The 115343-nt window shown below is 44.7% G+C and carries 96 protein-coding genes, 2 tRNA genes and 1 pseudogene; 53 read left to right on the top strand and 46 right to left on the bottom strand.

Annotated elements, in window-relative coordinates; all coding sequences use genetic code 11:
• Nucleotides 1–125: 125 nt before the first annotated feature.
• Genes B5F91_RS06530 through B5F91_RS06520 form a run of 3 tightly spaced genes read right to left on the bottom strand, consistent with a single transcriptional unit; the run spans nucleotide 126 to nucleotide 3063 of the window.
• A complete protein-coding gene (locus B5F91_RS06530; protein ID WP_087428281.1) occupies nucleotides 126–1277 on the bottom strand; it encodes a cytochrome d ubiquinol oxidase subunit II in 1152 nt (383 codons plus the stop codon).
• A gap of 42 nt (nucleotides 1278–1319) precedes the next feature.
• Nucleotides 1320–2819 (bottom strand): cytochrome ubiquinol oxidase subunit I, encoded by a 1500-nt coding sequence (locus tag B5F91_RS06525; RefSeq protein ID WP_087428280.1) that lies wholly within the window; start codon nucleotides 2817–2819, stop codon nucleotides 1320–1322.
• A 16-nt stretch (nucleotides 2820–2835) separates the two neighbouring features.
• Complete coding sequence (locus tag B5F91_RS06520; RefSeq protein ID WP_087428279.1) at nucleotides 2836–3063, bottom strand: DUF4492 domain-containing protein; 228 nt, start codon at nucleotides 3061–3063, stop codon at nucleotides 2836–2838.
• A gap of 147 nt (nucleotides 3064–3210) precedes the next feature.
• Here B5F91_RS06520 and B5F91_RS06515 point away from each other — a divergent pair, with 147 nt between their 5' ends.
• The 8 genes from B5F91_RS06515 to B5F91_RS06480 all read left to right on the top strand — a co-directional run bounded on the left by B5F91_RS06515 (nucleotide 3211) and on the right by B5F91_RS06480 (nucleotide 11869).
• A complete protein-coding gene (locus tag B5F91_RS06515; RefSeq protein WP_087428278.1) occupies nucleotides 3211–4563 on the top strand; it encodes a TolC family protein in 1353 nt (450 codons plus the stop codon).
• 14 nt (nucleotides 4564–4577) lie between these two features.
• Nucleotides 4578–5801 carry an efflux RND transporter periplasmic adaptor subunit gene (locus B5F91_RS06510; protein WP_087428277.1) on the top strand — a complete coding sequence of 408 codons (1224 nt, stop codon included), beginning with the start codon at nucleotides 4578–4580 and terminating at the stop codon, nucleotides 5799–5801.
• A 24-nt stretch (nucleotides 5802–5825) separates the two neighbouring features.
• Nucleotides 5826–6578, top strand: coding sequence for an ABC transporter ATP-binding protein (locus B5F91_RS06505; protein ID WP_087428276.1), 753 nt, complete (start codon nucleotides 5826–5828; stop codon nucleotides 6576–6578).
• A gap of 211 nt (nucleotides 6579–6789) precedes the next feature.
• Nucleotides 6790–8010, top strand: a complete 1221-nt coding sequence (locus B5F91_RS06500) for an ABC transporter permease (RefSeq protein ID WP_087428275.1) — start codon at nucleotides 6790–6792, stop codon at nucleotides 8008–8010.
• Nucleotides 8011–8178: 168 nt separating this feature from the next.
• Entirely contained in the window at nucleotides 8179–9252 is a 1074-nt protein-coding gene (locus tag B5F91_RS06495) for a sensor histidine kinase (protein ID WP_087428274.1), read from the top strand.
• The gene (locus B5F91_RS06490) at nucleotides 9249–9980 is read left to right on the top strand and encodes a LytTR family DNA-binding domain-containing protein (RefSeq protein ID WP_087428273.1); all 732 of its coding nucleotides are present in this window, start codon (nucleotides 9249–9251) and stop codon (nucleotides 9978–9980) included. Before B5F91_RS06495 ends, B5F91_RS06490 begins: the two co-directional genes overlap by 4 nt.
• Nucleotides 9981–10341: 361 nt before the next feature.
• Nucleotides 10342–11091, top strand: coding sequence for a LuxR C-terminal-related transcriptional regulator (locus tag B5F91_RS06485; protein ID WP_087428272.1), 750 nt, complete (start codon nucleotides 10342–10344; stop codon nucleotides 11089–11091).
• A gap of 25 nt (nucleotides 11092–11116) precedes the next feature.
• Nucleotides 11117–11869, top strand: coding sequence for a DUF1349 domain-containing protein (locus B5F91_RS06480; protein WP_239416288.1), 753 nt, complete (start codon nucleotides 11117–11119; stop codon nucleotides 11867–11869).
• A 233-nt stretch (nucleotides 11870–12102) separates the two neighbouring features.
• On the opposite strand, the gene glf is transcribed toward B5F91_RS06480, so the two are convergent.
• Both glf and tilS read right to left on the bottom strand, forming a co-directional pair.
• Nucleotides 12103–13236 (bottom strand): UDP-galactopyranose mutase, encoded by a 1134-nt coding sequence (gene glf / locus B5F91_RS06475; protein WP_087428288.1) that lies wholly within the window; start codon nucleotides 13234–13236, stop codon nucleotides 12103–12105.
• A gap of 51 nt (nucleotides 13237–13287) precedes the next feature.
• Nucleotides 13288–14580 (bottom strand): tRNA lysidine(34) synthetase TilS, encoded by a 1293-nt coding sequence (gene tilS, locus B5F91_RS06470; RefSeq protein ID WP_087428287.1) that lies wholly within the window; start codon nucleotides 14578–14580, stop codon nucleotides 13288–13290.
• Nucleotides 14581–14839: 259 nt separating this feature from the next.
• Here tilS and feoB point away from each other — a divergent pair, with 259 nt between their 5' ends.
• The 11 genes from feoB to B5F91_RS06415 all read left to right on the top strand — a co-directional run bounded on the left by feoB (nucleotide 14840) and on the right by B5F91_RS06415 (nucleotide 27159).
• The gene (gene feoB, locus B5F91_RS06465; RefSeq protein ID WP_087428271.1) at nucleotides 14840–17323 is read left to right on the top strand and encodes a ferrous iron transport protein B; all 2484 of its coding nucleotides are present in this window, start codon (nucleotides 14840–14842) and stop codon (nucleotides 17321–17323) included.
• 11 nt (nucleotides 17324–17334) lie between these two features.
• Nucleotides 17335–17493, top strand: a complete 159-nt coding sequence (locus B5F91_RS06460; RefSeq protein WP_087428270.1) for a FeoB-associated Cys-rich membrane protein — start codon at nucleotides 17335–17337, stop codon at nucleotides 17491–17493.
• A 138-nt stretch (nucleotides 17494–17631) separates the two neighbouring features.
• Nucleotides 17632–19380: a hypothetical protein gene (locus tag B5F91_RS06455; protein ID WP_087428269.1), complete on the top strand. Its 1749-nt coding sequence runs from the start codon at nucleotides 17632–17634 to the stop codon at nucleotides 19378–19380.
• A 197-nt stretch (nucleotides 19381–19577) separates the two neighbouring features.
• On the top strand, nucleotides 19578–19928 hold the full coding sequence (locus B5F91_RS06450) for a DUF3244 domain-containing protein (RefSeq protein WP_087428268.1): 351 nt from the start codon (nucleotides 19578–19580) through the stop codon (nucleotides 19926–19928).
• Nucleotides 19929–20123: 195 nt separating this feature from the next.
• Nucleotides 20124–21155: a DUF4848 domain-containing protein gene (locus B5F91_RS06445; protein WP_087428267.1), complete on the top strand. Its 1032-nt coding sequence runs from the start codon at nucleotides 20124–20126 to the stop codon at nucleotides 21153–21155.
• 91 nt (nucleotides 21156–21246) lie between these two features.
• On the top strand, nucleotides 21247–21867 hold the full coding sequence (locus tag B5F91_RS06440; RefSeq protein ID WP_087428266.1) for a hypothetical protein: 621 nt from the start codon (nucleotides 21247–21249) through the stop codon (nucleotides 21865–21867).
• 370 nt (nucleotides 21868–22237) lie between these two features.
• Nucleotides 22238–22309: transfer RNA gene (locus tag B5F91_RS06435), tRNA-Cys, on the top strand.
• A 76-nt stretch (nucleotides 22310–22385) separates the two neighbouring features.
• Complete coding sequence (locus B5F91_RS06430) at nucleotides 22386–23633, top strand: glycoside hydrolase family 88 protein (protein WP_087428265.1); 1248 nt, start codon at nucleotides 22386–22388, stop codon at nucleotides 23631–23633.
• A gap of 129 nt (nucleotides 23634–23762) precedes the next feature.
• The gene (locus B5F91_RS06425; protein ID WP_087428286.1) at nucleotides 23763–25274 is read left to right on the top strand and encodes a 4Fe-4S binding protein; all 1512 of its coding nucleotides are present in this window, start codon (nucleotides 23763–23765) and stop codon (nucleotides 25272–25274) included.
• Between the two features lie 98 nt (nucleotides 25275–25372).
• Nucleotides 25373–26749 (top strand): aldo/keto reductase, encoded by a 1377-nt coding sequence (locus tag B5F91_RS06420; protein ID WP_087428264.1) that lies wholly within the window; start codon nucleotides 25373–25375, stop codon nucleotides 26747–26749.
• Entirely contained in the window at nucleotides 26749–27159 is a 411-nt protein-coding gene (locus B5F91_RS06415) for a DUF1893 domain-containing protein (RefSeq protein WP_087428263.1), read from the top strand. The genes B5F91_RS06420 and B5F91_RS06415 overlap by 1 nt, the downstream gene beginning before the upstream one ends.
• A gap of 72 nt (nucleotides 27160–27231) precedes the next feature.
• On the opposite strand, the gene B5F91_RS06410 is transcribed toward B5F91_RS06415, so the two are convergent.
• The 4 genes from B5F91_RS06410 to B5F91_RS06395 all read right to left on the bottom strand — a co-directional run bounded on the left by B5F91_RS06410 (nucleotide 27232) and on the right by B5F91_RS06395 (nucleotide 30373).
• Nucleotides 27232–27927: a response regulator transcription factor gene (locus B5F91_RS06410; protein WP_087428262.1), complete on the bottom strand. Its 696-nt coding sequence runs from the start codon at nucleotides 27925–27927 to the stop codon at nucleotides 27232–27234.
• 57 nt (nucleotides 27928–27984) lie between these two features.
• A complete protein-coding gene (locus B5F91_RS06405; RefSeq protein ID WP_087428261.1) occupies nucleotides 27985–29358 on the bottom strand; it encodes a HAMP domain-containing sensor histidine kinase in 1374 nt (457 codons plus the stop codon).
• Between the two features lie 390 nt (nucleotides 29359–29748).
• Entirely contained in the window at nucleotides 29749–30153 is a 405-nt protein-coding gene (locus B5F91_RS06400; protein WP_087428260.1) for a putative toxin-antitoxin system toxin component, PIN family, read from the bottom strand.
• A 4-nt stretch (nucleotides 30154–30157) separates the two neighbouring features.
• Entirely contained in the window at nucleotides 30158–30373 is a 216-nt protein-coding gene (locus tag B5F91_RS06395; RefSeq protein ID WP_087428259.1) for a hypothetical protein, read from the bottom strand.
• A gap of 176 nt (nucleotides 30374–30549) precedes the next feature.
• Between B5F91_RS06395 and B5F91_RS06390 the strand changes: the two genes are divergently transcribed.
• Entirely contained in the window at nucleotides 30550–32823 is a 2274-nt protein-coding gene (locus B5F91_RS06390; protein WP_087428258.1) for an outer membrane beta-barrel family protein, read from the top strand.
• Between the two features lie 44 nt (nucleotides 32824–32867).
• On the opposite strand, the gene B5F91_RS06385 is transcribed toward B5F91_RS06390, so the two are convergent.
• Nucleotides 32868–33302, bottom strand: coding sequence for a hypothetical protein (locus B5F91_RS06385; protein ID WP_087428257.1), 435 nt, complete (start codon nucleotides 33300–33302; stop codon nucleotides 32868–32870).
• A gap of 460 nt (nucleotides 33303–33762) precedes the next feature.
• Here B5F91_RS06385 and gltB point away from each other — a divergent pair, with 460 nt between their 5' ends.
• The 8 genes from gltB to B5F91_RS06345 all read left to right on the top strand — a co-directional run bounded on the left by gltB (nucleotide 33763) and on the right by B5F91_RS06345 (nucleotide 47085).
• Nucleotides 33763–38280, top strand: coding sequence for a glutamate synthase large subunit (gene gltB / locus B5F91_RS06380; RefSeq protein ID WP_087428256.1), 4518 nt, complete (start codon nucleotides 33763–33765; stop codon nucleotides 38278–38280).
• A 108-nt stretch (nucleotides 38281–38388) separates the two neighbouring features.
• Complete coding sequence (locus tag B5F91_RS06375) at nucleotides 38389–39729, top strand: glutamate synthase subunit beta (RefSeq protein WP_087428255.1); 1341 nt, start codon at nucleotides 38389–38391, stop codon at nucleotides 39727–39729.
• A 32-nt stretch (nucleotides 39730–39761) separates the two neighbouring features.
• Nucleotides 39762–41429 (top strand): asparagine synthase B, encoded by a 1668-nt coding sequence (gene asnB, locus B5F91_RS06370; RefSeq protein ID WP_087428254.1) that lies wholly within the window; start codon nucleotides 39762–39764, stop codon nucleotides 41427–41429.
• A gap of 83 nt (nucleotides 41430–41512) precedes the next feature.
• The gene (dapF, locus tag B5F91_RS06365) at nucleotides 41513–42316 is read left to right on the top strand and encodes a diaminopimelate epimerase (RefSeq protein WP_087428253.1); all 804 of its coding nucleotides are present in this window, start codon (nucleotides 41513–41515) and stop codon (nucleotides 42314–42316) included.
• 72 nt (nucleotides 42317–42388) lie between these two features.
• Nucleotides 42389–43615, top strand: coding sequence for an LL-diaminopimelate aminotransferase (locus tag B5F91_RS06360; protein WP_087428252.1), 1227 nt, complete (start codon nucleotides 42389–42391; stop codon nucleotides 43613–43615).
• 212 nt (nucleotides 43616–43827) lie between these two features.
• Nucleotides 43828–45621, top strand: a complete 1794-nt coding sequence (locus B5F91_RS06355; RefSeq protein WP_087428251.1) for a LysM peptidoglycan-binding domain-containing protein — start codon at nucleotides 43828–43830, stop codon at nucleotides 45619–45621.
• A 3-nt stretch (nucleotides 45622–45624) separates the two neighbouring features.
• Nucleotides 45625–46317 (top strand): porin family protein, encoded by a 693-nt coding sequence (locus B5F91_RS06350; protein ID WP_087428250.1) that lies wholly within the window; start codon nucleotides 45625–45627, stop codon nucleotides 46315–46317.
• 12 nt (nucleotides 46318–46329) lie between these two features.
• Nucleotides 46330–47085, top strand: coding sequence for an exodeoxyribonuclease III (locus B5F91_RS06345; protein ID WP_087428249.1), 756 nt, complete (start codon nucleotides 46330–46332; stop codon nucleotides 47083–47085).
• Between the two features lie 80 nt (nucleotides 47086–47165).
• Here the strand turns inward: B5F91_RS06345 and B5F91_RS06340 are convergent, their stop codons facing one another.
• Nucleotides 47166–47630, bottom strand: a complete 465-nt coding sequence (locus B5F91_RS06340) for a MaoC family dehydratase (RefSeq protein ID WP_087428248.1) — start codon at nucleotides 47628–47630, stop codon at nucleotides 47166–47168.
• Nucleotides 47631–48012: 382 nt separating this feature from the next.
• Between B5F91_RS06340 and B5F91_RS06335 the strand changes: the two genes are divergently transcribed.
• Nucleotides 48013–50547, top strand: a complete 2535-nt coding sequence (locus B5F91_RS06335; RefSeq protein ID WP_087428247.1) for a heavy metal translocating P-type ATPase — start codon at nucleotides 48013–48015, stop codon at nucleotides 50545–50547.
• A gap of 15 nt (nucleotides 50548–50562) precedes the next feature.
• Here B5F91_RS06335 and B5F91_RS06330 read toward each other — a convergent pair whose 3' ends face one another.
• The 4 genes from B5F91_RS06330 to B5F91_RS06315 are packed head-to-tail and all read right to left on the bottom strand — an operon-like array spanning nucleotide 50563 to nucleotide 55652.
• Nucleotides 50563–51447: a helix-turn-helix domain-containing protein gene (locus B5F91_RS06330; RefSeq protein ID WP_087428246.1), complete on the bottom strand. Its 885-nt coding sequence runs from the start codon at nucleotides 51445–51447 to the stop codon at nucleotides 50563–50565.
• 55 nt (nucleotides 51448–51502) lie between these two features.
• Nucleotides 51503–53179 carry an MFS transporter gene (locus tag B5F91_RS06325; protein ID WP_087428245.1) on the bottom strand — a complete coding sequence of 559 codons (1677 nt, stop codon included), beginning with the start codon at nucleotides 53177–53179 and terminating at the stop codon, nucleotides 51503–51505.
• A 19-nt stretch (nucleotides 53180–53198) separates the two neighbouring features.
• The gene (locus tag B5F91_RS06320) at nucleotides 53199–54296 is read right to left on the bottom strand and encodes an HlyD family secretion protein (protein ID WP_087428244.1); all 1098 of its coding nucleotides are present in this window, start codon (nucleotides 54294–54296) and stop codon (nucleotides 53199–53201) included.
• Between the two features lie 33 nt (nucleotides 54297–54329).
• Nucleotides 54330–55652 carry a TolC family protein gene (locus B5F91_RS06315; protein ID WP_087428243.1) on the bottom strand — a complete coding sequence of 441 codons (1323 nt, stop codon included), beginning with the start codon at nucleotides 55650–55652 and terminating at the stop codon, nucleotides 54330–54332.
• Between the two features lie 208 nt (nucleotides 55653–55860).
• Here B5F91_RS06315 and B5F91_RS06310 point away from each other — a divergent pair, with 208 nt between their 5' ends.
• The 3 genes from B5F91_RS06310 to B5F91_RS06300 are packed head-to-tail and all read left to right on the top strand — an operon-like array spanning nucleotide 55861 to nucleotide 60877.
• Nucleotides 55861–56658 carry a hypothetical protein gene (locus tag B5F91_RS06310; protein ID WP_144025080.1) on the top strand — a complete coding sequence of 266 codons (798 nt, stop codon included), beginning with the start codon at nucleotides 55861–55863 and terminating at the stop codon, nucleotides 56656–56658.
• 2 nt (nucleotides 56659–56660) lie between these two features.
• Entirely contained in the window at nucleotides 56661–60074 is a 3414-nt protein-coding gene (locus tag B5F91_RS06305; protein WP_239416286.1) for an AAA domain-containing protein, read from the top strand.
• Nucleotides 60075–60130: 56 nt separating this feature from the next.
• Nucleotides 60131–60877 (top strand): SDR family NAD(P)-dependent oxidoreductase, encoded by a 747-nt coding sequence (locus tag B5F91_RS06300; RefSeq protein ID WP_087428241.1) that lies wholly within the window; start codon nucleotides 60131–60133, stop codon nucleotides 60875–60877.
• 26 nt (nucleotides 60878–60903) lie between these two features.
• Here B5F91_RS06300 and B5F91_RS15165 read toward each other — a convergent pair whose 3' ends face one another.
• The 3 genes from B5F91_RS15165 to B5F91_RS06290 are packed head-to-tail and all read right to left on the bottom strand — an operon-like array spanning nucleotide 60904 to nucleotide 62075.
• Complete coding sequence (locus B5F91_RS15165) at nucleotides 60904–61044, bottom strand: hypothetical protein (protein WP_158099894.1); 141 nt, start codon at nucleotides 61042–61044, stop codon at nucleotides 60904–60906.
• A gap of 4 nt (nucleotides 61045–61048) precedes the next feature.
• The gene (locus B5F91_RS06295; RefSeq protein WP_087428240.1) at nucleotides 61049–61744 is read right to left on the bottom strand and encodes an LrgB family protein; all 696 of its coding nucleotides are present in this window, start codon (nucleotides 61742–61744) and stop codon (nucleotides 61049–61051) included.
• Nucleotides 61725–62075 (bottom strand): CidA/LrgA family protein, encoded by a 351-nt coding sequence (locus tag B5F91_RS06290; protein ID WP_087428239.1) that lies wholly within the window; start codon nucleotides 62073–62075, stop codon nucleotides 61725–61727. Before B5F91_RS06290 ends, B5F91_RS06295 begins: the two co-directional genes overlap by 20 nt.
• Before the next feature lie 240 nt (nucleotides 62076–62315).
• Between B5F91_RS06290 and pta the strand changes: the two genes are divergently transcribed.
• From pta to B5F91_RS06275, 3 genes are all read left to right on the top strand, one after another.
• A complete protein-coding gene (gene pta / locus B5F91_RS06285; RefSeq protein WP_087428238.1) occupies nucleotides 62316–63329 on the top strand; it encodes a phosphate acetyltransferase in 1014 nt (337 codons plus the stop codon).
• Nucleotides 63330–63451: 122 nt separating this feature from the next.
• Nucleotides 63452–64657, top strand: coding sequence for an acetate kinase (locus B5F91_RS06280; protein ID WP_087428237.1), 1206 nt, complete (start codon nucleotides 63452–63454; stop codon nucleotides 64655–64657).
• A gap of 140 nt (nucleotides 64658–64797) precedes the next feature.
• Nucleotides 64798–65838, top strand: coding sequence for a sugar kinase (locus B5F91_RS06275; protein WP_087428236.1), 1041 nt, complete (start codon nucleotides 64798–64800; stop codon nucleotides 65836–65838).
• An 80-nt stretch (nucleotides 65839–65918) separates the two neighbouring features.
• Here B5F91_RS06275 and B5F91_RS06270 read toward each other — a convergent pair whose 3' ends face one another.
• From B5F91_RS06270 to B5F91_RS06210, 13 genes are all read right to left on the bottom strand, one after another.
• Nucleotides 65919–66686 carry a UDP-2,3-diacylglucosamine diphosphatase gene (locus B5F91_RS06270; RefSeq protein WP_087428285.1) on the bottom strand — a complete coding sequence of 256 codons (768 nt, stop codon included), beginning with the start codon at nucleotides 66684–66686 and terminating at the stop codon, nucleotides 65919–65921.
• A gap of 18 nt (nucleotides 66687–66704) precedes the next feature.
• Complete coding sequence (locus tag B5F91_RS06265; protein WP_087428235.1) at nucleotides 66705–67025, bottom strand: iron-sulfur cluster assembly protein; 321 nt, start codon at nucleotides 67023–67025, stop codon at nucleotides 66705–66707.
• Nucleotides 67026–67142: 117 nt separating this feature from the next.
• Complete coding sequence (radC, locus tag B5F91_RS06260; RefSeq protein WP_087428234.1) at nucleotides 67143–67832, bottom strand: DNA repair protein RadC; 690 nt, start codon at nucleotides 67830–67832, stop codon at nucleotides 67143–67145.
• Nucleotides 67832–68821 (bottom strand): glycosyltransferase, encoded by a 990-nt coding sequence (locus B5F91_RS06255; protein ID WP_087428233.1) that lies wholly within the window; start codon nucleotides 68819–68821, stop codon nucleotides 67832–67834. Before B5F91_RS06255 ends, radC begins: the two co-directional genes overlap by 1 nt.
• Complete coding sequence (locus tag B5F91_RS06250; protein WP_087428232.1) at nucleotides 68821–69456, bottom strand: DedA family protein; 636 nt, start codon at nucleotides 69454–69456, stop codon at nucleotides 68821–68823. Before B5F91_RS06250 ends, B5F91_RS06255 begins: the two co-directional genes overlap by 1 nt.
• Before the next feature lie 136 nt (nucleotides 69457–69592).
• Nucleotides 69593–71074, bottom strand: a complete 1482-nt coding sequence (locus tag B5F91_RS06245; protein WP_087428231.1) for a tetratricopeptide repeat protein — start codon at nucleotides 71072–71074, stop codon at nucleotides 69593–69595.
• Between the two features lie 20 nt (nucleotides 71075–71094).
• Nucleotides 71095–72036 (bottom strand): substrate-binding domain-containing protein, encoded by a 942-nt coding sequence (locus B5F91_RS06240; protein ID WP_087428230.1) that lies wholly within the window; start codon nucleotides 72034–72036, stop codon nucleotides 71095–71097.
• 21 nt (nucleotides 72037–72057) lie between these two features.
• The gene (locus tag B5F91_RS06235) at nucleotides 72058–72873 is read right to left on the bottom strand and encodes an energy transducer TonB (protein WP_087428229.1); all 816 of its coding nucleotides are present in this window, start codon (nucleotides 72871–72873) and stop codon (nucleotides 72058–72060) included.
• A gap of 27 nt (nucleotides 72874–72900) precedes the next feature.
• Nucleotides 72901–73554, bottom strand: coding sequence for a biopolymer transporter ExbD (locus tag B5F91_RS06230; RefSeq protein WP_087428228.1), 654 nt, complete (start codon nucleotides 73552–73554; stop codon nucleotides 72901–72903).
• A gap of 19 nt (nucleotides 73555–73573) precedes the next feature.
• On the bottom strand, nucleotides 73574–74179 hold the full coding sequence (locus tag B5F91_RS06225; protein WP_087428227.1) for a biopolymer transporter ExbD: 606 nt from the start codon (nucleotides 74177–74179) through the stop codon (nucleotides 73574–73576).
• A gap of 66 nt (nucleotides 74180–74245) precedes the next feature.
• On the bottom strand, nucleotides 74246–75058 hold the full coding sequence (locus B5F91_RS06220) for a MotA/TolQ/ExbB proton channel family protein (protein WP_087428226.1): 813 nt from the start codon (nucleotides 75056–75058) through the stop codon (nucleotides 74246–74248).
• 293 nt (nucleotides 75059–75351) lie between these two features.
• Nucleotides 75352–77823, bottom strand: coding sequence for a bifunctional UDP-N-acetylmuramoyl-tripeptide:D-alanyl-D-alanine ligase/alanine racemase (locus tag B5F91_RS06215; RefSeq protein ID WP_087428225.1), 2472 nt, complete (start codon nucleotides 77821–77823; stop codon nucleotides 75352–75354).
• The gene (locus tag B5F91_RS06210; RefSeq protein ID WP_087428224.1) at nucleotides 77799–78785 is read right to left on the bottom strand and encodes a GSCFA domain-containing protein; all 987 of its coding nucleotides are present in this window, start codon (nucleotides 78783–78785) and stop codon (nucleotides 77799–77801) included. The genes B5F91_RS06215 and B5F91_RS06210 overlap by 25 nt, the downstream gene beginning before the upstream one ends.
• Before the next feature lie 92 nt (nucleotides 78786–78877).
• Here B5F91_RS06210 and dxs point away from each other — a divergent pair, with 92 nt between their 5' ends.
• The 13 genes from dxs (at nucleotide 78878) to B5F91_RS06145 (ending at nucleotide 92942) form a co-directional block, all read left to right on the top strand.
• Nucleotides 78878–80785 carry a 1-deoxy-D-xylulose-5-phosphate synthase gene (gene dxs, locus B5F91_RS06205; RefSeq protein ID WP_087428223.1) on the top strand — a complete coding sequence of 636 codons (1908 nt, stop codon included), beginning with the start codon at nucleotides 78878–78880 and terminating at the stop codon, nucleotides 80783–80785.
• Nucleotides 80782–82122: a Trk system potassium transporter TrkA gene (gene trkA / locus B5F91_RS06200; protein WP_087428222.1), complete on the top strand. Its 1341-nt coding sequence runs from the start codon at nucleotides 80782–80784 to the stop codon at nucleotides 82120–82122. The genes dxs and trkA overlap by 4 nt, the downstream gene beginning before the upstream one ends.
• 387 nt (nucleotides 82123–82509) lie before the next feature.
• Entirely contained in the window at nucleotides 82510–82860 is a 351-nt protein-coding gene (locus B5F91_RS06195) for an NADH-quinone oxidoreductase subunit A (protein WP_087428221.1), read from the top strand.
• Nucleotides 82851–83474 (top strand): NADH-quinone oxidoreductase subunit B, encoded by a 624-nt coding sequence (locus B5F91_RS06190; protein ID WP_041583959.1) that lies wholly within the window; start codon nucleotides 82851–82853, stop codon nucleotides 83472–83474. The genes B5F91_RS06195 and B5F91_RS06190 overlap by 10 nt, the downstream gene beginning before the upstream one ends.
• Nucleotides 83471–85087 (top strand): NADH-quinone oxidoreductase subunit C, encoded by a 1617-nt coding sequence (locus B5F91_RS06185; RefSeq protein ID WP_087428220.1) that lies wholly within the window; start codon nucleotides 83471–83473, stop codon nucleotides 85085–85087. The genes B5F91_RS06190 and B5F91_RS06185 overlap by 4 nt, the downstream gene beginning before the upstream one ends.
• A gap of 38 nt (nucleotides 85088–85125) precedes the next feature.
• Nucleotides 85126–86226, top strand: coding sequence for an NADH-quinone oxidoreductase subunit NuoH (gene nuoH / locus B5F91_RS06180; protein ID WP_087428219.1), 1101 nt, complete (start codon nucleotides 85126–85128; stop codon nucleotides 86224–86226).
• Nucleotides 86227–86238: 12 nt separating this feature from the next.
• On the top strand, nucleotides 86239–86706 hold the full coding sequence (locus B5F91_RS06175; RefSeq protein WP_087428218.1) for a 4Fe-4S binding protein: 468 nt from the start codon (nucleotides 86239–86241) through the stop codon (nucleotides 86704–86706).
• A 19-nt stretch (nucleotides 86707–86725) separates the two neighbouring features.
• A complete protein-coding gene (locus B5F91_RS06170) occupies nucleotides 86726–87244 on the top strand; it encodes an NADH-quinone oxidoreductase subunit J (RefSeq protein WP_087428284.1) in 519 nt (172 codons plus the stop codon).
• Nucleotides 87245–87260: 16 nt separating this feature from the next.
• Nucleotides 87261–87572, top strand: coding sequence for an NADH-quinone oxidoreductase subunit NuoK (nuoK, locus tag B5F91_RS06165; protein WP_087428217.1), 312 nt, complete (start codon nucleotides 87261–87263; stop codon nucleotides 87570–87572).
• 19 nt (nucleotides 87573–87591) lie between these two features.
• Nucleotides 87592–89484, top strand: coding sequence for an NADH-quinone oxidoreductase subunit L (nuoL, locus tag B5F91_RS06160; protein ID WP_087428216.1), 1893 nt, complete (start codon nucleotides 87592–87594; stop codon nucleotides 89482–89484).
• 77 nt (nucleotides 89485–89561) lie between these two features.
• Nucleotides 89562–91043, top strand: coding sequence for an NADH-quinone oxidoreductase subunit M (locus tag B5F91_RS06155; RefSeq protein WP_087428215.1), 1482 nt, complete (start codon nucleotides 89562–89564; stop codon nucleotides 91041–91043).
• A 10-nt stretch (nucleotides 91044–91053) separates the two neighbouring features.
• Entirely contained in the window at nucleotides 91054–92475 is a 1422-nt protein-coding gene (locus tag B5F91_RS06150) for an NADH-quinone oxidoreductase subunit N (protein ID WP_204244665.1), read from the top strand.
• A 394-nt stretch (nucleotides 92476–92869) separates the two neighbouring features.
• Nucleotides 92870–92942, top strand: a tRNA-Pro gene (locus B5F91_RS06145).
• A gap of 197 nt (nucleotides 92943–93139) precedes the next feature.
• On the opposite strand, the gene B5F91_RS06140 is transcribed toward B5F91_RS06145, so the two are convergent.
• The 5 genes and pseudogenes from B5F91_RS06140 to B5F91_RS06125 form a co-directional block, all read right to left on the bottom strand.
• Nucleotides 93140–95542, bottom strand: coding sequence for an outer membrane beta-barrel family protein (locus tag B5F91_RS06140; protein ID WP_087428213.1), 2403 nt, complete (start codon nucleotides 95540–95542; stop codon nucleotides 93140–93142).
• Between the two features lie 14 nt (nucleotides 95543–95556).
• Nucleotides 95557–95688, bottom strand: a pseudogene (locus B5F91_RS14890) (SDR family NAD-dependent epimerase/dehydratase); the annotation flags it as partial.
• Between the two features lie 794 nt (nucleotides 95689–96482).
• Nucleotides 96483–96959, bottom strand: coding sequence for an anaerobic ribonucleoside-triphosphate reductase activating protein (nrdG, locus tag B5F91_RS06135; RefSeq protein WP_087428212.1), 477 nt, complete (start codon nucleotides 96957–96959; stop codon nucleotides 96483–96485).
• A 92-nt stretch (nucleotides 96960–97051) separates the two neighbouring features.
• Entirely contained in the window at nucleotides 97052–99439 is a 2388-nt protein-coding gene (locus tag B5F91_RS06130; RefSeq protein ID WP_087428211.1) for an anaerobic ribonucleoside triphosphate reductase, read from the bottom strand.
• Between the two features lie 199 nt (nucleotides 99440–99638).
• A complete protein-coding gene (locus B5F91_RS06125) occupies nucleotides 99639–101060 on the bottom strand; it encodes an HD domain-containing protein (protein ID WP_087428210.1) in 1422 nt (473 codons plus the stop codon).
• 119 nt (nucleotides 101061–101179) lie between these two features.
• Between B5F91_RS06125 and B5F91_RS06120 the strand changes: the two genes are divergently transcribed.
• A complete protein-coding gene (locus B5F91_RS06120) occupies nucleotides 101180–102016 on the top strand; it encodes a hypothetical protein (RefSeq protein WP_087428209.1) in 837 nt (278 codons plus the stop codon).
• Between the two features lie 118 nt (nucleotides 102017–102134).
• Here the strand turns inward: B5F91_RS06120 and tatC are convergent, their stop codons facing one another.
• The 3 genes from tatC to B5F91_RS06105 form a co-directional block, all read right to left on the bottom strand.
• Nucleotides 102135–102902 (bottom strand): twin-arginine translocase subunit TatC, encoded by a 768-nt coding sequence (tatC, locus tag B5F91_RS06115; RefSeq protein WP_087428208.1) that lies wholly within the window; start codon nucleotides 102900–102902, stop codon nucleotides 102135–102137.
• Between the two features lie 41 nt (nucleotides 102903–102943).
• Nucleotides 102944–103159, bottom strand: a complete 216-nt coding sequence (locus B5F91_RS06110) for a twin-arginine translocase TatA/TatE family subunit (protein WP_087428207.1) — start codon at nucleotides 103157–103159, stop codon at nucleotides 102944–102946.
• Between the two features lie 169 nt (nucleotides 103160–103328).
• Nucleotides 103329–104333: a class II fructose-bisphosphate aldolase gene (locus B5F91_RS06105; RefSeq protein WP_087428206.1), complete on the bottom strand. Its 1005-nt coding sequence runs from the start codon at nucleotides 104331–104333 to the stop codon at nucleotides 103329–103331.
• A 373-nt stretch (nucleotides 104334–104706) separates the two neighbouring features.
• Between B5F91_RS06105 and B5F91_RS06100 the strand changes: the two genes are divergently transcribed.
• The gene (locus B5F91_RS06100) at nucleotides 104707–104958 is read left to right on the top strand and encodes a type B 50S ribosomal protein L31 (protein WP_087428283.1); all 252 of its coding nucleotides are present in this window, start codon (nucleotides 104707–104709) and stop codon (nucleotides 104956–104958) included.
• Between the two features lie 78 nt (nucleotides 104959–105036).
• Here the strand turns inward: B5F91_RS06100 and B5F91_RS06095 are convergent, their stop codons facing one another.
• The 6 genes from B5F91_RS06095 to B5F91_RS06070 form a co-directional block, all read right to left on the bottom strand.
• Nucleotides 105037–106692, bottom strand: coding sequence for an AMP-binding protein (locus tag B5F91_RS06095; RefSeq protein ID WP_087428205.1), 1656 nt, complete (start codon nucleotides 106690–106692; stop codon nucleotides 105037–105039).
• An 83-nt stretch (nucleotides 106693–106775) separates the two neighbouring features.
• Complete coding sequence (locus tag B5F91_RS06090) at nucleotides 106776–107333, bottom strand: cupin domain-containing protein (protein ID WP_087428204.1); 558 nt, start codon at nucleotides 107331–107333, stop codon at nucleotides 106776–106778.
• Between the two features lie 172 nt (nucleotides 107334–107505).
• Nucleotides 107506–108774, bottom strand: a complete 1269-nt coding sequence (locus tag B5F91_RS06085) for a PepSY-like domain-containing protein (protein WP_087428203.1) — start codon at nucleotides 108772–108774, stop codon at nucleotides 107506–107508.
• Between the two features lie 217 nt (nucleotides 108775–108991).
• Nucleotides 108992–110074 carry a glutamate 5-kinase gene (gene proB, locus B5F91_RS06080; RefSeq protein ID WP_087428202.1) on the bottom strand — a complete coding sequence of 361 codons (1083 nt, stop codon included), beginning with the start codon at nucleotides 110072–110074 and terminating at the stop codon, nucleotides 108992–108994.
• A gap of 30 nt (nucleotides 110075–110104) precedes the next feature.
• On the bottom strand, nucleotides 110105–110440 hold the full coding sequence (locus B5F91_RS06075) for a nucleotidyltransferase domain-containing protein (RefSeq protein ID WP_087428201.1): 336 nt from the start codon (nucleotides 110438–110440) through the stop codon (nucleotides 110105–110107).
• Between the two features lie 23 nt (nucleotides 110441–110463).
• Nucleotides 110464–110895 carry a nucleotidyltransferase substrate binding protein gene (locus B5F91_RS06070; protein WP_087428200.1) on the bottom strand — a complete coding sequence of 144 codons (432 nt, stop codon included), beginning with the start codon at nucleotides 110893–110895 and terminating at the stop codon, nucleotides 110464–110466.
• Nucleotides 110896–111204: 309 nt separating this feature from the next.
• On the opposite strand from B5F91_RS06070, the gene B5F91_RS06065 reads away from it, so the two are divergent.
• Both B5F91_RS06065 and B5F91_RS06060 read left to right on the top strand, forming a co-directional pair.
• Nucleotides 111205–112512 (top strand): DUF3667 domain-containing protein, encoded by a 1308-nt coding sequence (locus B5F91_RS06065; RefSeq protein ID WP_087428199.1) that lies wholly within the window; start codon nucleotides 111205–111207, stop codon nucleotides 112510–112512.
• Nucleotides 112513–112560: 48 nt separating this feature from the next.
• Nucleotides 112561–113343, top strand: a complete 783-nt coding sequence (locus tag B5F91_RS06060) for a Cof-type HAD-IIB family hydrolase (RefSeq protein ID WP_087428198.1) — start codon at nucleotides 112561–112563, stop codon at nucleotides 113341–113343.
• Nucleotide 113344: 1 nt separating this feature from the next.
• Here the strand turns inward: B5F91_RS06060 and lgt are convergent, their stop codons facing one another.
• Nucleotides 113345–114175, bottom strand: coding sequence for a prolipoprotein diacylglyceryl transferase (gene lgt / locus B5F91_RS06055; protein WP_087428197.1), 831 nt, complete (start codon nucleotides 114173–114175; stop codon nucleotides 113345–113347).
• Nucleotides 114176–114330: 155 nt separating this feature from the next.
• On the opposite strand from lgt, the gene B5F91_RS06050 reads away from it, so the two are divergent.
• A partial coding sequence (locus tag B5F91_RS06050; protein ID WP_158099893.1) for an AAA family ATPase occupies nucleotides 114331–115343 on the top strand: 1013 nt, incomplete at its 3' end.

Genomic DNA, 115343 nt, shown 5'->3' with positions numbered 1-115343 from the left:
GAACCGTACACATTGTTATATTATATACGCGGGAAGAAAGAAGAAAAAAAGAGAATACAAAAACAAACTCCATTGAAATAAACTTCAATAAAGCCTATAACAATGGAGTTTAATTAATATAAAGATTAATAAGCATGTCCGTCTTCTTCCAATTCTTTCAACGATATTGGTTTACGGTCAATAGCTCTCCACGCATAAACGATATAAGCCAATACGAAAGGAACCAAAATCGACACATACGCCATTGTTTTCAATGTAAACTGGCTAGAACAACTATTTGCCAACGTCAAAGAACTCTGTAAATCAGCTGTAGAAGGATAATAAGCTGTATTATTATATCCTACGCATAAAAGCAAAGCCAATACAGTCAATACCGTTCCGACACCAGCAAACCAAATACCTTTTGTATAAACCGGAGACAAAATACTTTTGAGCAATCCGAACAAAACGCCAACCACGCCCACTAAAAACAAGACAAGCAGCAACGGCATTTCCAAAAAATTATGCCAATATTTAAATGGTTCCATAACAATAACTTGTGTTTCCGGATTGACTGCAAAACCGTCCTTAAACAATGTACGAATGACAAATGCTAGAAAAAACAATAAGAAAGGAACCGCATCAGTAACCAATTGACGACGACAACGCGGTATTAATTCTTCATCCCGGATGTTATTGATAAAATACAAATTTCCTAACAATCGAGCCAAGAAAAAGACAGCAAATCCCAAAATGATATTCCAAGGATCAGCAAAAGCATCCAACCCATGCCACCCGTTTGCCCAACGGCTGATGACCGGCATCATATTATCAGTCATACTCTCCTTATTGACAATAAAGTTCGAACCATTGAAAAAAGTAGCTACAGCCGCTCCTAACAATACAGGTCCTACAATACCATTGATAACCAAGAAATACTGATAAACCCGCTTACCTAGCAGATTTCCTAACTTAGACTGGAACTCATAAGACACAGCCTGCACCACAAAACTGAACAAGATAATCATCCATAGCCAATAAGCACCGCCAAAACTTGTACTATAAAACAACGGGAAAGAAGCGAAAAAAGCCCCTCCGAAAGTAACCAATGTGGTAAACGTAAACTCCCACTTACGTCCGGTAGAATTAACTAATAACATGCGCTCTTTATCAGTCCGTCCTAAACGGAACAGCAAAGAATTCCCTCCCTGAACAAAGAGCAAAAACACCAATAAAGCCCCCAATAGGGATACCAAAAACCACCAATAGTTTTGTAAAAACAAATATGTAGTATCCATAATGAATTGTATTTATAATAAATTAATCCGTTAACTATAGATTCAAGCCTTTTCTTCAGGACCTTTCTGAATTGCTTTCAGCATAATGCCAATTTCGGCTATCAGCAATACCGTAAAAAGAATCAGGAAAATAAAGAAGGTAGTCACTACAGAGCCCGTCTCTAATCTCGAAATCGCCGCATTGACCGGAAGCAAATCTTGGATTGTCCAAGGCTGGCGTCCGACTTCTGCCACAATCCACCCCGCCTGACTGGCAAGATAAGCCAAAGGTATGCTTATCAACGCAATATAATGTAACCAATTGAACTCAGACAATTTACGTTTCCGCGCCAAAAACAAAATCAAGGCAAAGAAAACAATGAAATACATTCCCAGTCCCACCATTACACGGAAAGCCCAAAACGATAGCCATACATTAGGCACCAACGAATTAGGATCATCAATATATCCATATCCGAAATAAGGCATATTTTCCTCAATTGTCTCACGGGCAGCATTCATTTCCGCTTGATTACCAGCCTGTTTAGCTTCACGGTAATCAGCCAAAGCAGCTATAGCCTTTTTGCCGTTCTTCATTTTCTCCAATGCAGGAAGAGCCTCCGTACCGTCCGGCAATATATATCCGCCCAATAAAATATTATTGATACCCGGCACATATCCTTCAAAATCATGAGTCGCCAAATAAGAAAGCATCTTCGGAATTTTTATGTCACCGACTACAGTCAAAGCTTCATTCGTACCTCCATCATACAAAGCCTCCATTGCCGCCAGTTTCATTGGTTGGCATTGAGCCACTTGATAAGCCGATTTATCACCGGTAAAAGCAGTCACCAACGAAGCGAACAAACCGACCATTGCTGCAATTTTCATGCTCCCAACCGCAAATTCTTTTTCCCGTTTACGCAATAAGAACCAAGCACTTACACCAATTACAAAAACCGCGCCCAGCATCCAACTGCTCAATACGGTATGAAAGAATTTTGTCACAGCTACTGGCGAAAAAGCCACAGCCCAAAAATCAACCATCTCATTACGCACGGTATCTGGATTAAAAGCCATACCTACCGGATATTGCATCCATGAGTTAGCTACTAAAATCCACCATGCCGAAAATGTAGCGCCCAGCCCTGTCAGCCATGTTGATGCCAAATGGAATTTCTTGCTCACCTTATTCCAACCGAAAAACATCACCGCCACAAATGTAGCTTCCATGAAAAAGGCAACAATCCCTTCGATTGCCAAAGGAGCGCCGAAAATATCTCCTACAAACCAAGAATAGTTACTCCAGTTAGTACCAAACTGAAATTCAAGAATCAAGCCAGTAGCGACCCCTACGGCAAAATTGATTCCAAACAGTTTCATCCAGAACTTAGCAGTCCGTTTCCAATACTCATTCCCAGAAATGACATACAAAGTCTCCATTAGTCCCATAATTACGGCAAGCCCCAACGTGAGCGGTACAAACAGCCAATGGTACATTGCGGTCAAGGCAAATTGGGCTCTTGACCAATCAATCATCGAAGTGTCAATACTTTCTAACATACGTTTCTTTAATTATTTAGTTAATTGATTTAGCAGAACGGTTAATTAATTCATGCCCTACGTACTCCTGTTTCTCTTCCGAAGTCTTCCCACTCAAGAAATCAGGAAAGAAAAACAATTTCAATATGGCAAACATAATGAACAGCTTTATCAGGATAAGAGCCCACAGCGTCCGTCCGATAGTCATCGAACGAAAACCGTCCCAATAAAACTTCCATATACGAAGGATTTGTGTTTTAATCATAATTTAGTTTTATAATGATTACAAAGAAAAACCTTTTATCGGTAAAAAGCAAGTCTTTATCTGTAGAATTTATCCATTAATCTAAATCATTTGATACTTTCCTGAAAGAGTCATACTTTTGTATTGTTAAAACTAAACGAATAATATATGAAATTACGGGTCATCTGCATGTTTACACTTTTAACGGCAAGTATTCCTTTCTATGCACAAGACAATGAAGGAAAGAAAAGCTGGACGTTGGAAGACTGTATCAACTATGCATTAGAAAAAAACATTCAGTTACAACAAGACAAGATTTCACTTCAGGAAAGTGAAATAGACATTAAGGATGCACGTGCCAGCCTTTTCCCTACCTTATCGTTCAGCACAGGGCATAATATGGTCAACCGTCCCTACCAAGAACAAAGCGCAACGGTCAGCGGTACAGAAATCATCAGCAGTAATGACAAGACCACGTATAATGGGAATTACGGCTTAAATGCTCAATGGACTTTGTGGAACGGAGGGAAACGGTTAAACAACCTGAAACAACAAAAGACCAACAGAGACATCGCCCAATTGAGTGTTTCTGAAACCGAGAACATGCTTCAAGAACAGATAGCCCAACTCTTTATCCAAATCCTATATGCCGATGAATCCATCCGCATCAACAAAGGCACGTTGGAAGTGAGTGAAGCTACTTACCAAAGAGGGAAAGAACTGTTTAATGAAGGAAGCATCTCGAAAGCCGATCTTGCCCAACTAGAAGCGCAAGTCAGCAACGATAAATACCAAGTCGTTTCCGCCGAAAGTTCCTTACGGAATTACAAATTACAATTAAAGCAACTTCTTGAATTAGACGGGACAGAAGAAATGGATTTAATCTTGCCTCAGTTGGACAATGAAGACGTTATGAAATTATTGCCCAGCCAAACCGACATTTACCAAACGGCACTTGCCATACGTCCCGAAATCCAAAGCGGAAGATTGAGCATCGAAAACGCTAAGTTAGGCATATCAGCCGCAAAATCAGGATATTATCCTACGATTAGCCTTTCCGCTTCCAGTTCGAGTACGACCAACAGTGCCAGCACAAATAATTGGGCACAACAGATGAAATACGGCTGGAACAACATGATCGGCATCAACTTAAGCATTCCGATATTCGACAACAGGCAGAACAAAAGCAACGTACAAAAAGCAAAACTTCAGTACAATACCAGCCAATTAGAATTGGTAAACAAGCAGAAAGAACTGTATAGCACCATTGAAAGCTTATGGTTGGATGCACTGAACGCCCAGCAGCAATATGCAGCAGCCGAGACCAAAGTCAAAAGCAGCCAAACCAGTTTCGACATGGTAAGCGAACAATTCAACTTAGGCATGAAAAATACGGTTGAACTACTTACCGAGAAAAATAACCTGCTGAGTGCCAAACAAGAATTGGTACAAGCCAAGTACATGGCTATTTTAAACCGCACCTTATTGAATTTTTACGCAGGAAACAATATTGAATTATAATAACAAGCAACAAGATGAAAAACAAGAAGACACTGATTATCATTGCAGTCATCGTTGTACTGATTATCGCAGGATGTTGGATATTCGGCGGAGCCAAAGCAAAAAGCAAAGTAGACTTCGCTACAGAGAAGGCACAAATAGGCAGTGTGAGCAACTCCATTACTGCCACAGGAACCATTGAACCCGTAACCGAAGTCGAAGTCGGTACACAGGTATCGGGTATTATCGACAAAATCTACGTAGATTATAACTCCATCGTCAAACAAGGCGAAATAATCGCCGAAATGGATAGAGTGACTTTGCTGAGCGACCTTCAATCGGCACAAGCCACTTACAACGGAGCAAAAGCAGAATACGAATACCAGAAAAAGCTCTATGAACGGAACCGGAAATTGCACGAAAAGCAACTGATAAGCGATACTGATTACGAACAATCGACTTACGATTACCAACGTGCCCAAAGCACATACGAACAGGCACAAGCAGAACTCTCGAAAGCCGAACGGAATCTGTCGTATGCCACTATTACCTCACCGATTGACGGAATCGTGACCAGCAAAGACGTGGAAGAAGGCCAGACCGTAGCATCCGGATTCGAAACCCCGACCCTCTTCACTATCGCCGCCGACCTGACCCAAATGCAGGTAGTAGCCGATGTAGACGAAGCCGATATAGCCGGAGTAGTTGACGGGGCTAAAGTTACATTTACCGTAGATGCTTATCCCGACGACACTTTCGAAGGAGAAGTGAAACAAGTGCGCTTGGGAAGTGTCAACAGCAGTTCAAGCAGTTCTGCATCAAGCAGCGAAAGCACCGTAGTGACCTATGAAGTGGTAATCAGTGCCAACAATCCCGACCTGAAACTGAAACCGCGCCTGACCGCCAATGTCACTATCTACACACAGATACGCGACAACGTGCTGACCGTTCCGGCAAAAGCCCTGCGCTTTACGCCTAATAAAGAAATCGCAGGCGGACGTGAAATAAAAGACTGTGCCGGAACACCGAAAGTATGGACACTGGAGAACAATGTGTTTACAGCCCATCCGGTAAAGACCGGACTTAGCGACGGAGCCAAGACCGAAATCATAGAAGGCCTCAGCGAAGGGACTGCTGTAGTGACCGAAGCCGTAGTGGCAAGCCCTTTCCCCGAAATGTCTGAAGCCGAACCACAAGGCGAACGAAGCCCTTTCATGCCAGGCCCTCCGGGACGTGACAAAAATAAAGAAAAGAAATAAGAAGGTAAAAGAGATTGTACGGATATGAGTAAAACGGTTATCGAATTACAGAACATCAAGCGGAACTTCATCGTGGGCGATGAGGTGGTCCATGCATTGCGGGGCATCTCATTCACTATCAACGAAGGGGAATTCGTCACTATCATGGGAACTTCCGGTTCCGGGAAATCAACGCTCCTCAATACGTTAGGATGCCTTGATACTCCAACCAGCGGAGAATATTATCTGGACGGTGTATCGGTACGCACCATGAGCAAATCGCAACGCGCCGTCCTGCGCAACCGCAAGATTGGTTTCGTGTTCCAGAATTACAACCTTCTGCCCAAGACAACCGCCGTTGCCAACGTGGAACTTCCGCTTATGTACAACCCTACAGTCAGTGCTGCCGAACGGCGTGCAAGAGCCATTCAGGCACTTATCGCGGTAGGATTAGGCGACCGGTTAGAGCATAAGTCCAACCAAATGTCGGGAGGACAAATGCAACGTGTGGCTATCGCCCGCGCCTTGGTAAACAATCCAGCCGTTATCTTAGCGGATGAAGCGACCGGAAACCTGGATACACGGACTTCTTTTGAGATTTTGGTATTGCTCCAAAAGCTGCATGCCGAAGGGCGGACCATCATTTTCGTCACCCACAATCCCGACCTTGCCCAATACAGCAGCCGGAATATCCGCCTTCGCGACGGGCATGTGATAGAAGACAAAGTGAATCCGAACATCTTGTCAGCCGCTGAGACGCTTGCCGCTTTACCCAAGAACGACGAGGATGATGCATGACCAACCGGCTCCAAACATCTATATACTGCCAAAAAGGCAGTCAGGTGCTGACATAAATGCATACGGCTTCATCCGCCAATGAAGCTAAGTCCATCCGCCAACGAAGCAGGCTTCATCAGCCAAGGAAGCAGGCTTCGTTCAAAAAGACATAAAACCGCGGGAAAAAGCATCCGCTTCTTTCTGCGCCAACGATAAAAAAACAAAAGATAACATGAACGGAACAAACCTATTTAAGATAGCCCTTCGGGCTTTGGCGAACAACAAGCTCCGCGCCTTTCTCACCATGCTGGGAATCATCATCGGCGTAGCTTCGGTTATTGCCATGCTCGCCATCGGGCAAGGCTCCAAACGGAGCATCCAGCAACAGATTTCGGAAATGGGGTCGAACATGATTATGATTCATCCGGGTGCCGAAATGCGGGGCGGTGTGCGCCAAGACCCTTCAGCCATGCAGACATTGAAACTGGAAAACTACGAAAAGCTACGTGATGAATGCGTCTATCTTGCCGCCGTCAGCCCCAATGTATCTTCTTCGGGGCAACTCATCGCAGGCTCGAACAACTACCCTTCTTCCGTGACCGGATGCAGCAACGACTATCTGGAAATCCGCCAACTCACGGTAGAACAAGGAGAAAAATTCAGCGAAAACGATATCCGCACGGCTGCCAAAGTATGCATCATCGGGAAAACCATTGCCGACAACCTTTTCCCTGACGGAAGCGACCCTATCGGTAAAGTCATCCGATGCAACAAAATCCCGCTCCGGGTTATCGGCGTCTTGAAATCGAAAGGATATAACTCCATGGGACAAGACCAAGACGATATTGTTTTAGCTCCTTATACAACTGTTATGAAACGTTTGTTGGCGCAAACCTATTTAAGTGGTATATTTGCATCGGCATTGACCGAAGACATGACCGATGAAGCTGTAGACGAAATCACTTCTGTCTTGCGCCGCGAGCACAAGCTGAAAACGACCGATGAGAATGATTTTACTATCCGTACCCAACAGGAATTAAGCTCGATGCTCAACACGACAACCGACTTGATGACGACCCTATTAGCTTGTATTGCAGGCATTTCACTCGTTGTAGGAGGCATTGGAATCATGAACATCATGTATGTTTCGGTCACCGAACGTACCCGCGAAATCGGTCTACGCATGTCGGTAGGAGCACGAGGCATCGATATTCTCTCGCAATTCCTGATTGAGTCCATTTTAATCAGCATCACGGGAGGACTGATAGGCGTCATATTGGGATGCGGAGCCAGTTTTGTCATCAAAACCGTGGCACACTGGCCTGTCTTCATCCAGCCGTGGAGTGTATTGCTCTCCTTCGCCGTATGTACGTTGACAGGAGTCTTCTTCGGATGGTATCCGGCAAAGAAAGCCGCCGACCTTGACCCGATTGAAGCCCTGCGCTACGAATAACGGCATTACGTTTGATTTTAGTTCCGGAGCTTGTGAAAGTTCCGCTAAAATAACTTTGTTCTTCATAACTTTGGTTTCTTTAATCCGGCTACATACAGGAGCTTGCTCCCTGTAGCCGGATTTTTTAAAAATTACCTGTATCTTTGTACATCATTTACTTTATACGCCATGAAACAAACGACAGACATTCACCGCCATTCTTTGGAAGCCCTGATACATATCATCTGCTGGGGACTGTTCTTTGCGTTCCCCCTTTTTTTCGTGCAACGCACCAACGGCACGATTGACTGGGATGCCTTTTTCCATCATAGCCTTTTCCCGGCATCTACCTTCATCATCTTCTACCTGAACTATTTCGTGCTTATCCCTCATATCCTTTTCCACGAACATACCAAGCGCTTTCTGCTTATCAACTTCCTCATAATCATCTGCATGACCTTCAGCTTACGTTATCTGAATAATCTGTTTAACCCTCCCCCCGCTGATTTCAACCGTCCCCTGCCTCCGCAATTCATTTTCTATTTGCGCGATATGTCGGGACTGATATTCTCTGCAGGGCTTAGCGTAGCTATCCGCATGAGCCTACGCTGGAATCAAGATAAGGCAGCCCAGCGCGAAGCACTGAAAAGCCTGACCGAAGCAGAACTGAAAAACCTCCGCAACCAATTGAATCCGCATTTCCTTCTCAATACATTAAATAACATCTACGCCTTGATTGCATTCGATACCGACAAGGCGCAACAAGCCGTACAAGAACTGAGCAAATTATTGCGGTATGTCCTCTACGATAACCAGCAAATGTTTGTTCCGCTGGCAAAAGAAATCGATTTCATCAAAAACTATATCGAACTGATGCGCATCCGGGTCTCTCCGCAAGTCACGATAGAGACCTCGTTCGACATCAAGCCGGATAGCCAGACCCCTATTGCACCGCTTCTTTTTATCTCACTGATAGAAAACGCATTTAAGCATGGCATATCCCCTACCGAACCCAGTTTCATCCGCATTGCCATAGGCGAAACGGAAGACCAAATACATTGCACCATACGGAACAGCAATTACCCCAAAACCCGTACCGACAAAAGCGGTTCGGGAATCGGGCTGGAACAAGTAAGCAAACGCCTGGAACTAATTTACCCGGGAAATTACCAATGGGAACGAAGCCTTTCGGCAGACGGAAGCGAATACATCTCTTCCCTGAAAATCAAGTTACATCATTCACCTCTAAATAAACAAGCATGAACCTACGTTGCGCTATCATCGATGACGAACCCCTTGCATTAGGGTTATTGGAAAGCTATGTAAAAAAGACTCCAGTACTAACGCTTTGCGGAACCTACTCAAGTGCCGTACAAGCCATGAAGTCATTGCCCGAACATCCAGCCGACCTCTTGTTTCTGGATATCCAGATGCCCGAACTAAACGGGCTGGAATTCTCGCGCATGGTGTCCGAGAACACCCGTATTGTCTTTACCACAGCTTTCAACCAATATGCCATAGACGGATATCGGGTCAATGCCCTCGATTACCTGTTGAAACCGATTAGTTATGCCGATTTTATGGAAGCCGTTAATAAAGCCGTACATTGGTTTGAACTTCAGCAAAAGGCAGAAAGCCATATCTTCCGGCAATCAGAAGGAAACGCAGAAAAATACATCTATGTAAAAAGCGATTACAAACTGATACAAATAGAACTTGACAAGATCTTATACATCGAAGGTTTGAAAGATTATATTAAAATTCATTTGGAAGGAATGGAAAAACCCATCTTGTCTTTAATCAGTATGCGGGCAATGGAAGAAAAGCTTCCAGCCAACCGCTTTATCCGTGTACACCGTTCGTTTATCGTGCAAAAACAGAAAATAAAAATAATCGACAAGGGGCGTATTGTATTCGGGAAAGATTACATACCGGTCTCTGATAGTTACAAGCAAGAGCTCCAAAACTATGTTAACGAACATATTGTTTAAACTTATTCCTTCATTTAACTATTTTTAGCGGACAAAAAAGAGGTTTTTTCTGTAATACGTTTGTCATTTCTAAATATAAGGTTTATATTTGCCTTGTACATAATAACAACAGAAGTTGTGAAACTTCTTATAGAATAGTTTAGTTAAGTCTAGTTTAGTTTTTGTGTTGTGATACTCCAACCATTAGAGAATGGGTGGAGTATCTTTTTTTTTTATTCAACAAGCTCGATAATGTAGCAATACAGGGACAATAGAAGTTTTTCATACTGATTTATAACCATACATTATCAAAAACACAATCATTTAATTGCTGTTCGAAAGGGCATTGCTTATTTTTGCAACCATATAAACAGAGTCATATATGGTAGAAATAGATGATAGATTGAGTAAAAAATTCCATCAACAAATGGATGGAGTATATGCACAAGACGAAGAAGAACGTCTGTGTCTTGTCGCACAGTCATATTCTATTTGTGAGAATTCCATTGCCGTATTAAGCAATCTACGTACCGATAAAAGCCATATTTTCTTCGGAAAGTCTTGTGAGATATTGGGATTAGGCAAATCAAATACGACTCAGACGGTTGATTCTGTATGGGAAGAAGATATTTTCAATCGGATTCATCCAGATGATTGGAAAAAGCGTTGCCTGCAAGAACTGACTTTTTTCCGTATGGTGTCTTCATCTCATGTGAAAGAAATGTTTTCATGGTATCTTGAGAACACAATGAGAATGTGTGGGAAAAACGGGGAATATCACTATTGGAGACATCGTATCTTTTATTTCTCAGGGAGCGGCCAACAAGGAATAAGTTATGCTCTTTGCCTCTACAATCTGACGCCCGAAGATAGCGGAGGAGCTTATCTGATAAATACAATGACGGGAGAGAGAAAACTTCTTGTGATTGATGAGAACCATATTCTCTCTGAACGTGAGAAATTCATTTTGCAGATGATACAAAACGGGAAATCCAGTAAAATGATTGCAGACAGATTGGAAATAAGCAAGCATACCGTAGATCGCCACAGGCAGAATATCATTGCCAAACTACGAGTGAATAACACCACCGAAGCATGTCATCAAGCAAAAAGATTGGGATTGATTGATTAATCAAATAACCATAACATTTATAATTATGCAAAAAGAAGTATTAGTTTTATCCGCGTTGATGCTGGCGGGGACATTCGTATCATGCGGTGGCAATCAACAACAAGACAAAAAGGAAATGAAACAAGAAATGACAACGGAATCAAATGACACGATTATGAAAAAGTTTACAAAAGAAAACCTTTATTGGGTGCGTGAGCCTAAACGCTATTCAATCACCGATTCGGTTATTACTATTGAAACAGAACCGAATACAGACCTTTGGCAACGTACCTATTACGGATTCAGCAATGATAATGCACCCGTGTTGCAAATGAAAACCGCACGAAAATATTTTTCGTTCACAGTCAAAACTTCATTCAACAGTTCCGCACTATTCGACCAATGTGGAATTGCCATATATTTGGACAGCGATAATTGGATGAAAGCATCCATTGAGTATGAAAATGAGGAATATCAACGGCTTGGCAGTGTGGTCACGAACAATGGCTATTCAGACTGGGCTACCCACGACATCCCCTCATCCATACGTGAAATGTGGTATCGGTTAAGCCGTCGCGAAAGTGATTATTATATAGAAACAAGTCTCGATGGCATTCACTTCAAACAAATGCGTTCTTTCCATTTATTTCATGGTGATGGTGAAATATCGTTTGGCATCTATGCTGCCAGCCCCGTAAATCATTCATTTACAGCCAAATTTACAGAAATGAAAATGGAAGACTGCAAATGGGAAGCATGGTCTTCTGAGAAAACAGGATTCAGTCAAACAAAAAAGTAATATAAACACCACAATGAAAAAATACATTTTTACAGCCATATCTGCTATTATGATAGCGACCTGCGCCAACAAAAGAGCAGATGAGATTACAAAAGTTGCAGAAAGCTCCAAATTAAAAGAATAGGTATTAGTTTCCATATTCAGTACAGATGCCGTAACCGCTTAACCGGTTGAGAAAAGTGTAAAGGCATCTGTACCAATATGATTCTTCAAAAACATCTTTAACCTTCATGTCACTTAAAACAATTCAAGGCTTTTTCCACAATGTGATGCATGTCGTAGTATTTGTATTCAGCCAGTCTTCCTCCAAAGATGACATTTGTTTCCTTATCGGCTAACGCCTTATACTTTAAATAAAGCGTATTATTCTTTTCATCGTTTACCGGATAATAAGGCTCGCTTCCCTCTGACCATTCCGAACTATATTCTTTCGAAATGACCGTCTTCGGGCATTGCTCTACTTCGGCTCCGAACATTTCGAAATGCTTGTGCTCGATGATTCGCGTATAAGGCACTTCACGCTCGGTATAGTTCACTACGGCATTCCCTTGGTAATTGGGCATATCCAACGTTTCGGTTTCAAAGCGCACGGTGCGGTATTCCAATTTGCCGTATTGATAACCATAGAACTCATCAATTGCCCCAGTAAAGACGATTTTATCCGCCAAGGCTTCCAATTCTTCCCGATGTGCAAAGAAGTCGCATGCCAATCGGGTATCCACCCCTTCCAGCAAACGCTCTATCAGCACATTATATCCGCCGATAGGGATACCTTGGTATTTATCGTTGAAATAATTATTATCGAACACCATCCGTACCGGAAGACGCTTAATGATAAACGCCGGAAGCTCTGTACATTTCCTGCCCCATTGCTTCTCGGTATATCCTTTTATCAAAGCCTCATAAATGTCTTTCCCAATCAGCACCTGAGCCTGTTCTTCCAAATTACGCGGTTCGGAAGCCCCTTGCTCCTTCATGCGTGATACCGCCTCGGCTCTTTGCTCATCGAGCTTGGCTTTTGCCTCGGCTGGAGTTGTCACGCCCCACATCTGATAGAACGTATTCATATTGAAAGGCAAATTGTACAGCTTTCCTTTATAATTCGCTACGGGCGAATTGGTATAACGGTTAAACTCGACTATCGAGTTCACAAAATCCCATACTTCTTTATTAGACGTATGGAAAATATGTGCACCGTATTTATGCACATGAATGCCTTCCCGGTCTTCACAATAAAGATTCCCTCCCAACTGAGGGCGTCTGTCTATGACAAGGCATTTCTTGCCCTGCCGTTTCGCCTTATAAGCAAACACTGAGCCGAACAGCCCTGCGCCTACAATCAGATAATCATACGATTTCGGATGCATATTTGTCTTTTTATAAATTAAATCCAATCATTCAAAGATACGGAATATTTTTCAATCCTGCAAATCCTCTTTTTCTACCCAAAGCAAAATCGCCTTACGGGTATCCCCCGTTACACGGAACCGATTGTCTATGCGTTCGTTTACCAGCCAAATAATATCTTCTCCCGAACAAACTACATACTGGTTTTCCTTATCGAAACGGGAGAATTTCCGGTCGCGCAAATAATCACGCACCTTCTTAAATCCGCGCATCCCGAACGGGATAAACTTATCTCCCGCTTGCCATTTTCGTAGCGTCAAAGGTCCGGTCACTTTCGAAGCGTCCAGACAAGCGATATGCACATCATACGGTACTTGAAAACCGTCCTTTATTTCTTTTATCTCCCGATGCAACACCCAAGCCGGAATTTCTTCTTCACGCTTCTTGACAATCAAACAATTGCGGTCGCGAAGAACCACGTAATCAGAAGAATAGAACATCCTGCCCGATTCCGCGCCAAGGCTACGGAAAATATCGCGCAATTGTGAGGCATTGAACCCCAACGGGTGAAGCAATTCGAACAACACCGCTTGCGGAGCCGTTTCCTCACGCAGACGGGTGATAAGAATACGCCCTTCTTTATCTTTTACTCGGGAACAGGCTTCCTGCATTGCCTTACGGTAAACCGCATCCACTTCGGAAAGCCTTCGCGCCGTTTCGGCTATTGTTCCGCAAACCGAAGGATTGATTTCCTTCATCATCGGTATCAGATTCAGACGCAGCTTGTTACGGGTAAATTCATCCTTCAGATTCGTGCTATCCGTCACATAATCTTGCCTCAACGACGCCAGATAAGCCAAAATATCGGTTCTGCTTTCATCTAACAACGGACGGACTATCCTTCCGTTTTTCGGAGCAATCCCCTTTAGCCCCTGAATGCCTGTACCGCGAATCAAGTTCAATAAAAAAGTCTCTACGCTATCATCCCGGTGATGGGCTACCCCGATAACTTGTGCCCGCTCTTGCCTACGGATTTCTTCAAACCATGCATAACGCAAATCCCGGGCAGCCATTTCTATCGATATGCGATGCGTTTCCGCATAACTTTCCGTATCAAAATCCTTCACCCGTAAAGGCACATGCAGTTTCGAGCACAACGCCCTCACGAAAGCCTCATCCCTATCAGACTCGTTTCCACGCAAATGGAAATTGCAATGGACCGCCACACACGCATATCCCCCGGCAAGCAATACACGCAACAAAGCCACCGAATCGGCTCCGCCGCTCAGTGCCACCACGATTTTATCATTTTTGGCAAACAAGTCCTTTTCGTGGATATACCGGATTACGTTTTGTTGAAACATATCACAAAGATACACATTATAACCGAAGAAACAAACGGCTATCCGGATAATAAGCGACATACATCTAAGTGAGTTTCCCATCTCACCCGTATGAAAAGCCTATCCTACCCGTATGAAAAGCCCAACACATCTATATGCAGAAAAGAATGTAACCAATTGCAGAGAAAAATGCAACCAACTTGTGTTTTATTTAAAAACAATCTAAATAACTTGCATAGCAGAAATCTATCTTATATCTTTGCGCAAAAATAATACAACCATGAGATTATCAGAACTGAAAACAGGTGAAAAAGGAGTCATCATCAAGGTGATGGGACACGGAGGATTCCGCCGGCGCATCATCGAAATGGGCTTCATCAAAGGGAAAACGGTAGAGGTTCTTCTGAATGCTCCGCTAAAAGACCCTATCAAGTATAAGATAATGGGATACGAAATCTCCCTGCGCCGCCAAGAGGCGGAAATGATTGAAGTGGTGGGCGAAGAAGAAGCACGTGCTTCAATAAAGGAAACCGAAGTGCTTAACCCCATAGCCGAAGACATTCCCGTATCGGACGAAAAATTGCGAGAAATAGCGCAAGGCAAGCGGCGCACCATTAATGTAGCACTGGTAGGAAACCCGAATTGCGGGAAGACTTCGCTCTTCAACATCGCTTCGGGAGCGCATGAACATGTGGGAAATTATAGCGGCGTGACGGTAGATGCCAAAGCAGGGCATTTCGAGTTCCAAGGCTATCACTTCCGGTTAGTGGATTTGCCGGGCACCTATTCGCTCTCGGCATATAGCCCCGAAGAACTTTACGTAAGGAAACACATCATCGACCAGACTCCCGATGTCATTATCAACGTGGTAGATGCGGGAAACTTAGAGCGCAACCTGTACCTCACCACCCAACTTATTGATATGAACGTGCGCATGGTGGTGGCGCTCAATATGTACGATGCATTGGAACATAGCGGAAACACACTCAACTACAAAGCCTTAGGACAATTATTGGGCGTGCCCATGGTGCCTACCGTGAGCCGAACGGGACGAGGCATAGATACCTTGTTCCATGTCATTATCGGACTTTACGAAGGAGCCGACTTTATGGGGCAGAAAGAAGAGATACAAGACGAAGCCTTGCGCGAGTTCCGCAAATGGCACGACCAATATGTGCCCGACCATAAATTCGGAAGCAAAGACGAAGAAGTACACGAGTCTGATGATGCCAAAAGCTATATCCGCCACATCCATATCAACCACGGTCCGGAACTGGAACGGAGCATCAATGCGGTAAAGAAAGAAATCTGCAAAAACGAAAACATCCGCTACAAATACTCCACCCGTTTCCTTGCTATCAAGCTCTTAGAGAACGATAAAGACATCGAGCAACACGTGATTTCCACCTTGCCCAATGGTGCGGAAGTCATCAAGATACGCGACAAGGAAGCCGAACGCATCCGCCAGGTGATGAACGAGGATAGCGAACAAGCCATAACCGATGCCAAATACGGCTTCATTTCGGGCGCATTGAAAGAAACATATACGGAAAAGAGCCAGGATACCGAAGCCTTTACCCGCGTGGTAGACAGCATTGTGACCCATAAGATTTGGGGATTCCCTATCTTCTTCCTCTTCCTGTATATCATGTTCGAATGTACCTTCACCTTCGGGGCTTACCCGCAGGAATGGATTGAGTGGCTGGTAGGAGCTATCGGTTCATTAACAGAAACTTACATGCCTGCTGGCCCGCTCAAGGATTTGGTTATCGACGGTATCATCGGCGGTGTGGGAGGCGTCATCGTATTCCTGCCCAACATCCTGTTGCTCTACATCTTCATCTCGTTTATGGAAGATACGGGCTACATGGCACGTGCGGCGTTCATCATGGATAAAATCATGCACAAAATGGGCTTGCACGGCAAATCGTTCATCCCGCTTATCATGGGCTTCGGATGCAACGTGCCCGCCATTATGGCTTCGCGTATCATCGAGAGCCGCAAGGCGCGTCTGGTCACCATGCTCATCAATCCGTTGATGTCGTGCAGTGCCCGTCTGCCTATCTACTTAGTATTGATTGGCGCCTTCTTCCCCAACCGTGCCAGCTTAGTATTGCTTTCGCTTTATGCCATTGGCATCTTGCTAGCGGTGCTCATGGCACGCATTTTCAGCAAGTTCTTGGTAAAAGGCGAAGACGCTCCATTCGTTATGGAACTCCCCCCCTACCGCATGCCTACGGCAAAATCGGTTGCCCGCCATACGTGGGAGAAAGGGGCGCAATACCTCAAGAAAATGGGAGGCATCATCATGATAGCATCTATCATCATCTGGTTCTTAGGATATTATCCGAATCATAACGCCTATGAAACCACCGCCGAACAACAAGAAAACTCTTATATCGGGCAAATAGGCAAAGCCATTGAGCCGGTCATCGAACCCTTAGGATTCGACTGGAAAATGGGCATCGGGCTTTTATCGGGTGTAGGAGCGAAAGAATTAGTAGTTAGCACCTTAGGCGTTCTTTACACCAATGAGGAAGACATCGAGAATGTCAATCTCTCCGAACGCATCCCCATTACGCCTTTAGTAGCTTTCGGCTATATGCTTTTCGTGCTCATCTATTTCCCGTGCATCGCCACGATAGCGGCTATCAAGAACGAGTCGGGAAGCTGGAAATGGGCAGCCTTTGCCGCCTGCTACACCACGGCATTAGCATGGGTCGTATCGTTCCTAACATATCAAATTGGGAAATTATTTATCTAAGAGATTAAACTATGAACCTACAAGATATCCTTGTTTATATCATCGTGCTGCTCTGCGTTGTTTACGCAGGGCGGCACTTCCTGAAGTTTTTTAAGAAGAAAAAAACGGGAGAAAATGGATGCGGATGCGGGTGTGCAGGATGCCCGAAAGGGAAATACAAGAAAAGATAAAGGCATCTCTACGCCATAAACGAGGCGAAAATCCGCTGCATGTAGCAACAATTGTTTTTATCAAAATGCAATACACACTTTGCCGGATTTTACTTACCTTTGTACCGAAACCCAAAAGAAGAACAAACATTCCATCGTATGTATCGCTTTCTTATATATGCCATCACATTCATCTTTGTTCTGACTGGATGCCTATCCTGTCAGCAAGGAGATAATGCTTCCACCCAAATACTGAAACAAGCCAATGCCCTGTTACAAACCCATCCTAAACAAGCCCATTTATTATTGGACAGCATCAAATATCCCGAAAACTTAGATGCCTGGCAAAATGCCCAATGGTGTATGATGATGGGACAAACAGCAGATACACTCCATACCGACCTCCCCTATAGCCATCAACTGGAACGGGCTGCACGCTACTACCACCGTAAAGGAAATACAAGCGAACAGGCACGTATCTTGCTTTACTTAGGCAGAGCATATGTAGAAGAAATGGAAACGGGAAAAGCATTACATATTTATTTAAAAGCATTAGACAAAAGTTTATCGGTAAATAATAATAATTTATCCGGATACATTAATAGTTATATTGGCGACCTATATAATAATCAAGCATCTTACAATATAGCCTTAAAAAAATACCTATCGGCAGCTACTTATTTTGAAAAAGCAAAAAATATAAGAAGTCAAGCTTTTGCTTATAGAGATGCTAGTAGAATGTGTTATCTTACAGACTCTTTAGAGGCAGCTTTAAACTTCATGAAAAAAGCAGAAACCCTACTTATCTCATTAAAAGATTCTACTGATATGGCTGATATCCTCAATGGATTTGGTAATATTTATATGGCTAAAGAGAACTATAATCTTGCTGAAACCTATTTCAAAAAAGGAATCGAATATGATAAAGAAGAATCCGCTCCTGATTATTTAGCCTTAGCACAACTCTGTCTTTATAGAAAAGACTTTGATCAAGCACAAAAAAAACTAGAAAAGGCTCAATCGTCTGCACGTACCAATTACACTTATACCGATTGCTTTTACTTATACTACAAACTAGAAAAATTGACAGGACACACCAATAAGGCACTTGTCTATTTAGAACACTATATACATACGAAAGATTCTCTTCAAAGCGACAAAAATCAAAAAGAGTTAGCTGATATAGAAGAAAGATACAGCCATGCCAAGATTGCTATGACTAATTACAAGCTTAAAAAGGAAAGACAGCAGACTATATACTTGTTAATCTTTATAACATTCTGTTTCAGTTTCATTATGATTATCTATCAACTGATATTAAAACGGAAAGCACTCGTTTTATCTCAAAAGAAAAATGACATTCTTTTGTTGAAAAACGAAATATTAGTTTTAAAAAACAACTTATTGAACAAAGAAGAAGAATTGAATAAGCTTGCACATTTATTAGAACAACAAAAAGAACAAGCCAATATCGAAACCGTATTACAACAAACACAAATCATCTATCAGCAAAAACAAAAAGAAATAGAATCCTTAAATTGTCAATTGAATGAAAAGCATAAAAAAATCCTTCAAGAGGCTCCCATTATCAAACGAGTACAAAAACTAGCCACGCAAGTTATTCCTAATGCGGCTAAATCACCTTTGTCCAAAAAAGATTGGCAAATGATTTATGAACTGATTAATACAGTCTATCCACATATTGCCTCTTGTTGTCAAAAAGCACTCTTGGACGAACAAGAAGAAAAGTTATGCTATTTGTCTATATTTGAATTAGGAACTTCCGGAGAAGCCGTATTATTAAATTATACCGTAAGTACTATCAACAAATACCGCCAAAACGCACGACGGAAATTAAACATTAATAACCGGAATTTAAGTCTACACGATTTTTTGACCAATCAATAGGATTATCTCTTATACGTCTCATTTATTGACGTTAATAGAAAAGTATATCTTATCAAAATCCTATTTCCTATCCTATTTACATTTTTTATTACGTTGATAATCAAGTCTATCGTATCTTATCTAAAATTGTCAATTCATCCCAACCAATAAATGCATTCCCATTATCTTTGCATTCGAAATCAAAAATAATAAAACAAATGAAACGTATTTGCATTATCTTTTTCTGTTTACTTCCTCTTCTTGCATTTGGAAAGGAAAAACCTCTAAAGTTTCAGGGCTGTTGGGATACGATAAAAAAAGAAATATTTATTCCCGTTACAGGTTTTATTAACGATGATATTCCTACTTTAAATTTAAATTTTAAAGATATAGGTTCAGTATGCATCATCATTACAAACCAAAATGGAAAAATCGTATACAGTGAAACTATCCAAACAGAAGTAAATCCTCTATGCACGATTCCTTTAAAAGATTTAGATATAGAAAAAGGAATGGTCTTCATTACAGATGGTATAAATACCATTTACAGTTTTATTGAATTACAATAATGTAAATGAGTAAAGGCAAGCCACTTCCATTTCCCCGCTAAAAGAAACCGGAAGCGCTTGCCCTGACCACCTAAAAGAGAAAGGAGGTGAACGCAAAAATAAAAGAAAAAAATTATATTTCAACAACAATGCAATTAAATTACATCAAAAAAGAGTATCAACACATGTATAATAACTATTCAAAACAAGATTCTAATGAAAAATTTATTTATAACATTGAGCATCTGCTCATTATGCATGACTGCATGCAACAATGAAATGGATTCCATTCTTCCGGAAAACAACAATAACATTCAAAGCAGAACAATCTCAAATTATAGCGCAGACTATCAAGTCATAACACACAACGGTACATTGTGTCTGCAATTCAAAAATGATTCTACTTATAATGAAACAATAAGCAAAATCAGTATTTTACCAGAACAAGAAGCTAATGCAATGTTCGCTTATTTAGGATTTGCTAACCAACAACAAATCATGGCGGAAGCTGATAAAGAACAAGAAGCTATAGTTGACAATTATGAACAAGATGTAACCCAAGCATTCCCCGAACAACAAATAAAAGATTTCAAACAGAAATATCAAGATGTGTTTTTGTTTAATCCATACGACAAAACCGATTTCATAGCCAACTACAAAATAAAGAATTCTACTCAACGCTTCTTTACCAATAGAGAAGGATTCTTTATGATTGGCGACAGCATAGTATATGCACCACAATATACATCTGAAGAATTATTTGGCAATGGCATTACAACCTATGGGAAAAATGAAGCCACTGACGCAAACAGTATGAACAAAGCAGAAACCAAATACCAAATCCCTGGCGGTGATTATGTAAAAGTCAGAGCTATTTGGAGTTATTCTTTTGTACAAGATGCAACAACCAGGATAAACTATCAATACATTAATATTGAATACCTTAGCCAAAAGAAAAAAGTATTATGGAAAAAGCATCATGCAACAATCACTCTTAAATTCCAAGCTAAAGCATCTGGAAAAGGACTTGAAATATATGATATGCAACATAATATTTTCAGGAACGAGAATGACAAACCTGTAACTATAAAATATGACACGTATGGCAAAGTCAACGTATTTTCAGGACGCTTTAGTTCTACATCATATCCAAACACCCATTACAGCATTGACGGACAAATGGAAATTTGGTCAAGTGAAATACCTGAAAGCAATAAAGGTTTAGGAAAAATATATTTCTATGAATAATACTAACCAGGAGTTGGAAACACATCTAAAGGTAGTAAAGTTGTTCATTTCAACTCCTAACTTACATAAATAATAAATTATCAGTTATTCTATGAAAAAGCTAATTTTCTTACTATTCATAATAATCTCCACTTCCGCCTTTGCGCAGAAAATGGAACACGGAATATTAATTGGCGGAGGTTTGGGCATTCCCATGCAGGACAGCAAACAACTGATTCCACCGACCAATGAATTACGGTATGACCATAATCTGAAAGGGAACGGCATGATTGGTTACCGTTTCCGGTTTCTGCCTGAACGGAAATCATTCTTTGACCTTGACATTCGTGTGGGATTCCAAGGTATGAGCACCTATAAGTACGTTCCTTTTTATTCACAAGAATCGAACAATCATTATACAAATACCGGAGAAGGAAAAGAATTCAGTGAATTTATTATGCCCATATCCGTAGCAGCCAGCTGGAACTACCACATCACCGAAAAGTTCTATTTCGGACTGGGTATAGCCCCTACCCTCTATGTACGCCCGCAAGCCGTATTTGATTTGCCCGTCTTAGCTAAAGTGGGCTACCGTGTAGGAAAACATTGCGAACTTGCCTTATCCTACCAATACGGATGCCTTGATGTGTTGAAGCATTTCAACAAAGGAGCAGCCAATGGACGCAAAGGACACTTTTCCGACATAATGGTATCTGTATATATCCCATTTTGATGCAATCAGACCCAAGCACGACCTGGCTTTTGAAACATTCAAAAACAGGTTGTGTTCCCTTTCTTTTAATGAATAGCCGCAAAGTGTCAATCCTTCACTTTTCTATTGACAAAAATGCATACGGCTGCATCGCCCGACACATGCGGGTGCGTGGGCCAACTCATGCGGATGCGTAGACCGACGCACCCTAATGCGTTTAAAAACGCACCTTGCATCCACTACAAAGCATTGGTGAAATGCGAATATTCACACTCTTTTATGCAAAGAACGGAAGAAAAATGAAAAATTCCGGCAAAAAGTATTGCAGATTCAAAAAATTGTCATACCTTTGCAACGCATTTGAGAAAGCAAGTGCCTAGATAATTAAAATGGTTCCTTGGATGAGTGGCTTAGTCAGCGGTCTGCAAAACCGTGCACGGCGGTTCGAATCCGCCAGGAACCTCTACCGAAAGACTGGTTGATGAAAATTCAATCAGTCTTTTTTGTTTTTATCACCAAACTCCTAAAAACATCGAGCCATGAAAACATTCGTATGGACTGTATGTCTCCTGTTAGCATCTCTTACCGTAAACGCACAGACACGCTATTCGCAAAAAATGGCGGAATCGCAAGGCAAGCAATGGACGCACGGGAAATCGTGGGACTACGTGAACGGACTGGTAGCCAAATCGCTCCTGAATCTTTGTGAACAATACCAATACGCCGATTGGACCGCCGAGTATTACCAATGGGCAAAGGATTATGCCGACAATGCCATTAATCCCGACGGCACATTCAAGAACTTCAAGAAAGGAAACATCGACAACATCAATTCGGGCAAAGTGCTTTTCGCCCTCTACCGGCACGAAAAAGCACTCGACGAAAAGAACGGCACGCACAATGCAGACCGCTACAAGACGGCTGCCGACTGGCTCCGCAACTACTTGGTGAACGACTATTCGCGCATCCAAAGCGGTGATGCCAAGGGTTGTTTCTTCCATAAAGACATCTATCCGGAGCAGATGTGGCTGGACGGGCTCTACATGGGAGCCGCTTTCTACGCCGAATGGCAAGCCAATTTCGACCCCGACAACACACAGGCATGGACCGACATCGCTCATCAGTTCAAGACCGTTGCCCGCCATACGTACGATAGCGACAAGCAACTTTATTATCACGCCTGGTCTGCCAATCCCGAAGACGCCAATTCGTTTTGGGCAAATAAGGCTGAACCGCACAAGGGCTGTTCGAAAGAATTTTGGGGACGAGGCATGGGCTGGTATTTTGCGGCATTGGTCGATGTATTGGAAGTGATGCCCCAATCGCATCCCGATTATCAAGAACTGAAGACGATTGTCAATACCGTAGCCAAAGGATTGGCACGCTGGCAGGACAAAGAGAGCGGCGCATGGTACCAGTTGTTGCAATACGATGATTCCTTCGTAAGCAAATGCGGCATCGCCAATTATTTGGAATCTTCGGCTTCGAGCATGTTCACCTACGCTTATCTGAAAGGAATCCGCCTCGGCATCTTGCCCGAAAGCTACAAAGAAACGGCTGAAAAAGCCTACCAAGGCTTGCTGAAAACCTTCGTCACAACCAACGAAGACGGAACGATAAACCTGAACCAAAGTTGCCGTTCGGCTGGCTTAGGTCCTGCAAAAGACCCGTCGCGCGACGGCACGCCCGACTATTACTTATGCGGGAAAGACGTGACTATCGTGAACAACGAAGGCAAAGCCATCGGTCCTTTCATCATGGCTTGCTTGGAATACGAACAAAGATGATGTTTTCACCACGCCCTACTTAGACCCGATATAAATTGCAGCTGTTAAGAAAGTTTTGGTATTCGCCGAGTATCATAACGAGCATTTTCTTCTAATTTTGTGACTTGAAATAACCTAAAACGTATGATCATGTTGCAAAAAATCAGACAAATAATAGCTTTCCTTTTCTTTTGCATAATCACGCTCTTGTTCCTCGACTTTACCGGAACACTGCATGCATGGTTCGAATGGATGGCTAAGATTCAATTCTTGCCGGCTGTATTGACACTTAATGCCGGCATTATCCTCTTTCTTGTAGTACTTACTTTTGTGTGCGGACGCATTTATTGTTCCGTCATTTGCCCATTAGGTGTCTTTCAGGACATCGCGGCGCGGATAGGACGGGTGAAGAAGAAACTTCCTTATACCTATTCGAAAGCGAAAAACGTATTGCGGTATAGCGTGTTGGTGGTGTTCGTAGCACTGACACTCGGCGGGCTGACCTCAATAGCCGCGCTGATTGCCCCTTATAGTGCCTATGGAAGAATCGCCAACAACCTGTTCGCTCCCATTTACCAATGGGGGAACAATCTGTTAGCTTATTTTGCGGAACGTGCCGACAGCTATGCTTTCTATGAAACCGAAGTGTGGCTGAAAAGCCTTCCTACGTTCCTCATCGCTGTGCTTACCTTTATAATAATAGGTGTATTGGCATGGCGGAACGGGCGGACATATTGCAATACCATTTGTCCCGTAGGTACCGTATTGGGATTCATTTCTAAGTTCTCATTGTTCCGCATCGAAATCGATAAAGAGAAATGCAAGAAATGCAACCTGTGCGCACGCCATTGCAAAGCGGCATGCATTGACATTCCGAATACCGCCGTCGACCACAGCCGGTGCGTGACCTGCTTTGATTGCCTCAAACATTGCAAGCACGATGCCATCCATTACCGTTTCGCCTACGGGAAAAAGGAAGAAGCCGCTCCGGCACACTCCGATGCTTCGCAACCCAAGGACAAAGGACGGCGCGAAGTGTTAGCAGGTTCCTTATTGCTTCTTGCCTCTGCCGCCAAGGCACAAGCGGTGAAGAAAGCCGAAATCATCAAACTGGACGGAGGACTGGCCGACATCATCGACAAGCAAGCGCCAAAGCGTCAGACTCCGATTACTCCTCCGGGCTCGCAAAGCGCACGCAATATGCAACAACACTGCACTGCCTGCCAGCTTTGCGTATCAGTTTGCCCCAATGAAGTGCTCCGTCCTTCCGCTTCGCTCGATACATTCATGCAGCCCATGATGTCGTACGAACGTGGCTATTGTCGTCCCGAATGTACGAAATGTGCGGAAGTATGTCCCACTGATGCCATTCACTTGATAGACAAGGCAGAAAAGTCTGCCATTCAGATTGGTCATGCCGTATGGGTGAAAGAACGCTGCGTGCCACTCACCGACGGACAAGCGTGCGGCAACTGTGCACGTCATTGTCCTACAGGAGCCATTACGATGATACCTTCCGACCCGTCCAATCCTGAATCGCTGAAGATTCCGGCGGTAGATACGGAGAAATGCATCGGGTGTGGAGCGTGCGAAAACTTATGTCCGTCTCGTCCGCTCAGTGCCATCTACGTGGAAGGACACGAAGTACACCGAATTATTTAATTAATAATGAATAATTAATAGTTAAAGTGACAGGTAGAAACACTCGCCGTTGTTCATTGTTCACTATTAATTATTAACTACAAATCACATTTGCAATTATGGATAAACAAGATAACCGCATGAACCGCAGGGACTTCCTGAAGATAGTCGGCATCAGCACCGCCGGTACTGCCGTAGCCTTGTCGGGATGCTCCCCCAAAGAATCAACCGAGACTGCTGCCGAAGGTCCTGTGCCAACCGGCAAAATGACTTACCGCAACTTTCCGCCTTCGAAAGACCAAGTGTCTATCTTGGGCTATGGATGTATGCGCTGGCCTACGCTTCCCGCACCCGAAAAGGGAGGGAATGTCATCGACCAGGAACAGGTGAACCGCCTGATTGACTATGCCATCGAACACGGAGTGAATTACTTCGATACGGCTCCCGTGTATGTGCAAGGATGGTCGGAAACCTCTACGGGCATCGCCCTGAAACGCCATCCGAGAGAAAAATTCCTCGTTGCCACCAAAATGTCGAACTTCGACCGTTCGGATTTCGAATCGAGCGTGCAGATGTATCACGACTCGATGAAGAAGCTGCAAGTGGATTACATCGACTACTACCTGCTCCATTCGTTAGGAAACACAGGCAAGCGGAGTTTCCAGACCCGTTTTATCGACAACGGACTGCTCGACTATCTGGTAAAGGAACGTGAGGCTGGACGCATCCGCCACCTCGGCTGGTCGTTCCACGGAAGCAAGGAAGAATTCGACAAGATATTGGCATACCACGAACAAGTGCACTGGGACTTCATCCAAATCCAGTTGAACTACTCCGACTGGCTGCACGCCACCCGCGGCAATGTCAATGCCGACTACCTGTACGAAGAGATTGCCAAGCGGAACATCCCGATGGTCATCATGGAACCGTTGCAAGGAGGACGTTTGTCGAAAGTGCCCGAACACATCGTAGCCCGTCTGAAGACACGCAATCCCGAAGGCAGTGTCGCCTCGTGGGCGTTCCGTTTTGCCGGTACGAAGCCTATGATACTTACCGTACTGAGCGGCATGACCTACATGGAGCATCTGCAAGACAATATCCGCACGTATTCACCATTGAAACCGCTCACCGACGAAGAATGGCAATTCTTGCTCGATACCGCCGACCTGATGCTCAAGTACCCCACCATTCCGTGCAACAACTGCCAGTACTGTATGCCTTGCCCCTACGGCATCGACATTCCGGGCGTATTGCTCCATTACAACAAATGCGTGAACGAAGGCAACATGCCGCAAAGCAAGCTCGACCCTAATTACGCCAAAGCCCGCCGCGCCTTCCTGATAGGATACGACCGCAGTGTGCCGAAGCTGCGTCAAGCATCCCATTGCATCGGATGCGAGCAATGCAATCCACACTGCCCGCAATACATCGACATCCCGCGCGAAATGCAGCGCATCGACCAATACGTAGAGAAACTGAAACAAGAAACATTGTAATGAACCATCTCATCTCCCTCCTTCACGAAGGAGGCTTCTCGTGCGTCATTGCCAATCAGGGCGAGACACGTACTTTTACGCAACGCGGAGTAGCCGACCTGTATACCTTATATAATAATGACCCCGCTTTCATGCAGGGCGCCGTGATAGCCGATAAGGTAGTAGGCAAAGGAGCCGCTGCCCTGATGATATTGGGCGGAATGGCGGAAGTCTATACCGATGTGGTCAGTACTCCCGCCCGTAGGTTATTTGAGCAATACAGTGTGAAGCTTTCGTTCGATAAAGAAGTGCCCCACATCATCAACCGCCAGCAGACCGGATATTGCCCGCTGGAAACGGCGTGCGGAGAAGAAACCGACTTGCAACGGCTCTACCGGATTATCGCTGACTTCGTAGCCAGCATGAAATAAAGGTTCACCACGGATTACACAGATTAGAAAATTAATTATCAAAATCTGTGTAATCTGTGGTGAAAAACCAACTCAGTCCACCAACTGAAGCCCTACGCCTTTCACCGTCTTTAGCTGCACACTCTCGTCTGCCGAAAGCAGTTTGCGCAAGCGCGACACAAAGACATCCAGGCTGCGCGAAGCGAAATAATCGTCTTCTGTGTTCCACAGGCGCGAAAGAATGACCTCACGGCGCACCACCTTTCCCTTGCTCTCGCAGAGCAGGCGGAGCAAATCCGCCTCACGGACGGTAAGCGTTTCCATGTCCCCGCTTTCTTTCGATAAGGTAGAGCGGTCGGCATTAAACGTGTACAGCTTGCCTATCGCGAAGACCGCTTCGTGCGGTTCTGCCTGTCTGCCTTGCGTCATCTTGAGCAAGGCGGTGATATGCGCGTGCAATTCTTCGGACAAGAAAGGTTTCTTGATGTAATTGTTCACCCCCAATTCGTACCCCTTCACCACGTCTTTGGGCGATACCCTGCCCGAAGTGAAGAGGATAGGCGTCCGGTCGTCCGTCTCGCGGATGCGGTGCACCATTTCATACCCGTCCATTACGGGCATCTCGATGTCGGACACAATCACATCGGGCTTCCACGTTTTCCAAATCCGCAAGCCTTCCTCGCCGTCGGCAGCTGTCTGTATCTCGTAGCCGCCTATCATGTCTTCCAGCCCGCCACGGATGATGTAGCAAAGGTTGGCATCGTCTTCTACTAATAACAGTCTCGTCATTTGTTCCTCCTTTCTGTTTTTCACCACAGATTACACAGATTTAACTAATTAATTTTTCTAATCTGTGCAATCTGTGGTGAGACACGGCAACACCAGTGTAAACTCGCTATACTCGCCTTCGATACTCTCTAACTTCACTGTGCCGCCGTGCGCCTCTACGATGCGGAGCACGTAGTTCAGCCCTAAGCCGAAGCCCGACGGACCTCCCTTGCGGCTCCGGCTTGCCGCCGAGGCACGTTCATATTTCTCAAATATCTTTGCCTGGTCTTTCAGCGGGATGCCCCAACCGTCGTCGCGCACCGAAACAGATACGCTCCCATCGGGATGCTTTTGAGATGCAAAAGCAATAGTCACCTCTTCGCCCGAATACTTCACGGCATTATCTATCAGGTTGCTCAACGCCTCGCGCAGGAACTCCTCATCGGCATATACCGTCTCCGCGTCCAAATGCCATACAAAGCTGATTGGCTTCTCTGACTTTGCCCGATATTTCTCGGCAAGGTCTTCCAGCATCGGATGCAGGGCACATTCCGTCCGCGTGAGCTTCAGTTGGTTGTTCTCTAACTTGGCGAGGGTCAGCACCTTATTGGTCAGGCTGATGAGGTGCTCTCCCTCTTCGCGCAAGATGCGGAAATACTTCGCCCGCTTCTCCGGCTGGTCGTCGAGGCGTCCTGTTTCGAGGATGCGCGTCCCCATTACGATAGAGCTGAGGGGCGTCTTCATGTCGTGTATCATGGCATACGAGAAATCCTCGCGTATCTTTGCTGTCTTGTCCTGCCGCAGGATGATGCGCATCTGCCAAGCGATGCATCCCACCAACACTACGATAATCAGCACCGTAGCTACTAATACTAATATCATCTGCCGCGCGATGACCCAATAGGGATTGGTAATGACGCCCTGCACAAACCTCGCTTCCTCGAAGTCGAGCATCAGCGGGTCGGTCTTCAGGATGCCTCCGGGACGCAGCCCTTTCCCCTCTGAAGCACGTAGCACCCGACCCGTAGAATCAACGATGCATGAAGCTACCTCGGCGCGGATGCCGACCGAATCGAGCAGATGGGCATAAATCGAGTCGAGCGCATGGAGCGATACGTCCAAGTGTATTTCCGTGTAAATGTAATCCTGCATGGCGGTATGGATGTTTGCCATCAGCCACCGGTTTGCGCCTCCGCCCACCTCGGCATACGTCGTATCCACCTCAAACTTCAGCGAGAATGTCGTGTCTGCTTTGCCAAACCGTTCTTTTTTATACGATTCCATCCGGTGGAACATCTCTTCCAGCGAAGCGTCGCGGAACACCTCGTCCGCCTTCATCCGCAAGCTCTCTTCAGCCAGCCGGTAGCTGTTCGCCAGCCACACGTATTGCAGCTCCGCTATCGCCAGCAGGGCGATGAGGGCTATCCAGCGCAAGTGTCTTATCTCTTTCATAAGCAGATTGGTTTTCACCACAGAGCACGCGGGTCGAGAAGTTGATATTCGGCGTTGTTAAGTTTTGTGATGCCGAATTCTTTGATTTTTACGATTGTTTTCATTGTCGGAAATAGGTTGAATTTGACATTCGGGTTTATTGAATCACCCCCAAAGATAGTTTTATTTTCCGAAAAACCACCTTCCGGGAGGTAAAAAATGTGCGGCGACCCCTCGCCGGAGGCCTTCGGAGTGTCGGAAAACGCGCGGCGCCCCCTCGCCGGAGACTTTCGGAGTGTCGGAAAATGCGCGGCGACCCCTCGCCGGGGATTTTCGGGGTGTCGGAAGGTATGCGGCGAGGGGTCGGCGGACGTTTTGCACGTTTTTCGAGGTCTGTTCCGTAACGCCGGATCAGATTCTGCACATCATCTCATCCAGCTTGATGATTTCCACTTTGGGGAAATCAATCTTTTGCAAGATGTCGTAGTGATGGTCTTCGGTCACAATGAATTTGGCATTTCCTGCCACCGCACAATCTACAAACTTGTTATCGTCAAAATCGACGGTTATCAGATTGAAATGATAATAAGGAGTAATAAAAACCGTGTACGGATTGTTTATGATTACATTGATAGCAAGCATAGCAAAGGTGTGGCTTGCTTTCCGTTCCAGAATTTCTTCATACTCTTCCAGTATTTCGTTCGACACGCAGAGGCTGTTGCGCCCGTCAAGCAGGGAAAGCCATATTGCGTGGTAATGGCTTCGACGTGCGATGCACTGGATAAGGCTGTTGGTGTCGAGTACTAACCGTGCCATACGTTCACTGTTTTATGTGCAGGTCTTCTTTCCGCAGTTCGTCAAGACGTTGCTGATTGAGTATGCCTTCATCCCAAAGCCGATCGGACTCTTGGTCGAGCTTTGCTTGGAAATGGCGGGTCAGCACTTCTTGTATCTCGCGTGCGTAGGCTTCGCTGTTATCGAACGAGAAAAGTTTCAGCAAATGTTGCTGCGTAGGGGTTAAGGTTGTTGCTTCCATAAGTTTTTTCTTTTAAAGATTCGTACAAAGATACTATTTTTCACCGTAACTTGCACTGATTTAATGATAAACAATCCAGCATTCCCCTTATTAACGTTCCGTTAACGTTGCGTTAACCACCGGTGCGGGGTCGGACGATTACATTTGCGGCATCAATTAAAACAATAAAGACGGATATGAAAGCATTTATCTTCTTACTGATGTGTGGGCTGGGCGCAGGGACGCTCGCCGCACAGACTTTGACAGGAAAAGTAACTGATATGAAGCAGCAGGCAGTAGAAGCCGCTACCGTGGTGCTGCAAGCCGCCGACTCGACTTATATCGATGCGACGCTGACGGACAGCTTGGGCGTGTTCCGCTTCGGGCAGTGCCCCGAAAGGTACCGCCTCGTCGTGCAACACCTTATCTATCAAACGCTCGTCCGCGAGGGAAGCGGTGCGAACGCGGGGACACTCGTGCTTACGCCAAAAGACTATGCGTTGGGCGAAGTGACGGTGAGGGGCGAACGGCCCTTGGTGAAAATGGAGGGCAGCCGGCTGACGTATGACGTGGCACAACTCGCAGCCAGCCGCCTTGTGACCAATGCCTACGAAGCGGTGCTCCGGCTGCCCGGCGTCATGGAACAAAATGGCACGCTCACCTTGGCGGGCACGGGAGCCGTGAGCCTCATCCTGAACGGCAAGCCTTCGTCGCTGACATACGAACAAATGGTATCTCTCTTAAAAGCGATGCCTGCCTCGCGCGTGGAGCGGGCGGAAGTGATGTATAGTGCGCCTCCGCAGTACCACGTGCGTGGGGCGGCTATCAATCTCGTAGTGAAGGGCTACAAAGTGGGCGAAAGCGGGCTGCAAGGCGAAGTAAACGGCAATTACGTGCAGAAGGACGAGGCAGGCGGAAGCGGAGGAGTCACGTTGGCTTGGCTCTCGGAACGCTGGGATGTGGACGCGATGTACAACCTCAAGGACCGCTATTACCGTCAGGGCATGGATTTCCGCGCCCTGCATACCGTGGATGGCGAGACGCACGACATCCGCCTGCCCGACAATGGCTGGGGACGAAGCCTTACCCATACCTTCCGCCTCGGCACCACGTATAAGCCTACGGCAGACGACCGCCTCAGCCTCAGCTACATGGGCAGCCTGAAGCCTGACGGAAAATCGGTAATGGACGCATGGGGCAACGTCACAAACTCGCACAATGACAAGCGGAGCGACATACAGCTGCACAATGCCTCGCTGAACTATACCGCCGGATTCGGGCTGAGCGCGGGAGTCGACTATACCTATTATAAGGACGAAAACACGCAGGACTTCACTGACACCGAATCCGAGCCTTCCGCCTTCCGGAGCGACTCGCACCAGCGAATCGACCGCTGGAAAGTGTATGCCGACCAAAGCCATTCGCTCGCGAAAGACTGGACGCTGAACTACGGAACTTCGTTCGCCTACGTCGATGACCGCAATTCGCAGCGATACGACCAGCCCGAAATGAGCGGTGAGAATACCGAAAGTCGCATCGACGAATATACCTATAACGTCTATGCGGGCTTCGACAAGGCATTCAGTCCGCAATGGAACCTCAGCGCATCGGCGGCGGTGGAGTATTACCGAATGGCAGACTACCGGAAATGGGCGGTCTATCCCACCCTCTCGCTGAACTACATCCCTTCGCCCTCGCACATCTTCCAGTTGTCGTTCAGCTCGGACAAGACTTATCCCGACTATTGGACGCTGAGCGGAAGCGTAAGCTACCTGAACGGGTATCAGACCTCGGTGGGCAACACCAACCTGCGCCCGTACAGCGACTATACCGCCACGCTGACGTACATCTGGAAGAACAAATACATCCTGCAAGCGGACTACAGCTACGTGCCCGACTATTTTATGCAGATGACTTACCTCGATTCGCACGAATTGCATGCCGTGTACAATTACCAGAACTGGGATTTCATCAAGCTGCTGACCTTCACTGCCGTCATCCCTTTCAAAGCAGGAACGTGGTGGGACAGCCAGCTGATGCTGAATGCCCAGCTGAAACACGACAAGGCGAGCGATTACTTCGACGCACCTTTCGACCACAAGCGTTGGGCAGGCATCGGGCAATGGACGAACACCTTCACCCTGAGCCGCAAGCCCGACATCCGCCTGGAAGTGTCCGCCTTCGGTCAGACAGGCAGCGTGCAAGGCAGTTACAGCATCGGTGCCGTGGGTTATGTGGATGCCGCCCTGCGCTATACCTTCGCCAATGGCAAGGCGATGATTCAAGCAAAGGGAACCGACCTCTTCAACGGGATGAACCGCCTCAACATCGAGTCGCGCAACGGCACCCAGCACTTCGATATGCGGGTAAAGAACTACGAGCGCAGCCTCACCGTCTCGTTCAGCTATCGGTTCGGCGGGTATAAGAAGCAGGAAGCGAAAGAAGTGGATACATCGCGGTTTGGGATGTGATGCGGTCTTACCATTTTCAACGCGAAGACACAGAAGCGCATAGCCTATTCAATGTATTCTATATCCAAATCAATCTTGCCTACATATTCTTTCGGAATGACGTAGGCGACATACCAGGTCTCTACAACGCTTGTCATATTCTGATATATTCGGACAGAAAGGCGGTAGCGGTCGCCCGACTGGAGCAGCTCTTTCTGCACATCGGTTATTCCGCTACCGGAAATCCCTTTCACTATCGCCAATACACCATCTGAGAAGGGTATGTTTGCCTCGGGTTTCGTATCTTCCTCAGCAAAAAGCAGGTCGAATTCGGTTTGGCTCTCAATATAAACCACGGTGTCCAAAGGAATATCAAGGTCGTAACCACGTCTGTAACTGATTTCATCGTATGCATACGGCAATTCCACAAACGCATCGCTGCATGAAGCGGACGGCAAGCATACGGCTAACGCAATCAGGTAGTATAAGAAATGTTTCATAAGGCTTTTCTTTTAAATTTAATCTCATTGACGAATATAAATAATAACTATTGATTTCTTACACACGCATATTCTAAATATGAGACATGTTTTACATCTTTAACTTATCTACTTTAATGAAAAAGTAACAATCTCCTTCCAAATCAATAATGATAAAACTTACTGCAAAGAAAAACACTCTGAAAAGAACAACTCAAATAACAAACAACCAACTACCAAGAATCTTCTCTTTTTCAACCAAGACAACTTTTATTTTATAATAAAAGTGTCAATTTTACTTACAATTACAAATATATTACACATGAATTTAAGAAAGATTGCAAGTTACACAGATTATGCTTTATCTTTTTTGAAACAAAATAGGTATTCCTTTGCACATAATGTTTGCATACATCTTATCTTTGCAATCAAATAGATAGATACAAACAACTAAACAACGATAAAAAGAAAGCAAACACCAATGAAAGAGGAAACTTTTATCAGAATGAGAAGCAGCGCAGCTACAAATGTACAACAAACGGGACTTTACGATGCTGCCTACGAGCACGATGCTTGCGGTGTGGGAATGATTGTCGATATTCACGGCAACAAGTCGCATGATTTGGTGGACTCGGCACTTAAGGTATTGGAAAACATGAAACACCGAGGGGCAGAAGGTGCGGACAACAAGACGGGAGACGGTGCCGGTATTATGGTACAGATTCCTCACGAATTTATCTTACTGCAAGGCATCCCCGTACCGGAGAAAGGAAAGTACGGAACCGGGCTGGTATTCCTTCCCAAAAACGAGAAAGAACAGGCGCAAATATTAAGCGTGATGTTGGAAGAAATCGAACGCGAAGGGCTGACCTTGATGCACTTGCGTAGCGTGCCGGTGAACAGCGATATTTTAGGCAAAAGCGCACAAGAAACCGAGCCAGCCATCAAACAAGTGTTCATTACCGGTACCACTGATACAGACAATCTGGAACGCACCTTATATATTATACGTAAGAAGATAGAAAAACGCATACAACACAAAGACTTCTACATTGTGTCCTTGTCGAGCAAGAACATCGTCTACAAAGGGATGCTCTCATCAGTACAAGTGCGCGAATATTTTCAGGACCTGACCCAGCCTTATTTCACCAGTGGTCTCGCTATTGTGCATTCACGGTTCAGCACCAATACCTTCCCTACGTGGAGCTTAGCGCAACCGTTCCGCCTCTTAGCACATAACGGTGAAATCAATACCATTCGAGGCAACCGAGGCTGGATGGAAGCGCGTGAAAGTGTATTATCCACTCCCACGTTAGGCAATGTAAAAGACATCCGTCCCATCATCCAACCGGGTATGAGTGACAGTGCTTCATTAGACAATGTATTAGAGTTCTTCGTAATGTCGGGACTGAGCCTACCACACGCCATGGCAATGTTAGTACCTGAATCGTTCAACGACAAAAATCCTATCAGTGAAGACCTAAAAGCTTTTTACGAATACCACTCTATCCTGATGGAACCGTGGGACGGACCGGCGGCATTACTTTTCAGTGACGGACGGTATGCTGGAGGTATGCTCGACCGCAACGGATTACGTCCGGCACGCTACCTTATCACAAAGAACGACATGATGGTGGTAGCAAGCGAAGCGGGGGTTATCAGCTTCGAACCGGAAACCATCAAGGAGAAAGGACGGCTCCAGCCTGGAAAAATATTGCTCATCGACACACAGGAAGGCAAAATCTACTACGACGGCGAACTAAAAGAGCAACTTGCCTCGGCAAAACCCTATCGCCAATGGCTTTCGACCAACCGCATCGAACTAAACACCTTGAAGAGCGGAAGAAAGGTGGAAAACACTGTAGACGATTTTGAACGTAAACTTCGTGCATTCGGCTTCACTCGCGAAGACATTGAACGCACATTGACACCCATGTGCACCAATGGTGCCGAACCAACCGCATCAATGGGAAACGATACGCCACTTGCCGTATTGAGTGATATGCCGCAACTATTGTTCAATTATTTTCGCCAGCAGTTTGCGCAAGTGACCAACCCCGCCATCGACCCTATCCGTGAAGAGTTGGTAATGTCGCTCACAGAATACATCGGAGCTGTAGGCACCAATATCCTGCTTCCCAACGAAAGCCATTGTAAAATGGTTCGCCTTCCACATCCGATACTAACCAACACCGAACTGGACATTCTCTGCAACATCCGTTACAAAGGATTTAAGACCGTAAAATTAGCTACACTTTTCGAGGTAAGCAAAGGCAAAGCTGGATTGCAGGAAGCACTTTCTTCCCTGTGCAAACAAGCAGAGCAATCAGTAGATGACGGAGTGAACTACATCATCCTTTCAGACAGGGATATCGACAAGAAACACGCCGCTATTCCATCCCTGCTTGCCGTGAGTGCCGTACACCATCACCTTATCGGAGTGCAGAAGCGGGTACAGACCGCACTTATCGTAGAAAGTGGAGAAATACGCGAAGTGATGCACGCTGCCCTATTATTGGGATACGGTGCCAGTGCCTTCAACCCCTATATGGCATTCGCCGTATTAGACAGTTTAGTAAAGCGGAATGATATCCAAATGAATTACGAAACCGCCGAAAAGAACTACATCAAAGCTATTTGTAAAGGATTGTATAAAGTGATGAGCAAGATGGGTATCAGTACCATCCGTTCGTATCGCGGTGCTAAAATATTCGAATCGATAGGTCTGAGCGAGGAATTACTGAAAGCTTATTTCGGTACAACGACTTCCTCCATCGGAGGCATCCGTTTGGAAGAAATTGCGAAAGACTACATCGCCTTTCACGATAATGGATTCGTACCCGATGAAATAGAACCGCTCTTACCATACATCGGTCAATTTTCTTACCGCAAAGACGGGGAAAAGCACGCTTGGAATCCTGAAACCATCAGCACGTTGCAACTAGCCACCCGTTTGGGAAGCTATTCTAAGTTCAAGGAATATACCCACACGGTAGACAAAAAGCCACATCCCATTTTCCTGCGTGACTTCTTCACCTTCAAACGGAACCCGATTCCTATCGAAGAGGTTGAGCCGATAGAAGCCATCGTAAAGCACTTTGTGACCGGGGCTATGTCGTTCGGTGCTATCAGCAAGGAAGCACACGAAGCGTTGACCCTCGCAATGAACAAATTAGACACACGAAGCAATACGGGAGAAGGTGGTGAAGATTCCACACGTTTCCATGAAACTTACGAAGGTATCTCGCTTTGCAGCAAAACCAAGCAAGTTGCATCAGGACGTTTTGGAGTGACTGCCGAATACTTGGTAAACGCCGAAGAGATACAAATCAAGGTGGCACAAGGAGCCAAGCCGGGAGAAGGAGGTCAGCTTCCAGGCTTCAAGGTAAACGACATTATCGCTCGCACACGCCACTCTATACCGGGTATCTCACTGATTTCACCTCCACCTCATCACGATATCTATTCGATAGAAGACTTGGCACAGCTTATTTTTGACTTAAAGAATGTTAACCCAAAAGCCAAAATCAGCGTGAAGCTAGTGGCAGAAAGTGGTATCGGCACTATCGCCGCTGGTGTGGCGAAAGCCAAAGCCGACCTGATTGTCATCTCGGGTGCCGAAGGTGGTACGGGCGCTTCGCCTGCTTCCTCGATGCGCTATGCAGGTATTCCACCCGAAATCGGACTGAGCGAAACGCAACAGACCTTGGTATTAAACGGTCTGCGTGGACAAGTGCGCCTACAAACCGACGGTCAATTAAAAACAGGACGTGACATCATCAGTATGGCACTTTTGGGCGCGGAAGAGTTCGGATTCGGAACGGCAGTATTGATTGTATTGGGATGTGTGATGATGCGCAAGTGCCACACCAACACGTGTCCAGTCGGTGTAGCCACACAAGACCCCGAATTACGAAAACATTTCCGCGGACGTTACGAATACGTGGTCAACTTCTTCCGCTTTATGGCACAAGAAGTGCGTGAATACCTCGCTGAAATGGGCTTCAAGCATTTGGATGACATCGTAGGACGTACCGACCTGATAACCATCAAACCCTGTGCAGCTGGAAGCAAAGAATCCCTGCTTGACTTCAGCCGGATGTTGCATCAAGTAGACAATGGTGCAGCCCTACATAATGTAACAGAGCAAAAACACGAGATTGACAAAGTATTGGACCGGACGATACTTGCAGCTGCCCATGAGGCATTGGAAAGCAAGAAAGAGATTTCGTTAGAATACGCCATTGCCAACACCGACCGTTCGGTAGGTGCAATGCTTTCGGGTGCCGTGGCTCTGAAATACGGTCAAAAAGGCTTGCCAGCCCAAACCATTCATATCAAGTTCAAAGGTTCTGCCGGACAAAGCTTCGGTGCTTTCCTCACACGAGGCATCAATTTCAAGTTGGAAGGAGAAGCCAACGACTATTTAGGCAAGGGCTTGAGCGGTGGACATATCTCGGTACAACCTCCTGTACGAAGCGATTTCGATGCCGAACGAAACACTATCGTAGGCAATACCTTATTATATGGTGCCACAAGCGGAGAAGTCTATATCAACGGACGGGCGGGAGAACGGTTTGCCGTGCGTAACTCTGGAGCAATAGCCGTAGTGGAAGGAGTAGGTGACCATTGTTGTGAGTATATGACTGGTGGACGGGTAGTCGTATTAGGAGAAACCGGACGTAACTTTGCTGCTGGTATGAGCGGAGGCGTAGCTTACGTATGGGATAAGAACCATAACTTCGATTACTTCTGCAATATGGAAATGGTGGAACTCTCGTTGCTCGAAGATGCCACTGCCCGGAAAGAAGTACATGAACTCATCCGCCAGCACTACCTATATACCGGCTCACAATTGGCTCGCACAATGCTTGATAATTGGAATAAGTACATCGATGAATTCATTCAAGTAACTCCGATTGAATACAAGAAAGTGCTTGCCGAAGAGCAGATGCGCAAACTTCAGCAAAAGATTGCCGAAGTACAGAGAGACTACTAACATTCAAATCAAGAATGAAGAACTAAGAATGAAGAATGAGCAAACGCAACACTCGCTTCATTCCCCACTCTTGATTCTTCATTCCTCATTCTTAATTCGTCATTTATTATGGGAAATCCTAAAGCATTCTTAACAATACCACGTCAGGAAGCCGGATATCGTCCGGTACACGAACGCATCTGCGACTTCAGCGAAGTGGAACAGACTCTAAATACAAGTGACCGCAAATTACAAGCCTCACGCTGTATGGATTGCGGCGTACCTTTCTGCCATTGGGCATGCCCGTTGGGCAATCGTCCACCCGAATTTCAAGATGCGATGTATAAAGGCAAATGGGAAGAAGCCTATCGTATTTTAAGCCGAACCAACGATTTTCCGGAATTTACCGGACGCATCTGCCCGGCACTATGCGAAAAGAGTTGCGTACTGAAACTGAGCATGGATGCTCCGGTAACTATCCGCGAAGATGAAGCAGCCGTTATCGAAGCCGCTTTCCGCGAAGGTTACATCAAACCAAAACAATACAAACGCAACGGGAAACGAGTAGCAGTCATCGGATCGGGTCCTGCCGGACTTGCCGCAGCCAACCAACTGAACAAAAAAGGATACGAAGTGACCGTATTCGAAAAATCAGAATACATCGGCGGTTTGTTGCGTTTCGGCATTCCGAACTTCAAATTAGGCAAGAACATCATTGACCGACGCATCAAACTGATGGAAGAAGAAGGTATCCTCTTCAAGCCCAATACCGAAATCGATGTGAAGAAGTTGCCCGAAAATTTCGATGCATATTGCATCTGTACCGGAACGCCGCAAGCACGCGATTTGAATATTCCCGGACGAAATCTGAAAGGCATTTACTTCGCAATGCAGATGTTAGCACAACAGAATCGAATACTTGCCGGACAAACTTTTAGCAAGGAAGAACGCATCAATGCCAAAGGCAAGCATGTTTTGGTCATTGGAGGCGGAGACACCGGAAGCGACTGCATCGGTACAAGTAACCGGCAAGGCGCGGCAAGCGTGACACAAATAGAGATCATGCCCAAACCTCCAGTTGGATACAACCCTGCAACGCCATGGCCCCAATGGCCTATTGTATTAAAAACCAGTAGCAGCCACGAGGAAGGATGCGTGCGCCGCTGGAGTTTGGCATCCAACAAGTTCATCGGGAAGAACGGGCAAGTTTGTGGTGTGGAAGTGGAAGAAGTAGAATGGATCCCTTCGCCCGAAGGTGGGCGGCCCACAATGAAGCCAACCGGAAAGAAAGAAGTCATCCAAGCGGATATGGTTTTATTAGCAATGGGCTTCCTGAAACCTGAAATACCCGAACTACCTGCCAATGCATTTCTTGCCGGTGATACTGCAACAGGTGCCAGCCTCGTAGTGAAATGCATCGCCGGAGGAAGAAAAGCCGCCGCTGATATTGACAGATATCTGAAAATGTAATCTATGGTGAACCCCTAAATACAAATACAACTATGTGTGGAATAGTCAGCATATTCAATATAAAAAAACAAACGAAGGAACTTCGAGATAAAGCACTTGCTATGGCGAAAAAAATCAGACACCGCGGACCAGACTGGAGTGGCATTTATTGCGGAGATACAGCTATCCTGGCACACGAACGCTTGTCCATCGTCGATCCGCAAAGCGGAAAACAACCTCTTTTCTCGCTCGACCATAAACAAATACTTGCGGTCAACGGGGAGATATACAACCATCAAGACATACGCAAACGATATGCCGGAATATATCCGTTCCAGACTGGAAGCGATTGCGAAGTCATTCTCGCCCTTTATCGAGACAAAGGCATTCATTTTTTGGAAGACCTGAACGGCATCTTCGCTTTTGCCCTTTACGATGAAGAGAAAGACGAGTTCCTCATCGCTCGAGATCCGATAGGTGTTATACCTTTATATATAGGATATGATGCAGATGGAAAAGTGTATTGTGCCAGCGAACTGAAAGCACTCGAAGGATATTGTGACCGTTACGAACCGTTCTTGCCCGGACACTATTATTACAGCAAAGAAGGCAAAATGACCCGCTGGTATACACGCGACTGGATGTCGTTTGATGCAGTGAAAAACAATCCAGCATCTGTGGAAGAACTCCGGGATGCATTGGAAGCAGCAGTACGCCGCCAGTTGATGAGCGATGTGCCTTACGGAGTATTACTTTCGGGCGGTTTGGATAGCTCAGTCATCTCTGCCATTGCCAAGAAATACGCTTCCCGCCGCATCGAGACAAACGGAAAACAAGAAGCGTGGTGGCCTCAGCTACACTCGTTTGCCATCGGTTTAAAAGGTGCGCCTGATTTGGCAAAAGCACGCGAAGTGGCTGATTTCATCGGGACGATACACCACGAAATCAACTATACGATTCAGGAAGGACTGGATGCGGTGCGCGATGTGATTTATTTCATCGAAACCTACGATGTGACCACCGTACGTGCCTCCACCCCGATGTACCTGCTGGCACGGGTTATCAAAAGCATGGGTATCAAAATGGTATTGAGCGGCGAAGGTGCCGATGAAGTGTTCGGGGGATATCTCTATTTCCACAAGGCACCCGATGCACGCGCATTCCATGAAGAAACGGTGCGCAAATTATCGAAATTGTATCTTTATGATTGCCTGCGTGCCAACAAATCGCTTTCCGCTTGGGGTGTGGAAGGACGTGTACCTTTTCTAGACAAAGAATTCTTAGACGTAGCTATGCGTATCAATCCTGTAGCCAAGATGTGTACAGGAAAAACCATTGAAAAGAAAATCATACGCGAAGCTTTTCAGGATATGCTTCCCGAAAGTGTAGCATGGAGACAAAAAGAACAGTTCAGCGATGGTGTAGGATACAATTGGATAGACACTTTAAAAGCTATTACTGACCAAGCCGTAAGCGATGAGCAGATGAGCCAAGCAGCACAACGCTTTCCAATCAATACACCCCGGAACAAGGAAGAATATTACTACCGAAGTATTTTCGAAGAGTATTTCCCCAGCGAAAGTGCCGCATACAGTGTACCCAGTGTGCCCAGTGTAGCATGTTCTACTGCCGAAGCCCTGGCTTGGGACGAAGCTTTCAAAGGGATGAACGAGCCAAGCGGACGTGCCGTAACAGACATACACGAGGAAGCGTATAAATAGTTAATAATTAATAGTGAACAGTTAATAGCGATATCGAGACATATCGTTATTAATTATTCATTATTCACTATTCATTATCCATCATGAAGATAGAATTTACCAAAATGCAAGGGGCTGGGAACGACTACATCTATGTCAATGCCCTGAAATATCCTCTTCCAAATCCAGAAGAACTTGCCGTGATATGGAGCCGTCCGCATACAGGCATCGGGAGCGACGGGCTGGTACTTATCGGAGCATCCGACAAAGCCGATTTCAGTATGCGCATTTTCAATGCCGATGGTTCGGAAGCCCGTATGTGTGGAAATGCGAGCCGATGTATCGGAAAATATGTATATGAATACGGACTGACCGATAAGACCGAAATCACACTCGATACCTTATCAGGAATCAAGCCTCTGCACCTGCATGTCGAAAACGGTGAAGTAAATGCCGTGACGGTCGATATGGGCATCCCTGCCGATATTCATCCCGTAGACTTAGGCGAAAATTATCCGTATCGGGAAGGCATAGCTGTCTCAATGGGTAATCCTCACTTAGTCATTTTTGTCGATGATATGGCTCAGGTAGACCTACCTCGTGTCGGTCCGATACTGGAACATCATCCGCTTTTCCCCGACCGGGTGAATGTGGAGTTCGCCCAAGTGATAAAGCCCGGCCATATCCGGATGCGGGTATGGGAACGAGGCTCTGGCATTACAATGGCTTGCGGCACAGGGGCTTGCGCCACCGCCGTAGCTTCCGTCTATACCCATCGTTGCCCGAAAGAATCGGACATTATGATGGATGGTGGCACCCTACACATCCAATGGGCAAACGAAAGAAGCCATCTCTTTATGACAGGTCCCGCCGTAAAAGTATTCGACGGGGTTATCCTTATTAATTAAGAATTAAAAGTTCGCACTGAGGCTTAACTATTTAACTCTTAACTATTAATTATTAACTGATAACTATCTAATATGGCATTAGTAAACGAACATTTCTTGAAATTACAAGGGAGCTACCTTTTCTCCGACATTGCGAAGAAAGTAAAGGCTTACCAAATAACTCATCCGAACAAAAGACTTATCCGTTTGGGCATAGGCGATGTGACCCGCCCTTTGCCTATGGCTTCCATAGAAGCGATGCATCACGCTGTAGACGAACTGGCACACGCCAAAACCTTCCACGGATACGGTCCAGAACAGGGATATGACTTTCTGATAGAAACCATCATCAAGCACGACTTCACCTCGCGGGGCATTCAGCTCAGCCCGTCGGAAGTATTCATCAGCGACGGGGCGAAGAGCGATACGGGAAACATCGGCGAACTCTTGCGCTGGGACAATAGTATGTGCATTACCGACCCTGTTTACCCAGCTTATATCGATAGCAATGTAATGTGCGGACGTGCTGGGACATTGAATGCGGACGGACGTTGGAGCAACATCACCTATTTGCCCTGTACGGCAGAGAACAAATTCATTCCTGCTATTCCCGACCACGAAGTAGATTTGATATATCTATGCTATCCTAACAATCCGACAGGCACCACGCTCACCCGCGACCAATTGAAACAATGGGTGGATTATGCCCTTATGAACGACACCCTCATCGTCTTCGATGCTGCCTACGAGGCTTATATCCACGATGACGATGTGCCCCACTCTATTTACGAGATACGCGGGGCAAAGAAGGTGGCTATAGAAATTCGCAGCTTCTCGAAAACCGCAGGTTTCACGGGTGTGCGTTGTGGTTATACTGTAGTACCCAAAGAAGTAACTGCCGCCACCTTAGAAGGCGGGCGGGTAGCACTGAATCCCTTATGGAACCGCCGCCAGTGTACCAAGTTCAACGGCACTAGCTACATCACTCAGCGAGGAGCAGAAGCAGTCTATTCTCCCGAAGGACGCAAACAAGTGAAGGAAACCATCGCATATTATATGGAGAATGCACGTATCATGCGTGAAGGGCTGACACACGCCGGCTACGAAGTATACGGAGGCATCAATGCCCCCTACTTATGGGTAAAAGCTCCGCAAGGTATGACCTCGTGGAAGTTCTTCGATGAATTACTCTACAATGCCAACATCGTCAGCACTCCGGGCGTAGGGTTCGGTCCAAGCGGTGAAGGCTATCTGCGTCTCACCGCCTTTGGAAAACGTGAAGATTGTGAAGAAGCTATCAAACGGATTGGCAAGTTATAATGCACTTATATGCATGAATCTATTCATATATAATTGCACCCGTATGCAAGCAGGTGCAATTGTATATGAATATAGGTAGCCTCTATTCCCAACTCTTCATTCTTCAAATTCTTCAATTTTTCTTACCTTAACAACAATTTCTTTCCAATATTCATTTGTCTACCAATAAAAATACGTATTTTTGTCTGCTGAATCAAATCAAACGACAAAACATGAAATTTATCCATATCCTTTGCCTGCTAACAGCACTTTTTGTAGGCTCTATCGCCTTGACGGCACAGACAACCGGAAGCAACGGTTTCTTCTTGCATACCGTTACCAAAGGTCAAAGCCTTTATTCAATATCCCGCATGTATAATGTATCTGTGGATGATATCGTACGCCTCAATCCCGGAAGTAACGAAAAGATACGGACTGGCGAAACCTTGAAGATTCCACAAGCAACGGACACAAATAATCATGCCCCACAATATCACACCATTCAAGCCGGCGAAACACTTTATCAGCTTACCGTAAAATATGGAATTACAGCACAAGCCATCTGTGCTGCTAATCCGGGCTTGAGTGCCAGCAATTTCCGAATCGGACAAGTCATTGTGATTCCGGCGCAAACCAGCGAAGCGGCTCAAGATACAAAGACTACCGTCACAGCCCCCAGCACCGAGAAGAAAAAGGAGGACTGGAAAACGATGCACAAAGTGCAACGCCGTGAAACCATCTTCAGCATCAGCCGGGAATATGGCATTACGGAAGAAGAACTGATTGCTGCCAATCCCGAACTGAAGAAAAGGAAATTAAAGCGAGGAACGTTCCTCTTTATCCCTTATCCGAAATCGGAACAAGCCCCAATCCAACCGGAACGCCCTGTAAGCGAACCTACCAACGAAGAATTGTTCAATCAGAACACCGTCGAAAAGAAATCCATCAATACGATAAAAGTAGCCCTCGTGTTGCCTTTCTCGCATACAAACGGCTCGCAACGCGAACCTCAATCGCGCATCGTGGAGTTTTATGAAGGCTTCCTGATTGCTGCCGACAGCCTGAAACGCCAAGGGGTATCAATGGACATTTATGCGTATGACACCAAAGGTACGAAAGCGGGCACGAATGCTATCTTATCGAATGGAACGCTAAAAGACATGGACTTGATTATCGGACCGGTAAACCAAAGTTCCATCGCCCCAATAGCCGAGTTTGCGCAAAAGCATAACATCCGCTTGGTAGTGCCTTTCGCTCCGAAAGTAGACCAAGTATTCAATAGTCCCCTGCTCTACCAAGTCAATACGCCTCAATCGTATCTTTATTCGGAAGTGTACGAGCACTTTATCCGCAAATTCGGGAAAAGCAACGTGGTATTCTTAGACGATGGCACCCCCGACCCGGAAAAAGCCGATTTCATTAAAGGCATGAAGAGCGAATTGAAAGACAACGGCATCCGGTTCAATCAAATCCGATTGGGGGCGGAAATCGACCCGAACAAGATTATCAGTGCCATGGATACGCTTCAACAAAACGTATTCATCCCCATTTCGGCACGCAGCACAGCGTTGACCAAGCTGGTGCCTCACCTGACATTGGTGCGCAAAGAGCATCCGCATTTCAACATGCATCTCTTCGGATATCCGGAATGGCAGACTTATACGCAAGATTTCCTTGCCAATTTCTATGAATTGGACACGTATTTCTATTCATCGTTCTATACCAACAATCTGTTTCCGGCAGCGGTCCAGTTTACCCACACTTACCGGCATTGGTACAGCAAAGACATGGCAAACATTTACCCCAAATACGGTATGTTAGGCTTCGATATCGGATATTTCTTCTTGAAAGGGCTTTCTCAACAAGGCAACAAGTTAGAAGACAATCTGGACCGTGTAAAAGTGGTACCGATACAGACCGGATTCAAATTCGAGAGGGTCAACAACTGGGGCGGATTCATCAACCGCAAGATATTCTTTGTCCATTTCTCACAAGACTATGAACTGATAAAACTTGACTTCGAATAATTTATGAAAAATCTATATCTACTTATCTTCATAGGAATATGCCTGCTCGTGACTTCCCCCGTTAAGGCACAACTGCAAGACCAACGGAACAACCTCTCCATCGGTGTCAACGGAGGGGTTAACATCAGTTCGGTCAGCTTTACTCCAAGCATCAAGGAAGGCAAACTTATCGGTCCAGAATTTGGTGTGACAATACGTTACATCGGCGAAAAATATTTTAAAATGATTTGTGGCATCCAAGGTGAAGTGAATTTCTCTCAAAGAGGATGGAAAGAAGTCATCGAAGACGGTACTGGAGACACCTATCACCGCACGATGAATTATATTGAGATTCCGCTATTGGCACATTTAGCATTCGGGAAAGACAAAGGGAACGGAATGCGCTTCGTGCTCAACCTCGGTCCGCAAGTCGGATACCTGATAGGGGAAAATGAAACAATGAGTGAGACATGGGACCCTTCCGGACGTACCCCTAATGCCCAATATGGGAAAATGGCAGACAAGAAATTTGATTATGGCATCGTGGGTGGCGGAGGCATGGAAGTGCGTACTGGAATCGGGCATTTCGTCCTCGAAGCACGCTATTACTTCGGACTAAGCGACTTTTACAATAGCACCAAGAAAGACCCTTTTTCTCGCTCAGCACATTCTTATATAGCCGGAAAGCTGACATATCTGTTTGATTTAAAGAAATAATTATACAACCTTATGAAATTCATCTCCTGGAACGTAAACGGATTGCGGGCTTGTTGTGATAAAGGTTTCCGCGACGCATTCAATCAATTAAACGCTGATTTCTTCTGCCTGCAAGAAACCAAGATGCAGGAAGGGCAACTCGATTTGGCTTTCGACGGATATACTTCTTATTGGAACTATGCCGAGAAGAAAGGCTATTCGGGTACGGCTATTTTCACACGCCACACTCCCATTTCGGTCAGCTATGGCTTGGGGATAGACGAACACGATCGTGAAGGCAGGGTTATCACGCTGGAAATGGAAGACTTCTATCTGATAACGGTCTACACACCCAATTCGCAAGACGGATTGAAACGATTGGATTACCGCATGACATGGGAAGACGCCTTTCGCCAATATCTTTTAAAACTCGATGCAAAGAAACCCGTGCTGGTATGCGGAGACCTGAATGTAGCCCATAAAGAAATAGACTTGAAAAATCCGAAAACCAACCGCATGAATGCAGGCTTTACCGACCAAGAGCGGGAAAAGTTCCAGACCTTGCTGGATGCAGGCTTCATTGATACCTTCCGCCATTTCTATCCCGACCAAGAAGGCATTTATTCATGGTGGTCATACCGTTTCAAGGCACGCGAGAAAAACGCAGGGTGGCGCATTGATTACTTCTTGGCTTCTGCCCGGCTTGCCGATAAACTGGAAAGCGCGAAAATCCATACCGAAATATTCGGTTCCGACCATTGTCCGGTAGAAGTATGCGTAACGTTATAAAATAGAAAAAGTATCGCCACGAAAGACTTTCTAACACATTCATCAGTCTTTCGCGGCGAAAAGAATATTCTCAATCTCTTTTACATAAAATAATACAAGAACGTGGCAATACCTTCCAACGCTTTTTTCTTCTGCCCTTCTATCTCGATAGCAAACTTGATTTCAGCCTTTGCCGTACCACGCAAGTTTACCAGCGAATGAAGTTCCGCCGTCATGCGAATACGCTGTCCAGACAACACTGCCTGACCGAAACGCATCTTGTCCATACCGTAATTCACCATCATCTTCAGGTTGTTTACTTCAATAATCTGGTTCCAGAAATACGGAAGCAACGAAAGGGTCAGATAGCCATGCACGATGGTGCTCTTAAAAGGGCTTTCTACCTTTGCTCGTTCTACGTCTACATGAATCCATTGATGGTCTAATGTCGCATCTGCAAATTGATTGATGCGTTCTTGTGTCACTTCCAACCAATCAGATACACCAATTTGCTGGCCTAATAATCTCTCAAATTCTTCGTACGAATTAATTACTACTTTGCTCATACACCTTATTTTTACTATTATAGAGAACAAAGATATACAAAAAAACAGAAAAACGCGAGCAAACTTTTCTACTATTTTATTTATATATATCGGAATTAGTGTGCCTTTTGTCAGATTAGTTGCTCTTTCCAGATAAATACATTCTATGTTTTTGGTACCAAAAACGTACGGTTTCCGAACCAAGAACATACGGTTTCCGAACCAAAACCGTACGTTCTTGGGACGGAAAACATAAAACGAATTGGTCTGCAAAGCAAAAAGGGATTTGCCAAAAAGGCATTTGTTCCCAACGTCCGATATAAATTATATCCGCAATTATATAAAGGAATCTCGGATAAGCTTGCTAACTTTGCATCCGAAAACAAGAAAAGGAATTGAATCGATGAGCCAATCAAACGTAAATAAACAGACCTTTCCCGTATTAGGGATGAGTTGCGCGGCTTGCGCCGCACGGGTAGACAAGACCCTGAACCACCAGCCGGGCGTATGTTCGGCAAGCGTAAATTATGCCGCGGCGACCGCTACCGTAGAATATGACGCTACGCAATGTTCGCCCGAAGCGTTAAAGAAAGCCGTTCAAGATGCCGGATACGACCTTGTGACCGATGCCAGAAAGAATAGTGCAGAAATTGCCGAAGACGCTCATACCCAACGCTATCGGGAATTGCGTTTCCGCACCATTTGTGCCATTGCCCTGTCCTTGCCCGTTGCCGTTATCGGGATGTTCTTCATGGATATGCCCTACGCCAACTGGACGATGTGGATTCTTTCTACTCCCGTGGTCTTTTGGTTAGGAAGAGGATTCTACATCCATGCGTGGAAACAGCTCAAACACCGTTCGGCGAATATGGATACCCTCGTGGCAAACAGCACCGGAATCGCTTACCTGTTCAGCTTATTCAACTTGTTTTTCCCCGAATTTTGGTTAGAGCGGGGCGTAACTCCTCATGTCTATTTCGAAGCGGCAAGCGTCATCATCGCCTTTATCCTATTAGGACGCACGTTGGAAGAACGTGCTAAAGGACGCACATCCGACTCTATCAAGAAACTGATGGGGCTTCAACCCCGCACCGTTACCCGCCTGAACGCGAACGGAGAATGGGAAGAAACCGCAATCGAACAAGTCATGCCGGGCGATATTTTATCCGTAAAACCGGGAGAACGCATCGCGGTAGACGGACGGGTAAGCGAAGGTTATTCGTATGTAGACGAAAGCATGTTAAGCGGAGAACCGGTGCCGGTCTTGAAGCAAGTGTCTGATGAAGTTTATGCAGGTACCATCAACCAAAAAGGAAGCTTCCGTTTCCGTGCAGAGAAAGTGGGAGCCGACACGATGTTAGCACACATCATCCACACCGTCCAGGAGGCGCAAGGAAGCAAAGCGCCGGTACAGAAGTTAGTGGATAAGATTGCGGGCATCTTCGTACCTGCCATTATGAGCATCGCCTTGCTTACTTTTATCTGCTGGTTTGCCCTTGCACCCGAAAACGGATTCACCCACGGACTTCTTTCCGCCGTTACAGTTCTGATCATCGCCTGCCCTTGTGCATTGGGGCTTGCCACTCCTACCGCCATTATGGTCGGCATAGGCAAAGGTGCCGAACAAGGCATCCTGATTAAAGATGCCGAAAGCTTGGAAATAGCGAAAAAGATAGATACCATTGTACTGGACAAAACCGGTACCATTACCGAAGGAAAGCCCGTAGTGACCGATGCTATATGGAACACGCAAGACACGTATTTGCAAGCCGTTTTCTATGCGTTAGAAAGATGCTCCGAACACCCGTTGGCAAGCGCGGTCGTACACTATGCCGAAAGCCTTCCCAATACAAAGGCGCACATCGCAATCGAAAACGCGGAAAGTCTGACGGGACAAGGCATTAAAGGCATATCGAATGGCAAAACCTACTATGCCGGAAACCTCCGCCTGCTCACCGAAAACCGCATTGCAATCCCTGCTGAATTGCAAGAAAAAGCCAAAGCGTTCGCATCCGAAGCCAAAACCGTCATTTGGTTTTCCGATGCCGAAACCGCATTAGGAGTATTCGCCATTGCCGACCGCATCAAACCAACTTCGAAAGCCGCTATCGAGGATTTGCAAAAGAAAGGCATCACCGTCCTGATGCTGACCGGAGACAATCCCATTACGGCTAAAGCCATAGCCGCACAAGCGGGCATCAAAGAATACCGTGCTGAAATGCTCCCCCAACATAAAGCGGGAATCATCAAGCAATTGCAAGCAGAAGGGAAATGCGTGGCAATGGTAGGAGACGGCATCAACGACAGCTCTGCACTGGCACAAGCCGACCTGAGCATCGCCATGGGGCAAGGAAGCGACCTCGCCATGGATGTAGCGAAAATGACGTTAATCTCTTCCGACCTCAGCAAGATAACCGATGCCATCCAACTTTCGGTATTTACCACACGCACCATCCGCCAAAACTTGTTTTGGGCATTCATCTACAACCTGATAGGTGTGCCTATCGCCGCTGGCATCCTTTACCCGATAAACGGTTTCCTGCTTAATCCCATGATAGCCGGAGCCGCTATGGCAATGAGCAGCGTGAGTGTCGTGACCAATAGCCTCCGCTTGCGGAACAAACGCATCGGGAAACCAGCAGAAGCCACATCCGCTCCGCTTCCCGAACCGGAACCGATAGCAATCAAGGCTTCTGCCCCAAGCAAGCCTCAACCTCAAACCGTAAGCCGGACATACAAGGTCGAAGGCATGATGTGTAACCATTGCCGCACGTATGTGGAAAAAGCGTTAAATTCGATTGAAGGCGTAGAGGCACAAGTGACCTTAGAGCCGCCTATCGCGACACTTACTTACACCGAAGGCAAGGAGCTTCCGATAGAAACCCTCCAACAAGCCATTACGGAAAAAGCGGGAGACTACACGATAAGTGAAGCGTAACAAATCAACAAAGCACTACACACGGTCACGGTATTTCTGTGGAGTAGTGCCCGTCTGCTTCTTGAAAAAGGTACCAAAACTGGAAGGGTTCGGAAAGTTGAACTCATCAGAAATTTCGGCTACGGTCTTATTCGTACTATCAAGCAAGGACATTGCCCTGCGTGTAATCGCTTTGAAAACAAGCTCTTGAACTGTATATCCGCATACCGACTTCGACAACTCAGACAGATATTTGGGTGACAAAAAGAGCTTGTCGGCATAAAAAGCGACTCCACGTTCAGTCATATAATGACGGTCTATAAGCTTGATAAGTTTAAGAAAAGTCTCAGTGCGCCGTGTATCATGCGAACCGCTTTCAAAGAATCTTTTACTGAACAACGTGCACAATCTGTATGTGAGCGATAACAAGAGCAGCTTGCGCTCGTTTACGGCAAAGAAATCATCCTCCTGCGGTTGCTTCTCCCCTATCAACGAAATGTATTGTGCCAACCCCTCTTCGTCACCGGTAGCCCACACACAATGCTCCTCGGATAACATAAGGGAATAAAGGCGTACCGATTGAACCATTGTCCCCAATACATAACGTATGGGGTCTGTTTTGTAAACGAGGATGCTCACCGACAAATCGGGTGATTGCCTGACCACGCTGAAGTTAGCCCCATCGGGAATGAATACGGTCTGCCCCTCGCTTGCGGTATAATTCCTGCCCGACAGAGTAAAATCGAACTTACCGATGTGGCAAACAATCAGTCCGATACCGAAATTAGCAAACCCTTCCGACATACAGGCTGGAAATCCTGACACAATGCCTCCCGACGAGCAAACTTCAGCCATGCGGGACAGATTGTCCTGCAATACAGCCAACCGTTCATCTGTTTTACAATCAAATAACTCTTCCATAGCGGTAACTCTTTTCAACCGCTAAAGTAATAAAATTATCCGACTTGGCGGACATTCAGTCACGCCAAGCCGATAATTTCCTCTTCTTATATGGATAAATGAGCACAAAGAGCATGGAAAGCATACAGCCGTAGAATGTCCAGCCCGACATTTCCTTAACTGCCGACAAAGTTGCCTGCACCTGTATCTTGCCCTTAGCCGACATAGCAGCCATATTTTCAGCTTCGGTTTCGCTACGTCCTTGCAGACGCATTCCGTAAGCAGTCTGGTCGTAAGTTGCAGCAGCCTGTGTATCTACACGGTCTATATCTTTTGCAAACACGGTTACATAATGTTGCTGGCGATGCTGGAGAACATTCGAATAAAGAGCCGAGCCAATGCCCGGACCGATTACCATACGTACACTCAGCATGATGCATATCCATGTAGACAAATACTTGAAAGGCATCCGCTGGTTAGCATAAACAGCCGTAAGTGAATAAATCAGCATCATGCCTGTGGAGCGGATAATTACCGGATATTTCATCCTTTCGTAAAGTCCGGCTGTCTGCACTTCGAAATACATAAACAGGGCGGACATCCCGATAAGAAAGAAACCTATGCCGAAGAGGTATTTCAGCTTTACACCCTTCGAGCCAAGCACGATAGCAATCACCACCCCTATGAAATATCCGAGTATGCTCCAATTGCCCAAAGCTGCGTTCTGCCAATTGTCTATCTCCATTCCGATACCCGTAAAAACATTGACGAACATGGAACTTGTATTGAAAACCATAAGCAACAAGAACAATACAATGCCCATATTAATCGAACGCAAACGGAAGACTCCCATACGGAAATAAGGCGAACGATTAGACCATTCCATGTAAATGAATACAGCGGCAAAGAAAACCGTAAGCGCCACAGAACGCACAATGGAAGAATCGGCAAACCAATCAAGTGTCTTGCCATAGACAAGTACGTAAATTCCACACGTCATCATGGCACTAAACACAGCCACATTGCCGAACTTGCGGAACGTAATCGGGAAACGGCGGTTGCTGTAGCTGTGGTAAGGCATTGTGAGAAACACGATAAGCATAGCGACAAGCATCATGCCCATCATGTAATAATAAACATCCTGCCACTGGTATTCGTAAGCCAACCATGCCGTGAGTGACGTGCCGACCTGTCCTAAAATCATGAAGAACAAATAGATAATAGGCATACTTTTGCTCTTTTCCGCATCCAAACGGTCCCATCCTTCCTCTGTATCAGGCTCAGTTCCGGGTGTGATATTACGTGTAGCCTCCATTCCGAAAGCGTATCTTATGAGCGTAAACAGGTTGACCATCATCAGTTCCATGCGCAGGAAACCCATCACAAGACTGCATAAAGCCAAGACAAAGATGCTATCAGTAACGGCACACACATAGCTGAGCAAGTACATTATGGAGAATCCGACAATGCACATAATCTTCTCGCGGCGTATGCAAACCAACTGGTAAAAGAACGGGGAGAAAGCCGCCATCCCAATTGATGTAACAAAACCCACGAATTGGATATGTTCCGACTGTATGCCTAACCCGCTGGTCATCTCGCCGCTATTGGCGGTGTAAACGCCGCTTACGGTAAGGATAGGTATAAAAAGAAGTATCAGCAAAATGATGCCGAGCGGTTTAGGCACCCAGCCGTAAAACGGATAATTCTTGTATTTAGCCCCACCGGTGAGGCTTATCGTATCTTGTTCCATAATCCTATAGCCTTATTCCTTAATCCAACTTTGCTTTCACAACAACCATCATTCCAGCCGCAAGACGTTCATTATCAGCAGCAGAGAGGTCTGTAAAATCAATTCTTACCGGAACCCGTTGGCGTATCTTTACAAAATTGCCAGCCGAATTGTCCGTAGGCACGAGCGAATATTTCGAACCTGTAGCACCGGAGATAGCGGTTATCTGCCCTTTGAACTTGCGTCCGTCAAGCGCATCGACCGTAAGGGCTACCTCCTGACCTATATGCAAGTTCTCGATTTGAGTCTCTTTATAATTGGCTATCACCCACTTTTGCGTGTCAGGCATGATGTATGTCAGTGTCTGTCCCGCTGAAACATATTGCCCATCCTCAACCGCACGCCGTCCAAGTTTGCCATCGCAAGGTGCAACCACTACTGTATAAGAAAGATTCAGACGTGCCATTTCAAGAGCAGCGCGTGCCCGTTCGATAGCGGCTTCCGTGCTTTGGCGGCGGGTCGATACTTCACTCACACCCGACATGGCTGCCTTTTGTTGGCTCACAAGCCCATCCAGTTTCTTCTTTGTAGCCTCGTATTCGGTTTCAATCTGTTCCAATTGGATGGGTGTAGCCGCATTGCGTTCAAGCAGGTTACGGTAACGTTCGCGGTCTTTCTCAAGTTTTGCCAAACGTATCTTGACTTCGGCGATTGACGATTCATAAACCGAAGCCGAAGCCTGCGTGGTTTGCAAGGTTTGTCCGAGTACCGAAGCTCCAGCCATTGCATCCTTCAAAGCCGCTTCAGCTTCCATTACCCGTATACGGTACTCACGGTCATCGAGCACAAGAAGCGTATCGCCTTTCTTTACGCTTTGATGTTCTGTGAAACACACCTTTTTTATATAGCCCGATGCCCGCAAGTTCACCGGTGAGATATATTGTTCTATTTGCGCGTCATTGCTTGTTTCGGTTTGGTTGTAATCAATGAATATCATCGTGGTTTTCACGATTCCGAACACAAGAATAGCTATCCCGAAAAGGCTTGTAACGAAACGTTGTGTGCGTTGTTTTCTTAATTTTGCAGCTTGTTGCTTGTGGGTGTTATTGGGCTGTATGTTATTTTTCTGAGTTTCCATTGTGCTGTATTTTAATTGTTGATAGAATATACATTATTTCAGTAGCGAATCCAGTTTGCCTGTAAGTTTCAATAGCGAAAGGTTGGTGACGCGATAATCATAGTGAGCGGTCACATAATTGTTTTGCGCTTCGCTCATACTCATCTCGTCTTGCAATACCTCGGTCATAGATGCTATGCCTTCCCGATAGCGGTCGGTAGTCACCCTATACACATCTTCGGCTAACCGATAATTATCACGCTGCTTGGTAAAATTACGGCGGCTATTCATCAAGTCATTCGTAGCATTGAGGTATTGGGTGCGCAAGCCCTTCAGGGCATCGTCATAAGCCAAACGCGCATTCTCGACATCGAACTTTGCCTTACGTATCTTCGAACGCCGTTCCAATCCGTCGAATACAGGAATACGCAACGTGACACCTAATCCCGATGAGTTGTACCAATGATTCGATGGTCCCGAATGAAACCAATTGCTAAACTTATCAGTAAAAGCGGAGTAAGTCAGATTGCCTGTAAGCGATAGTGAAGGCAAGTATCCTTGCTTGATCATCTTCTGTTGTTTATCTGCCAATTCACCCTGACCGTGAAGCAACTGCAATTCAGGAAGTTGCTCACATAGCCCGCCAAGCTCAACCGTCTCTATCACATCGGGATTCACCGGAATCACAGCTATTTCACGGTCGGCTGGATAGTCGATGACATACTTCAGCATATTCATCTGCTGAGTGAGCATAGCCATTGCATTGTCGTATTGTACACGAAGGTTTTCGAGATTGATATTCACCCGCTTTACATCGACATCCAATGCCATACCGTTATCAAAGAAAGCCGTAGTAATGTTCTTCAGTTCCTCAAGCCGGCTGATGTTGGCTTTCACGATAGCTATCTGTTCCGAAGTGCTTTGCGCTAGGTAATACATCCGGGCTATCTGTTCCATAAGGTCATTGCGTGCCTTGTCATAAGACAGGCGGTTGATGCGGTCCGTCATCTTCGTCACATCAAGTGCCGTAAGCAACGTTTGGTTATAAAGCGGCATTTGTAATTGTAACCCAAACGATGCATTGTACTGCAATGTCTTCGTCACATTGTATTTATTACCGTAAGCCGAACCGTCGGTCACCGATACCGGAGGATTAAAATTATCATTCATCGATGCTACGGCATTGATTTGAGGCAATAGCTTAGCGCGGTTCTCGGTAATACTATGTTTCCCTTTCCACACTTCGTTGCGCTTGGTCTGCAACTGAAGGTTGTTCTCAATGCCCATGCTGATACATTGTTTCAGCGTAAGCGTGTCCTGCGCTTTCAGAGGGAAAAGCGTGCTGGCGACAACAAATGTAAATAATAGTCTTTTCATATCGTTTATCTCATTTATCCGGCTGCAAAGATAGTGAGGCACAACGAATTAGGCATTACGACATTTTCTTACAACATATTCACATTTTCCGTTTCTTTTAAAAAGGGAAATGCGGATATTCATAATTAAAAAAACTTTCAACCGTTGCACACATACAGGGAAAATCGTATCTTTGGCTCATTGAATGGTTTTTTAATAAATGATGATTATGAGAAAAAACATACTTAAAGGCTTGCTTTGCCTTACGTTAGCAATAACCGCTCTTTCTTTTTCCTCGTGCAAGGACGATGATTATCCGCCTATCACACTGACTTCCGTAGCAAGCGAAGCCCTCTTGGAAAACAATACCTTAGAGATTCCGCTCTTCAGCCCAGGCGTAAGCTTTTACATCATGGGCGGGAACGGAAGCTACATCATCGAGGCTCCCAGCACGGACAAGATAGATTACCGGTATGACGGCAACCAGTTGACTATCCTCCCGCAAGCACTTGGAAACGCCTCTTTAACTATCTCCGACCGGGCAGGCAACTATATGACTTTGCAGGTGAACGTATCTTACCCCGAAACCACGTATCATGTAAGCGAAGTGGCGGGCATCGCGCAGGGCGGAGGGCTTACGCAAGACCAAACCCTCGAAATCCAAAACGACATCGAAGCCAACTCGCCCGTACAGGCGGGAGGGAAATATGTCTTCACCTATACCAACGAAAGCCGGTCGGAAGGCATGGTGACGCTTTATGCGGACAAAGCCGGAACGAATGAACGCCATGGCATCTTCACGCAAACCGCATCGGATAACGGAGACCAGAAGATACACATTGAACTGACCGACGGAAAGAGCTATGACCTCATTCTTTCGTCTTCGTTCAATCCCGATACGATGACAAAAACCGAAATGATACCGGGACGCATCTTGTGGCAAGACGTGACCGATGTGTACCGTTCGCTCTATCCGGCACTGGAGAAAGCCTATTGCCTGCAATCCATCCCCGGTGAAACCTTGTGAGCATGACGGAACACATCGAATTGCAAGCGTTTGACTTGTACAAGCAAGTCGAACAGATTCACCGGAAACCTACGGCAAGCCTCGACACGCTGAAGGATAAGTACATACGGCTCTATAAATTGCTGGAACAGATTTGCTATGAACAGACCGCGGAAGTCACGCTTTCCTTCTCCAACCTTTTCTCACGGCTGGACTTCGTATGCAAAGAAAAACGCATGACGCCAGCCGACCGGTATGCCATCCAAACCATGCGCCGGAACGGGAGAAAAGCCATGAGCACGGATTTCACGCCCGATATGGAAACCTATCGGTACGACTTGCGTGCTTTAGCCCGTTTCATTTCATTGGCATACGACATGCCTATCCCCGTGAGCCTACAGGAAGAGATTCCGGACACGAACCGTCCTTATCACGAGAACGGCTTGTCATACGTGCCCTACCTGCGTGTTGTAGTATCTAATTGGACCGAGAACAAAATATACGCCTCATCGGATAACGAAACAGACCCGTTCATCATCATCGATTATGCCCAAGGAGGATACAACAACGATTTGCGCTACATCCGTGAATTGCTCAAGGAAAACATGCAACTGAACCTCTTGGATGTCCGCATCAACGAACATCATGAATACGTTCCGAAACTCATCGTGGCGCATCCCGATTACCTGATTGATATCAGTTCGTTGGCTATATGCTTCCGCGAGTACGGGCATCATCCGCTCAACTTTTTCCTGAATAAAATCAAGCCGCGCGCCAATACATACCAGATTCTATTGGGAAACCTCGCCAGCCAGTTCTTGGATGATTACATCAACGAGCAAACCGATGCTCCGGTGGCGTATGCTCAGACCCTGAAGAAATTCTTCGCTTCATCGGCATTGGAATTCTGCACCTGCGACATTCCCGCCAATTTCCATGAATCGGCTCAACGGCAAATGTTGAACATCCGCTCGTTCGTGAGCGACATCCTGCCCCATAACCTGCCGGATTTCGACAAGCGGCACACCCTGCTCGAAGCCTCGTTCATTTGCGAGAAATTAGGCTTGCAAGGGCGTACCGACATGCTTCAGAAAGACCTGAAAATCTTAATCGAGCAAAAAGCCGGCAAGCGGGATGAATATAACCACCGGCATAAGGAAGACCATTATGTGCAGATGATGCTCTACCAAGGCATCCTGATGTACAACTTCGGGCGGAAAGCCGATGACACGCAAACCCTTTTGCTCTACTCGAAATACACCGACGGACTGATGTTAGAACACTTTTCGGAAACCCTGTTCCGCGAGTGCATCCGCTTGCGCAATTACATCGTGAACGAAGAGATGACATTAGGAGAAGGCGGTATAACTTCGCTTATGGAAGAAATCAATACGGATATGCTGAACGAGGGAGGCGAATCGGGCAAGCTATGGACGCTTTACCAAAAGCCGGAATTAGACAGATTGATTGCCCCGCTCAAGCAAGGAAGCCCGTTAGAACGTGCCTATTTCCAACGCTTCTTCACCTTTGTCTCGAAAGAACAAATCCTGAGCAAAACGGGTGGGAATACTGATTCGTCAAGAGGATTTGCCGGACTTTGGCACACACCGCTTGCGGAAAAAATAGAATCGGGAAACATCTTATTGGGGCTGAAAATTACCGAGAAACGGCAAAGTGGACCGGGGAAAGGCTATGACCTCATTACGCTAAGCATCCCCCGACAAGGCGATGATTTCCTTCCGAACTTCCGCACCGGAGACATCGTTATCCTCTATCCTTACCAAGACCAGCCCGATGTCCTTCGGGAGATACTCATGAAAGGAAACTTAGTAGAAATCAATCCCGACCAGATTATCGTACAATTACGCAACGGGCAACAAAACAAAGACATCATCGGAACCGAAACAGACACATTCGCCTTAGAACATGACGCTTCGGATATATCCGCGGTCAACGCCATGCGGGGGCTATATGCTTTCCTCTCGGCACAAGAGGACCGGAAACAACTCTTATTAAGCCAACGGATGCCCACCCGTGATGCCTCACGCAAGCTGAACGGCTCGTACGGAAGGTTCGACGGGTTGATTCTAAAAGAGAAACAAAGCAATGACTATTTCCTGTTAGTCGGCCCTCCAGGTACAGGCAAGACTTCGTGCGCCTTGCGCTATATGGTAGAAGAAGCCCTGAGCGACCCGCAAGCTTCGCTTCTGCTCTTGTCTTACACCAACAGGGCGGTAGATGAAATCTGCAACATGTTGGTAGAGTCGCACATAGCCAGCCAACATCCTTTTATCCGTATCGGGCATGAACTGACATGCGACCCGCGTTTCACTCCTTATTTATTAAAGAACAGCTTGACGGATTGCCCCAAACTAACCGATATCCGTGCCAAAATCGCACGCACCCGAATCTTTGTGGGAACCACGAGTGCCATTAACGGACGTTCCTATCTGTTCAACCTGAAACATTTCAACTTAGCGATTATCGACGAAGCCTCTCAAATATTGGAACCGGAACTTATCGGCATCCTTTCGGCACAAGACACAACGGGAAATGCCATAGATAAGTTCGTATTGGTAGGCGACTATAAGCAATTGCCCGCCATAGCCCAGCAAAGCGAAACAGAGGCAAAGGTCACCGACCCGCTTCTGCTCGGAATCGGCTTGACAGATTGCCGCAACTCCCTGTTCGAACGTTTGTATAAGCAATGTCCCCCGGAATTCCGGAGCGTGCTTCATAAACAAGGGCGCATGCATCCGGCTATCGCCGAGTTTCCCAACCATGCTTTTTATTTCCAAGAGCAGTTGGAACCCGTCCCTCTCCCGCATCAGGAAGAAACACTTCCTTATCGTTTCCTCGAACCCAAAGATGATTTAGACAAGCTGATTTTGCAAAGACGCATGGTCTTTATCGCTTCCGAAATGCCTAACGATACCACCCACTCGGACAAAACGAATCCGAACGAAGCCCGTATCGTAGCCACCCTATTGGAACGCATTTATCAATTTACCGGTCCCGAATTCAATGCCAATAAAACCGTAGGCGTCATTGTGCCTTACCGGAACCAGATTGCCATGATACGGAAAGAGATTGCCCGACTCGGCATACCGGCTTTAGACGCAATTTCGATTGACACGGTGGAGCGTTATCAGGGAAGCCAACGCGATGTGATTATCTACTCGTTTACGGTGCGGAATTTCATCCAATTGAACTTCCTTACCGAAAACACGTTCCGTGAAGAAGGGCATACAATCGACCGCAAGCTGAATGTAGCCATCACCCGGGCACGCAAGCAATTATTCCTTACCGGAAACCCGGAAATCCTTGGCGCAAACCCTACGTTCCGCAAGCTCATGGAACACATCCGTATGCGCAATGGATATGTACACACCTCCCTTGAACGCTTTTGCCAAGGAGACTTCGATAGGAATGATTAACATGCCGATATTCGAGACATTTATTTTACGAAACACGAACCAATCCTTTATAGCTTATGAACCGACAAATACCCCAACGAGCCATTATCATCGGAGCCACATCGGGCATCGGATATGAAACTGCCCGCCTTCTGCTAAAAGAAGGATGGACATTAGGCATAGCCGGAAGAAGGGAAGAAAAGCTGAAAGCCTTTCAAGCCGAAGCCCCCGACCGCATCCATTTCCGGGTGATTGACATCCGGGAAGAAGAGGCAGGCTTTCATCTCCTTAACCTGATTGAAGAAGTAGGCGGAATGGAACTGTATCTCCATTGTTCCGGAATCGGGCATCAAAATTTCAACCTGACTCCTTATATCGAAACCGATACGGCAGAGACCAATGTCACCGGATTTATCCGTATGGTCAATACCGCTTTCCATTACTTTGCCCGGCAAGGGAAAGGACATATTGCCGTTATCAGTTCCATAGCCGGAACCAAAGGACTGGGCATCGCTCCGGCATATTCAGCCACCAAACGTTTCCAAAACACCTATATCGACGCTTTAGAGCAATTGGCATACATGCAAAAGAAAAAAGCGATTCACTTCACCGATATCCGCCCCGGCTTTGTGAAGACCGATTTGCTCAATGACGGGAAAAATTATCCCATGCTTATGAAACCTGATAAAGTAGCACGCCGCATCGTCCGTGCCATTCATCGGAAAGAACGTGTTGTAATTATTGACAAACGATACAGCCTGTTAGTATGGGGATGGCGTCTGATACCACGTTGGCTATGGAAACGGTTACCGATTAAAAATTAAAAGCAATCACAAGTATATGTTGCCTTTTAAAACGAAGCAGGCTTCATCGGCTGATGAAGCCTGCTTCGTTTGCCGATGAACTTAGCTTCATCAGCCGATGCAGCCGTATGCATTTTTTCGTGAACAAAACACAACAAAACTCCGCTAGCTGCCTTTAACTTCTTCACATAATTAATAAAGTCCCAATAGATGAAGAATGGTAGGGGCAAGCAATGCGGTCAATATACCGTTTAGAGTCAAGCCAAGACTAGCATAAGCACCATATTTGCCACTGACTTCCATCGCACGTGATGTACCTACCGCATGCGATGCAGTTCCCATTGACAAGCCTTGCGCAATCGGGCTTCCGACATGCCCCACCTGCAAAACCTTAAAACCGCAAATGGCTCCAAACAATCCCACGACAATCACTACAGCAGCCGTCAATGACGGAATTCCTCCTACCGAATCTGACACTTCCATCGCAATCGGAGTCGTAACCGATTTGGGTGCCAAAGACATAATCACCTCTGGCGATGCTCCCATTAATTTGGCTATAAGCGTCACAGCAACCAAACCAACCACACAACCAGCCAATTGTGAGATAATAATCGGCATCAATTGCTTCTTAATCATTTTCAACTGCAAATACAATGGAACTCCCAATGCTACAACTGCTGGTTTCAGCCAAAACTCAACCAACGAACCCGCCTCAGAATAAGTTTCATACGAAACATCCGCACACTGCAAAAAACAAATCAATAAAGCAATAGCCAACAAAATGGGATTCAGAATAAGCCATCCCGTTTTATTCTGAAGCACTTTCGACAAAAAATAAAAACCAAAAGTGATGGCTAATAAAAAGAATTTATTTGTGAAAAAATCCATGTTTCCGAACGATTTGATGTACCCAACCAGTAACGACTAATACCAATACCGTGCTAACCAATGTAGCAACTACAATGGGCCAAAATTGCGCTTTGATAATATCAAAATAAAGCATTAAGGCAACTCCTGAAGGAACAAAGAAAAATCCCAAATTGGCGACCAAAAAATTAGTCAGCCCTTGTACCCATTCTAATTTAATCCAGCCCAATTGCAAGAATAACGTGAGCAACAACATTCCGATAATACTCGACGGAAGATGAATCCCCGTCAGGTAAACCACCAGTTCACCCAACGCAAGGCATCCAAATAAGATTGAACACTGACGAACCATATCCTAAAAACATTTACTTATTGAAAACAGTTGCAAAGGTACACATTTTGACGTTATCTCATCACAAAACAGGCTTTTTTCTTATTTCTGTTATCGAACATATTAAAATTCCTTGCTACACACGAAAAAAAACGCCTCTTTGCAAACTTGATATTACAAAAAAGCGTATTTTTGCAGTGCGGTAACAATAATTATTATCGCACACAATGAAGATAAATCATAATTTTAATAAAATAAGCCATGGATTTAATTAGTCAAATCGTTGAACGCGCTAAAGCAAACAAACAGCGCATCGTGCTTCCGGAAGGAACTGAAGAACGTACTTTGAAAGCTGCCAATCAAATATTGACAGATGGTGTTGCTGACCTGATTCTGTTAGGAAATCCTGATGAAATCATGGAACTTGCAAAAGAATGGGGACTGGGAAACATCCACAAAGCAACCATCATCAACCCTGAAACAAGTCCGAAAAAAGAAGAATATGCACAATTATTGTGCGAACTGCGCAAGAAAAAAGGCATGACTATCGAAGAAGCCCGCAAATTGGTGGTAGACCCGTTATATTATGGATGCTTGATGATTAAATCAGGCGATGCAGACGGACAATTGGCAGGTGCACGCAATACAACAGGTAATGTATTACGTCCGGCATTGCAAATTATCAAGACCGCTCCGGGCATCACTTGCGTATCAGGTGCCATGCTGCTTTTGACTCATGCTCCCGAATGTGGAGAAAACGGCGTTATCGTAATGGGTGACGTAGCCGTTACTCCGGTTCCGGATGCCGACCAATTGGCTCAGATTGCCGTATGTACTGCCCGCACAGCAAAAGCCGTTGCAGGAATTGACCCGCGTGTAGCTATGTTAAGTTTCTCTACCAAAGGCTCTGCCAAGCATGAAGTGGTAGACAAAGTGGTAGAAGCGTTGGGCAAAGCAAAAGCAATGGATCCGACGTTGAAGATTGACGGAGAAATGCAAGCCGATGCCGCATTGGTTCCGAGAATCGGACAGAGCAAGGCTCCGGGTTCGGAAATCGCAGGTTATGCCAATGTATTGGTTGTTCCATGCTTGGAAGTAGGTAATATTTCCTATAAATTAGTAGAACGTTTGGGACACGCTACCGCTGTAGGTCCTATTCTTCAAGGTATCGCACGCCCAGTAAACGATTTGTCTCGCGGATGCTGTATCGAAGACGTTTACAAAATGATTGCTATCACCGCTAATCAGGCTATTGCTGCTAAAGCGGAAAAATAATTCTATTAAAAACGCAGATTAACACAGATTTTCGCAGATTAAAAGGAAATTAAAAATCCGCGTTAATCTGCGAAAATCTGCGTTTTATTTCATAACCATAAAAATCAATAAAACAAATATATATGAAAGTATTAGTACTTAATTGCGGAAGTTCATCCATCAAATACAAATTGTTTGAGATGACCACCAAAGAAGTCCTCGCACAAGGAGGCATTGAAAAAATCGGCTTGCCCGGCTCATTCTTGAAACTGACCTTGCCAAGCGGAGAAAAGAAAATCATTGAAAAAGACGTGCCCGAACATACAACTGGCGTACAATTTATCTTCGATACGCTGACCAATCCGGAATATGGAGCAGTTAAAGACCTACACGAAATCAAAGCCGTAGGTCATCGTGTATTACACGGAGGTACTAAATTCAGCGGTTCTGTACTAATTGACAACGCTGTAATTGCAGCCGTAGAAGAATGTTGTGACTTAGGCCCGCTTCACAATCCAGCCAACTTGAAAGGTATCTATGCCGTTCAGAAATTATTGCCAGAAGTACCGCAAGTCGCTGTATTTGACACTGCATTCCACCAAACAATGCCCGACTATGCCTATTTGTACGCTATTCCATACCGCTATTTTGAAAAATACGGCATCCGCCGGTATGGCTTCCATGGAACTTCTCACCGTTATGTATCTAAGCGTGTTTGTGATTTCTTGGGCATTCCACAAGAAGGTACACGAATCATTACTTGCCACATTGGAAACGGAGGCTCTATCGCAGCCGTAAAAGACGGAAAATGTATCGACACCAGTATGGGACTGACTCCGTTGGAAGGTTTGATGATGGGTACTCGTAGCGGCGATATTGACGGAGGTGCAATCACTTATATAATGAAAAAGGAAGGACTGACACCTGATGAAATGTCAAACCTACTGAATAAAAAGAGCGGTGTATTAGGCATGTTTGAAAAATCAAGCGATATGCGTGAACTGGAAGCCGCCGTACACAACGGAGAAGAACGTGCTATTTTGACTGAGAGAATGTATTTCTACCGCATCACCAAATATATTGGAGCTTATACAGCAGCCATGAACGGTGTAGATATCATCTTATTTACAGGAGGCGTAGGCGAAAACCAATCAAGTGCACGTGCAGCTGTTTGCAAAAACTTAGAATATCTGGGTGTCAAAATTGATGAAGAAAGAAATAAAGTCCGTGGACAAGAAGCAATCATTTCTACCGATGACTCAAAAGTAAAGGTTGTAGTAATCCCGACAGACGAAGAAATGATGATTGCAACCGACACGATGAACATCTTGAACGAACGCAATAAGTAAAGAATCATTAAACAGATTAAAGGAAGGACATCCTCGTAAGTCTTTTTTCACTATCTTTGTAAGCATAAAGATAATGAGGGAAACTTACGAGGATGTCCCTTTTTATCTTCTGACCTGAAAATCAAAAATTTACATAGCGTATGAAAAAGAAAATTGTAACATTCGGTGAGATTATGCTACGACTCACCACGCCCGACAACTTACGCATACAGCAAAGCCGGGACTTTTTGGTCAACTATGGCGGAAGCGAAGCCAATGTAGCTATTTCAATTGCTAATTTCGGTGGAGAAGTGGAATTCATCACCCGTTTACCGGACAATGCTTTAGGAGACACTTGTTTAGTAGAATTGCGTTCACATAACATCAAAACCGAACATGTACTAACCGGGGGAAAACGATTAGGCACTTATTACATGGAAAAAGCAGCTGCCATGCGCAACTCGAAAGTAATTTATGACCGTGAAAATTCTGCTTTCTCTGAACTTAAACCGGGTATGATTAATTGGCGGGATGCCTTTAAAGACGCTGATATTTTCCATTGGTCTGGCATTGATGCCGCATTAACCCCAGGACTTGCCGATGTTTGTAAAGAAGCAATTGACATTGCAAAAGAAATGGGGTTAACCGTTTCTTATGATATCAACTACCGCAAAAACCTATGGAACTATGGGAAAAGCGCTCAAGAAGTATTACGCCCACTCATGACATCAAGCGATATTATGTTCGGAAGCGAGGGTGAATATGCATTGCTTATGGGATTGAAGGCACCCGGATTTAAAGCGACCCACAATGGAGAGGCATACGATATTACCGCATACGAAACTTTTTGTAAAGAAATCAGCAAACAAGTGCCTAATTGCAAATATATCTATATCGCATTAAGAAATGTCATCAGTTCTGTACACCACACATTTGCTGGAGTGCTCTACTCACACGGAGTCATGAAACATACCCGTGTCTTTGATATCGATGAAGTTATTGATTGTGTTGGGGTAGGAGACGCTTTTTGCGGTGCCATGCTATACGCCCAACATGCATTTGAAGACGAACAAAAACGTGTAGACTTCTCTACTGCCGCATCCGTATTGAAGAACACCATAGCCGGAGATTACAATATGGTAAAAGTGTCTGAAGTCGAAGGTTTGCTTGCCAAACAAGAAAGCGGAGAAGTGGCACGATAACCTTAGTTAATAGTTAATAATGAACAGTTTATAGTGTCAGTTTAAACTATTAACTATTCATTATTAACTATTTACCAAAATCATCTCACTTCCGTTTCTCCTTCAATAAATTGCTCCATAAAAAGATTGTCACCATCGAATACAGCATACGAAAAATCTGAAATCCAATCGCCTAAGATGAGGATGCGTGAAGTGCGGCTTAACATCAAGTCAAGCATGATATGCCGATGCCCGAAAATAAAATAGTTGATATTGGGATGTGTTTTCAGATAATCTTTAGTAAACAACACCAACGGTTCTTTATCCTCACCCATGTAAGGCGGCTCTTTACCACCTTCCCGCTTCAGACGACTATGCTTTGCCCATTCCAATCCTAAATCCACACTCCAGCGCGGATGTAAGGCAGAAAACATACGTTGCAAAGTATGGCTATGAAAAACAGTCCGTAAAAAACGGAAACTACGGTCATCATCCCCCAAGCCGTCTCCATGAGCGAGAAAGAATTCTTTTCCATAAATCTCACACGTCAGAGGTTCCCGATGTAAAATCAATCCACACTCTTTTTCCAAATAGTCACCGCACCAAATATCATGGTTCCCGATAAAGAAATGCACCTCCACGCCCCTATCGGTCAACTCGGAAAGTTTCCCTAAGAAACGGGTATAACCTTTGGGCACTACTAATTTGAACTCATACCAAAAATCGAACATATCACCCAGCAGATATACCGCAGCCGCACGTTCTTTGATACTATCCAAAAAGTTCACCAAACGCCGTTCTTGAGTACGGCTATGTGGAATAGCCCGCGAACCTAAATGCGCGTCCGACAGGAAATATACATTCTTCATCGCATCCATCGTTTTTACTTATAAGAATCCCAACTCTAATTTCGCTTCCTCACTCATCATGTCCTTATCCCATTCGGGTTCGAACACCAAATTGATTTGTGCCGATTTCACTCCCTCCACCGATTCTATCTTTTGGCGGATATCTTCCATTATAAAGTCGGCGGCAGGACAATTGGGAGCAGTCAAAGTCATATCTATCGACACATCTCCGTTCTCTTGCAAGTCTATCTTGTAAATCAATCCCAAATCATATACATTGACAGGAATCTCAGGGTCATAAACGGTTTTCAGCATATCAACAATACGCTCTTCTATCTTCAGCTTTTCGTCATTATCCATGTCACTCTCATTTTTTAAACTATGGTGACAAAGATAATAGAAAAAAGTGATATATATACAAGAATGATAAATGAAGTATCCAGATAACAAAAAAACGAATGCAACACTTGCGAAAAATCAAAGTTTCCCTTCATCCGAATAACTGTAATAAGCACCATCGGTTACTATCAGATGGTCAAGTAAACGGATATTCATCGTAGAAGCTCCCTGACGGAGGACTTGTGTCAGGCGATCGTCATCTCCGCTAGGAGTTGTGTTTCCCGAAGGATGATTGTGGCATAAGACCAACGATACGGCACGCTTCAGCAAAGCTTCGCGCAAGATGCAACGCACATCGACCTGAGTTGCAGCCAATCCTCCTTGGCTGATACGGATACGGTCAATCACTTTTGAAGCTTGATTAAGAAGCAAAATCCAACACTCTTCTACCGGCAAATCACACATCAACGGAAGAAACAATTCGTAAATATCTTTCGAACAACGTATCTGCTTACGCTCTTTCGGAGCTTCCTCCATACGCCGTTTTCCCAACTCTGAAGCAGCTAAGATAGTTACTGCCTTTGCTGGACCAATCCCCTTAAAACGACATAAATCTTCAATATTCGCTTTTCCCAGTTCGTTTAGACTATGGTGATAACGGTCAAGCACCTTACGCATTAATTCCACTGCCGATTCTTCGGTATTTCCCGAACCAATTAAAATAGCAAGAAGCTCTGCATTGCTCAACGCCAAAGCTCCTTGCTGTATCAATTTCTCTCGCGGACGGTCTTCTTCCGCCCATTGATTAATATTCAATTTTACATCCATTACTGATAAAAGTTCTTTTCAAATGCTGCAAACTCCCCTTCTTTACATACACAGCGTTTCCACCACGCTGAAAGAAATCCGGTTCCGTATCCTATCAATTGGATAAACGCAGCAATTACGGAAAGTACACCAATGAAAAGACTTTTATTTTGAAGGGAAGCATCTATTAATATCACTAACACAAATACGAACAAAAGCAACAAACTCCAAGGACACACCAAAGATAAAAGCAATATAGCACACACGCCCAATGTAAACACTGCTGGCAATATGTGTACCAATTTCAATGACTCCGGATATTTTTTATAAAGGTTAATCCGAGCTATCCCTGAATTATAAACTTGTTTAAAGAACTTTCGCCAATCAGTACGGCGCTTATGCCAAACCCATGCATCCGGGAACAAACGGCATCGGTAACCCGCTTTAAAAATGCGGATACTGAAATCAATATCCTCGCCAAAACGCATTTTCGAAAATCCGCCCAAATCCTGATAGACTTCCCGACGTATACCCATATTGAAACTCCGCGGATAAAATTTGTCCATCTTCTTCTTTCCACCTCGAATTCCCCCTGTAGTAAAAAACGAAGTCATGGCATAATTAATTGCTTTCTGAACACGTGTAAAGGATTCATGGGCACGGTCCGGTCCGCCAAAAGCATCTGCAGGTTCCTTTTGTAACTCCGCTTCAATCGCATCTAAATAATTGGGAGGAAGTACACAATCAGAATCTAAAATCAAAAGATATTCTCCCCTGCTCCGCTCTGCACCGAAATTACGAGTCTGTCCGGGACCGGAATTAGCTTTCTTTAAATAATGAATATCCAACGAAGTTGCATATCTATCTACGACAGATTCACACGGAACAGAAGAACCGTCTTCTACAACCAATACTTCAAAATCCTGAAAATGTTGCCGAGTCAAACTTTCCAACAACTCATCCACTTCATCCGGACGATTGTACACAGGTATAATCAACGAATATCGCATCACTTTTTCAATTTTGCACGCAATACCTCAATAATGGCGGGCATCAACGAAATGACAATAATAGCAACTAATAATAATTTCAAATTTTTCTGCACAAAAGGAAGGTCACCAAAGAAATATCCGGCATAACAAAATAAAGCCACCCACAATGCACCACCTATCAAATTATAACACATAAAGTAATAATAATGCATTTTACCCATGCCAGCTACAAAAGGAGCAAATGTGCGAACTATTGGAACAAAACGGGCTATAATTATAGTCTTACCTCCATATTTTCGGAAAAATTCATGAGTCTTATCCAAATAACTCTGTTTAAATATCTTAGAATTCGGATTACTGAATAATTTCTTACCCAAGAAATGCCCAATCATATAATTGCAGGAGTCACCAGCAACAGCAGCTATAAATACAACTAATACCAATGTATGCACCTCTAAAGGCATATCCGGCAAAGCCGTTATCGCTCCAGCTACAAACAACAAGGAATCACCAGGAAGAAAAGGCGTTACAACCAATCCCGTTTCACAAAATATCACCAAAAACAAAATTGCATAAGTCCATGTATGATAATTTTGCACAATCTCAATCATATACTGGTCGATATGCAAGATAAAATCAATAATAAAATCCATTCTCAGAAATATTAATAAAGAAATGATTAAGATTCATCAAAAAAATAAGAGGACACTGAACAATGTAAGTCACAATAAATGACCGTTCTTCAGTGTCCTCTCAATTCGTTTAATACAAATTATTCTTCATACAATACTAAGGCTGAAGTCCTTCCATAGCCTGTTTGGCTGTAGCATTTTCCGGATCGATTGCAAGAATCTTTTCCCAATATACCTTAGATTGTTCATATTCCTCTTTCAAGAAATAATAATATCCTAAATAACTTTCACATTCAATCAGCACATTCTTAGAAGCCTTTGGATTTTGTTCCAAAATAGCCAATGCCTTTTCATAATATGGTTTCGCCAAACCTTGACTAGTTTCAGGGTCAAGCATTGCATTAGTACGCGCACGCCAGAAATTACCTAAATAATTATCAGGCACCCGTTCTGCTACCTGAGCAAATATAGTATCAGCTTCAACCAAATAAGCTTTCATTTGAATAGTATCGACAGCTGCAACTATTGGCGCTTCTGTTTGAGTAGAATCTGCCACTGGAGTAGACAATGCACCTGCTGCCATATAATACAGACGACCGAACATAAACAAATCGGTAACCTCAGCCTTATCATTCATCTCATCCAAATATTGCTTATACAAACGAATAGCTTCCGGATAATTCTGAGCCTTTTGTTGAGCTTCTGAAGCTTCTTTCGCAATTTCAGGATGAACGGTTGTTTCATCTGCTTTCATCGCTTTATCAAACTCAACCATCGCTTTATCGATTTCATTGTTTGCTGCATACAAACGTGCACGATACAAATAATCCATATAAACAAAGTCCGGGTTGTTTGGGTCTGCAAAGAAAACATCACCTGCCTGAATACCTTCTACATAAGCTTTGGTTTCATACAAGTCATACATTTTCAAGCGTTTCAATAAATGATTGTCAGCCTCCAATGCAAGACCTTTGTTTACCATATCCAATGACTGAGCATAATCTTTATTCAAATAAAGCAACATTGAATAACGAGAATAGTCTTGTACATCAGGTTGACCTTTTTGCATATATTCATCAAACACCTGCTTTGCTTTACCATAACTACCCATCTGATAGTAAGCATTAGCCAATTCGCGATCTACACGAATCTCACCAGGATGCTTTTCCTTCAATTTCAGCAACATGTTCACTGATAATTGCGGATTTACACCAATATATGCATTTGCATATTTATAATATGCTTCAAAGCAATCTTCATCAAACAAGATAGCTTGTTCATAAAAACCACAAGCAGTACCCACATCCTTCACTGACAAAGCTATATCACCTTGCAGCACATAGCTTTCACCATTTTTCGAGTCAGCTTTTCTTGCATCCTCTGCAAATTCTTTTGCCGCATCAATTTTACCATTGTCCAAATAAGCTCGACCAATAGCAACCAACAAAGATACATTCTTTTTATTTTTTCCTTTCAAAAGTTCATCGAAAGCATCTTCAGCAGCATCTGGATTATCTTTAATCATTGCAGCAATCTTATCGACCTGCTTCGCCATATCTTGAGACAGAGGCTCCTGAGCATACAGAGAAGCAGACAACAAGAAGCTAAAACATAATGCACTTAAAACTTTTGTTTTCATAATCATATATTAATTCCTTATTAAAACTCATCTTTTACATTCACCAATCGAACAGGTTGCGTTGCCGGTACGATACCCGATTTCAGAATGATACGCTGCCCTCTTTCTCCGGTCAAAAACCTCATTAGACCAGTAGGCAAAGCTGTACGCGGATCGTTTATTAAAATAAAGACATCGTGAACCAATGGATATTCTCTCAAAGCAAGGTAAGCCTGATAAGGCTTATGACTGTTTCCTACCGTCGCATGTCCCGAATTGCTGACAGCCATTACCCGCACCGTCTCATTAAAAGAAAGACGGGTAGTATCTGACTTATTACCAATCCAGTTAGCACCAATAACCCCCAGCGCATTGGGAGTTTTAGACACATATTCGATAACCTCTTCATTCGATTTCAACGCTGTAAGAGAAGACGCTAATTGCTCACCCCTACAAATGGAATCGATAGCATAATGAATAGTCCCTGAATTAGGATTGTCGAATACAACACTCAGATCTCCTAAACGGGATTTAGGATTCAAATCTTTCCAACTTTTTATTTCCCCTGTCAAGATTCTACGGAATTGCCCTACTGTAATCAACGAATCCACATTCTCAGGATGCGTGATTAAAGCGATTCCGCTAATTGCCATCACAACAGATTCTGGAAAGAATTTGCGTGTATGAAAAGAAGCAAGTTCATCTTCACTCAACTGACGGTTCGCAACCACCAAACGTACACTGTCTTGCAAAAACAATTTAATGGCATCTACCTCACTACAATAAATAGGAGTGACTTCTGCTTCAGGAAACATTGCCCGGTACACTTGCAACTCTTCTTCCATAATCGGCTTCAGAGATTCATCTACCGCAATTGTTATCGACCCTGAATACCACGTCTGCCCATCACCCTTTGTTGCTTTATTGTTGCAAGAAACCAACAGCAAGAGAAGACAAATACATGCGACTAAACTTCTTTTCATACACGCATTCCTTATAATAAATTACTGCAATCTAAATACAACCGGTAAAGTGTAATATACAGGCACGTTACGTCCGTTTTGCTTACCCGGAATCCATTGAGGCATAGATTCTACTACGCGAACAGCTTCCTTATCGCAATACGGGTCCAAAGAACGCAATACCTGAACATCTTCTACTTTACCCGAAGCAGATACAACAAATCGCAAGATTACACGTCCTTGAATACCGTTTTCCTGAGCAATAGCCGGATAACGCAAGTTCTTGGAAATGTACTTCATCAATTCTTGTACACCACCTGGATATTGAGGCATCTGTTCTACCATCGTATACGGCTCTTCTTTTTCTTCGGGAGCCTGAGTAATCACTTCTTGGAGGTCAGCGATATCAGCACCTTCCAACTCGTTATTACCTTTTACATCGGCGATAGAAATCTGCACTTTAGATTCAGTCAATTCATCCTGACTCTTCAATTCATCTTCGTCTGCCACTTCTTCGTCTTTCTTAATGACCGGAGCGGTAAACTTGATAGTACTCTTCAATTGAGGAGGAGGAGCAATTTGTTCAACCGGTTTCACCAGTTCTTCTTGTTTTACTTCCGGTTCTTCCAATTGAGAGAGTTGGGTTACTTCTGTCATAACCTCTTCTTTCTCCGGAATAGCCATCTTAATCAAACGCGGAAGAGAGAAACCGACAGCAGCGACCACAATTACAATAATGATAGCAGCCAACTGACGTCTACCAAAATCACGACGCATCTTATATGCGCCATACGCTTTATTCTTATCTTTGAAAATGAGTTCACACCATTCCAAAGAAATCAAATCTATTTTTGCCATATTTTTCTTTTTTAGGTGTTACACATTTCAACTTACTGCATTACTACTCAATTGACCCTTTGATTTGTAGTTATCAATCAAGAATTGGTCGCCTTCTGTAATATCGACAATTACATACTTACCGATACTGCAAATCTGCATTTCATCCAATGCGTCAATCAGATTTTTGTAAGTAGATTTGTCTGTCGCCTTAATAATCACCGTCGGTGTATTCTTTGCGCCCTTAATCTCAGAAACTTGTTCCTTATATTCGTCTTCTGTGATTTCCAGATTAGCTTTCTTGACTTTCAGTTCTTCCACCTTTTTTACAGCATCATAGTTCTTGCGGAGCAATACTTTACGGATACCGTCGGCAGTATAGCTGGTTTCTTTCAAAGAAGTATAATCTTCATAATTGGGCTCTCCTTCGTAATAATAAATCTTATTATCCGCATCAAGCAACAGCGTAATAGCTTGTGAAGCCTTTACTTTGTTTTGCTGATCTTCGGTAATATTTTCATCATTGGTAGGCATACTGATTTCCATCGTTTGAGGCTTGCTCAAAGAGGTACACAGCATAAAGAAGGTGATCAGAAGCATGTTCATATCCACCATCGGCGTAAAGTCGACGCGGACAGCCATTTTCTTCTGCTTCGAGCCTTTTCCTTTTTTGCCTCCACCATTATCTTGTATTTCAGCCATATTTTAACTTCTCCTTTTTTTATTCGTCAGACATTTTTTTCAATGAAGTAATCAGATTGTATCTGTTTTCCTTCAAGTCCTGAAGTGAACTCATCACGTTCTTGATGACAGAATAAGGAGTGCTTTGATCGGCCTTGATAGCAATACGCAAGTCACGGTTTGTCATGCGTGCGTTACGTATCCAAGACTTGAACTGATTGTCCACACTGTCACAAGGGATTCCGTAATCCTTCAATATCTTGTCCTGCTCTTCGCCAGGAAGTGCAAGGAACTGCTTCATGTTCTTCATCGGCACGCCGAATGTCTGGAATACAGAGAACTTCTTAATTTCCTCAGGAGTGAAGGTCAGACCATATTCCTCTCCTACGGCTTGCAATGTAGCTGCCATATCCTGTTGCTTGTCAAGACTCATGAAAATCTTGCCACTCGGCTCGACAAGAATCTGCAGAATGTTCGTTTCCGGAATCTTGATTTCCGAAACCGAACCCGGAGTAACGACCTGTACCGGCTCTTTCTTAATGAAGTTACCTGTCAACATAAAGAAAGTAAGCAGCAACACGGTCACGTCACTCATGGCAGTCATGTCGATAAACATGGACTTCTTTTTAATTTGAACTTTACCCATAATTAACTATTTAAAAATTAGTTATACGATTTCGTTTACACGAGAGACTACCGTCAGTCCCTTCGATTATTTATGGGTAGCGTTGAATGTCTGTACGATAGAGAAGCCTACTTCGTCAAGGCTGTAAGTCAATTTATCAATCTTGTTAGTAAAGTAGTTATAAGAAATAACTGCCAACGCACCAGTCAAGATACCGAATGCTGTGTTGATCAAGGCTTCAGAAATACCGGTTGACAATGCAACTGAGTCAGTACCACCACCAGCAGACAAAGCGGCAAATGAACGGATCATACCGATAACGGTACCGAGCAATCCCATCAATGTACCCAGTGTAGTAATAGTACCGATAATCGGCAAGTTCTGTTGCAACATCGGCATTTCCAATGCAGTAGCTTCTTCCAATGATTTTTGGATAGCCAATACTTTCTGGTCTTTGTCCAATTCAGTGTTAGCTTCCATTTCACGATAAGTCTGCAAAGTTGCACCTACAACGTTTGCTACAGAACCACGTTGCTTATCGCACAATGCTTGAGCAGCCTGCATATCGTTCTTTGCCAAAGCGTCTTTGATTTGAGCTACGAATTTAACCAATTTACCACGACCGAAAGCAGCACGGATAGTGAAATAACGTTCAACGCTCAATGCGATTACAGTCAACAGCAAAGTCTGGATAACCGGAACGACTACACCACCTTTGTAGATAGTACCCAACATGTTACCCGGCAGCGGGTGGTTGTTCGGGTCATTGTTCATAAAGTTCGAAGGATCTCCCAACACGAACTTATAAATACACAACGCAACGATAAAGCATGCGATAATAACTAAACCAGCAGCTTCAATTCCCTTAAATCCTTGTTTTTGTTTTTTAGTAGTTTCCATAAAATTACTTGTTTAATATTAATTTAGAAATTTAATTGAATGTCAGTTCTATTCATCTATCCGTGACAAACGTCGTATCCTCCCCTCTAGTTAGCGTTAACAAAGTATTGGATAGCCACGCAGCCCCAAACGTCATTTACAGCTACAAAGAAAAAAGAAATTCATGACATATCAAAATCAAAAGCCGTTATTTTGACCTATTTTTTAAATTTTATTTGAATATCCGCTTCTTTTATTACATTCTTGCTTTAAAAAGTCTCCTTATTCTGCTGAAAAACATATTCACAAAAGCCTTAATCTTGAAAATACACACGCTTAACACGGTTTGAAACGCTTGTCAAAATCTCATAGGGTATCGTATCAAGTATATCTGCCAGTACTGTCACAGGCAAATCATCACCGAAAACAATGACCTTATCCCCTTCTTTGCAATCGATATCCGTCACATCAATCATACATACATCCATACAAATATTGCCTACATAAGGAGCCTTTTGCCCATTGACTAGACAATAAGCATTTCCATTTCCCAAATGCCGATTCAACCCATCAGCATATCCGATTGGGATTGTAGCTATACGCGAGTCACGGTACACCACTCCTCTTCGACTATATCCGACGGTTTCATCAGCCGAGATTTCATGAATTTGCAAAATCGTAGTCTTAAGCGTACTTACATTATGTAATATATGATTTGTAAACGGATCAATCCCATATAAACCGATACCTAACCGTACCATATCGAATTGTGCCTCTGGATAACGTTCAATACCTGCTGTGTTGCATATATGACGCAATATCTTATACTCAAACCCAGCCTGCAGTTCAGCAGCTGCAGCTTCAAATGTTTCAATTTGCTTTTGGGTAAACGCATCGAAACGAGCAGAGTCACTCCCCACTAAATGCGAGAAAACGGAACGCGGAATAACGGCGGATTGACAATGCAGCCGTTCAACAAGGCGTTTTATGTCTTTATGCGGATCAAAACCTAACCGGTGCATCCCCGTATCCACCTTAATATGAATAGGGAAATTGGATACACCTTCACGCTCTGCCGCTTTAATCATATCTTCCAATATCTGAAATCCATAAATATTCGGTTCCAGCCGATAGGCAAACATCGTCTTAAAAGCCGTTATTTCAGGATTCATAATAACAATCGGACACGTAATACCCGCTTTGCGCAAATCTGCCCCTTCATCTGCCACCGCCACCGCCAAATAATCAACTCGGTGTTCCTCTAATGTCTTTGCCACTTCAAAAGGACCTGCGCCATACGCCGATGCCTTAACCATACACATCAGTTTGGTCTCCGGATTCAATTTGTTTCGATAATAATTCAGGTTATCTACCAATGCATTTAAATTGATTTCCAAAATCGTTTCATGGACCTTCAATTCTAAAAAATCCGAAATCACATCAAAATGGAAAGCACGTGCACCTTTAACCAATACAATATCGTTACGTAGAGTAGCAAGTACACCAGACTTCATTAATTCTTCCGTAGTTAAGAAGAATTCTTTCTCTTTCACTTCAAATCGAGAAGAAGACGCCGAAATTTCTTCGCCTACTCCGATTAAACGGTCCACCCCTCGGCTATGCACAAGCTCTGCTACTTGTTGATAAAGCAATTTGCCCGGCTGTCCTGTTTCCAGAATATCAGACAATATCAAAGTGCGCCGACGTGCCTTATCCTCAGAACGTCTTGCCATAAAATCAAGCGCAATATCCAACGACGCAAAATCAGAATTATAGCTATCATTAATCAGCACACACCCGTTTTTCCCCTCTTTCACTTCCAGCCGCATAGCTACCGGTTCCAAATGAGCCATCCGCTCGGCTATTTTCTCGGGAGAAACCATCAGATACAGAGCTACAGCCAAACAATGCAACGAATTTTCAATCGAAGCATCATCAATATAAGGGATACGGTATTCTTTAAAGAAACCTAAATAACGGTACTTGATGGTAGTGCCCGTATCATCTTTTTCAATTTTCTCAATAAAAAGCGGTCGTTCGGGATCTTTCATAGACCAAGCGATTTCGCGGGCAGTAAACAACGATTTAGCCACACAACTACTTATCAATTCATTATCGCCATTATAAACAATCACGTCACAATCCTTAAACAAAAGGAGTTTTTCCATGCATTTATCCTGCAATGACGCAAAGTTTTCTTGGTGTGCCCCTCCGATATTCGTCAATACTCCAATCGTAGGATAAATAATCGGCACCAACGTTTCCATTTCTCCCATCTCTGAAATGCCAGCTTCAAAAATACCCAACTCTGTATGTTCGTCCATCATCCAAACAGATAGAGGAACACCGATTTGCGAATTATAACTACGTGGAGAACGGGTGATTTTCCTATCCGGGCTCAACAACTGATAAAGCCATTCCTTTACCACCGTTTTGCCATTACTTCCGGTTATGCCGACTACAGGCACTTGATACCGCTCCCGATGCTTGCTTGCCAAGCGTTGCAACGCTTTCAGTACATTCCCAACTACCAGAAAATTCACATCCGTATAGTTTTTCATCTGCTCAGGCACCTCCGTAACTACAAAATTATACACACCTCTGGCATATAATTCTGGAATATATTTATGACCGTCATTGCGTTTAGTCTTCAAAGCAAAAAACAGTGTTTCTTCGGGGAAACACAATGAACGGCTATCAGTCAAAATCCAAGCAATAGACGCTTGCCGTTCTCCCATACGGGTCGCTCCAATAATAGAAACTATTTCTTCAATCGAGTTTGACATAATCTTATTTCGTTTTGGACGTCTAAGTACGTGAATTTTTCTTTTAGCTCTTCTATGTTTAACAGTATTTGACTTAAAAAACGCTGATATTGCTCCGATTGAGCATCAAACGGACGATGTTCCAAACCTTTTTTTATCTTTTCCCACTCTTTCAGGATACTTTTTGTCGAAGGAGAAAAGAAAGTCTTGCCCAAACATTCCCATATATAATCTATAGCAATCGAAGAAGGATGCAACATATCATCGGCATAAAAACGATAGTCACGCAATTCATCCAACATAATTTCGTATGAAGGGAAATAAACACAAGAAGGAAATTGCTCAACCAAGCACTGGGCAGCAAGCAACAAAACCGCTTTGCTTACTTGATTTCCATGCATTCCATCCTTTATATGACGAATCGGACTCACGGTAAACAAACAATGTAACCGAGGATTCAAGGAAAGTAAAGTTTCAATCAACGAACGATACTCCCCTACAATTTCCTCTACCTTTAATATACGACGGGTAAAAAGCCGTTCCGGCAATTTATGGCAATTCCCTACAATTTCTCCGGTTTCTTTCCATTCATACACCCAAGAAGTTCCCCAAGTGAAAATAATCCATTGCGCTTGCGCAAGCGTTTCTTCTGCCTTTTGCAAACGTCTGTTTATCTTCTCCAAACAATATTCCACATTGTCTGATGAAAAACTACTATGATGCATCAAACTATACCAAACTCCTTGCTCATGCCTCAAATCAGATTCAACATACCGTTTATGACACACCACTTGCCCCAATGCTTTCGCTATCGACAAAGGATTGTATAATACCCCAAAAGGATTTATATCGCACCGGAATTTATTGTCGGCGAACTGTTTCCCTACATTTTCCGCAAAACAAGAGCCCCACAACATCAATACATCCGAATGATTTATGAAAGGCACTCCTACAGGCAAATCAACTTTCGTTCTGAACTCCATAAACAGACTACATTCGTTATTTTTAGTGCAAATGTAACATAATATATATATTTGTTGTACTTTTGTACCGTTAATTGTTGAAATAAACCCAGATGAAACAGACTACGTCTTACGCATTGTTGAATAAAATAGATAGCCCAAAGGATTTGCGCCAGCTTCCTCCCGAATCTTTACCAGAAGTCTGCAAAGAACTTCGGGAAATGATTATTGATGAACTCTCACGCAATCCCGGACATTTCGGGTCAAGCTTGGGAGTCATTGAATTAACGGTTGCTCTACATTATATATATAATACACCTTACGACCGTATTGTATGGGATGTAGGGCATCAAGCGTACGGACATAAAATATTGACCGGACGCAGAGACCGTTTCTGCACAAATCGCAAGCTGAACGGACTACGTCCTTTTCCTTCTCCAGAAGAAAGCGAATATGATACATTTACCTGCGGACATGCGTCCAATTCCATTTCAGCAGCATTAGGAATGGCAGTTGCCGCCGCCCAAAAAGGAGAAAACGACCGCCACGTTGTAGCTGTTATCGGTGACGGTTCCATGAGCGGAGGTCTAGCTTTTGAAGGTTTAAACAATGTATCTTCCACTTCTAACAATTTATTAATCATCCTGAATGACAACAACATGGCTATCGACCGAAGTGTAGGAGGCATGAAACAATATTTGCTCAACCTGCATACATCGGAAGGATACAATCATTTGCGATACATCATTTCCCAAAAATTGTATAAAATGGGAATCCTGACCGAAGAACGCCGCAAAAGCCTGTTGCGTTTTAACAATAGCTTAAAATCGGTCCTGACCCAACAACAAAATATCTTTGAAGGAATGAATATCCGATACTTCGGACCCGTAAACGGACACGATGTATCCGCACTAGCCAAAGTATTAAAAGAAATAAAGGATATGAAAGGTCCTAAACTGCTACATATCCATACTATAAAAGGGAAAGGATATAAACCTGCAGAAAAAGAAGCGACCATTTGGCATGCTCCAGGCATGTTCAATAAAGAAACCGGAGAACGTATCATAAAAGACACGACCGGTATACCGCCTTTATTTCAAGAAGTATTCGGATATACTCTATTGGAATTGGCTGAGCAAAACAATAAAATTATTGGAGTAACGCCTGCCATGCCTACCGGATGCTCCATGAATATTTTAATGAAAGCTATGCCAAACCGAACTTTCGATGTGGGCATAGCTGAAGGACATGCCATAACTTTTTCGGGGGGAATGGCTAAAGAAGGTCTATTGCCGTTCTGCAATATTTACTCTTCTTTCATGCAGCGGGCTTATGACAACCTCATACATGATGTAGCTATTCAGAAACTGAACTTCGTATTATGTCTAGACCGTGCTGGATTAGTAGGCGAAGACGGTCCGACTCATCATGGCGTATTTGACATGGCTTACCTCCGCCCTATCCCCAATCTGATCATTGCATCCCCTTACGACGAGCACGAGCTACGTCGTCTAATGTACACAGCTCAACTTCCTAACCAAGGTCCGTTTGTTATCCGGTACCCCAAAGGCAGAGGCACACAAGTAAACTGGAAATGCCCTTTAGAACCGATTGAAATAGGAAAAGGAAGAAAACTAAAAGCTGGCACTGACCTGGCGGTAATCACAATCGGACCTATTGGAAACGATGCGGCGAAAGCCATTGAAGAAGCCGAGAAACAAACCGGAAAAAACATTGCCCACTACGACCTACGATTCCTAAAACCTCTTGATGAAAGCATGTTACACGAAATAGGAAAAAATTTCCAGCACATCGTCACAATAGAAGATGGAGTGCTAAAAGGAGGCATGGGAAGTGCTATTTTAGAGTTTATGTCAGACAATAACTATATGCCTACGGTAAAACGGCTCGGCATACCCGACCAATTCATTCAACATGGACCTGTAGAAGACTTACGGGCTATTTGCAACATAGATAGAACAAGTATTTATAACACACTCATTCATATTCTGAACTCATGAAAATTATCATTGCAGGAGCAGGAGCTGTTGGTACACATTTAGCCAAATTGTTAGCCAACGAAAAACAAGATATCATCTTAATGGATGAAGATGAAGAAAGATTAGGAAAGTTAGGGAATAATTTCGACTTAATGACGGTCAACATTTCCCCAACCTCTATTTCGGGGCTTAAAGAAGCTGGAACTGCCAATGCCGACTTATTCATTGCAGTCACCCCTAACGAAAGTCAAAATATGACAGCTTGTATGCTTGCCTCTGGACTAGGTGCAAAGAAAACAGTGGCTAGAATAGACAATTATGAATACCTACTCCCCAAATATCAGGAATTTTTTGCCAAACGGGGCGTTCACTCCCTCATTTATCCTGAAATGTTGGCAGCCAAAGACATTGTTGATGCTGTAAAAATGAGTTGGATACGCCAATGGTGGGAATTTGCTGGAGGGGCTTTGGTCTTATTAGGGACCAAAATGCGTGAAACGGCAGAAATATTAAACATTCCTTTATATGAATTAGGCGGGCGGAACATTCCATTCCATATTGTAGCCATTAAGCGTGGAAATGAAACCATTATCCCTCGAGGTGATGATTCCATCCTGCTGAATGATATTGTTTATTTCACTACAACAAAAAAATACATCCCCTATATCCGTAAAATTTCAGGCAAAGAAAACTATGCCGATGTACGGAACGTTATGATTATGGGAGGAAGCCGTATTGCGGTACGTACGGTACAATATATGCCTGAATACATGCGTACAAAAATCATCGAAAGCGATTTCAACCGTTGCAACCGCCTAACGGAATTGGTAGATGACAAAGTTATGATCATCAACGGAGACGGACGTGATTTAGACTTATTAACTGAAGAAGGAATCCAAAACACAGAAGCTTTCGTTGCATTAACCGGAAGCTCTGAGACCAATATTCTGGCATGTCTTGCTGCAAAACGATTAGGAGTCAGCAAAACCGTAGCTGAAGTCGAAAATATAGATTACATCAGTATGGCAGAAAGCATGGATATCGGCTGTGTCATCAATAAAAAATTCATCGCAGCAAGCCATATCTACCAAATGATGCTAGACGCAGATGTATCCAATGTAAAATGCCTGACCTTTGCCAATGCAGATGTAGCCGAATTTACCGTCAAGGCTGGCGCACGTATCACCCGCACCCAAGTTAAAGACGCCGGACTACCTAAAGGTGCGACAATCGGAGGGTTAATACGTAATGGCGAAGGTATCCTCGTTACAGGTAATACAACCATTCAAGAAAATGACCATGTTGTAGTATTCTGCTTGAATATGATGATCAAAAAATTAGAAAAATTCTTTAACTGATCCGCTCAAATACATAATAATAAATATATGTAAAAATTCAACATCTCACCACAATGCCTCTAAAACTAAATATCAGCTAGTAATGAGCATTATCAAGAAGTTTACCCAACTGTATTCTCACTGATAATGCTCATTTACTAATTTTCATACTATTATTCTTAAAATCTTTTATTTTTTATCGCATCGTGCACCCTGCTTATTAAAAATAAATATGTATCTTTGTCCCGTTTTCAGAACTGGCAGCAATGAAAAAACGGACAAGCCTCATGCTAATACCTATTTTTCCTCTTATCCTATCTATGATAAGAGCCAGGTTGTTATATACCTTCTCGCCAATGTTTTCTGATAACGCAAGAATAGATATATCACTAAATATCAATTATATATATGTTTTTCACGTTTTTAGTTGTTGCTATCTTAACAGCTGTTGTGCTGGTGGTAGCGGCACTGACCATTTCAAAACTAATCGCGCCACGCTCGTTTAACCCTCAGAAGGGCGAGCCGTATGAGTGCGGTATCCCGACGCGCGGACAGTCGTGGGTGCAGTTTAAGGCAGGCTATTACCTGTTTGCCATTCTGTTCCTGATGTTCGACATCGAGACCGTATTCTTATTCCCGTGGGCGAATGTTGTGAATGAAGTCGGTGCGTATGCATTAGTGTGTGTGTCATTCTTCTTGTTAGTATTAATCTTAGGCCTGGCTTACGCTTGGCGGAAAGGAGCGTTGGAATGGAAATGAAAAAGCCGAAAATCCGCTCAATGAAGTACGACGAGTTCAAGAACAACGATTACTTGGAACGCCTCGTACAGCAAGTGAATCAAGACGGAGCAGGTGTCATTCTGACCACTTTCGACGAGCTGATTAACTGGGGACGAAGCAATTCCGTATGGGGGCTTCTGTTGGGAACCAGCTGCTGTGCCATCGAATTTATGGCATTAGGCGCAGCCCGTTACGACATGGCGCGCTTCGGATTCGAAGTAACGCGTAACTCTCCCCGTCAGGCTGACGTATTGGTGGTTATGGGAACCATTACCTACCGTACCGCACCGGTTATGAAACGTCTGTACGATCAGATGGCTGAACCGAAGTACGTTGTGGCAGTAGGCGGATGTACCATTTCTGGAGGTCCGTTCATCAAATCCTACAATGTGGTCAACGGTATCGACAAGGTAATCCCCGTTGATGTCTACATCCCCGGTTGTCCTCCGCGTCCCGAAGCTTTCTATTACGGATTGATGCAATTGCAGCGTAAAATGAAAGTAGAACGTTATTTGGGCGGCGTTAACCGTAGCCACGCTCATGACGAAGGGACAGAAAACGAGACCGAAAAGGCGAAAGGAGGTGAACAATGAAACGTGAAGACGTACTGAAAATACAAGGAGCTGAAGTGTGTCCGGGAAATGCCGGAGTAATCAAATTGCCACTCAGCGAGTTCCGTAAAGTAATGGAAGGTTTGCGCAACGATCCGCAAAGCCCGATGGACTTCCTGCGTGAAATCGTAGGTATGGACTGGGGTGAAGAAGGATTGGGAGCTGTTTACTTCTTAGAATCAACCAAGACTGGCGACACCATCGCTGTACGGACAGCAACTACAGACCGCGAACGGCCTGTATTGCCCACAGTGAGCGACTTGTGGAAAACCGCTCTTATCAAAGAACGCGAAGCATACGACTTCTTCGGTATCCTCTTCGAAGGACATCCCGACATGCGCCGCCTCTTCTTGCGTGAAGACTGGATTGGCTGGCCACTCCGTAAAGATTACGACATGAAGTCGAATCCGCTGCGTATGGACAACGAAATCAATGCGGACATTACCAAAGAATACCGCTTGCTGCCCGACGGCACCCTGCAAGGCTTCGACAACAAGGTATTCGATGACAACGACTTCGTAGTAAGCATGGGTCCTCAACACCCGTCTACCCACGGTGCGTTACGTATGCGCATCGCCCTCGACGGTGAATTTGTTAAGAAGGTTGACCCGATTTTGGGCTATATCCACCGCGGTATCGAGAAAATGAACGAAAGCCTGACTTATCCGCAGACTCTGGGCATGACCGACCGTCTGGATTACCTGAGCGCACACCAGAGCCGCCATGCGCTGTGTACGTGTATCGAACAGGCTGCAGGTATCGAAATATCCGACCGCGCGAAATACATCCGTACCATCATGGACGAGTTGCAACGTATTGACTCGCACTTGCTGTTCTATTCTTGCTTGGTATTGGATATGGGTGCCATGACACCGTTCTTCTACGGGTTCCGCGAAAGAGAAATGGTACTCAACATCTTCGAAGAGACTACCGGCGGACGCCTTATCCAACATTACAATGTCATTGGCGGTGTGCAAGACGATATCCATCCTACTTTCTGCCAGAAAGTGAAAGAATTCATCAAGCACCTGCGCAGCGTCATCAAGGATTACCACGACATCTTCACCGGCAACGTCATTGCCGAAACCCGTATGAAAGGCGTAGGAATCTTGTCGAAAGAAGACGCCATTTCACTGGGATGTACCGGAGGCACAGGACGTGCTACCGGTTGGGCAAACGATGTGCGCAAGCGTCATCCATACGGATTGTATGACAAGGTGGATTTCCGTCAAATCACTTACAACGAATGCGATACGTTCGCCCGCTACATGGTTCGTATGGACGAAATCATGGAATCATGCCGCATCATCGAACAGCTTATCGACAACATTCCGGAAGGCGAATTCCGCGTAAAGACCAAGCCTATCATCAAATTGCCTGAAGGCATCTGGACCTCAGCGGTTGAATCAAGCCGTGGCGAGTTCGGCGTTATGATTGAAAGCCACGGAGACAAGACTCCTTACCGTATGCACTTCCGCTCTACCGGCTTGCCATTAGTACAAGCCATGGACACGATGTGCCGCGGTTGGAAATTTGCCGACTTGATTGCTATCGGTGCTTCGGCTGACTTTGTGATTCCGGATATCGACCGGTAAAAAAGAAGAAACAACGTTCAAAATTAAGTATTACAAATATGAACCAAGCATTTTTAGATTATTATAACCTGCAACCGCTTTGGGAACTGATTCACTCCGCCTTGTGCAGCGTGATGCCCGAAGGACTTGCCATTTTCTTGGAATGTGTCGTTGTAGGCGTTATCATTATGGTATTGTATGCCGTGCTTGCCATCATCCTTATTTATATGGAACGTAAGGTCTGTGCGGCTTTCCAGTGCCGTATCGGTCCGAACCGTGTAGGAGGCAAGGGCGGATTACTGCAAGTGCCTGCCGACGTTATCAAGATTTTGATTAAGGAAGTCTTCAAGCTGAAGAATGCCGACCAGTTCTTGTACGCTCTGGCACCGTTCTTAGTCATCTTAGCTTCTATCCTGACTTTCTCCTGCCTGCCTTGGCACAACGGCGGGGAAATCCTGCACATGAACATCGGTATTCTTTTTGTGTTAGCTGCCTCTTCCATCGGCATTTTGGGTATTCTGCTTGCCGGATGGAGTAGTAACAGCAAATATACCTTAATCGGTGCCGTACGAAGCGGTGCGATGCTCATCAGCTACGAAATCTCTATCGGTATTACCGTACTGACTATGGTAATGTTGAGCGGAACGATGGACATCCACGAAATCGTGATGGGACAAGCCAACGGCTGGAACATCTTCAAGGGACACATCGTTGCCATTGTGGCATTCATCATCTACCTGATTGCCGGAAATGCCGAAGCCAACCGCGGTCCGTTCGACTTGGCTGAAGCCGAACAAGAATTGACAGCCGGTTACCATACCGAATATTCGGGTATGCACTTCGGATTCTTCTATTTGGCAGAATACCTGAACTTGTTCATCACAGCCGGAATCGCCACTACCCTCTTCTTGGGAGGCTGGATGCCGCTGCACATTGCGGGGCTTGACGGTTTCAATGCTGTAATGGACTACATTCCGGGCATCGTCTGGTTCTTGGGCAAGACCTTCTTCGTGGTATTCCTGCTGATGTGGATTCGCTGGACATATCCCCGTCTGCGTATCGACCAGGTACTGACCTTGGAATGGAAATACATCATGCCGCTGTCACTGGTAGTATTGCTGGTAATGGCAGTTTGCAAAGTTTATGGACTCGTTTTTTAATCTAATATAACAATGGAAAGTTTCAGCGACTATATAAAAGGGTATGCTTCAGGACTGAAAAGCCTGCTGGTAGGTCTGCGTACTTCAATGAAAGTATTCTTGGAACCGAAAGTGACCGAACAGTATCCTGAAAACCGCCATACCACGCTACACGTCCCCGAACGCCATCGCGCACGGTTGACCATGATTCACGATGAAGAGAATCATCACCACTGCATCGCGTGCGGGCTGTGTCAGATGAATTGTCCGAACGGCACCATTAAGCTCACCACCGAAATGCGTGAAGATGCCGACGGGAAAAAGAAAAAAGTATTGGTCAAGTATGAGTACAATTTGGGCTCGTGCATGTTCTGCAACCTGTGCGTAAACGCTTGCCCGCACAACGCCATCGAATTCTGCAACGACTTCGAGAACGCGGTGTTCAAGAAAGACAAACTCGTCCTGACCCTTAACCACGAAGGTTCAACCCTCGCTAAATAATCAATAGGACATGGAAATAATGGAACTATTATCATTTCAGAATATCGTATTCTACGTAGTAGCTGCAGCCATTGCGCTCTGCTCTGTACTTGCCGTAACAACGGGCAAGCTTCTGCGTGCGGCTACCTACTTGCTGTTTGTCCTTTTCGGAACTGCGGCTGTCTTCTTCATGCTTGGCTATACCTTTTTGGGTGCAGTCCAGCTGATGGTTTACGCCGGAGGTATCATCGTCTTGTATGTGTTCTCCATCGCCTTGACCCGTTCGGACAAAGACATGAGATACAAAGTCAGCAAAGCCAAACTCTTCAGCGTGCTTGCCACTACTGTAGTGGGAGCTGCGTTGGTTCTGCTTCTGCTGTTCACTAACGGATTTGCCCTCAACGCCATCCCGCTGGGCGAAGAACTTCCTTCACGCGAGGTAGGCTTGGCACTCATCGGAACTGAGAAATATCAATTTGTATTGCCTTTCGAGGTTGTCAGCGTATTGCTGTTAGCATGTATGATCGGTGGTATCCTGATTGCACGGAAGGAAAAATAACTGGAGGATTAGATTTATGGAAATACATGTAATACATTACCTGGTTATCAGTACCATCATGATGTTTTGTGGAATTTACGGATTCTTTACCCGCAAAAACCTGCTGGCACTGCTCATTTCCGTTGAGCTCATGCTGAACGCAACGAACATTAACTTTGCCGTATTCAACCGTTATCTTTTCCCGGGACAACTGGAAGGACACTTCTTCACTTTGTTCGGCATTGCCATCGCCGCAGCCGAAACTGCTGTAGCGATTGCCATTATTATTAATGTGTACCGCAATGTGAAACAAATCCTTACCGATGACATCACCGACCTGAAAGGATAACTAAAACATTTTATCGATTATGGAATATACAATTCTGATACTCGCGCTACCCGTTCTGAGCTTCCTGATATTGGGGCTGGCGGGCATGTACATGAAACATCGCGTGGCAGGGCTCATCGGTACACTGTCGTTAACGGGAGTGACCTTCCTGAGCTACCTCACTGCTTACGAATACTTCACAGCCCCGCGCACGGCTGAAGGAGTTTTCGAAACGTTGATGCCTTGGAACTTCCAATGGCTGCCGTTCAACACCTCGCTGCACATCGACATGGGAATCTTGCTCGACCCGATTTCCGTTATGATGTTGGTAGTTATCTCTACCGTCAGCCTGATGGTGCACATTTATTCATTCGGCTACATGAAAGGTGAAGTCGGCTTCCAACGCTACTATGCGTTCCTGTCGCTCTTCTCGTTCTCTATGTTAGGGCTGGTGCTCGCCACCAACATCTTCCAGATGTATGTATTCTGGGAATTGGTGGGTGTGTCTTCTTACTTACTCATCGGCTTCTACTACACAAAACCCGAAGCCATTGCAGCCAGCAAGAAAGCATTCATCGTTACCCGCTTCGCCGATTTGGGCTTCCTCATCGGTATCTTGATTTACGGTTTCTATATGGGAACCTTTACGTTCACTCCCGAACAAGAACAACTGATGAAATGCGGCATGTTGTTGCCGTTGGCACTTGGCCTGATGTTCATCGGTGGTGCCGGTAAGAGTGCCATGTTCCCGCTGCACATCTGGTTGCCCGATGCAATGGAAGGCCCGACTCCTGTCAGTGCCCTCATCCATGCCGCAACCATGGTCGTTGCTGGTGTGTATTTGGTAGCCCGCATGTTCCCGTTGTTCATCGGCTATGCGCCTGAAACCCTGCATTTGGTAGCTTACGTAGGCGCGTTCACCGCTTTCTATGCGGCATCTGTAGCGTGTGCGCAGAGCGACATCAAGCGTGTGCTTGCCTTCTCTACCATTTCTCAGATTGGTTTCATGATGGTAGCTTTGGGCGTTTGCACCACTGCCGACCCGCACGAAGGCGGACTGGGCTATATGGCTGGTATGTTCCACTTGTTCACCCACGCTATGTTCAAGGCATTGTTGTTCCTCGGTGCCGGATGTATTATCCACGCCGTTCATAGCAACGAAATGTCTACCATGGGCGGTCTGCGCAAGTACATGCCTATCACCCACATCACCTTCCTCATTGCCTGTCTGGCGATTGCAGGTATTCCTCCGTTCTCCGGTTTCTTCTCGAAAGACGAAATCCTGACAGCCTGCTTCCAGTTCAGTCCGGTTATGGGATGGATTATGACCATCATTGCCGGTATGACCGCATTCTACATGTTCCGTCTGTACTACGGCATCTTCTGGGGAACTGAAAACAAAGAATTGCACAAGCATCACACACCGCACGAAAGTCCGTTGTCAATGACTTTCCCGCTGATGGTATTGGCAGCCATTACCATTGTCTGCGGTTGGATTCTCCCGTTCGGACACTTCATTTCGGCTAACGGACATGCTTACGACATCCACCTGAACACCCAAGTGGCTGTTACCAGCATCGTAGTAGCCCTGATTGCCATTGCTTTGGCAACCTGGATGTATGCACGCGACAAACAACCCGTTGCTGACATGTTGGCAAAACGCTTCGCAACCCTGCACCGTGCGGCTTACAAGCGTTTCTACATGGACGAAATCTGGTTGTTCGTAACCCATAAGATTATCTTCCGTTGCATCTCTACCCCGTTGGCTTGGTTCGACCGTCATGTCATCGACCAGTTCATGAACTTCATGGCATGGAGCACCAACGCTTCCGGAGAAGCTGCACAACCCATCCAGAATGGTAAAATCCAGAGCTACACCATGTGGTTCTTGGGCGGTATCATTGTGCTGTCAATTATACTTTTGCTCAATTAATAGGGATAACGAACGCTATGTCAAATGTCATAAAATCGCTATTAACTATTAATTGTTAACTATTAATTGAATACAAAATGAATATATTAAGTCTTTTCGTATTAGTTCCTCTGCTGATGTTGCTCGGCTTGTGGATTGCCCGCAACCTGAATCAGGTAAGAGGAGTGATGGTAGCAGGCTCCAGCGTCTTGCTGGTTCTTGCCGCATACCTCACCGTTTCTTATATCGGACTCCGCAACGGAGGCGCTACCGAAGAAATGCTTTTCACTGACAGCATCGTTTGGTATGCCCCGCTGCACATTGCTTACTCGGTAGGAGTCGACGGCATCTCTGTCGTCATGCTGCTGCTGAGTGCTATTATCGTGTTCACCGGAACGTTCGCTTCCTGGAAGCTGAAACCGCTCACCAAGGAATACTTTATGTGGTTCACCCTGCTAAGTACCGGTGTATTCGGATTCTTTATTTCTACCGACTTGTTCACCATGTTTATGTTCTACGAGGTGGCTTTGATTCCGATGTACCTCCTTATCGGTGTATGGGGAAGCGGCAGAAAAGAATATTCTGCCATGAAGCTGACCCTGATGTTGATGGGTGGCTCGGCATTCCTGCTCATCGGTATCTTGGGTATCTTCTACGGTGCCGGAGCCGAAACCATGAACGTGCTTGAAATCGCGAAACTGAAAATCCCGACCGAATACCAGCAAATCTTCTTCCCGATGGCTTTCTTGGGATTCGGCGTATTGGGTGCTTTGTTCCCCTTCCACACATGGAGCCCCGACGGTCACGCTTCGGCGCCTACTGCCGTATCTATGCTTCATGCCGGCGTATTGATGAAATTAGGAGGTTACGGATGCTTCCGTGTTGCAATGTATCTGATGCCTACCGGTGCCGCTATCTGGGGCGACTTCTTCTTGGTGTTGACTACTATCTCAGTCGTTTACGGAGCATTCAGCGCCGTAGTTCAGACCGACTTGAAATACATCAACGCCTACTCGTCAGTAAGCCACTGCGGACTGGTGCTCTTCGCTTTGCTGATGATGACACGTGTCAGCTCTACCGGTGCTATCCTGCAAATGTTGAGCCACGGTTTGATGACCGCCCTCTTCTTTGCCCTCATCGGTATGATTTACGGACGTACCCACACCCGTGACATCCGCCAATTGAGCGGCTTGATGAAAATCATGCCTTTCTTGGCAGTAGGTTATGTGATTGCCGGTCTTGCCAACCTCGGATTACCGGGCTTGAGTGGATTCATCGCCGAAATGACCGTATTCGTCGGCTCATTCGAACATACCGATGTATTCCACCGTGCTTGCACCATCATCGCTACCACCAGTATCGTAATTACCGCGGTCTACATCCTGCGTGTTGTCGGAAAGATATTGTATGGCACTTGCCAGAACCCCGAACACCTGAAACTGACCGACGCTACTTGGGACGAACGCCTCGCCGTTATCTGCCTCATCGCAGCCGTAGCCGGACTGGGTCTTGCTCCTTGGTGGGTCAGCGATGTTATCAATGCCAGTGTAGAACCTATTATTTCACAACTCATACATTAATCAAGACATTATGGATATAAGTGCAATATTCTCTACCATGCAAGCAGAAATCAGTTTGGCTGTCATCCTGATTATCATGTTGCTTGCCGACTTGATCCTGAAACAGCCCAACCACAAGGCGTTGCAGGGTCTGGCATGCGGGTTGTTAGTTGTGCAAATCGCGTTGAACATCGTTCCGGTGACGGGCGAAGCTTTTGGCGGTATGTTTGTCAACACCTCCATGTCGTCTATTGTCAAGACGGTGCTCACAGCCGGAACCCTGTTAGTTTTCATGCAGGCAGATTCGTGGATTAACCGTGAAGACAGCCGCCACAAGGCAGGCGAGTTCTACGTGCTCACCCTCTCTACCCTGTTGGGTATGTATTATATGGTAAGCGCGGGCAGCTTCCTCCTCTTCTATGTAGGCTTGGAACTTGCCAGCATCCCCTTGGCTTGTTTGGTTGCCTTCGACAAATACCGCCGTCAAAGCGCGGAAGCCGGAACGAAGTTCATTCTGAACGCCATGTTCTCTTCTGCCCTGATGCTCTACGGCTTGTCGCTCATCTACGGCACATGCGGAACCATGTACTTTGCCGATATGACTGCGATGCTTACCGGAACTCCCTTGCAAATCTTAGCAATGGTGCTCTTCTTTGCCGGCTTGGGCTTCAAGCTGAGCTTGGTTCCCTTCCACATGTGGACTCCCGATACCTACCAAGGCGCGCCCACTTCCATCACAGCTTATCTGTCTGTTATCTCAAAAGGTGCGGCAGCTTTCGCTTTGATGAGCATTTTGGTTAAAGCTTTTGGTCCGATGATAGAAAACTGGAGCCTGCTGATAGCTATCGTTACCGTAGTGACCATCACGCTTGCCAACATCATGGCAATCCTGCAACACGACCTGAAACGATTCATGGCTTACAGTAGTATCTCGCAAGCCGGCTACATCATGTTGGCTGTATTGGGAGCCGACGGACAAGGCATGGCATCGTTGGTATATTACGTCATTGTCTACATCGTTGCCAACCTCGCTGTATTCGGTGTCATCACCACTGTAGAGCAGCATAACAACGGACGTGTGGACCGCGAAGCTTACAACGGTTTCTACAAAACCAACCCGCACCTGAGCTTCATCATGACGCTGGCACTCTTCTCGTTGGGAGGTATTCCGCCGTTTGCCGGTTTCTTCTCGAAGTTCTTCGTGTTCGCTTCAGCGTTCCATGCAGGCCATTGGTTAGTAGTATTCTTGGCGTTGGTGAATACCATCATCTCACTCTACTACTACTTGCTGATTGTAAAAGCCATGTACATCACGCCGAACGACAACCCGCTACCTACGTTCCGCAGTTCAGGCATGACCCGTGCTTGCCTGGTCATCTGCCTGTTAGGCATCGTTCTGCTTGGTATTTGCAGTAACGTATTCAATACGCTAAGCAATGTAGCGTTATTGTAACCCTATAAGTTCAATACAAAGACACAACGATATAGAATGCTATTTTTCTGTACGTTGTGTCTTTTGTTTTATTTATTTATTTCAAAAGAAGCCAAAGAACGCAGTGTTTATTTACAACACGACAAAAGTAAATCTAAAAGCACTTTAATCAAAATGCGTTCGGAACCATTCAAAATCTGTTCGGAATTTGTTTCATTTCATCCTTATATGAATATCTGCATTCACTAATGCAAAAATGTGGTACGTTCCACTGTAGCTTATAGATATTGGGTAGTTTGAGAATATTTTTGAAGAATATTTTGAGAAGATTCTAAAAAAATCAAGAGAATATTTTGCACATATCAAAAAAAGCACTACCTTTGCACCCGTTATCGAAAGACAACCGAAACAGAATCGGAATGTAGCGCAGTTGGTAGCGCACTACGTTCGGGACGTAGGGGTCGGGCGTTCGAGTCGCCTCATTCCGACAGAAAACCTAACCACTTAGTGGTTAGGTTTTCTTTATTTATGCATATAAACCCACACAAGCAACGGAGCAGTCGAAAAAGACTGTTTTGCCATTGAGTGCCTTAACTTCCAAAGACTCAATAAAAGCTTGAATTTCTTTTTCTTTCATCTGTTTTTGATTTTAAAGTTAATAATTATTACAATCGGCATTAAACCATCATTTCACTGGTCTTGAGGTCCTTGATTTTACTTCTGCATTCGAACGGTCGATTACCGTCTTGGTCCGGCTGTTACCGAAAGTCACAGAAAACGAAGCATACGCCAGCCAATATTGTTTCATAAATGTATGATAACTATAGCCGGGCTGTTCATAATAGACATCCTTATCGTTCTTACGGAAAAACTTTCGAAGTCCGACGCTCAAATTGGAATGCCTAAACCGCTTCATCAGCATAAAGTCAACCATGTGACGGTCGGGCTGGAAGTTCGAATCACTCATGGCATGCGAACTATAACCGTAACCCGCTATAAAAGTCCATTGATGCTTCATCAACGCCATAGCCCGAAAATCTGTTCCCCACGAAAAAGAATCCTGTATCCTGTCCATATAAGAAAGGGCATTCTTGAATCTCACGAAATTACCCTCAACACTGTATGACAAGTTCAAACGGTTATGAAACAGTGTCTTGTCAATATCAAGCCCCCAGTTCACCAAACAACTACTGCCGCGGTTGACGGGCATCGTGCGGATGAATCCCTCTCCATCCGGAAGCGTCAGGAAAGCCTGGTTATCCCTCCAGCAGTCGACAGAAGCGTTCAATGAATAGTCCTTGAAAAAAGTGTAATTGATACCTGTACTATACACACGGGCAGATTTCAATTCTGGATTACCCTGACGATATGATGTGGCAGACAGATAGGTACGGAAAGGGTTCAAGTCAAAATAATTCGGACGGAAAACCATCGACATGAGATTCAACGAAAGGGCATGGTTTTCATTCGGGTCATACGCAAGGCGGAAAGCGGGCAACACGTTCACTTCATTCCGAGAAAAACTTTCACCTGTCATTTCCTGCTCCCCTTCCGCCCCGTAAAAATGCACCGCGAGTTCCACCGACATATCTAAATGGTTACTCCATGAATGATGCAAAGAGGCGTTAGCGGATAACGTACGGTCATCTAAATAAAAACGGTTGCTCTGCCCGAAGACATTCACATAACCACCGTCCTCCAAGGATTCATACACATAATCATACCGGGTTCCGGAAGCGTAATAAGATAATCCTGAGACCAGCCGCGTACCAGGATTGAACACCTTAATATAACGCAGCCATACGCCATACGTGTCTATACAAGTCTTGACCTTTTGCAGATTATCCGTACGGTCCGCATTACCTCCGACATCCGTCCTATCATACACATGATGCGTATAGGCATTCGGACGAGTCATCCGATAATCGGCATCAGCATAAAACATGCTCCCTTTATCGTCTATTCTAAATGTATAGTTTAAATTGCCGCTCAGATAACTGAACTTGTCCGGGGTGTACACATTGCTTGCCGAACGGTAAGAAGAATCGACCTGAACAGAACCGTAACCGGAATATGTAGAAAGGATGAGACTCTCGTCATCCTGCCGATAGCCTCCGGCAGATGCCTGTACCCCCACAGTATGCCGCTTGCTCGCCTCATAATCAAAATTAAAATAGCCGGAGAAATTCTGACTTCTATTATTCATATCAGATTCTTCCAACATCCGCCTTCCGGTATCTTCATACCGGTAATCAACCTTCTTTTCAAATTTAAAATGAGAATTACCCACATTAATTCCCGAAGTAATGAATGCCTTATTCCGGGTATAACTAACACTGAACGTCCCCCCCTGACTGTTCCCACCATATTGGGTGTCATTCAATGACAAATTGCATTGGATACCTTCGTCTTCCCTTTTTTTCAAAATCAAATTAATGACTCCATCAGTCCCATTCACCTTATACTCTCCCATCGGATTTGCAACCACCTCGATACGTTCCACATTTTCCACATGTATATTCTTCAGGTAAACATCCATCGGGATATGAACAGGTTTGCCATTAACCAAAAGCACAGCATTTTTACCAGTCTCCCTTAACGTGACCTCTCCACTAAACATGGGTACATTCAGTACAGGGATAAACTTCATGAATGTATACATGTCACTGCCTTGTGCATGAGGCGAATTGCCCAGCTTGTCTATTAATACCTTATTCCCGCTGCGCACCATCCGGGGTTTCCCATCGGCGGTAACAGTCACTTCGTCCAACGAGATATATTCCAAGGTGATGTGTAGCGGGTTTCCCATACACGAATCTACGTCCAGCGCACAGGTATAAGGCTTATAACCGAACGAAGCTACATCTAAAAGGAAATGCCGCGGCACATCCGCCAGAACGAACACGCCTGTAGTATCAGTCTGCGTGGAATAAATCACCTCACGGGTATCGGGGCACATCACGGTCACGACCGCTTCCGAAATGCCGCAACACTCCATATCACGCACGTATCCCTCCAGCAGGGTCTGAGCCGGAAGGGAAAAAGCTACCGTGAAAAAACAGCATAAAAAAGTAAGGAATGTCTTCATTGTCAAGATCAGGTTTAGTAATTCTTAAAATAAGCAATCGTCTTTTTCAAACCCTCTTCAAGGGAAATACGAGGACTCCATCCGTCCAATCGGCTACAAGCCAACGTAATGTCCGGCTTGCGGCGATGCGGATCATCTACAGGCATTAGCACAGATACTGCCGGTATACGAATCATGTTATTCATTCTATTAGATTTAAAATTAATTTTTCTCTTATTTTACGAATATACACATTTTCATTGACAAAAGCAAGAGAAAACGCTTTTTTAACACAACAAATCTCTTTCTCATCTAAAATAGATAACAAATTTTGGGTCAGTAGATTTTAGAATATGAAACTGAACACCCTAAAAAACAAAAAAGCGATAGTTCTCTTTTCTAACCACCGCTCACTTCTAAAAGAACCCCCATTAATAGGGTTCTTGCATCTCATTTTCATCTACTTTTGTTATCCTTCTTTCTTTTTTACCTCAAAGCAATCACTAATTCCTATTAAACATTTAATTCCTGAAAACTCATCTTTTTATTTACTAATACCTAAAAACAAAAACATCTTTTAAACCTTAAACCTAATACCTCTTTACTTGCTTTGAATCTTTATTACCTTTTTCAAATTTAAGTCTAATACCTTTAGTTTCTGTATAGTGTCTAATACCTATTGTGCTTATCTTTGTACTATTGGTTTCACAACCACGATGCAAAGATATGGCTTTTTTCATTACCCGCAATAGGCAATCGGGAATTATTATAAAAAATGCTATTTTTCTTGATGTAAATCATTTCATAACCTTCAACATATACCTAAAAAAGGTACTTCACATGTATAAATAGCCACTCCGTGCACGGTAACGGTATTCTTTTTCATGCAAATAGTCATTTATAGCCTCTTCAACGTACTTGTTTAAAACGCAACTCTAATGAAGCGTTTTTAAGCGAAATGTTAAAGAACTAATCCTTCTTTTAGTTTTAAAATACGCTGATTACTGCTTCCACGGAATTCCAAACGTGGAGAGTAAAGTGATTGTTCAAACCGTCCGTCGACCAAAACATCCATGTAGGCAAGAATGGGACGGCGTAACGGGTCGGTAAGTAATTCTTCGTAAGTATATCCGGTATAACACCAAATATTCAGTCCGGTTTGTTCACGAAACTTTCGGATAACAGGTAAGAAGTCTTTGGGGGAAAAGAACGGATCACCTCCAGAGAAAGTGATTCCGTCTAATAGAGGATTGGCATTGATTTGGGATATGATTCTGTCAATAACCTCATCGGTCAAAGGAGAGCCGGCTAAGGGATTCCACGATTCAGGATTGTGGCATCCTTTGCATCGATGGTTGCACCCGGCAAGGTAAATAGAAAACCGGATGCCTTCGCCATCTACAATGGTTTCGGGATATGTATATAGATAATGGAGCACAGACTTTGAGAGTTAATAGTTAATAATTAATAGTTAATAGTGGCGTGCTTCCACTTTTAGCTATTAATTATTAACTATTCATTATTAACTAATTAATGGTGTTTTACTCGGTCGCGTTCTTCAGCACGTTTGGCTGAATTCCAGCTGCTTAGGTCTCCGGTAAGATATCCGGTGATGCGTCGCATGCGGAGAATGTTCTCACTATTGCATATCGGGCACTTGTCGTAAATAACACCACGATACCCGCAATTGTGGCAGGTGTCTACCGGATGATTGATAGAGCCGTAACCGATGCCCTCGTCATGCATTACTTTGACTATCTTGGCAATGGCACGCACATTCTTTTGCGCTTCGCCGTCCAGTTCTACATACGTGATGTGTCCGCCACGAGTCAAAGCGTGGAAAGGAGCTTCACACTTGATTTTGTCTACAATGCTGATAGGTTCTTTCACGTCTACATGGAATGAATTGACGTAATAATCTCGGTCGGTCACTCCCGGAATGATGCCGTATTTCTTGCGGTCGATACGGGTAAAGCGTCCCGAAAGCCCTTCTGCAGGAGTTGCCAGTACCGAATAATTCAAGCCATATTTCTGTTTCAAGTCCTCCACAACGCGATTCATTTCTTCTACTGCTTCATAAAGTGTGTCCCAGGCTTTGCGGTTATGTCCATGTCCTGCGCCATACAGAGCCATCATGGCATTGTGTCCGCCAATAAACCCAATCCCCAAAGTACCTTGTTTCAATACATCGCCTACTTCATCGTTTGGATTCAGCTTGCCTCCTCCTTTCCAGACATCGTTGCTCATCATGAATGGGAATTGGCGGGCAAGGGCGGTACGCTGATACTGATAACGGATGTATAATTGCTCTCCGATGAATTCCGACATGCGGTGTACCGATTCAAGAAACAGTGCTTTGGCACGTTGTTCAATGGTTTCTTGATTCTCGTTTCCCGTCATGCGTTCCGCTTCTCGACGTGCTTCGATTGCCAACCGAGGCAGGTTCATCGTAGTAAATGAAAGGTTTCCGCGCCCCAAACTGGTCTTTTCGCCGTTCAGGTTTTCAAATACACGGGTACGGCATCCCATGGTTGCCAGTTCATACCGGTATCGTTTTGGATCATCCTTATTCCATTTTTCGTTTTGATTAAATGGAGTGTCAAGAAACATAAAGTTGGGAAAGAGGGCTTTTGCCGTAGTGCGGCATGCTTTCAGAAACAGGTCAAAATTGGGTGTTTCAAAAGTCATTCCGCCGTTCAGAGCCGTTTCAAAGTCAGCCATAGCTTTCTGATAATCCGCTTCCGAATAAGACACTCCGTCTTTTATCTTGAATATCTGAATGGGGAACACCGGCACTTCGCCTTGTGTGCCCAATCCTTCTACCGTAGCTTTTAATAATTCTTCGATGACCATACGTCCTTCGGGAGAAGTGTCTGTTCCGTAATTGATGGAACTGAATACCACTTGGTTCCCTCCACGCGAATGCATGGTATTCAGGTTATGGATAAATCCTTCCATTGCCTGATGCGTGTCTTTGCGCACTTGTTTGCGGGCGGAATACAAGATATGTCCTAATTCATCTTCAGTCAAGAAGATGCCTTCGCATTCCAAAGCAGTCAGGAATGCGGTTTGAGCTTCTTTCTTTGGTTCAATGGAGGTGAGATGCGTATGGACGTGTGCCGACAATGCTTTTTCGTCCGTTGCATTCCCTCTCATCTCCATGTAGAATGCAATGCCCGTCACAATGGCTTTCTGATAACTTTTCAATACGCCTTTTGCCATGAAAAAGTCGAATGCGGGGATAGCCTGCCCTCCGTGTTGCTCGTTTTGGTTGGTTTGGAAAATAATAGTAGCCAATGTAGCATAGCTTTGGATAGCCTGAGGCGTGCGGATGCTTCCGTTTTTGGTATGGAAACCCCGTTCGAATAAATCGTCCAAGTCATATTGGATGCATGTCGTTGTCTTGGTCGGATAGTAGTCCAAGTCATGGATATGGATATCCCCCATGCGGTGCGCTTCGGCATATTGCTTCGGCAAGAGGTATTTATAAGTATAGTCCTTGGTCACTTCCGAGGCAAAGGTCATCATTTGTCCCGCAGGCGTATGGCTCGACATATTGGCATTGCTCAGATTTACATCGTTCTTGTCTATCGCCACAATGCCGTCCATAATATGTTTCATTTGCGTCTTGCGTTCGCGTTCGGTATTCCGCCATTGGCGGTAGATGATATACTTTTTCGCCACTTCGGGCTGCACTTTCATCAGTTCATTTTCTACAAGGTCTTGAATCTCTTCCACTCCTAAGGTCGGATGTTCGAAATGGGCAATGACCCGTTGGGTAATTTCGTCGATAAGCCGTTCTTGATTCTCCAGTCCGGTAGCTTGGAAGGCTTTCCCGATAGCGTTTGAGATTTTGGATGCCGAAAAGTTTTCCCGCTTTCCGTCCCGTTTGATAATGCAAATGTCTGCTACGTTCATAGATGTTGCTTTTAGAGTTGAACAAACAGTTGCAAAGGTAGTAATTCGGATGATATTTCAAAACTTCACATTCTTATTCTTGTCTAAATTGGATAACTTTCAAAAATAAAAATGGCGTTATAGACATGTATAACGCCATTTTATGGATAACTTAATTTATAATCGGTTTCTTGTATTTGAAATCTCAAGAATGTTTATACTAAGGAAGGCTTACCGGCTCAAGCCCCATTTCTTTTGCTCTTTCCAGCATAAATTGGAAGGCGGCATCGTGTTCGTTGGGGATAGCGCCGTCTAAAATAGCGTCTTTAATGGCACTTTTCAAATCGCCTATTTCACGGCATGGATGCAAATTGAAGACACGCATGATTTCTTCTCCGTCTACCGGAGGCTGGAAATTACGGATGCGGTCTTTCTCTTCCAAGTCTTTCAGCTTTTGGCGAACTAACTTGAAATTATCCAGGAAGCGTTGCTTGCGGGCTTCGTTCTTCGATGTGATATCCGCTTCGCAAAGTGCCATTAAGTCGTCAATATCGTCTCCGGCTTCGAAAAGCAAGCGGCGTACAGCTGAATCGGTCACCTCGTCATCGGCAATGACGATAGGACGCATGTGCAGCCCTACTAACTTTTGGACGTATTTCATTTTTTCGTTCATCGGCAACTTCATGCGGCGGAAGATTTCGGGCACCATCTTTTCACCTATATAATTGTGGTTATGGAATGTCCATCCAAGGCGTGGGTCCCAGCGTTTGGTGCGGGGTTTGCCTATGTCGTGGAGGAGGGTCGCCCAGCGTAGCCAAAGGTTGTCCGATACTTTCGCAATGTTGTCCACCACTTCTAATGTGTGATAGAAATTGTCTTTATGTCCGCGTCCGTTGCGCACCTCTACGCCTTGCAGGGCGGTCAGTTCGGGGAATATCAGTTCCAATAATCCGCATCGGTCAAGGTCGACAAAGCCTTTTGAAGGTATGGGAGAGAGCAGGATTTTGTTTAATTCATCCTTGATACGCTCGTACGAAATGATTTTAATCCGTTCCCGATTCCGTTCCAACGCATTGAACGTTTCTTCTTCGATGTAAAAATTCAGTTGCGTGGCAAAACGGATGCACCGCATCATGCGCAACGGGTCATCGCTGAACGTGATGTCAGGGTCGAGCGGCGTGCGGATAATGCCTTGCTTCAAGTCTTCCAGTCCGCCAAACGGGTCTACCAATTCGCCGAACCGGGCTTTGTTCATGCAGACCGCCAAAGCGTTGATAGTAAAATCGCGCCGGTTTTGGTCGTCTTCCAAAGTTCCGTCTTCTACAATAGGCTTGCGGCTATCGTGGCTATACGATTCTTTCCGTGCTCCGACAAATTCCACTTCGGTATCAAAGAATTTCACTTGTGCGGTACCGAAGTTATGGAATACCGAGACGTGTGCTTTCGGTCCTAAGCGTTTTCCCAAGGCTTCTGCCGTCCGGATGCCGCTTCCTACTACGACCACATCAATGTCTTTCGAAGGGCGGTTCAAGAATATATCGCGCACGTATCCTCCTACAACATAGCACTCCAGCCCTAATGTGTCGGCGGTTTCGGATATTAAACTGAATATTTTATCGGTAAAATGTTCCTTTAAATTCATTCGTTATGGGTTTTCATTTGAAAATAGCGTGCAAAATTACAAAAAAAGAGAAAGCTTTGCAGGAATAAACCGATTAAATTGTATTTTTGTTTCGTGAAAGTCGAAAAAACATACGCATTATGAAAAAGATGATATTGGCAGCCTTGTGCCTCACGACACTTTTTTCGGGCTGCAACGGAGATTCAAAAAAAGCCGGCGCATTGTTCCAGCAGGCAGAACAAGCATACGCTTCGGGCAATTACAGCTTGGCTAAGTTGCAGATAGACAGCATCCGCACCCTCTACCCTAAAGCGGTAGAAGTCCGCAAGGCAGCTATCCGCCTGATGCAGAACATTGATATACAGGAACAACAAAAAACACTTGCTTATCTGGACAGCATGATGCAGGTAAAACAAGCGGCTCTTGATTCGATAAAAGGGAATTATGTATTGGAGAAAGACACTGCCTATCAGGAGATAGGAAATTATTTCTATCCCACACAAACGGTAGAGAAGAACATCGGGCGTTCGTTCCTTCGGGCACAGGTGAACGAGCTGGGCGAAATGTCGCTTACATCCATTTATTGTGCGGGAGGGAATATCCATCATACGGCGGTGAAAGTCAGTGTGGACGGAAATACATTTGCTCAGACCCAGCCTTCTTCGGACAGTTATGAGACAACTGATTTAGGACGTCCCATTGAAAAAGCTGATTACCGGGTAGGGAAAGACGACGGGGGAGTGGCGGCGTTTATCGTTGCCAACCGAGACAAACGCACATTCCGTCTAGAATTTATTGGAGACCGGAACTACCGGACAACTATGCGAAGGGACGATGTAAAAGCCATTGCCGCAATCAGCGACTTGGCGCGAATCCTCTCAGCTATGGAAGAAATCCGTAAAGAACAAAATGAAGCAAACCTGAAACTGAAATTCGTTACACGAAAAATAGAAGAAGCCGAACAAGCCGAAAGATAAATACCTTCTTTGACGCACCTAAGTCCGTTTGTTGTTTCACTAGGCTGGGATTGGCATCGAAGCCTAATGAAACAGCGAACGAAGCAGGGTTCGTTAAAAGACATACCTAAAATGGTTTTTACCTGTTTGTCCGCTTCACAATAAAGATACTGGCTTCATAAAGCAAAAACATCGGGGCAGAAACCAGCAACAGAGTTATGGCATCGGAAGTCGGCGTAATAATAGCCGCAATGATAAGTGTAACGATTAATGCATGTTTACGATAAGTACGCATAAAACTGGAAGTCAGGAAGCCTAATTTAGCAAAAAGCCAAGCAAGAACAGGTATTTCGAACATAATCCCCAACATAATGCTCAACATTACCAAAGTCTCAATATAAGAGCTTAACAAAATGGCATTCTCCACCTCTGCACTCACTTGATAAAGAGCCAGAAAGCGGAAAGTGAAAGGGAATATCAGAAAATAACTGAACAACACGCCGATGAGGAACAAGACATATCCCCACACTACCACCCGCAAGGAATAGTGCTTTTCGTTCGCATAAAGGGCAGGCGAAACGAAACGAAACAATTGATATATTATATAAGGAGAAGCCAGAATAATCCCCGCATAAAACGATACGCTCATGTGGGTAAGGAACTGACCTGACAATTTGGTATTAATCAGTTGCACATGAAAATCGGACACGCTTGCTCCCGAAAGGTGCAACGCCTCCCCTATCCAATCGAAAAGACGGTAAACCGGGAAGTCATTTTCTTTCGGTGCTAGGACAATGCCGAACAATTCCTCCTTGAAACAAAAAGCAAGAAGCATAAATGCCACTACCACGCCGATGATGCGGAAAAGCACTTTACGCAATTCATCCACGTGGTCCCAAAAAGTCATATTCGACGGATCATTAGACTCCACGGCATCCGTCCTCCTCGCTATTTCTCTTTAGACTGGCTGGAATCATCTTTCTTTGCATCGGCTTTCAAGTCATCTTCTACTCCGTTTACACCGTCCTTGAAGCTCTTCACGCCCTTGCCCAGCCCTTTCATCAGTTCGGGTATCTTCTTTCCTCCGAACAACAGCAAGAAAATCAAGGCTATAACCAGAATCTCCTGCATACCAAATCCCATAAATAAAAGTATTGCGCTCATGTAGTTTACCTTAAAGATATTTACGGAGCAAAAATAGAAAATAAAATCGGCTTGTGCAACCCGCACCTGATTAACAAAAACAAAAAAAGCTGCCTCTCCACCTCGGAGAAGCAGCTTCACATTTATAGTTATAGGTGTATAAAGTCTTTATTATTTCTAACAAATCGACTTATTGAGCCAACTTGCCGTCTGAACCCAATACGTTGAGGATTTTGTGCTTGTACATCTTTTCCATTTCGTCACGAGCCGGACCCAAATATTTACGCGGGTCGAATTCAGCAGGTTTTTCAGCCAATACCTTACGGATAGCAGCTGTCATAGCCAAACGAGAGTCAGAGTCGATGTTAATCTTGCATACAGCAGACTTAGCGGCTTTACGCAATTCGTCTTCTGGAATACCGATAGCAGCTTCCAACTTGCCACCATATTGGTTGATCATATCTACATATTCCTGAGGAACTGAAGAAGAACCGTGCAATACGATAGGGAATCCCGGAAGTTTTTCCATTACACCGTCCAATACATCGAATGCCAAAGGAGGAGGAACCAAACGACCTGTCTTCGGGTCAACATGGCATTGTTCGGGTTTGAACTTGTAAGCACCGTGAGAAGTACCGATAGAGATAGCCAAAGAATCGCATCCTGTACGGGTAGCAAAGTCGATAACTTCTTCAGGGTTAGTATAAGTATGGTGTTCTGCACACACTTCGTCTTCTACACCTGCCAATACACCCAATTCGCCTTCTACGGTTACATCGTATTGATGAGCGTATTCAACGACTTTCTTAGTCAAAGCTACATTTTCTTCATAAGGAAGGTGAGAACCATCAATCATTACTGAAGAGAAGCCCAGGTCTACGCAAGATTTGCAGAGTTCGAATGAATCTCCATGGTCAAGGTGAAGCACGATTTCAGGATGTTCGCAACCCAATTCTTTAGCGTATGCTACAGCACCTTCTGCCATATAACGCAACAAAGTTTGGTTAGCGTAATTACGTGCACCTTTAGATACCTGCAGGATAACCGGAGATTTAGTTTCTACAGAAGCCTTGATGATAGCTTGCAACTGTTCCATATTGTTGAAGTTGAAAGCCGGGATAGCGTATCCACCTTTAATTGCTCTGGCAAACATATCTCTGGTGTTTACCAAGCCTAAATCTTTGTAATTAACCATTGTTGTAAATTTTATAATTGTTAGTGAATTAATTTCCACTGCAAATTTAAAAATAAAAGCGACAATATCACATTTTCTACCCTAAAAAATAAAGACTGTATTAAGGTGTTTTATTAAAACCGGCGTAATTTCTTAAAGAAAAGGTAAGGATGCAAAGTGCAGGTTGCAATTAACAGATTTCATAGCAAAACCTGTAAAAAGACCAACGAGAACCGCAACAAGAAAAAAATCAGCCAAAACATTTTCTATTTCAAAGAAATGCTGTATCTTTGCAAGCCGAAACAAATCCATTGCACAATGGCATCCGTATTGGATGTCGGAAGTTACCCAAAATAGTTGTAAAATAAATAATAACAATAAAGTATATACTGAAATGAAAAAAGGCATTCATCCAGAGAACTACCGTCCGGTAGTATTTAAAGACATGTCAAATGGCGACATGTTCTTGTCTCGTTCTACTTGTGCAACAAAAGACACAATCGAATTTGAAGGCGAAACTTATCCGCTGGTTAAGTTGGAAATCTCTAACACCTCTCACCCGTTCTATACTGGTAAGTCTAAATTGGTAGACACCGCAGGACGTGTAGATAAGTTCATGAGCCGTTACAACCGCATCAAGAAATAAAATTTCGTATTTTTGTTCCATAACGAAACCGGGCATCTTCTTTTTCAGGAAATGCCCGGTTTCGTTTTTACCTCTTATTTATCCATTGTCTTTTTCACGAATCTCCACACGGCGGATTTTCCCGCTGATGGTCTTCGGCAATTCTTCGACAAACTCTATCACGCGCGGATATTTATAAGGAGCGGTCACACGCTTTACGTGGTCTTGCAGTTCTTTAATCAAATCGGGACCGGCTTTTGCCTTATAGTCTTTCGCCAATACAATAGTAGCTTTCACCACTTGCCCGCGAATCTCATCGGGCACACCGGTTATGGCGCATTCTACTACTGCCGGATGAGTCATCAAAGCGCTTTCTACTTCGAACGGACCGATGCGGTATCCTGAACTTTTGATGACATCATCGGCACGCCCTACGAACCAATAATATCCGTCTTCATCGCGCCAAGCCACATCACCGGTATAATATACCCCATCGTGCCAAGCCTCGCGAGTCAATTCGGGAGCACGGTAATACTCTTTAAATAAGCCCAACGGTTTGCCTTTATCGGTACGTATCACGATTTGCCCTTGTTCACCGTCCTCTGCAGAACGTCCGTCGGGTTTCAATAAGTCTATCTGATATTGGGGATTGGGCACACCCATACTTCCGGGTTTGGGGTCCATCCACGGGAAAGTGGCAAGTGTCAGAGTTGTTTCGGTTTGTCCGAAGCCTTCCATAAGACGGATGCCCGTTATTTTCAGGAATGTCTCGTACACCGAATAGTTCAACGCTTCACCTGCCGTAGTGCAATATTCCAATGAAGAAAGGTCGTACTTGCTCAGGTCTTCACGGATGAGAAAACGGTAAATGGTAGGAGGCGCGCAAAGCGATGTGATACGGTAATCGTGTATCTTCTTCAAAATATCGGAAGGCGTGAACTTCTCGTGGTCATAGACGAAAATGTTTGCTCCGGCTATCATCTGTCCGTAAAGTTTTCCCCATACGGCTTTTCCCCAACCCGTATCGGCTATGGTAAAATGCAGGCTTCCTTCGTGCAGGTTATGCCAATAGCAAGCGGTGGTGATATGCCCTAACGGATATGTGAAATCATGAGCTACCATTTTGGGTTCGCCGGTTGTACCCGAAGTGAAATACATCAACATGATGTCATCGTTGGTGTTTGCATTTGCAGGGCGCACAAAAGGAGCCGCACTTTCCATTCCTTTGTGGAAATCTTCGAATCCTTCGGGATATTCCGGACCTACGCTCAATAATTTCTCCACACTGGGACATTGGGGCATCGCATCCACAATATGCTGGAGAATAACGCCTTCGCCTGCCGCGATTATCATTTTTATCGTAGCCGCTTCACAACGATAAATAATATCTTTTTTGGTAAGCAAATGAGTGGCAGGAATCGCTACGGCTCCGATTTTATGCAAGGCGATAATCGAGAACCAGAATTCATAACGGCGTTTCAATATCAGCATTACCTTATCGCCCTTGCCTATCCCCAAGCTTTGGAAATAAGAAGCGGTCATATCGGTGTATTTCTTCAAGTCGGCGTAGGTAAACTGAATGCACTCGCCTTTATCATTGGTCCAAAGCAGGGCTTTCTTGTCGGGGCACTCGGCTGCCCAAGCATCCACCACATCATATCCGAAATTAAAGTTTTCGGGAACTTTTACCTTAAAGTTCTTTATGAAATCCTCCTGAGAGGAAAATTGGGTTTGTTCTACAAATCTTTCTAACATATTCTATCTGTATTAATTAAGCTCACCACAGATTACACAAATTATATCAATTAATAAATCTGTGTAATCTGTGGTGAAAACAATTATTGCATCACCACCGCAAGGAATTTTACGGTTTTTCCGTCAAGCGCCAACATGCCATGTGGTTTGCTTGAATCGAAATACAAGCTGTCTCCCGGATTCAATATCAACTCTTTTCCGTTGATATTCAACAACAGGCGTCCTTCTATCACTAAGTTGAACTCTTGTCCTTCGTGTGTATTGAAATATACGGCAGTGCCTTCGGGTTTCGGCTCTACTGTTACGATAAACGGGTCGGCTATCCTATCCTTGAATCCAGAAGCAAGTGATTCGTATTTATAAGCCTTAGTACGCTCTACCGAAACACCCGTTCCCTTACGGGTAAGGAAATACGATTTCATTTTCGGCTCTTCGCCGAACATCAGTTCATCCAATGTAATGCCATACTTATGAGCTATGCGTTGCAAAAGGCTGACTGAAAGGTCACTTTCCCCCGATTCAAGAGCACGGTACTCATCTACCGTCAACTTACAATCCGATGCGACCTCTTCTACGCTTAAATCCAGTGCGTCGCGCAATCCCCGCAAACGCTCGGCAATTTGTTTTATCTGTTCATCCATAGTCGTTATTTCTGTTAGTTCACGCCAAAATTACGAAAGATTTTGATACAAAAAGGAAGAAAATCCAAAAAAGTTGTGCTTTGAGCAAAAAGGAAAATAAAAACAGGCACGGATAAACGCTTTTTCAGCCTCATCCATGCCTGTTATTCAGACTTTATTTAACTGCACTCTATTAATCTTCCCTCCATATTATCTTACCTGCGGCACTGATATATACGTCCCAATCATCTCCTCGTGTTTCTACTTCCACTTCATAGAACGTGCCTTCGGGAGTCTCTACACATTCGCAATCGTCATTTCCCCAGTAAGCGTCTTCGCCAAACTCTGCTTTCAATGCCGTTTTCACCGCATCGGGCAGTTCATTCGGATATACATCATACGTCGTGCGCAACCATTCTTCGTTGAAATTGAAGACTACGTCTTTTTCACGCCCGTCGTGTATGATTTCCACTTCGATGCGTCCGTCATCGTAATCACGCTCTTTGACATACGCATCCGGATAGTTTTTCTGAAGAAAAGATTCGATGCCCGAAGTCACCTGCGCGCCTCCGCCCGAAGGTACATCAACATCTGTAGAAGGACGCCCAATTTCCTCGCCTTGCTCGTTCAGATAAATCTTCTTTTCATAATCTCCGCGCTCTATTTCTACACAATAATAGCTATCGGTTGCGGTTTCGTAGTGGTCTACATCATCTATATGATAATTCGGATAATTGGTTTCTACAAATGTCCGAACGATTTCAGGGATGTTATAACGCTCGTATTCCGTCTTGGTGCTGACCCATGTCGAAGAAGAGTCAAACCAGATTTCATGCTTCATACCGTTCTGTATGATTTCGATTTCCGTCCCGTTACGTTCTACGTCCACATCTACAATCCGTGCGCCTGGGAAGTTTTGTTCAATCCAATCGCTTGCGCTTGCTACCGGAGTCTGAGGCAGATAATTGGAATAATCGTTTCCTTTACCGTCACTATCCACATATTCATTGACCAATATTCCTTCTTCGGTGTAATAAAGGTCTACTTCCACACCTCCGTTCTTCATTTCTATCACGTAGAGCTTTTCAGAACCATTCCGGTCTAATACATCTACTTCACGGTCCGGAGTCCAATCGGCATACGCACTTTCCTTAATTGCGCTTTGTATAGCCTGAGGCAATGCAGAATAAGGGATTTCTGTTTCTGTCATTCCCCAGCGGGCATCATCCAATGCATACCATGCCGTAGTTTCCCCACTCTCGCCTGTAAATTCAGCTACCGCATATCCGTCTTTCACCGACCATTCGGCGCGTGTCTGCCCATATTGGCTTTGGAAAGCATCGAGGACGGCTTGCGGAACAGCACCATTACCTCCATTAGGTCCGTCATTGTCATCACTACACGACACAAAGAAAAGCATCCCGCTAATCAAAAGTGTCCAAAATGGCAAATACTTTTTCATACTTCTTCTTGCTTTAAATATTTGTTTGATGCGAAGATGGGGAAAGATTCTGAAAAGATTCTGAAATGTATTTGAATTAATCAAACGCAGAGACGCAAAAACGCCAAGTTCCTAATTTAAGAGAGCAAAAAACACAGAAACATCAATAAGGCTCAGTGACCTTTGCATTCTTAAAAAATAATTCTTTGCGCTTTTGCGTCTCTGCGTTCAATTAAATTCAATCCAAATACAAGTAATCGTAATGCACCAAGGGACGTTGGCCGTGTTCGCCCAACATCTTGCGGGCTTCTTCCGAACTTACTCCGATGCGCCCTACGCCGATTTGATTTCCTTCGGCATTCATAATCCGCACAATGTCATCTTTCTCGAAATCCCCTTCAATGCGCGTCACGCCTACGGGCAAGATGCTGACCGCTTTCTTACCCTTCACCGCTTTTACCGCTTGGGCATTCAGATGCAGTTCTCCTTTAGCGAACCCTTCGCTATGGGCTATCCATTTCTTCACACTCGATACGGCTTCCGGTGCGGGCACAAACCGTGTGCAGACCGTATCGGCGGGATGTTCCAACAAATCAATCAAGATATTATCCCGTTTCCCGTTGGCAATAATCACCGTAATACCTTCGTCTGCCACTTTACGGGCGATTGTGGTCTTGGTAAGCATTCCTCCTCTTCCAAAACCTGACTTCTCGGTTTGGATATAGTCGGAAAGGTCTTTCCCTTGCTCTACCTCCCGTATCACCGAAGTGCCCGGCTCGGAAGGCGAGCCGTTATAAATCCCGTCGATGTTGCTCAGGATAATCAAAGCCTGTGCGTCGAGCATCGAAGCCACTAATCCCGAAAGCTCATCGTTATCGGTAAACATCAATTCGGTGACTGATATGGTGTCGTTTTCATTCACTATCGGAATTACTCCGTTCGCTAACATCACCTCCATGCAATGCCGCTGGTTGAGGTAATGGCGGCGCGTGCCGAAACTTTCTTTAGTGGTCAGCACTTGCCCTACGGCTATCCCATGTTCGCGGAACAATTCATAATAACGGTTTATCAGTTTGGCTTGCCCTACGGCTGAATACAACTGGCGTTGGTCTACGCTATCCAACTTGCGCGATACTTTTATCTCGCTACGTCCCGAAGCGACCGCTCCCGAAGAAACTAATACCACTTCTATTCCAGCTTTATGCAATTCTGCTACTTGGTCGACCAATGCCGACATGCGGGTCACGTCCAATGTCCCGTCCTTCCTCGCCAGCACATTGCTGCCTATCTTTACCGTTATCCGACTATATGGATATTTCATTGTTTTACTCCTTTATATAATATATTGCGTTTAATTAAACTCACGATTCTGCTCTTGCTTTTTCACCTTATTATAGATTACAATGCCTCTTCGTTGGATATGATCTATTAAGTCTTTATTGTTCAATGAATGGAACAATGAGAGGTCAAATTGATATGGCAACAATAAATCATCCACTTCCATATAAATTTGATTTAAATCCTTTCGAGATAAATCAGCCCCTACTAACGTAATGTCAACGTCTGAAAAGGGCTTGAAAGTATCTTTTGCACGTGATCCGTAAAGAATCGCTTGCTCTATCCGTTCATTGCTTGCGAACAAAGCAAGCAACTTATTCCACTCCCTATCTGTTAATCCGTAAGCCATAAAGCAATCTTTTGATTTAAATGCTATTCTGCCATAAGTTGTAACATTGTACTCTCTAATTGAACAAATAACGGGTAATATACATTTACCACGGCTTCATAAATAGCTTCCGCCGTCTCATCATCGTAATTGTGCGAAGTTAAATTACGGTCCGCTATAGATTCCATCCAACGCTTATCCGTTATAATTTCCATTTCGAAAGCTTTACGGAAAGCATCACGCGAACCCCGAATGTCTGTATAGCCTTGATATTCGGCGTAGTCTTTCATTACTTTCCAAGCCAATTCGTGAGTGTATTCAAAGCGTTGTATCAGTCCTTCTTTAAGCAAGTCTTCTACAGCCTCGTCTTCATTCACCCGTTGCGACACAATTTCTACAGCCTGCCCTAATAAGCGCAATGCCTTACGATAATTATCGAAACGTTGCATCCAACGTATGCCTTTGTTTTCCGTCATAGCTATTGTTATTAAAAACTACTCTTGCAACAAATGTACGGAATTTCTTTGGAATAACCTCACGAAAGAAGAGGATTTGGCAATATATACAGGAGACGTTTCCTTGTGCAACCGTATGCTCGCTTTGTTTCAACTATATGAAACTGGCGTTTCAACTGGATGAAACAAGAGTTTCATATAGTTGGAACTAACTGAAACTATGGTAGGCTTTCGTGATACGACTATATGGCTTAACTTTTTCGATTAGATTCTTCGTCCGTATTGACCGAATATCCGAGAAAAAGCAGTAAGTTTGCAAGCAAAAACACTATGGGCAGAAATTTCTCTACGAAAAAACGTATAAATATCGGACAAGCCTTCGGGTTGTTCTTCTTGTTATTCTTGAGTTATTACGAGTTGACTCCTTTATCGGAATCGGATACGTTTTTCTTTCCCTCGCTTTTCCTGTTCAGCCTGTTCTATATCGGACATCACCGGCGCATGCTTCCCCTTGCATGGCATAATGCCCTGATGAATTGGCTTCATCCGATTGTAGTGAGAAGCCGTGCCTTCCACATTTGGCAAATACGGGGCATCGTGCCTCCGGTACTTAATGATAAGCCTTGCACGTGTAAGAATTGCAGAGAGACATTCACCGGAAATTTCTGCCCCCGATGCGGGCAAAGCCGATACACTCCACGCTATGTATTGAAAGGTATCGTAGGGAATGTACTCCGGACCATTTTCCGGGTTGACGGGAAATTTGCACATACGCTTTTAGAATTGCTGTACCGCCCCGGACACATGATGCGCGACTTTATCCAGGGAAGACGTATCAATTACACCCTTCCTTTGGCTATGGTATTTCTAATGACCGCATTCTATATGTTGACCGCCCAATTGATTGTGCCCGAAATACGGGAGAAGAAAGAAGAAGAAACTTCGAAACCAAACGAAATGCCTCTGACAAAAACAGAAGGGTTGCAACAAACTATCCTCCGGTTAGAACAGGAAAAAGCCGAAACTGATGACCCCATCGAACAAAAGAGTTTAGGGATTACAATTCGGAGTATGGAAAAAGCACTTGCTGAAGTCCAACGTCAAGATTCCATAGCGGGAACATCTCAATCGGATAACGAACTCGATGATATACTCTCTATTCCTTTTTTAAAGAAAGCGGAAGCGGCTATCGAAAGCGTTCCTTTCCTTTCAAATGTATGGAGCCTGATGCGGAAATGGGGACACGGGAATAAGGCATTTCATATCCTCCTGACCTTGCCCTTGCTTGCCATTGCTACCCGCTGGGCGTTTTATCGGAGAAAGAAACCCGACACATTCAATCTAATGGAGCACATCTTCATTCAAGCCTACATTGCTACGCAGATTTTACTGATAAGCACCCTTGTCGTACCCTTTAATGGAACAGCACATGTAGATGACCTCTACGAAGTTCCTTTTTGGTTCATCTTCCTCTTGTTTTGTTGGGACTACCGCCAACTTTATCTTTGCACATGGTGGAGAAGTTTCTGGAAAACATTGTTAATGTTCACCTATTGCTTACTGATTATCATTGTTCTTGCTACGGTAGGAGTATTGTTGCTTTGCCTGGCGGAGGGAACTACAAACCTCAGCTTGTAAATCTCGGCGGAAATGTGTACATTTGCGCCTGAAAATACAAATCTAATTATGGTTAAAGCTATCTTTTTCGATATTGACGGAACATTGGTTTCCTTCAAGACACATACGATTCCCGAATCTACCCGTAAGGCACTTGCAGCACTTCGCGAGAAGGGCATTAAAGTATTCATTTCCACCGGACGCCCCAAAGTGTTGATGATGAAAGCGGTGGGCGATTTGCCTTTCGATGGTTATATCACCTTGAACGGTTCATATTGCTTTACCGCCGACGATATAGACATCTATAAAGGACGTATTCCGGAAGAAGATATCGAACGGTTAATCCAGTACCATAAACAACGTCCGGACATACCTTTCGTCTTTGTGCATGACGATACGTGGTTCATTACAGGTGTAAATGAAGCAGTACAACAAGTGGCAGACCTGATAAAAATAACCGTTCCTCCCGTTTGCCCCATTGAGGAAGCGCGGGGTAAGGAAATCATGCAAATCATGGGGTATTTCAAGCAAGACGAAGATTTGGAAGTATTTTCACACGTATTGAAACATTGCGAACCGATGCGCTGGTATCCGCTCTTTGCCGACATTATCGCACGGGGGAATAGCAAAAGCCACGGCATTGATAAAGTCATTGAGTATTACGGCATCGACCTAAAAGACACCATGGCATTCGGTGACGGGGGAAATGATATCCCCATGCTTCGCCATGCAGGAATCGGTGTAGCCATGGGAAATGCCGCACCAGAAGTGCAGAATGCCGCCAATTATATAACCACTTCGGTAGACGAAGACGGCATTCTGAATGCATTGAAGCATTTCGGTATTTTATAACTTATTTCCAATCTGCCTTCCGCTTCTTGCAGGTAGCGATAAGGAAGATTCCTAACAAGATTAACGGAATGCTTAGCAACTGCCCGATATTCAGCGTCATGCCCACTTCTTCAGCCACTTGCGGATTCTTCATAAACTCCAGCCCGAAGCGTGAGCCGAAGAATATTAACAGAGATACGCCAGTTATTAGCCCTACGTATTTCTGCAATTGATACTTGTGATACATTACCCACGAAACAATGAGTGCCACGAAGCAATAGAGCATTTCGTAAATCTGCGTAGGATGGCAAGCCTGAGCCGCTCCGTCTTGGTTATACAATTCTTGCCATTCGCGCGAGCGGACAAATTCGAATCCCCAAGGTAAGGTGGTAGGATAGCCGAATATTTCCGAATTCATCAGGTTGCCGAAGCGGATGCACATACATACCACCGCCACGGCAGGTATCATGCGGTCGAAAAGCCACCATACGCTTTTCTTCGTTACTTTCTTGGAATACCAAACCAAAGCCAATATCAATAAGAACACACCACCATGGCTGGCAAGCCCGCCTTTCCATATTTTCAGGATTTCTATGGGATGCGCCCCGTAATAATCCCATTCGTAAAACAAGCAATGTCCCAAACGGGCACCGATCACGCTACTCACGATGCAATACACAAAGAGCTTGTCTACCCAAGTGTCGGGATGTCCTTCTTTCTTAAACAGGCGCGCCATGATTTCATACGCCAAGATAAAGCCCAATCCCCACATCAATCCATACCAACGGAGTTCTATCGAACCTATACGCACCAAGACGGGATCAACGTCCCATACGATACTTGCCAAATTCATGCTTTTTTCGTTTTGATTGTTTCCGGATGCAAAGGAACAAAAAAGCCGTTATTCTACGGGCAGAAGTATTGTTAAAATTTCCCATAGTCAAATTATTTTGGCTTCTTCATATTTTATATGTATATTTGCATATAAACTCCTAAACAGACCCAGCCATGAAATATCCGATAGGTATACAAAGCTTTGCGCAAATCAGGGAAGACGGTTACGTGTATGTAGACAAGACCGCATTAATCTACAACTTAGTCACAACCGGAAAGATTTACTTCCTCAGCCGCCCACGTAGATTCGGGAAAAGTTTATTAGTGTCTACTCTAAAGAATTATTTCTTAGGCAAGAAAGAATTATTCAAAGGACTTGCCATTGAAGGACTGGAAACGGAATGGGCGGAATATCCGGTGTTTCATATCGATTTCAATGGGAGCAACTTCACCGTGCCCGGCACATTAGAAGAAATATTAAAAGGAACGATAAAAGGCTGGGAACGTGAATATGGGAAAAGCCAAGACTATACGGATATAGGAAAACGCTTTGCATACATCCTCAAGCAAGCCCATAAACAATCGGGCAAGCGTTGCGTAGTGCTGATTGATGAATACGACAAGCCGATATTGGACGTGCTTGATACGGGCATCAAAGACGAAAGGCAAGAACAGTTGTTAGAAGACCGGAACCAGGAAGTGCTGAAAGGATTCTATTCCGTGTTTAAGGCAGCGGATGATGACCTGCAGTTCGTATTGCTTACGGGAGTTACTAAATTCTCGCAAGTAAGCGTATTCAGCGGATTCAACCAACCCGCAGACATCAGCATGGATAGCCGCTACGAAGCCTTATGCGGAGTAACTCAAGCTGAACTTGAGCATTATTTCTCCGAAAGCATTCAGGAAATGGCGGAGAAGGAAGGCATTACTACAGATGAAATGACCATCCGGCTTAAACGGCAATATGACGGGTATCATTTCAGTAAAAACATGACCGATGTGTACAATCCGTTCAGTCTGCTCAATGCTTTTGCAACACAAGATGTACAAGACTATTGGTTCCGTAGCGGTACTCCTTCTTACCTTATCCGTCTGCTTGCACACACAGACGAGAACTTAGACGAGTTGACCGGAAAGTATTACGACCCGCAGGAGTTCGTCGACTACAAAGCCAGCGTAGAGAAACC

The organism is Bacteroides sp. An322 (assembly GCF_002161765.1).
In the GTDB taxonomy this organism is placed as follows: Bacteria; Bacteroidota; Bacteroidia; order Bacteroidales; family Bacteroidaceae; genus Phocaeicola; species Phocaeicola merdavium.
The sequence above is the reverse complement of the archived record's forward strand: the minus strand, read 5'-3'. Positions and strand labels throughout refer to the sequence as shown.

Coding starts and splice junctions, on each gene's coding strand:
- B5F91_RS06425 (WP_087428286.1), top strand. CDS start 23,763: ATGTTGCAAAAAATCAGACAAATAATAGCTTTCCTTTTCTTTTGCATA.
- B5F91_RS06250 (WP_087428232.1), bottom strand. CDS start 69,456: ATGGATTTTATTATTGATTTTATCTTGCATATCGACCAGTATATGATT.
- tatC (WP_087428208.1), bottom strand. CDS start 102,902: ATGACTTTTTGGGACCACGTGGATGAATTGCGTAAAGTGCTTTTCCGC.
- tilS (WP_087428287.1), bottom strand. CDS start 14,580: ATGTTTCAACAAAACGTAATCCGGTATATCCACGAAAAGGACTTGTTT.
- B5F91_RS06275 (WP_087428236.1), top strand. CDS start 64,798: ATGAAAAAGAAAATTGTAACATTCGGTGAGATTATGCTACGACTCACC.
- B5F91_RS06155 (WP_087428215.1), top strand. CDS start 89,562: ATGAATATATTAAGTCTTTTCGTATTAGTTCCTCTGCTGATGTTGCTC.
- nuoK (WP_087428217.1), top strand. CDS start 87,261: ATGGAAATACATGTAATACATTACCTGGTTATCAGTACCATCATGATG.
- feoB (WP_087428271.1), top strand. CDS start 14,840: ATGAGATTATCAGAACTGAAAACAGGTGAAAAAGGAGTCATCATCAAG.
- B5F91_RS06335 (WP_087428247.1), top strand. CDS start 48,013: ATGAGCCAATCAAACGTAAATAAACAGACCTTTCCCGTATTAGGGATG.
- B5F91_RS06290 (WP_087428239.1), bottom strand. CDS start 62,075: ATGGTTCGTCAGTGTTCAATCTTATTTGGATGCCTTGCGTTGGGTGAA.
- B5F91_RS06410 (WP_087428262.1), bottom strand. CDS start 27,927: ATGACGAGACTGTTATTAGTAGAAGACGATGCCAACCTTTGCTACATC.
- B5F91_RS06255 (WP_087428233.1), bottom strand. CDS start 68,821: ATGCGATATTCGTTGATTATACCTGTGTACAATCGTCCGGATGAAGTG.
- B5F91_RS06450 (WP_087428268.1), top strand. CDS start 19,578: ATGAAACGTATTTGCATTATCTTTTTCTGTTTACTTCCTCTTCTTGCA.
- B5F91_RS06265 (WP_087428235.1), bottom strand. CDS start 67,025: ATGGATAATGACGAAAAGCTGAAGATAGAAGAGCGTATTGTTGATATG.
- gltB (WP_087428256.1), top strand. CDS start 33,763: ATGAAAGAGGAAACTTTTATCAGAATGAGAAGCAGCGCAGCTACAAAT.
- B5F91_RS06220 (WP_087428226.1), bottom strand. CDS start 75,058: ATGGAAACTACTAAAAAACAAAAACAAGGATTTAAGGGAATTGAAGCT.
- B5F91_RS06520 (WP_087428279.1), bottom strand. CDS start 3,063: ATGATTAAAACACAAATCCTTCGTATATGGAAGTTTTATTGGGACGGT.
- B5F91_RS06385 (WP_087428257.1), bottom strand. CDS start 33,302: ATGAAACATTTCTTATACTACCTGATTGCGTTAGCCGTATGCTTGCCG.
- B5F91_RS06210 (WP_087428224.1), bottom strand. CDS start 78,785: ATGGAGTTCAGAACGAAAGTTGATTTGCCTGTAGGAGTGCCTTTCATA.
- B5F91_RS06530 (WP_087428281.1), bottom strand. CDS start 1,277: ATGGATACTACATATTTGTTTTTACAAAACTATTGGTGGTTTTTGGTA.
- B5F91_RS06305 (WP_239416286.1), top strand. CDS start 56,661: ATGACGGAACACATCGAATTGCAAGCGTTTGACTTGTACAAGCAAGTC.
- B5F91_RS06350 (WP_087428250.1), top strand. CDS start 45,625: ATGAAAAATCTATATCTACTTATCTTCATAGGAATATGCCTGCTCGTG.
- B5F91_RS06125 (WP_087428210.1), bottom strand. CDS start 101,060: ATGAATTTAAAGGAACATTTTACCGATAAAATATTCAGTTTAATATCC.
- B5F91_RS06295 (WP_087428240.1), bottom strand. CDS start 61,744: ATGGATTTTTTCACAAATAAATTCTTTTTATTAGCCATCACTTTTGGT.
- pta (WP_087428238.1), top strand. CDS start 62,316: ATGGATTTAATTAGTCAAATCGTTGAACGCGCTAAAGCAAACAAACAG.
- B5F91_RS06525 (WP_087428280.1), bottom strand. CDS start 2,819: ATGTTAGAAAGTATTGACACTTCGATGATTGATTGGTCAAGAGCCCAA.
- B5F91_RS06120 (WP_087428209.1), top strand. CDS start 101,180: ATGAAAAAGATGATATTGGCAGCCTTGTGCCTCACGACACTTTTTTCG.
- B5F91_RS06100 (WP_087428283.1), top strand. CDS start 104,707: ATGAAAAAAGGCATTCATCCAGAGAACTACCGTCCGGTAGTATTTAAA.
- B5F91_RS06280 (WP_087428237.1), top strand. CDS start 63,452: ATGAAAGTATTAGTACTTAATTGCGGAAGTTCATCCATCAAATACAAA.
- B5F91_RS06110 (WP_087428207.1), bottom strand. CDS start 103,159: ATGAGCGCAATACTTTTATTTATGGGATTTGGTATGCAGGAGATTCTG.
- B5F91_RS06460 (WP_087428270.1), top strand. CDS start 17,335: ATGAACCTACAAGATATCCTTGTTTATATCATCGTGCTGCTCTGCGTT.
- nuoL (WP_087428216.1), top strand. CDS start 87,592: ATGGAATATACAATTCTGATACTCGCGCTACCCGTTCTGAGCTTCCTG.
- B5F91_RS06400 (WP_087428260.1), bottom strand. CDS start 30,153: ATGGCACGGTTAGTACTCGACACCAACAGCCTTATCCAGTGCATCGCA.
- B5F91_RS06190 (WP_041583959.1), top strand. CDS start 82,851: ATGGAAATGAAAAAGCCGAAAATCCGCTCAATGAAGTACGACGAGTTC.
- dapF (WP_087428253.1), top strand. CDS start 41,513: ATGAAGATAGAATTTACCAAAATGCAAGGGGCTGGGAACGACTACATC.
- B5F91_RS06225 (WP_087428227.1), bottom strand. CDS start 74,179: ATGGGTAAAGTTCAAATTAAAAAGAAGTCCATGTTTATCGACATGACT.
- B5F91_RS06345 (WP_087428249.1), top strand. CDS start 46,330: ATGAAATTCATCTCCTGGAACGTAAACGGATTGCGGGCTTGTTGTGAT.
- B5F91_RS06505 (WP_087428276.1), top strand. CDS start 5,826: ATGAGTAAAACGGTTATCGAATTACAGAACATCAAGCGGAACTTCATC.
- B5F91_RS06300 (WP_087428241.1), top strand. CDS start 60,131: ATGAACCGACAAATACCCCAACGAGCCATTATCATCGGAGCCACATCG.
- B5F91_RS06060 (WP_087428198.1), top strand. CDS start 112,561: ATGGTTAAAGCTATCTTTTTCGATATTGACGGAACATTGGTTTCCTTC.
- B5F91_RS06330 (WP_087428246.1), bottom strand. CDS start 51,447: ATGGAAGAGTTATTTGATTGTAAAACAGATGAACGGTTGGCTGTATTG.
- B5F91_RS06130 (WP_087428211.1), bottom strand. CDS start 99,439: ATGAACGTAGCAGACATTTGCATTATCAAACGGGACGGAAAGCGGGAA.
- B5F91_RS06065 (WP_087428199.1), top strand. CDS start 111,205: ATGGGCAGAAATTTCTCTACGAAAAAACGTATAAATATCGGACAAGCC.
- B5F91_RS06090 (WP_087428204.1), bottom strand. CDS start 107,333: ATGGATGAACAGATAAAACAAATTGCCGAGCGTTTGCGGGGATTGCGC.
- nuoH (WP_087428219.1), top strand. CDS start 85,126: ATGAACCAAGCATTTTTAGATTATTATAACCTGCAACCGCTTTGGGAA.
- B5F91_RS06490 (WP_087428273.1), top strand. CDS start 9,249: ATGAACCTACGTTGCGCTATCATCGATGACGAACCCCTTGCATTAGGG.
- B5F91_RS06340 (WP_087428248.1), bottom strand. CDS start 47,630: ATGAGCAAAGTAGTAATTAATTCGTACGAAGAATTTGAGAGATTATTA.
- B5F91_RS06325 (WP_087428245.1), bottom strand. CDS start 53,179: ATGGAACAAGATACGATAAGCCTCACCGGTGGGGCTAAATACAAGAAT.
- dxs (WP_087428223.1), top strand. CDS start 78,878: ATGAAACAGACTACGTCTTACGCATTGTTGAATAAAATAGATAGCCCA.
- B5F91_RS06245 (WP_087428231.1), bottom strand. CDS start 71,074: ATGAAAACAAAAGTTTTAAGTGCATTATGTTTTAGCTTCTTGTTGTCT.
- B5F91_RS06390 (WP_087428258.1), top strand. CDS start 30,550: ATGAAAGCATTTATCTTCTTACTGATGTGTGGGCTGGGCGCAGGGACG.
- glf (WP_087428288.1), bottom strand. CDS start 13,236: ATGCATCCGAAATCGTATGATTATCTGATTGTAGGCGCAGGGCTGTTC.
- B5F91_RS06105 (WP_087428206.1), bottom strand. CDS start 104,333: ATGGTTAATTACAAAGATTTAGGCTTGGTAAACACCAGAGATATGTTT.
- B5F91_RS06230 (WP_087428228.1), bottom strand. CDS start 73,554: ATGGCTGAAATACAAGATAATGGTGGAGGCAAAAAAGGAAAAGGCTCG.
- B5F91_RS06170 (WP_087428284.1), top strand. CDS start 86,726: ATGGAACTATTATCATTTCAGAATATCGTATTCTACGTAGTAGCTGCA.
- B5F91_RS06420 (WP_087428264.1), top strand. CDS start 25,373: ATGGATAAACAAGATAACCGCATGAACCGCAGGGACTTCCTGAAGATA.
- B5F91_RS06415 (WP_087428263.1), top strand. CDS start 26,749: ATGAACCATCTCATCTCCCTCCTTCACGAAGGAGGCTTCTCGTGCGTC.
- asnB (WP_087428254.1), top strand. CDS start 39,762: ATGTGTGGAATAGTCAGCATATTCAATATAAAAAAACAAACGAAGGAA.
- B5F91_RS06445 (WP_087428267.1), top strand. CDS start 20,124: ATGAAAAATTTATTTATAACATTGAGCATCTGCTCATTATGCATGACT.
- B5F91_RS06085 (WP_087428203.1), bottom strand. CDS start 108,774: ATGAAAAAGTATTTGCCATTTTGGACACTTTTGATTAGCGGGATGCTT.
- B5F91_RS06175 (WP_087428218.1), top strand. CDS start 86,239: ATGGAAAGTTTCAGCGACTATATAAAAGGGTATGCTTCAGGACTGAAA.
- B5F91_RS06140 (WP_087428213.1), bottom strand. CDS start 95,542: ATGAAGACATTCCTTACTTTTTTATGCTGTTTTTTCACGGTAGCTTTT.
- B5F91_RS06215 (WP_087428225.1), bottom strand. CDS start 77,823: ATGTCAAACTCGATTGAAGAAATAGTTTCTATTATTGGAGCGACCCGT.
- B5F91_RS06485 (WP_087428272.1), top strand. CDS start 10,342: ATGGTAGAAATAGATGATAGATTGAGTAAAAAATTCCATCAACAAATG.
- B5F91_RS06430 (WP_087428265.1), top strand. CDS start 22,386: ATGAAAACATTCGTATGGACTGTATGTCTCCTGTTAGCATCTCTTACC.
- B5F91_RS06270 (WP_087428285.1), bottom strand. CDS start 66,686: ATGAAGAATGTATATTTCCTGTCGGACGCGCATTTAGGTTCGCGGGCT.
- B5F91_RS06360 (WP_087428252.1), top strand. CDS start 42,389: ATGGCATTAGTAAACGAACATTTCTTGAAATTACAAGGGAGCTACCTT.
- B5F91_RS06095 (WP_087428205.1), bottom strand. CDS start 106,692: ATGTTAGAAAGATTTGTAGAACAAACCCAATTTTCCTCTCAGGAGGAT.
- B5F91_RS06405 (WP_087428261.1), bottom strand. CDS start 29,358: ATGAAAGAGATAAGACACTTGCGCTGGATAGCCCTCATCGCCCTGCTG.
- proB (WP_087428202.1), bottom strand. CDS start 110,074: ATGAAATATCCATATAGTCGGATAACGGTAAAGATAGGCAGCAATGTG.
- B5F91_RS06375 (WP_087428255.1), top strand. CDS start 38,389: ATGGGAAATCCTAAAGCATTCTTAACAATACCACGTCAGGAAGCCGGA.
- B5F91_RS06310 (WP_144025080.1), top strand. CDS start 55,861: ATGAGAAAAAACATACTTAAAGGCTTGCTTTGCCTTACGTTAGCAATA.
- B5F91_RS06240 (WP_087428230.1), bottom strand. CDS start 72,036: ATGAAAAGAAGTTTAGTCGCATGTATTTGTCTTCTCTTGCTGTTGGTT.
- B5F91_RS06515 (WP_087428278.1), top strand. CDS start 3,211: ATGAAATTACGGGTCATCTGCATGTTTACACTTTTAACGGCAAGTATT.
- B5F91_RS06455 (WP_087428269.1), top strand. CDS start 17,632: ATGTATCGCTTTCTTATATATGCCATCACATTCATCTTTGTTCTGACT.
- B5F91_RS06150 (WP_204244665.1), top strand. CDS start 91,054: ATGGATATAAGTGCAATATTCTCTACCATGCAAGCAGAAATCAGTTTG.
- B5F91_RS06320 (WP_087428244.1), bottom strand. CDS start 54,296: ATGGAAACTCAGAAAAATAACATACAGCCCAATAACACCCACAAGCAA.
- B5F91_RS06070 (WP_087428200.1), bottom strand. CDS start 110,895: ATGACGGAAAACAAAGGCATACGTTGGATGCAACGTTTCGATAATTAT.
- trkA (WP_087428222.1), top strand. CDS start 80,782: ATGAAAATTATCATTGCAGGAGCAGGAGCTGTTGGTACACATTTAGCC.
- B5F91_RS06440 (WP_087428266.1), top strand. CDS start 21,247: ATGAAAAAGCTAATTTTCTTACTATTCATAATAATCTCCACTTCCGCC.
- B5F91_RS06195 (WP_087428221.1), top strand. CDS start 82,510: ATGTTTTTCACGTTTTTAGTTGTTGCTATCTTAACAGCTGTTGTGCTG.
- radC (WP_087428234.1), bottom strand. CDS start 67,832: ATGGATGTAAAATTGAATATTAATCAATGGGCGGAAGAAGACCGTCCG.
- B5F91_RS06395 (WP_087428259.1), bottom strand. CDS start 30,373: ATGGAAGCAACAACCTTAACCCCTACGCAGCAACATTTGCTGAAACTT.
- B5F91_RS06075 (WP_087428201.1), bottom strand. CDS start 110,440: ATGGCTTACGGATTAACAGATAGGGAGTGGAATAAGTTGCTTGCTTTG.
- B5F91_RS06355 (WP_087428251.1), top strand. CDS start 43,828: ATGAAATTTATCCATATCCTTTGCCTGCTAACAGCACTTTTTGTAGGC.
- B5F91_RS06495 (WP_087428274.1), top strand. CDS start 8,179: ATGAAACAAACGACAGACATTCACCGCCATTCTTTGGAAGCCCTGATA.
- B5F91_RS06510 (WP_087428277.1), top strand. CDS start 4,578: ATGAAAAACAAGAAGACACTGATTATCATTGCAGTCATCGTTGTACTG.
- B5F91_RS06235 (WP_087428229.1), bottom strand. CDS start 72,873: ATGGCAAAAATAGATTTGATTTCTTTGGAATGGTGTGAACTCATTTTC.
- B5F91_RS06185 (WP_087428220.1), top strand. CDS start 83,471: ATGAAACGTGAAGACGTACTGAAAATACAAGGAGCTGAAGTGTGTCCG.
- B5F91_RS06480 (WP_239416288.1), top strand. CDS start 11,117: ATGCAAAAAGAAGTATTAGTTTTATCCGCGTTGATGCTGGCGGGGACA.
- lgt (WP_087428197.1), bottom strand. CDS start 114,175: ATGAATTTGGCAAGTATCGTATGGGACGTTGATCCCGTCTTGGTGCGT.
- B5F91_RS06500 (WP_087428275.1), top strand. CDS start 6,790: ATGAACGGAACAAACCTATTTAAGATAGCCCTTCGGGCTTTGGCGAAC.
- B5F91_RS06315 (WP_087428243.1), bottom strand. CDS start 55,652: ATGAAAAGACTATTATTTACATTTGTTGTCGCCAGCACGCTTTTCCCT.